The sequence below is a fragment of the Nocardioides nematodiphilus genome (assembly GCF_020216525.1).
Lineage (GTDB): Bacteria > Actinomycetota > Actinomycetes > Propionibacteriales > Nocardioidaceae > Nocardioides > Nocardioides nematodiphilus.
The window spans coordinates 1-94,073 of sequence record NZ_JAIWOY010000012.1 but is presented as its reverse complement, the minus strand read 5'-3'; the positions used below and the strand labels follow the sequence as shown (position 1 = coordinate 94,073).

The 94,073-nt window shown below is 70.9% G+C and carries 91 protein-coding genes; 24 read left to right on the top strand and 67 right to left on the bottom strand.

The annotated features are described in order from the left end of the window. Positions 1–98: 98 nt before the first annotated feature. Entirely contained in the window at positions 99–443 is a 345-nt protein-coding gene (locus tag KSO98_RS16745; RefSeq protein ID WP_225286847.1) for a hypothetical protein, read from the top strand. 141 nt (positions 444–584) lie between these two features. Here KSO98_RS16745 and KSO98_RS16740 read toward each other — a convergent pair whose 3' ends face one another. From KSO98_RS16740 to KSO98_RS16725, 4 genes are read right to left on the bottom strand one after another with little or no spacing between them, the layout of a single operon-like run. Beyond that, on the bottom strand, positions 585–1,886 hold the full coding sequence (locus KSO98_RS16740; protein ID WP_225286846.1) for an ABC transporter permease: 1,302 nt from the start codon (positions 1,884–1,886) through the stop codon (positions 585–587). A gap of 55 nt (positions 1,887–1,941) precedes the next feature. Beyond that, a complete protein-coding gene (locus KSO98_RS16735; RefSeq protein ID WP_225286845.1) occupies positions 1,942–2,790 on the bottom strand; it encodes an ABC transporter permease in 849 nt (282 codons plus the stop codon). Continuing rightward, positions 2,790–3,938 carry an ABC transporter ATP-binding protein gene (locus KSO98_RS16730; protein WP_225286844.1) on the bottom strand — a complete coding sequence of 383 codons (1,149 nt, stop codon included), beginning with the start codon at positions 3,936–3,938 and terminating at the stop codon, positions 2,790–2,792. Before KSO98_RS16730 ends, KSO98_RS16735 begins: the two co-directional genes overlap by 1 nt. Further along, complete coding sequence (locus KSO98_RS16725; RefSeq protein ID WP_225286843.1) at positions 3,922–5,124, bottom strand: ABC transporter substrate-binding protein; 1,203 nt, start codon at positions 5,122–5,124, stop codon at positions 3,922–3,924. The genes KSO98_RS16730 and KSO98_RS16725 overlap by 17 nt, the downstream gene beginning before the upstream one ends. 148 nt (positions 5,125–5,272) lie before the next feature. Between KSO98_RS16725 and KSO98_RS16720 the strand changes: the two genes are divergently transcribed. After that, positions 5,273–5,755 carry an Lrp/AsnC family transcriptional regulator gene (locus KSO98_RS16720; protein ID WP_225286842.1) on the top strand — a complete coding sequence of 161 codons (483 nt, stop codon included), beginning with the start codon at positions 5,273–5,275 and terminating at the stop codon, positions 5,753–5,755. 2 nt (positions 5,756–5,757) lie between these two features. Here the strand turns inward: KSO98_RS16720 and KSO98_RS16715 are convergent, their stop codons facing one another. After that, entirely contained in the window at positions 5,758–7,155 is a 1,398-nt protein-coding gene (locus KSO98_RS16715) for a M1 family metallopeptidase (protein WP_225286840.1), read from the bottom strand. A gap of 104 nt (positions 7,156–7,259) precedes the next feature. Here KSO98_RS16715 and KSO98_RS16710 point away from each other — a divergent pair, with 104 nt between their 5' ends. Next, a complete protein-coding gene (locus tag KSO98_RS16710) occupies positions 7,260–8,180 on the top strand; it encodes an LOG family protein (protein WP_225286839.1) in 921 nt (306 codons plus the stop codon). Positions 8,181–8,195: 15 nt separating this feature from the next. Here the strand turns inward: KSO98_RS16710 and KSO98_RS16705 are convergent, their stop codons facing one another. The 8 genes from KSO98_RS16705 to KSO98_RS16670 form a co-directional block, all read right to left on the bottom strand. Beyond that, positions 8,196–9,407 carry a glycosyltransferase family 4 protein gene (locus KSO98_RS16705; RefSeq protein ID WP_225286838.1) on the bottom strand — a complete coding sequence of 404 codons (1,212 nt, stop codon included), beginning with the start codon at positions 9,405–9,407 and terminating at the stop codon, positions 8,196–8,198. Between the two features lie 88 nt (positions 9,408–9,495). Continuing rightward, positions 9,496–9,702 carry a hypothetical protein gene (locus KSO98_RS16700; protein ID WP_225286837.1) on the bottom strand — a complete coding sequence of 69 codons (207 nt, stop codon included), beginning with the start codon at positions 9,700–9,702 and terminating at the stop codon, positions 9,496–9,498. Positions 9,703–9,857: 155 nt separating this feature from the next. After that, positions 9,858–10,979, bottom strand: a complete 1,122-nt coding sequence (rlmN, locus tag KSO98_RS16695) for a dual-specificity RNA methyltransferase RlmN (protein ID WP_225286852.1) — start codon at positions 10,977–10,979, stop codon at positions 9,858–9,860. Between the two features lie 161 nt (positions 10,980–11,140). Then, entirely contained in the window at positions 11,141–13,402 is a 2,262-nt protein-coding gene (locus KSO98_RS16690; RefSeq protein ID WP_225286836.1) for a phospholipase C, read from the bottom strand. Between the two features lie 75 nt (positions 13,403–13,477). Next, positions 13,478–14,728 (bottom strand): Dyp-type peroxidase, encoded by a 1,251-nt coding sequence (locus KSO98_RS16685; protein WP_225286835.1) that lies wholly within the window; start codon positions 14,726–14,728, stop codon positions 13,478–13,480. Then, positions 14,725–15,990 (bottom strand): EfeM/EfeO family lipoprotein, encoded by a 1,266-nt coding sequence (locus tag KSO98_RS16680; protein WP_225286834.1) that lies wholly within the window; start codon positions 15,988–15,990, stop codon positions 14,725–14,727. Before KSO98_RS16680 ends, KSO98_RS16685 begins: the two co-directional genes overlap by 4 nt. A 174-nt stretch (positions 15,991–16,164) precedes the next feature. Further along, a complete protein-coding gene (locus KSO98_RS16675) occupies positions 16,165–18,180 on the bottom strand; it encodes a purple acid phosphatase family protein (protein WP_225286833.1) in 2,016 nt (671 codons plus the stop codon). A gap of 132 nt (positions 18,181–18,312) precedes the next feature. Next, the gene (locus KSO98_RS16670; RefSeq protein WP_225286832.1) at positions 18,313–19,563 is read right to left on the bottom strand and encodes a HupE/UreJ family protein; all 1,251 of its coding nucleotides are present in this window, start codon (positions 19,561–19,563) and stop codon (positions 18,313–18,315) included. 113 nt (positions 19,564–19,676) lie between these two features. Here KSO98_RS16670 and KSO98_RS16665 point away from each other — a divergent pair, with 113 nt between their 5' ends. After that, complete coding sequence (locus KSO98_RS16665; protein ID WP_225286831.1) at positions 19,677–20,363, top strand: type 1 periplasmic-binding domain-containing protein; 687 nt, start codon at positions 19,677–19,679, stop codon at positions 20,361–20,363. A 26-nt stretch (positions 20,364–20,389) separates the two neighbouring features. Here the strand turns inward: KSO98_RS16665 and KSO98_RS16660 are convergent, their stop codons facing one another. The 6 genes from KSO98_RS16660 to rpsB form a co-directional block, all read right to left on the bottom strand. Beyond that, on the bottom strand, positions 20,390–20,755 hold the full coding sequence (locus KSO98_RS16660) for a hypothetical protein (RefSeq protein ID WP_225286830.1): 366 nt from the start codon (positions 20,753–20,755) through the stop codon (positions 20,390–20,392). Positions 20,756–20,774: 19 nt separating this feature from the next. Continuing rightward, positions 20,775–21,638 (bottom strand): phosphatidate cytidylyltransferase, encoded by an 864-nt coding sequence (locus KSO98_RS16655; protein WP_225286829.1) that lies wholly within the window; start codon positions 21,636–21,638, stop codon positions 20,775–20,777. A 39-nt stretch (positions 21,639–21,677) separates the two neighbouring features. Then, on the bottom strand, positions 21,678–22,232 hold the full coding sequence (gene frr / locus KSO98_RS16650; RefSeq protein WP_225286851.1) for a ribosome recycling factor: 555 nt from the start codon (positions 22,230–22,232) through the stop codon (positions 21,678–21,680). Between the two features lie 51 nt (positions 22,233–22,283). Further along, positions 22,284–22,997 carry a UMP kinase gene (gene pyrH, locus KSO98_RS16645; RefSeq protein WP_225286828.1) on the bottom strand — a complete coding sequence of 238 codons (714 nt, stop codon included), beginning with the start codon at positions 22,995–22,997 and terminating at the stop codon, positions 22,284–22,286. A gap of 173 nt (positions 22,998–23,170) precedes the next feature. Then, entirely contained in the window at positions 23,171–23,980 is an 810-nt protein-coding gene (tsf, locus tag KSO98_RS16640) for a translation elongation factor Ts (RefSeq protein WP_225286826.1), read from the bottom strand. Between the two features lie 45 nt (positions 23,981–24,025). Then, complete coding sequence (gene rpsB, locus KSO98_RS16635) at positions 24,026–24,907, bottom strand: 30S ribosomal protein S2 (RefSeq protein ID WP_225286825.1); 882 nt, start codon at positions 24,905–24,907, stop codon at positions 24,026–24,028. A gap of 319 nt (positions 24,908–25,226) precedes the next feature. Here rpsB and KSO98_RS16630 point away from each other — a divergent pair, with 319 nt between their 5' ends. Together KSO98_RS16630 and KSO98_RS16625 are read left to right on the top strand one after the other, a co-directional pair. Continuing rightward, positions 25,227–25,874, top strand: a complete 648-nt coding sequence (locus tag KSO98_RS16630; RefSeq protein ID WP_225286824.1) for a M23 family metallopeptidase — start codon at positions 25,227–25,229, stop codon at positions 25,872–25,874. 86 nt (positions 25,875–25,960) lie between these two features. Further along, positions 25,961–26,911, top strand: coding sequence for a tyrosine recombinase XerC (locus KSO98_RS16625; protein ID WP_225286823.1), 951 nt, complete (start codon positions 25,961–25,963; stop codon positions 26,909–26,911). Between the two features lie 14 nt (positions 26,912–26,925). Here the strand turns inward: KSO98_RS16625 and dprA are convergent, their stop codons facing one another. From dprA to smc, 25 genes are all read right to left on the bottom strand, one after another. Beyond that, the gene (dprA, locus tag KSO98_RS16620; protein ID WP_225286822.1) at positions 26,926–28,086 is read right to left on the bottom strand and encodes a DNA-processing protein DprA; all 1,161 of its coding nucleotides are present in this window, start codon (positions 28,084–28,086) and stop codon (positions 26,926–26,928) included. Continuing rightward, positions 28,083–29,666: a YifB family Mg chelatase-like AAA ATPase gene (locus KSO98_RS16615; protein ID WP_225286821.1), complete on the bottom strand. Its 1,584-nt coding sequence runs from the start codon at positions 29,664–29,666 to the stop codon at positions 28,083–28,085. Before KSO98_RS16615 ends, dprA begins: the two co-directional genes overlap by 4 nt. Continuing rightward, entirely contained in the window at positions 29,666–30,034 is a 369-nt protein-coding gene (locus tag KSO98_RS16610; protein WP_225286820.1) for a YraN family protein, read from the bottom strand. Before KSO98_RS16610 ends, KSO98_RS16615 begins: the two co-directional genes overlap by 1 nt. A 137-nt stretch (positions 30,035–30,171) precedes the next feature. Continuing rightward, on the bottom strand, positions 30,172–31,905 hold the full coding sequence (locus KSO98_RS16605) for a pilus assembly protein TadG-related protein (RefSeq protein ID WP_225286819.1): 1,734 nt from the start codon (positions 31,903–31,905) through the stop codon (positions 30,172–30,174). Next, entirely contained in the window at positions 31,905–32,405 is a 501-nt protein-coding gene (locus KSO98_RS16600) for a TadE/TadG family type IV pilus assembly protein (protein WP_225286818.1), read from the bottom strand. The genes KSO98_RS16605 and KSO98_RS16600 overlap by 1 nt, the downstream gene beginning before the upstream one ends. 140 nt (positions 32,406–32,545) lie before the next feature. Beyond that, positions 32,546–32,854 (bottom strand): DUF2469 domain-containing protein, encoded by a 309-nt coding sequence (locus tag KSO98_RS16595; protein WP_225286816.1) that lies wholly within the window; start codon positions 32,852–32,854, stop codon positions 32,546–32,548. A gap of 73 nt (positions 32,855–32,927) precedes the next feature. Continuing rightward, positions 32,928–33,656: a ribonuclease HII gene (gene rnhB / locus KSO98_RS16590; RefSeq protein WP_225286815.1), complete on the bottom strand. Its 729-nt coding sequence runs from the start codon at positions 33,654–33,656 to the stop codon at positions 32,928–32,930. Next, positions 33,653–34,504 (bottom strand): signal peptidase I, encoded by an 852-nt coding sequence (gene lepB / locus KSO98_RS16585; RefSeq protein WP_225286814.1) that lies wholly within the window; start codon positions 34,502–34,504, stop codon positions 33,653–33,655. Before lepB ends, rnhB begins: the two co-directional genes overlap by 4 nt. Before the next feature lie 93 nt (positions 34,505–34,597). After that, positions 34,598–34,948: a 50S ribosomal protein L19 gene (gene rplS, locus KSO98_RS16580; RefSeq protein WP_225286813.1), complete on the bottom strand. Its 351-nt coding sequence runs from the start codon at positions 34,946–34,948 to the stop codon at positions 34,598–34,600. A gap of 201 nt (positions 34,949–35,149) precedes the next feature. Then, the gene (gene trmD / locus KSO98_RS16575) at positions 35,150–36,319 is read right to left on the bottom strand and encodes a tRNA (guanosine(37)-N1)-methyltransferase TrmD (RefSeq protein ID WP_225286812.1); all 1,170 of its coding nucleotides are present in this window, start codon (positions 36,317–36,319) and stop codon (positions 35,150–35,152) included. Further along, positions 36,319–36,906, bottom strand: a complete 588-nt coding sequence (gene rimM / locus KSO98_RS16570) for a ribosome maturation factor RimM (protein WP_372457799.1) — start codon at positions 36,904–36,906, stop codon at positions 36,319–36,321. Before rimM ends, trmD begins: the two co-directional genes overlap by 1 nt. 17 nt (positions 36,907–36,923) lie before the next feature. Further along, the gene (locus tag KSO98_RS16565) at positions 36,924–37,784 is read right to left on the bottom strand and encodes a CHAD domain-containing protein (protein ID WP_225286810.1); all 861 of its coding nucleotides are present in this window, start codon (positions 37,782–37,784) and stop codon (positions 36,924–36,926) included. 78 nt (positions 37,785–37,862) lie between these two features. Further along, positions 37,863–38,105 (bottom strand): RNA-binding protein, encoded by a 243-nt coding sequence (locus KSO98_RS16560; RefSeq protein WP_225286809.1) that lies wholly within the window; start codon positions 38,103–38,105, stop codon positions 37,863–37,865. Between the two features lie 2 nt (positions 38,106–38,107). After that, positions 38,108–38,590 carry a 30S ribosomal protein S16 gene (gene rpsP / locus KSO98_RS16555; RefSeq protein WP_225286808.1) on the bottom strand — a complete coding sequence of 161 codons (483 nt, stop codon included), beginning with the start codon at positions 38,588–38,590 and terminating at the stop codon, positions 38,108–38,110. A gap of 162 nt (positions 38,591–38,752) precedes the next feature. After that, positions 38,753–39,835, bottom strand: coding sequence for an amidohydrolase family protein (locus KSO98_RS16550; RefSeq protein WP_225286807.1), 1,083 nt, complete (start codon positions 39,833–39,835; stop codon positions 38,753–38,755). Between the two features lie 51 nt (positions 39,836–39,886). Next, the gene (locus tag KSO98_RS16545) at positions 39,887–41,953 is read right to left on the bottom strand and encodes a glycoside hydrolase family 3 protein (RefSeq protein ID WP_225286806.1); all 2,067 of its coding nucleotides are present in this window, start codon (positions 41,951–41,953) and stop codon (positions 39,887–39,889) included. Positions 41,954–42,109: 156 nt separating this feature from the next. Further along, positions 42,110–42,475: an NYN domain-containing protein gene (locus KSO98_RS16540; RefSeq protein ID WP_225286805.1), complete on the bottom strand. Its 366-nt coding sequence runs from the start codon at positions 42,473–42,475 to the stop codon at positions 42,110–42,112. Between the two features lie 283 nt (positions 42,476–42,758). Next, positions 42,759–44,327, bottom strand: coding sequence for a signal recognition particle protein (ffh, locus tag KSO98_RS16535; RefSeq protein ID WP_225286804.1), 1,569 nt, complete (start codon positions 44,325–44,327; stop codon positions 42,759–42,761). Positions 44,328–44,393: 66 nt separating this feature from the next. Then, positions 44,394–46,610 (bottom strand): [protein-PII] uridylyltransferase, encoded by a 2,217-nt coding sequence (locus tag KSO98_RS16530; protein WP_225286803.1) that lies wholly within the window; start codon positions 46,608–46,610, stop codon positions 44,394–44,396. A gap of 25 nt (positions 46,611–46,635) precedes the next feature. Continuing rightward, a complete protein-coding gene (locus KSO98_RS16525) occupies positions 46,636–46,974 on the bottom strand; it encodes a P-II family nitrogen regulator (protein WP_225286802.1) in 339 nt (112 codons plus the stop codon). A 79-nt stretch (positions 46,975–47,053) separates the two neighbouring features. Next, positions 47,054–48,328 (bottom strand): ammonium transporter, encoded by a 1,275-nt coding sequence (locus KSO98_RS16520; RefSeq protein ID WP_225286801.1) that lies wholly within the window; start codon positions 48,326–48,328, stop codon positions 47,054–47,056. A 182-nt stretch (positions 48,329–48,510) separates the two neighbouring features. Then, positions 48,511–49,638, bottom strand: a complete 1,128-nt coding sequence (ftsY, locus tag KSO98_RS16515) for a signal recognition particle-docking protein FtsY (protein ID WP_225286800.1) — start codon at positions 49,636–49,638, stop codon at positions 48,511–48,513. Positions 49,639–49,672: 34 nt separating this feature from the next. Beyond that, positions 49,673–49,864, bottom strand: coding sequence for a hypothetical protein (locus KSO98_RS16510; RefSeq protein ID WP_225286799.1), 192 nt, complete (start codon positions 49,862–49,864; stop codon positions 49,673–49,675). A 69-nt stretch (positions 49,865–49,933) separates the two neighbouring features. Continuing rightward, the gene (locus KSO98_RS16505; protein ID WP_225286798.1) at positions 49,934–50,383 is read right to left on the bottom strand and encodes an acyl-CoA thioesterase; all 450 of its coding nucleotides are present in this window, start codon (positions 50,381–50,383) and stop codon (positions 49,934–49,936) included. Further along, the gene (gene smc / locus KSO98_RS16500; protein ID WP_225286850.1) at positions 50,376–53,930 is read right to left on the bottom strand and encodes a chromosome segregation protein SMC; all 3,555 of its coding nucleotides are present in this window, start codon (positions 53,928–53,930) and stop codon (positions 50,376–50,378) included. The genes KSO98_RS16505 and smc overlap by 8 nt, the downstream gene beginning before the upstream one ends. A gap of 121 nt (positions 53,931–54,051) precedes the next feature. Here smc and KSO98_RS16495 point away from each other — a divergent pair, with 121 nt between their 5' ends. After that, positions 54,052–55,491 (top strand): DHA2 family efflux MFS transporter permease subunit, encoded by a 1,440-nt coding sequence (locus KSO98_RS16495; protein ID WP_225286797.1) that lies wholly within the window; start codon positions 54,052–54,054, stop codon positions 55,489–55,491. Positions 55,492–55,503: 12 nt separating this feature from the next. On the opposite strand, the gene KSO98_RS16490 is transcribed toward KSO98_RS16495, so the two are convergent. The 10 genes from KSO98_RS16490 to KSO98_RS16445 form a co-directional block, all read right to left on the bottom strand. Further along, positions 55,504–56,685 (bottom strand): acyltransferase family protein, encoded by a 1,182-nt coding sequence (locus KSO98_RS16490; protein WP_225286796.1) that lies wholly within the window; start codon positions 56,683–56,685, stop codon positions 55,504–55,506. Between the two features lie 119 nt (positions 56,686–56,804). Further along, on the bottom strand, positions 56,805–57,002 hold the full coding sequence (locus tag KSO98_RS16485; RefSeq protein ID WP_225286795.1) for a hypothetical protein: 198 nt from the start codon (positions 57,000–57,002) through the stop codon (positions 56,805–56,807). Between the two features lie 98 nt (positions 57,003–57,100). Then, positions 57,101–57,946, bottom strand: coding sequence for a bifunctional DNA-formamidopyrimidine glycosylase/DNA-(apurinic or apyrimidinic site) lyase (gene mutM, locus KSO98_RS16480; protein ID WP_225286794.1), 846 nt, complete (start codon positions 57,944–57,946; stop codon positions 57,101–57,103). Positions 57,947–57,972: 26 nt separating this feature from the next. Further along, the gene (rnc, locus tag KSO98_RS16475) at positions 57,973–58,740 is read right to left on the bottom strand and encodes a ribonuclease III (RefSeq protein ID WP_308012784.1); all 768 of its coding nucleotides are present in this window, start codon (positions 58,738–58,740) and stop codon (positions 57,973–57,975) included. Then, positions 58,682–58,867, bottom strand: a complete 186-nt coding sequence (gene rpmF / locus KSO98_RS16470; protein ID WP_225286793.1) for a 50S ribosomal protein L32 — start codon at positions 58,865–58,867, stop codon at positions 58,682–58,684. Before rpmF ends, rnc begins: the two co-directional genes overlap by 59 nt. A 114-nt stretch (positions 58,868–58,981) precedes the next feature. Continuing rightward, positions 58,982–59,533 carry a YceD family protein gene (locus KSO98_RS16465; protein ID WP_225286792.1) on the bottom strand — a complete coding sequence of 184 codons (552 nt, stop codon included), beginning with the start codon at positions 59,531–59,533 and terminating at the stop codon, positions 58,982–58,984. Between the two features lie 103 nt (positions 59,534–59,636). Further along, positions 59,637–60,116: a pantetheine-phosphate adenylyltransferase gene (coaD, locus tag KSO98_RS16460; RefSeq protein ID WP_225286791.1), complete on the bottom strand. Its 480-nt coding sequence runs from the start codon at positions 60,114–60,116 to the stop codon at positions 59,637–59,639. Between the two features lie 22 nt (positions 60,117–60,138). After that, entirely contained in the window at positions 60,139–60,711 is a 573-nt protein-coding gene (gene rsmD / locus KSO98_RS16455; RefSeq protein WP_225286790.1) for a 16S rRNA (guanine(966)-N(2))-methyltransferase RsmD, read from the bottom strand. Beyond that, complete coding sequence (locus KSO98_RS16450) at positions 60,708–62,957, bottom strand: ATP-dependent DNA helicase RecG (RefSeq protein WP_225286789.1); 2,250 nt, start codon at positions 62,955–62,957, stop codon at positions 60,708–60,710. Before KSO98_RS16450 ends, rsmD begins: the two co-directional genes overlap by 4 nt. Beyond that, positions 62,954–64,627 (bottom strand): DAK2 domain-containing protein, encoded by a 1,674-nt coding sequence (locus KSO98_RS16445; protein WP_225286848.1) that lies wholly within the window; start codon positions 64,625–64,627, stop codon positions 62,954–62,956. Before KSO98_RS16445 ends, KSO98_RS16450 begins: the two co-directional genes overlap by 4 nt. 194 nt (positions 64,628–64,821) lie before the next feature. Here KSO98_RS16445 and rpmB point away from each other — a divergent pair, with 194 nt between their 5' ends. Together rpmB and KSO98_RS16435 are read left to right on the top strand one after the other, a co-directional pair. Continuing rightward, complete coding sequence (rpmB, locus tag KSO98_RS16440) at positions 64,822–65,007, top strand: 50S ribosomal protein L28 (RefSeq protein WP_028645381.1); 186 nt, start codon at positions 64,822–64,824, stop codon at positions 65,005–65,007. Positions 65,008–65,096: 89 nt separating this feature from the next. Further along, the gene (locus tag KSO98_RS16435; protein WP_225286788.1) at positions 65,097–65,843 is read left to right on the top strand and encodes an RDD family protein; all 747 of its coding nucleotides are present in this window, start codon (positions 65,097–65,099) and stop codon (positions 65,841–65,843) included. Here KSO98_RS16435 and KSO98_RS16430 read toward each other — a convergent pair. Then, complete coding sequence (locus KSO98_RS16430; RefSeq protein WP_225286787.1) at positions 65,840–66,790, bottom strand: thiamine-phosphate kinase; 951 nt, start codon at positions 66,788–66,790, stop codon at positions 65,840–65,842. The two genes, KSO98_RS16435 and KSO98_RS16430, sit on opposite strands and share 4 nt — an antisense overlap. 96 nt (positions 66,791–66,886) lie before the next feature. On the opposite strand from KSO98_RS16430, the gene KSO98_RS16425 reads away from it, so the two are divergent. Beyond that, the gene (locus KSO98_RS16425) at positions 66,887–67,123 is read left to right on the top strand and encodes an Lrp/AsnC ligand binding domain-containing protein (protein ID WP_225286786.1); all 237 of its coding nucleotides are present in this window, start codon (positions 66,887–66,889) and stop codon (positions 67,121–67,123) included. Between the two features lie 27 nt (positions 67,124–67,150). Further along, positions 67,151–68,092, top strand: coding sequence for a D-alanine--D-alanine ligase family protein (locus KSO98_RS16420; protein WP_225286784.1), 942 nt, complete (start codon positions 67,151–67,153; stop codon positions 68,090–68,092). A 191-nt stretch (positions 68,093–68,283) separates the two neighbouring features. Here the strand turns inward: KSO98_RS16420 and KSO98_RS16415 are convergent, their stop codons facing one another. The 3 genes from KSO98_RS16415 to KSO98_RS16405 form a co-directional block, all read right to left on the bottom strand. Beyond that, a complete protein-coding gene (locus tag KSO98_RS16415) occupies positions 68,284–68,799 on the bottom strand; it encodes a GNAT family N-acetyltransferase (protein WP_225286783.1) in 516 nt (171 codons plus the stop codon). A gap of 118 nt (positions 68,800–68,917) precedes the next feature. Continuing rightward, complete coding sequence (locus tag KSO98_RS16410; RefSeq protein WP_225286782.1) at positions 68,918–69,997, bottom strand: D-alanine--D-alanine ligase family protein; 1,080 nt, start codon at positions 69,995–69,997, stop codon at positions 68,918–68,920. A 94-nt stretch (positions 69,998–70,091) separates the two neighbouring features. Continuing rightward, entirely contained in the window at positions 70,092–71,456 is a 1,365-nt protein-coding gene (locus tag KSO98_RS16405; protein WP_225286781.1) for a UDP-N-acetylmuramoyl-tripeptide--D-alanyl-D-alanine ligase, read from the bottom strand. A gap of 53 nt (positions 71,457–71,509) precedes the next feature. Between KSO98_RS16405 and KSO98_RS16400 the strand changes: the two genes are divergently transcribed. Genes KSO98_RS16400 through KSO98_RS16390 form a run of 3 tightly spaced genes read left to right on the top strand, consistent with a single transcriptional unit; the run spans position 71,510 to position 73,884 of the window. Beyond that, on the top strand, positions 71,510–72,577 hold the full coding sequence (locus KSO98_RS16400; protein ID WP_225286780.1) for a trans-sulfuration enzyme family protein: 1,068 nt from the start codon (positions 71,510–71,512) through the stop codon (positions 72,575–72,577). 8 nt (positions 72,578–72,585) lie between these two features. Then, positions 72,586–73,023, top strand: a complete 438-nt coding sequence (locus KSO98_RS16395; protein ID WP_225286779.1) for a GNAT family N-acetyltransferase — start codon at positions 72,586–72,588, stop codon at positions 73,021–73,023. Between the two features lie 57 nt (positions 73,024–73,080). Beyond that, positions 73,081–73,884, top strand: coding sequence for a PP2C family protein-serine/threonine phosphatase (locus KSO98_RS16390; RefSeq protein WP_225286778.1), 804 nt, complete (start codon positions 73,081–73,083; stop codon positions 73,882–73,884). Positions 73,885–73,920: 36 nt separating this feature from the next. Here the strand turns inward: KSO98_RS16390 and KSO98_RS16385 are convergent, their stop codons facing one another. The 3 genes from KSO98_RS16385 to KSO98_RS16375 all read right to left on the bottom strand — a co-directional run bounded on the left by KSO98_RS16385 (position 73,921) and on the right by KSO98_RS16375 (position 77,044). Further along, positions 73,921–75,195, bottom strand: a complete 1,275-nt coding sequence (locus tag KSO98_RS16385; RefSeq protein WP_225286777.1) for a sensor domain-containing phosphodiesterase — start codon at positions 75,193–75,195, stop codon at positions 73,921–73,923. A gap of 89 nt (positions 75,196–75,284) precedes the next feature. Continuing rightward, positions 75,285–76,286: an NAD(P)H-dependent glycerol-3-phosphate dehydrogenase gene (locus KSO98_RS16380; RefSeq protein ID WP_225286776.1), complete on the bottom strand. Its 1,002-nt coding sequence runs from the start codon at positions 76,284–76,286 to the stop codon at positions 75,285–75,287. After that, positions 76,283–77,044 (bottom strand): lysophospholipid acyltransferase family protein, encoded by a 762-nt coding sequence (locus tag KSO98_RS16375; protein ID WP_225286775.1) that lies wholly within the window; start codon positions 77,042–77,044, stop codon positions 76,283–76,285. Before KSO98_RS16375 ends, KSO98_RS16380 begins: the two co-directional genes overlap by 4 nt. Positions 77,045–77,104: 60 nt before the next feature. Between KSO98_RS16375 and KSO98_RS16370 the strand changes: the two genes are divergently transcribed. Beyond that, positions 77,105–77,734 (top strand): CofC family guanylyltransferase, encoded by a 630-nt coding sequence (locus KSO98_RS16370; protein WP_225286774.1) that lies wholly within the window; start codon positions 77,105–77,107, stop codon positions 77,732–77,734. Positions 77,735–77,790: 56 nt separating this feature from the next. Here KSO98_RS16370 and KSO98_RS16365 read toward each other — a convergent pair whose 3' ends face one another. Then, positions 77,791–78,963, bottom strand: coding sequence for an HU family DNA-binding protein (locus tag KSO98_RS16365; protein WP_225286773.1), 1,173 nt, complete (start codon positions 78,961–78,963; stop codon positions 77,791–77,793). Positions 78,964–79,229: 266 nt separating this feature from the next. On the opposite strand from KSO98_RS16365, the gene KSO98_RS16360 reads away from it, so the two are divergent. Genes KSO98_RS16360 through KSO98_RS16340 form a run of 5 tightly spaced genes read left to right on the top strand, consistent with a single transcriptional unit; the run spans position 79,230 to position 83,483 of the window. Continuing rightward, on the top strand, positions 79,230–79,709 hold the full coding sequence (locus KSO98_RS16360) for a SigE family RNA polymerase sigma factor (RefSeq protein ID WP_225286771.1): 480 nt from the start codon (positions 79,230–79,232) through the stop codon (positions 79,707–79,709). Further along, entirely contained in the window at positions 79,706–80,890 is a 1,185-nt protein-coding gene (locus KSO98_RS16355; RefSeq protein WP_225286770.1) for a hypothetical protein, read from the top strand. The genes KSO98_RS16360 and KSO98_RS16355 overlap by 4 nt, the downstream gene beginning before the upstream one ends. 48 nt (positions 80,891–80,938) lie before the next feature. Continuing rightward, positions 80,939–81,481: a PadR family transcriptional regulator gene (locus KSO98_RS16350; protein ID WP_225286769.1), complete on the top strand. Its 543-nt coding sequence runs from the start codon at positions 80,939–80,941 to the stop codon at positions 81,479–81,481. Next, entirely contained in the window at positions 81,478–82,140 is a 663-nt protein-coding gene (locus tag KSO98_RS16345) for an ABC transporter ATP-binding protein (protein ID WP_225286768.1), read from the top strand. Before KSO98_RS16350 ends, KSO98_RS16345 begins: the two co-directional genes overlap by 4 nt. After that, positions 82,137–83,483: an FtsX-like permease family protein gene (locus KSO98_RS16340; RefSeq protein WP_225286767.1), complete on the top strand. Its 1,347-nt coding sequence runs from the start codon at positions 82,137–82,139 to the stop codon at positions 83,481–83,483. The genes KSO98_RS16345 and KSO98_RS16340 overlap by 4 nt, the downstream gene beginning before the upstream one ends. Positions 83,484–83,595: 112 nt before the next feature. On the opposite strand, the gene leuD is transcribed toward KSO98_RS16340, so the two are convergent. Both leuD and leuC read right to left on the bottom strand, forming a co-directional pair. Continuing rightward, positions 83,596–84,201: a 3-isopropylmalate dehydratase small subunit gene (leuD, locus tag KSO98_RS16335; RefSeq protein ID WP_225286766.1), complete on the bottom strand. Its 606-nt coding sequence runs from the start codon at positions 84,199–84,201 to the stop codon at positions 83,596–83,598. 17 nt (positions 84,202–84,218) lie between these two features. Beyond that, complete coding sequence (gene leuC / locus KSO98_RS16330) at positions 84,219–85,631, bottom strand: 3-isopropylmalate dehydratase large subunit (protein ID WP_225286765.1); 1,413 nt, start codon at positions 85,629–85,631, stop codon at positions 84,219–84,221. Between the two features lie 115 nt (positions 85,632–85,746). Here leuC and KSO98_RS16325 point away from each other — a divergent pair, with 115 nt between their 5' ends. Next, a complete protein-coding gene (locus KSO98_RS16325; protein WP_225286764.1) occupies positions 85,747–86,466 on the top strand; it encodes an IclR family transcriptional regulator in 720 nt (239 codons plus the stop codon). A gap of 77 nt (positions 86,467–86,543) precedes the next feature. On the opposite strand, the gene KSO98_RS16320 is transcribed toward KSO98_RS16325, so the two are convergent. Together KSO98_RS16320 and KSO98_RS16315 are read right to left on the bottom strand one after the other, a co-directional pair. Then, positions 86,544–87,032, bottom strand: a complete 489-nt coding sequence (locus KSO98_RS16320) for a methylated-DNA--[protein]-cysteine S-methyltransferase (RefSeq protein WP_225286763.1) — start codon at positions 87,030–87,032, stop codon at positions 86,544–86,546. After that, positions 87,032–88,483, bottom strand: a complete 1,452-nt coding sequence (locus KSO98_RS16315) for a DNA-3-methyladenine glycosylase 2 (protein ID WP_225286762.1) — start codon at positions 88,481–88,483, stop codon at positions 87,032–87,034. Before KSO98_RS16315 ends, KSO98_RS16320 begins: the two co-directional genes overlap by 1 nt. A gap of 152 nt (positions 88,484–88,635) precedes the next feature. Here KSO98_RS16315 and KSO98_RS16310 point away from each other — a divergent pair, with 152 nt between their 5' ends. The 3 genes from KSO98_RS16310 (at position 88,636) to KSO98_RS16300 (ending at position 92,781) form a co-directional block, all read left to right on the top strand. Next, entirely contained in the window at positions 88,636–90,402 is a 1,767-nt protein-coding gene (locus tag KSO98_RS16310; protein WP_225286761.1) for a putative bifunctional diguanylate cyclase/phosphodiesterase, read from the top strand. A 46-nt stretch (positions 90,403–90,448) separates the two neighbouring features. After that, complete coding sequence (locus tag KSO98_RS16305) at positions 90,449–91,648, top strand: LCP family protein (protein WP_225286760.1); 1,200 nt, start codon at positions 90,449–90,451, stop codon at positions 91,646–91,648. A gap of 149 nt (positions 91,649–91,797) precedes the next feature. Next, entirely contained in the window at positions 91,798–92,781 is a 984-nt protein-coding gene (locus KSO98_RS16300) for a DUF4082 domain-containing protein (protein WP_225286758.1), read from the top strand. 27 nt (positions 92,782–92,808) lie between these two features. On the opposite strand, the gene KSO98_RS16295 is transcribed toward KSO98_RS16300, so the two are convergent. Further along, the gene (locus KSO98_RS16295; RefSeq protein ID WP_225286756.1) at positions 92,809–93,990 is read right to left on the bottom strand and encodes an acyl-CoA dehydrogenase family protein; all 1,182 of its coding nucleotides are present in this window, start codon (positions 93,988–93,990) and stop codon (positions 92,809–92,811) included. Positions 93,991–94,073: the final 83 nt, after the last annotated feature.

Genomic DNA, 94,073 nt, shown 5'->3' with positions numbered 1-94,073 from the left:
CGTCGCCGGCCTCGGGTTCCAACACGTCGACGGCGCCATCCGCGTCGGCACCGAGATCGCCGCGGGCATCCTGGAGCGCGACGAGTAGAGTCCGCCGCGTGCGTGAGCAGCGGATCGGGTCACCTCGACGTCGCGGTGGGGCCGTCGCACTGGTCGCGATCCTCATCGGCGTGCTGGCGACCGTCGCCCTGGTCTTCGTCTCGACCGACCCGGTCGATCACACGAACGGCCACCAGGTCGAGCTCGGCCTGCCCCTGACCTGGATCTCCCAGGATCGGAGCGCGTCGGACCCGCCGCCGCACACCGACGCGCGTCTCGGCTCGCCCTGGGAGAACCCGACGCACGTGCGCCTCGCGCCCGCCCTCGCAGACACGGCCATCGTCGCCGTCCCGGCCGCCCTCGTCCTCCTCACAGCAGTCACCCTGCGCCGCCGTCGCTTCTAGGGGCCACCCGGCGATGGCCTCGCTTGATGCGGCGCACCCGAGGTTTCGGCCACGCGGCGGGACGGACGGGCGGCCGGGGCGCGCCGGAGCGGCGCCTGCCCGAGGCGCGTGCCGGCCGGCAGGCCGGCACGCCCTCAGCGATCAGACTCCGCGCGAGCGGCGCCGACCGAGGAACTCCCCCATCGCGACCAACACGATCGCCACGACGAACATGAACGTCCCGATCACATTCACCTGCATCGGCAGTCCGCGCTGCGCCGCGCCCCAGACGTACATCGGGAAGGTGGTCGTCGTACCGGCGTTGAGGTTGGTGATGATGTAGTCGTCGAACGACAGGCTGAAGGCGAGGAGCGAGGCCGCCAGGATGCCCGGGAAGACCAGCGGCAGCGTCACCTTCATGAAGGTGGTTCGCTCGTCGGCGTAGAGGTCCATCGCGGCCTGCTCGAGCGTCGTGTCCATGCCCGCGAGACGCGCCTTCACCGTCGTGATCACGTACGAGAGACAGAACATCACGTGGGCGATCACGATCGTCGTACGTCCGAGGTGGCCGCCGATGTGCAGCGCGACGAAGAACGCGAGCAGCGAGGAGCCCATCACGATCTCCGGGGTCGCCATCGGCAGGAAGATCACGACGTTGGACGACGTCCGGCCGGCGAAGCGGTGGCGGCCGAGCGCGAACGCGGCCAGGGTGCCGATCGCGGTGGCGACGACGGTGGCGATCACGCCGATGAGCAGGCTGATCTCGACCGAGTGGCACATCCCCTGCGGCTGGCAGACGTTGGTCCAGTTGTGGGTGGTGAAGCCGTACCACTGGTAGACGGTGCGCTTCTGGGTCTCGTCGTTGAAGCTCATCGCGGCGACGACCGCGTTGGGGATGTAGAGGTAGGCCATCACCAGCAGGCCGGCGAAGGCGATGAGGTTCTCGCGGATCCAGCGACCGACCGAGTACCACGGCGAGCGGGTCTGGAACCACGCGTTGACCGGCGCCGAGGACATGACGAACAACGGCGCCAGGACGAGGACGGCCCACACGACCGCGACCACTCCGCCGGTCGCGACGCCCCGGGAGAAGAGCGTCCACGCCACGATCAGCGAGGCGACCGCGGCCGCGGTGCCGAGTCCGACCAGCCGCGACCACGCGGCCGTGTTGCCCCGTACGGTCTCGTTGGCGCTGCGCATCGCGTAGAGCGAGAAGCCGACCGCGGCCACGACCACCAGGATCAGCAGCGCGTACAGCGGCCCGGCGAAGTTGAGGCCGGTCTCGTCGTGCCGGTAGCGGTAGACGGTCATCGCCACGGCCAGCACGACCAGCGCGACCGCGCCGAACGCGGCGAGCCCCCAGGCGATCCGGGCACCGACGACGAGACGCCGCGGCGCCGGGTCGTCGGCCCACTCCTCCACACGGGAGGACGCGGGCACGAACAGCGAGGTGCGGTAGTTCATCGATGCCTCTTTCGTTCGCTCGGTAGCTCGCTCGTTCGTCGCTCGACTCCGTCGCTCACAGCAGCTCCTCGGTGCCGGCCTTGCGGACGTAGAACATCGTCATCACCAGGATCACGACGAGCAGGATGACCGAGAGCGCTCCGGCCGACGCATAGTCGCCGGTCGTGGTGAACAGGCTCTCGATGTCCTGACCGACCACCCGGTCGGTGGTGCCGCCGAGCAGCTGCGCGTTGATGTAGTCACCGACCGACGGGATGAACGTCAGCAGCGTCGCGCCGACGATCCCGGGCATCGTGAGCGGGAGGGTGACGCGCAGGAACGTCTTGGCCGGCGAGGCGTAGAGGTCGCCGGCGGCCTCGAGGAGACCGCGATCGAGCTTCTCGATGCTGGTGTAGAGCGGGAGGATCGCGAAGGGCAGGAAGTTGTACGTGAGACCAGCGATCGCCGCGACCGGCGTCGCCAGCAGCCGTCCGTCGCTGCTGATCACGTGCAACGACTGCAGCGTCTGCACCAGCCAGCCGTGGTCGGCCAGGATCAGCTTCCACGCGGCCGTACGGATGAGGAAGCTGGTGAAGAACGGCGCCACCACGAGCACCAGCACGATGTTCTTCCAGCGCCCGGCCTTGAAGGCGATCGTGTACGCCAGCACATACCCGAGCACGAGGCACAGCGCGGTCGAGATCGTCGCCCACCAGAACGAGCGCCAGATGTGCGGGCCGTACTTGGACAGCACGTGGGTGAAGTTCCCGAAGTGGAAGGTGACGTCGTAGCCGGTGAGGTTGTCGCCGGTCGGGTCGAAGAGGCTGTTGGCGAGCAGCGAGTAGAACGGGACGACGAAGAACAGCAGCAGCCACAGTGCGGCGGGCGCGAAGAGCGCGTACGGGAGCCAGCGGCGCGTGCGCATCACTCCTCCCCGAGATCCACGCCGGCCGTCGCGTCCTGACTCGCGTCGAGCAGGAAGGCGAACTCCGGGCGCCAGGTGAAGTCGACCGCGGTGCCGGGGGCGAGGACGCCGCGGGCGCCGGTGTTCTGCTCGAAGGCACTGATCTCCTGGCCCCAGGCCGTCCGCAGGACGTACTGGGTGGAGACGCCGATGAAGCTGGTGTCGATGATGGTGCCGCCGGTGAAGTGGTTGCCCGGGGCGTCGATCGGCTCGCCGGCCGGGGCGACCAGGACCTTCTCGGGCCGGATCCCGACCCAGCCCTTGCCGCTGGTGACGTGCGCGCGCTCCTTCGGGATGGAGACGATCGTGCCCTCCATGTCCACCGTCACCACCGGTGCGCCGGCCAGGGTGTCCTCGCCGACGACGTTGCCGGCGATCAGGTTGGACTGGCCGAGGAAGTTGGCGACGAAGGTGGTGGCCGGGTTGTCGTACAGATCCGCCGGCGAGCCGAGCTGCTCGATCCGCCCGGCGTTCATGACCGCGATCGTGTCAGCCATCGTCATCGCCTCCTCCTGGTCGTGCGTGACGTGCACGAACGTGAGGCCGACCTCGGTCTGGATCCGCTTGAGCTCGAGCTGCATCGCGCGGCGCAGCTTGAGGTCGAGAGCGCCGAGCGGCTCGTCGAGGAGCAGCACCTCGGGCTGGTTGATCAGGGCCCGAGCGAGCGCGACGCGCTGCTGCTGACCGCCGGAGAGCTGCTGGGGCCGCTTGCTCGCCTGGGCGGTGAGCTCGACCAGCTCCAGCATGTCGGCCACCGTCTTGGCGGTGTCCTTGATGCCCCGCCGCTTCAGCCCGAAAGCGACGTTGTCGGCGATGGAGAGGTGCGGGAAGAGCGCGTAGCTCTGGAACACGGTGTTGACCGGCCGCCGATAGGGCTTCTCGTACGTGATCTCGGTGCCGCCGATCGTGATCGACCCGGCCGTCGGGACCTCGAGCCCGGCGACCATCCGCAGCGTCGTGGTCTTGCCGCAGCCCGAGGGGCCGAGGAGCGCGAAGAAGCTGCCCTGCGGGATCGTCAGGTCGAGCGGATGCACGGCGGTGAAGCCGTTGGCATAGATCTTCTCCAGCTGGGTGAGCCGGAGGTCGCGGGGCTCAGACGCCTGAGACATCAGAGAAGGCTCCTTCATAGTCACGGATCTGGTACTCCTGCAGAGCCATGAACTGGTGCGTCTGCTTGAGGTAGTCGGCGGTCGGGAAGATCAGCGGGTTGTCCGCGGCCTCGGGGTCGATCGTGCGCATGTGCTCCTGCGCTCCCTGGACGGGGCTGACGTACCAGTTGTAGTCGGAGAGATAGGCCGCGATCTTCGGGTCGTAGTACCAGTTGACCCAGTCCTCGGCGAGCGACTGCTTGTGCGTCATGTTCGGGATGAGCATGTTGTCCGACCAGATCATCAGACCGTGCTCGGGGACGATGAACTTCACGTGCTCGCGCTTCGGGGCGGCGGCGATGTCGCCCGACCAGGCGACCGAGACCAGCAGGTCGCCGCCGGCCAGGCCGTCGAGGTACTCGTTGCCGGTGAAGGCGCGGATCTGGCCGCTGTTCTTCGCCTTGGTCAGCACGGCGAGGGCCTTGGTCCACTGCGCCTGGGTGAAGTGATCCGGGTCGAAGCCCAGGTCGAGCAGGATCAGGCCCATCGTGTCGCGCATCTCGGTGAGCACGCTGACCTTGCCCTTGAGATCGGGCCGGGTGAGCATCTCGATGATCGACTTCGGCGGGTCGTCGAGGTAGTCGGTGTTGTACGCCAGGCCGGTGAAGCCGGCCTGCCAGGGGGCGGAGAACTTCCGCTCCGGGTCCCAGTCGGGCGAGCGCAGCGAGCTGATGATGTTGGCGTGCAGGTTCGGGACGCGGCTCGGGTCCATCGGCTGGATCCAGCCCATGTTCACCATCCGGGCGGCCATCCAGTCGGTGAGCACGAACATGTCGCGGCCGGTCGGGGCGCACGAGCCGAGTTGGTTGACCACCTTCGGGAAGAAGCTGACGTTGTCGCTGATGTCGGTGCGGTAGTCGACCGTCACGCCGAAGTGCTTCTCGAAGCGGGTCAGCGTCGAGACGTAGCCCGACTTCGGGTCGTCCTCGTCGATGTAGACCGGCCAGTTGCTGATCGTCAGCCTGCGATCGGTCTTCGACAGGTCCGTCGCCCGACACGTCGTCGGGTCCTGACGCCGGTCCGGCGTGCCGAAGAACGGCAGCACCGCGAGGCTCGCCCCGGCGAAAGCGACCCCGCCGGCACCCTTCAGCAGCGTGCGCCGGCCGAGTCGGAGACCGGACCGAGGGGGTGGCGGTGGTGCGACCACGTGAGCTCCTGAACGTACGAGGGAGGGGCGCTGGATCGTTGCACGATCGTGTACCCGATCACAATAACCTTCGCAATATTTTAGGGCTGTAACAACGGACTCCGCAGTTTGGTGGAGCCGGGACAACGAAAACCGTACTCTGTGCGACATGACTCGAAAGCGCGCGGGATCGGGGGGCGGCGTCGGCCTCGACGAGGTCAGCAAGGCCATCATCGAGCAGCTCCAGCAGGACGGCCGGCGCTCGTACGCCGCGATCGGCAAGGAGGTCGGCCTGTCCGAGGCCGCCGTGCGCCAGCGGGTGCAGCGACTGATCGACAGCGGCGTGATGCAGGTGGTCGCCGTGACCGACCCGCTCCAGCTCGGCTTCGCCCGGCAGGCCATGATCGGCATCACCGTCGACGGTCCGATCGAGCCCGTCGCGGAGGCGATCGCGGCGATCGACGAGGTGGACTACGTCGTCTTCACCGCCGGCTCCTACGACCTGCTCGCCGAGATCGTCGCCGAGTCCGACGAGCACCTGCTCAGCCTGATCTCGGGCACGATCCGCGCGGTCCCGGGTGTGGCCGGCACCGAGACGTTCATGTACCTCAAGCTGCAGAAGCAGACGTACAACTTCGGCGTCCCGGGCTGATCTCACCCCACCAGGCCGTTGGCCGCCGTCCGGGCGGGGCGGTGCGGGGTGTGCAGCCAGGCACGGAAGAAGCCGTCGAGATCCTCGCCGGAGACGCGCGCCGCGTAGCGCTCGAACTCCGCCGTCGTGACCGCCAGGCCCGCGTGGGTGCGCGCCCAGCCCCGCATGATCCGCCAGAAGTCCCGGTCGCCGACGCGGATGCGGAGCGCCGCGAGCGTCAGCCCGCCGCGCTGGTACACCTGCCGGGTCCACAGGCCGCGCGCCCCCGGTGCGGCCACCCGCGTCGACCAGAACGGCGCGAGCGTCCGGGCGTACTCGCTGTGCAGAACCTCGCTCGCGGTGGGCCCGCCGTGCCGCTCGGCCCAGAACCACTCCATGAACGTCCCGAAGCCCTCGTTGAGCCACACGTCGCGCCAGCGTGCGAGCCGCACCGAGTCGCCGAACCACTGGTGCGCGATCTCGTGCACGACCGTGGTCGTGCGCTGCGCGAACAGCACGGGATAGGTGGGGCGGGTCTGGTTCTCCAGCGCGAAGCCGGGGTCGAAGGACGTGGTGACGCCCCCGACGCTCTCGAAGGGGTACGGCCCGAGCCGCTTGGCGAGCCAGTGCGCGATGGCGGGCGTCTTGCGCATCAGCCGCATCGCGGCGGCCCGCTCGCCGGCGGGAAGACGGTTCGAGACCCCGACCAGCCAGGGCAGGCCGTGGCTGATGCCCTGCTCGACGCGGTAGTCGCCGGCGGTGAAGAACGCGAGGTAGGGCGCCATCGGGTCGCGCGCGACCCAGCGGGTGGTGGCCAGCGCCCCGTGGACCGTACGGCTGACCTGGCGGCCGTTGGCGATCACGGTCTTGCCCGCGGGGACGGTCACGCTGATGTCCATCGTGGCGGCGTCGGCCGGGGTGTCGTTGGCCGCGAACCACCAGGCCGCCATGTGCGGCTCGTTCATGGTGGTGACCTCGTCGCCGTCGGCGAGCCAGTCGCACTCGCCGTGCCAGCACTGTTTGCCCGGCTGGCCGGCGTAGGTCACCGCGACCGTGAAGGTGGCGCCGCGCGCGATCGGGTGCGCCGGCGTGATGCGCAGCTCATGCCTGTCCGGCCGCGCGAAGGTCGCGGGCTCGCCGTCGACCGCCACCGCCGACACGGGCAGCAGGAGGTCGAGATCGAAGACGCTCAGTGCGTCGGTCGCGCGCACCGTCATCGATGTGGTCCCGCTGAGCTCGCCGGTGCCGAAGTCGTACGCGTCGGCGATCCGGTAGCTCTGCACGTCGATGCCGCGGTTGCCGTCCTCGGGGAAGTACGCGTCGCCGCCGTCCGCTACCCCGGCATGCGCCGCGGCGGTCCCGGTGCCGGCGAGCAGGGCGAGCACGAGGGCGGCGATGGCGGTCCGGCGCAGCGATCTCACGTGCAGACGGTAGTCCCCCGATTCGTGCGCTGCGCGCACATTGCCTGTTCGCTCGGGCACGAGCAGGCTCGGCGGGCTCGCTCACGTCGCATACCCTCGGCGACGTGACCACGCGTCGACCCGTCCGCCTCCGTCCCGTGCCGGTCGCGCGACCCGTGCCCGAAGCGCCGGTCGACCCCGAGCGGACCACCCTCTACTCACCCGCCGACCTCTACGACACCGCCGCGTACGCGCACTCCCTCGACGCCCGCGCCTACTCCTGGTCGCGCGAGCCCCACACCCGCGATCGTGCCCGGATCCGGGCGCTGCACGACTTCGGCATCGACGAGGCGCTCGACGCCTGGATCGTCGGGCGGCACATGGTCGGGGTGATGGGCGGCCACGCGGCCCGACGCGGCGACCCGTCGTACCTCGACGCCGCGCGGCTCGGTCACACCCTGGGGCGCGACCACGTGGTCGCGACCGGCGGCGGACCGGGCGCGATGGAGGCGGCCAACCTGGGCGCCTGGCTGGCGTCCTACTCCCCCGACGTGCTGCACACCGCGGTCGAGGAGCTGGCGATGGTGCCCGGCTTCACCCCGTCGATCCAGGACTGGATGGTCTGCGCCCTGACCGTCCGGGCCGGCTACGACGAGGATCGCCCCCGCGCGACCTCGCTCGGGATCCCGACGTGGTTCTACGGCCACGAGCCGCCGAACGTCTTCTGCGACGTGGTCGCGAAGTACTTCCGCAACGCCACCCGCGAGGCGATCCTGCTTGAGATCTGCGACGCGGGCGTGGTCTTCCTGCCGGGTGCGGCCGGCACCGTCCAGGAGGTCTTCCAGGATGCCTGCGAGAACTACTACGCCACGCCGGATCGGGTCGCGCCGATGATCCTGGTCGGACGCGACTACTGGACCGCCGAGGTCCCGGCGTGGCCACTGCTGAGGCGGCTCGCCGCCGGACGCCCGATGGAGGCACACATCCACCTCGTCGACACGGTGGACGAGGTGGCCGCCCTGATCGGGCCGGGCCGGCGCGCCTGACCGAGCGGGCCCGGGTCAGGCCGCTCCGGCGACCCGGAACCTGCCGAGGCGGTCGTCGATCACCTCGTGGTAGTGGTCCAGGAGGCGATCGTTGATCGACTGCCACGAGCGACCCTGGACCGCCACCCGCGCGGAGCGGCCCATGGTGCGGCGCAGCACGGCGTCGCCGGCGAGGTAGTCGACGCTGCGGCGCAGGTCCTCCCCGTCGCCGGGGCGGTAGAGCAGACCCGTCACGCCGTCGTCGACGATGTCGACGGGACCGCCCGAGCGGGGTGCCACCACCGGCACACCGGAGGCGAGGGCCTCCTGCGCGGACTGGCAGAAGGTCTCGTGCCGGCCGGTGTGGACGAACACGTCGAGGCTGGCGTACGCGGCACCGAGCTCGGCGCCGCGCAGCAGGCCGAGGAACTGCGCCCCCGGGAGCAGCGCCCGCAGGCGCTGCTCCTCGGGGCCCGCTCCGACGATGACCAGCGCGTAGCGGTCGTCGTTGGCCAGGTGCGTGAGGAGCGGCAGCTCCTTCTCCGCAGCCAGGCGACCCACGTAGCCGACGATCAGGCGGCCGTCGGGCGCCAGCCGGGCACGCAGGTCGTGGTCGACCCGGGAGGGGTGGAAGGACTCGACGTCCACGCCGCGCGGCCACAGCACCGTCCGGGGCACCCCGAGCTGGTCGAGCTGGGTGAGGCTGGCGGTGCTCGGGGCGAGGGTGCGGTCGACCTTGAGGTGGATCTTGCGGGTCAGGGCGGCCATCGCGCGCGAGCCGCCGGGGATCCCGTACCGGGCCTCGTAGCGCTGGGCGAAGCCCACCATGTCGGTCTGGTAGATCGCGACCGACGGGACGCCGAGCTCGGCGGCGACCTTGGCGGCCTGGTAGCCCAGCGTCGCGGGCGAGGCGATGTGGATGACGTCGGGACGGAAGCGCTGCATCACGCCGCGCAGCCGGCGGCGGGTCTCCAGACCGATGCGGAAGTCCTTGTAGAACGGGAGGCTCGCGCCGCGGGCGCGGGTGACCTTGAAGCCGGCGTACGTGGCGGGCCCTGTCGGAGCGACCAGCTCGGCCTCGTGGCCCTCGGCGGCCAGGTGCTCCAGGACGCGACGTACGGAGTTGGTGACGCCGTTGATCTGCGGGAGGAAGGACTCGCTCACCACCAGGACCCGGAGACGATCGGGTCGTCCGCCGGTGGCGGTCCTGGCGGCGGTCCGGTGGACGGGCAGCTCGGTCACGGTCATGTCTCGACGGTGGCCGCCGCGTCCGACCTGCTACTGATGCGTAGGTGGCGAGCCGGTGAATGTCCTGTGGCCGTTGCGACCGGAGCGTTCACCTGCCACGGCGCGCGAGGGTGGCGATCCCGCCTGCGATCAGGCCGAGGAGCGCCCCGAGGAGGGCGGCCGGGAGACCGACCTCGATGACCGCGGCCCATGCCGTGGGCACGTACGCGCGCAGCCCGAGCACCAGGCCGATGACGGCCCCGGCCGCGCCGAAGAGCGCCGTGCCGATCAGCACGGACCGCACCAGGATGCTCACCCTGCGAGTCTCCCGCTCCGGTAGCGGAAAGCACACCCCGACGCGGACGTCAGACCCGTGGGGACATCGACCCCGGTCGCCGAACGGGTCGCAGGCTCAGACCTCGGGGTTGCCGAACGAGGAGTGCCGCGCACCGTGGCCGGGCGGGACCGTGACTACTCGGAGGCGGCGAGCTGGCCGCAGGCGGCGTCGATCTCGGAGCCGCGTGTGTCGCGCAGGGTGGCGGCGATGCCCTTGCGCTCGAGGCGACGGACGAACTCGTCCATGTCCTCCTCGCGCGATCGGGTGAACTTGGAGCCCTTGACCTCGTTGAGCGGGATCGGGTTCACGTGCACCCAGCCGGTGCCGCGGCCCTCGGCCGAGAGGACGTCGGCGAGCAGGTCGGCGCGCCAGGCCTGGTCGTTGATGTCACGCATCAGCGCGTACTCGATCGAGACCCGGCGGCCGGTCTTCTCGAAGTAGTAGTAGGCCGCGTCCACGGTCTCGGCGACCGAGAAGCGGGTGTTGATCGGGACGAGGTCGTTGCGCAGCTCGTCGTCGGGGGCGTGCAGCGAGAGTGCCAGGGTGACGGGGATGCCCTCGTCGGCGAGCTGGCGGATCCGCGGGACCAGGCCGACCGTGGAGACGGTGACGTGCCGGGCCGAGAGGCCGAGCCCGTCGGGTGCCGGATCGACGAGACGCCGTACGGCGCCGACCGTGGCCGCATAGGCGTGCAGCGGCTCGCCCATCCCCATGAAGACCACGTTGGAGAGCCGGCCGGGGCCGCCGGCGACCTCGCCGGACGCCATCGCGCGGGCCGCGACGACGACCTGATGGACGATCTCGGCGGTCGACATGTTGCGGGTGAGGCCGCCCTGGCCGGTGGCGCAGAACGGGCAGGCCATGCCGCAGCCGGCCTGCGAGGAGATGCAGACGGTGGCACGGTCCTTGTAGCGCATCAGCACCGACTCGACGAGCGCGCCGTCGAAGAGCTTCCAGAGCGTCTTGACGGTGGTGCCCTTGTCGGCGCTCTGCACCTTGATCGGCGTCATGAGCTCCGGCAGGAAGCCGCTGACCAGCTCCTCGCGCTGCTTGGCCGGCAGGTCGGTCATCTCGGCGGGGTCGTGGACCAGCCGCTCGAAGTAGTGCACCGAGAGCTGCTTGGCGCGGAACCCCGGCAGCCCGAGCTCCTTGGCTGCCTCGAGCCGCTCGGCGAGCGACAGGTCCGCGAGGTGGCGCGGCGGCTTGCCGCGACCCTTCGGCGGGGTCAGGACCAGCGGGATCGCACGGCCACGCATGGCCGCCTCGTCCGGGGTCTCGTCCGGGGTGGTGTCCAGGACGTCGCTCTGCTCGCTCACCGATCCATTCTCCCATCGGTACGCAACGGCGGACGAAACGCGACAGCGGCCCCCGAGCTCGCGCTCCGGGGCCGCTGCTCGAGCGGGTGCCGCGGGTCGGATCAGGCAGCAGCCTTGACGGCGGCCAGGTCCCTCTTGACCGCCTTGGTCAGCTTGGCGACCTTCTTCTTCCAGATCGCCTTCTTGTGACCCTTGGCCTTCTTGAGGGCCTTCTTGGCGGCCTTCAGCTTGGCCTGGTCGGCCTTCAGCTTCGCCTGCGCGGCCTTGAGGGCGGCGTTCGGCTGGCTCGGAGGCGTGGCGGCACGCTGGACGGTGCCGTCGGTGTTCAGCAGGACCGGCGCCAGGTGCGGAGCGGCGTTGAAGTCGAAGAGCTCCTTCAGGTCGCTGTACTGCGAGTACTTGTCGAACGACGCACTGGCCGCGAGACCGGTCTGGTTGTCGTCGACGCGGGCGCCGCCGAGGAAGTTGTCCTCGATGAAGCTCACCACCGACGACTGTGCTGAGAGCGTGTGGTCGACGAAGTTCGTCTTGGCGTACGGCGAGATGACCAGGAGCGGCAGACGCTGCGACGGTCCGCAGCGGTCGGCCCAGCCGCCGTCGTCCATGGTCGCGCCGGTGTTGGCCGGCGTGGTGCAGATGGCGGTGTTCTGGCTGGTGGCCGTGTCCGCCGAGCCGTTCAGGATCTTCGGGGCGACCTGGTCGTAGAAGCCGTCCGAGTCGTCGTACGCGATCACGATCGCGGTGTTCTTCCAGTACGAGGACTTCTCGATCGCGTTGACGGTGCGGACCAGGAAGTGCTGCTCGTCGAGCGGGTCCGAGTTGCCGCCGTGCGCGTCCTCGGCGCGGATCGGGCGCAGGTAGGAGACGTCCGGGAGCGACGCGCCGTCCTGGTTGTTGACCGCCTTGTAGAACCACGACAGGTCGTACTCGTGCTTGGCGGCGCCGTCCTTGCCGATCTCGGCACCGCCGGTCGGGGCGACGTGGGTCGGGTTCGACGTCGACTTGTAGTACTGGAACGGCGCGTGGTGCGAGTTGTAGTCACCCGAGGTGTTGACGACGCTGAGCAGGCCGCCGTCCGGGTTGGTGGTGCGGGTCTTGCCGAAGCTGCAGATGGCGCTGCTGGAGGCGGCGTCCGTGGCGGCAGGGAGGCTCGGGTCGTGGAAGCCGCCCATGAAGGAGCCCCACGTCTTGCCCTGCGCGGTCAGCAGGTCGCCCACGCTCTGGCCCTGAAGCTGGACGCCGATGCCGTTGTCCGGGCAGATGTCGCCCGCGGGCGTCGGGTCGCCGGTGATCGAGCCGACGACCCCCTTGCTGTGGTCGCTCGCGTCGATCCACCTGAGGCCGTCGACCGTGCCGGCGGCGTTCGGCTGCTTCGCGGTGACGTCGGTGACGTTGCCGGAGGCGTCCTTGGTGACGCTCGTGGCGGCGATGACCGGGGCCGTGGCCGTGGCGTCGCCGGCGTTGTTCGCCTTGAGCGGGTAGCTCTGCCAGTTGGTCGCGTCGACGGTGACGGTGGCGTCGGCGTTCGGGGTCGCGTCGGTGCCACCGTTGGCGTACTTGTTGTACGGGTAGCCGGTGATCGTGTCGATGACGGTGCCGACCGGGTAGTACAGCTTGGCGCCGGCGGTCGAGCCACCGGCGATGTTGGCCGCCCCGACCGTGGAGGGGCCGAAGTTGTTGGCCCAGGAGTTGTCGCTCATCGCGTAGCTCTGGGCGTAGTTCCACAGCCCGGTGACCACGTTGCCGTCGGTGTAGGACATCGACAGGCCGTTGCGGCCGAACTCCGAGTTGCCGGCAGGGGCCGTCGCCGCGGTGTTCGCGCAGGCGGCGTTCGAGGAGGTGTTCTCGACGAAGCGGTCCATGGCGCCCGGAGCCTGGGTGGCGGAGCCGAGGACGGCCTTCTGCTCGGCGGCGTAGCCGTGGCCCTGGGAGCAGGTCCAGGCCTGGTCGTAGCCGAGGCGGTAGGGCGCGACCGTGTTCGGGTTCACCCCCGGCTTGCCCTTCGCGCCCGGGACGACCGTGTTGGTCACGGACGTCCCGGCCATGCCGAGCAGGCCCGAGTTGGCGCCGGTGAAGTTGGTGATCGTCTGCGAGGAGTCCGGCAGACCGGCCGTGCCGGCCTTGGCGGTGAACGACGGACCGCCGGTGTTGGCGGCGTAGGGGTAGGTGCCGAAGTAGTGGTCGAACGAGATGTTCTCGTCGAAGAGGACCACGACGTGCTGGATCTTGCCGCCCGAGACGGACGGGAGGCCAGCGGCGTGCGTTTCGGGGGCGCTGAAGGCCAGCGAGCCGCCGACCACGGTCGCGGCCGCGACGCCTGCGCTCGCCGCTACACGCAGGCGAGCCGACTTCTTGTTCCTCACTAGAATGAGCCTTTCGGTTGTAGGTGTCCCATATCGATGACCGGAAGGCCTGGGGGTCGGGTGGCAGCCCGGCCCTCAGGCGAACATCCCCCGACCAAGCCAGTCGTCGCTCCCCCGGACGCCGGGGAGGGCGAAGAAGTAGCCGCCGCCCACCGGGAGGATGTAGTCGGCGAGCGACTCCCCCTCGAGTCGGCGCTGGACCGTGGCGAACTGTCGCTCCAGGTCCTGGTTGAACGTCGTGAAGAGCAGCCCCATGTCGAGGTTGCCGTTCACGTCCATCCCGGCGTCGTAGTTGTAGCCGCGGCGGAGCATACGCTGGCCGGTGGTCGCGGAGCGGCCCGAGTCGGCCGCCAGCCGGATGTGGGCGCCGAGCGCGATCGCCTCGCCCTTGTACTCCGTGTTGAAGTCGGGGGCGTCGCTCTCCTCGGTGCCGGTCAGGGGCGCCCCGGACGCCTTGTCCCGGCCGATCAGCGTGTTCTGCTCGCGCACCGAGACGCGGTCCCAGAACTCGACGAGCATCCTGATCTTGCGTACGACGTGGTACGAGCCGCCCTCGACCCAGGCCGGCTCCGAGCCGCCTGCGTGGGTCCACACGAGCTCCTCCTCGTGCCCCGCCACGGCGCTGTTGGCCGTGCCGTCCTTGAAGCCCAGCAGGTTGCGGGGAGCGCCATCGGGGCGGGAGGGCGAGACGAAGCCGTCCTGGCGCCAGCGCGCCGCGAGGGATCCACGGGTCTCGCGCAGCAGGACGCGCAGCGCGCGGTTGACGGTGTCCTGGTGGTCGGCGCAGACCTGGATGAGCAGGTCACCGTCGCAGATCGAGCGGTCGAGCAGGTCGTCGGCGAAGGCCGGCATCATGACCAGACGGTGCGGCCTCTTGGCAGCGAGGCCGTACCGGTGGTCGAAGAGGCTGGCGCCGACGCTGACCGTGATGGTGAGCCCGTCGGCCGGGACCGACGGGCCGCCGAGCACACCGTTGTCCAGCGACGTCCCGGTCATGCCCACGTCCGGTGCGACGCCGCCAGCGGTGAGCCAGCGCGCGGCGGTCGTCAGCGCCTTGAACATCGCGACGAGCTCCGCACCGTCGGCCGCCTCGACGTCGAGGGCGAGATAGGCGGCTGCGGCCTGGGACGGCGTCACGATGCCCTGCTGATGAGCGCCCTCGAACGGGTAGACCGTGTCGGCCGGTCCGGCGGAGGTCGCGTCGCCACCGGCCGCGGCGTGCGCCTCGCCTGCGAAGGCGGCGACCGCGCCGCCGCCGAGGGCGGCCGCGGCGACGGCACTGCCGAACAGGCCGCGCCGGCTGACGTCGAAGGAGCGGGGTCTCATGCCGGGCCTGCCTGCACCGGGTCGAGCACGACCGCGATCTCGGAGAGGTACTCCACGGTCTGACTCAGGATCGACTCCAGTCGCCGCTGCTGTGCGATGGACAGGCGCCCGTAGGGCGTCCAGGTGTCGGTCCCGGCGCGGTGGAAGGTGTCGACGTACCTCGCGAGCCGGTCCAGCCAGGCGTCCGTCACCGCGAGGTCGGGGTCGCGCTCGGCCAGCAGGTCACGCAACGGGGCGATGACGTCGCGGGTCGCGTCGACCATGGCATCGACGTCGAAGAGCGTCAGGTGCGCTCCGGCGTCGTCGCGACCCGTGAGCTCGAACCGCAACGCGTCCTCGAGGATCTCGTGGCTGCGCAGCCCCATGTCGGTGTTCGAGGGCTGCACCGGATTGTCGAAGGTCGCCGCCACCTTCGTCACGTCCGCGAGGAGCCGGCGGGCGACCGGGACGGCGCTCTGGCGCAGGTACGCCGTGACGCGGGCTCGCGCGCGCTTCGCCGCCCGGCTCCGCGGGCCGGCCGGGACCGGCTTCGCGTGCCAGAGCACCGCCTCGAGCTTCGGGAGCCCTGTCAGGTGCGGATCGGTGAGCGGTGCGACTCCTGGCGTGACCGGAGAGTCGATGGCGTCGCCGAGGTCGCCGAAGGCGTCGTACGCGGCGCCGAGCAGGAGGTACTGCCGCTGCGCCCTCATCCAGGCGTGCCGGGCGGCGAGCAGGTGGCCACGGCGCAGCGCGGTCGTGAGCGCGGAGACATCGCCCCGCAAGCGGCTCAGCTGCCCGGCCGTCCAGGCGCTGTACGCGTCGACGGGCTTGATGAAGTCGAGCTCGGAGGCCGGCAGCACGCCGGGCGTCGTGGCGCCCCGGTAGTCACCGGTGAGGGTCCAGGACGGTCCGGCGAAGGCACGTCCGTCCGCCCCACCCATGCAGAGGAACCGGTACGTGCCGGCCGGAAGCGCGAGCGTGACCGATCGGGCAGCACCGACGCCGAGGTCCTCGACATCGACGAAGATCCGTCGGGACGCGACATCCTGGATCTGGACCTCCTGGACGAGGGCCGCGGAGTTGCTCAGGGCGAACGTCAACGGGCCCGCGCTCCCGCCCGTCCAGCCGTTGCCGCAGGCGGCCTGGCCGACGTCGACCGGCGATCCGGCGACGCCCGACGCCTCGTCGGCGGCGGCAGCCGAGAGGACACCCACTCCGAGCGCGGCGACGAGCGCACCGACGCCGACCGTCCGCGCGGTCGCGCCCCGAGCGGCGAACCCCATCCCGTACTCCTGTCCGCCCACCCGCGCATCGGGAGGCGGGGCTGACTGTGGCGGACGGGCCCGAACGATGGGCCGAGGTTTTACGTACGGCGGGTGAAGGCTGCCATGAAAGAACCTGGCTATGAATGACCTGTGGCCGGCCCTGATCGCTCAGGGCCAGCCACAGGACTCATCTCAGAACTGGCTGCGGATCTGCTGGTACGCGGCCAGCTGGGCCTTCAGGCTCGCCTTCTTGGCGCCCTTGGCCTTCTTGATCTGCTTGGTCAGCTGGGTGATCTTCTTCTCGACCTGCTTCTCGGTGATCACGGTCTTGGTCACCGTGGACGTGACCGTCACCGTCGGGGCCGGGACGGGCGGAGCCGTCACGGTGACGGTCGCGGTCGGGACCGCCGTCGGCTGCGCGGTGACGGTCACGGTCGCACCCGGCACCTCGATGGTCTTGACGCCCGAGTCCGGGAAGGCGTTGGTGTTGCCACCGCCCAGGGTGAAGGAGTCGGACAGCGCACCGGCGGTCTGCATGTGGTGCGGGTCGGCAGCGAACTCCGGGCGCTGGTCACCGAGCGCGGCGAGGACGTCGTCGGTGTAGGCCTTGGTCGTCGAGGGGTCGATCCGCTGGCCGGCCTTCTTGGTCTTGACGGCGGCGTTGGTGTCCGCGTCCCAGTCCTGGGAGGCGATGTTCTTCACGGCGAGCTTGTCGCCGGTGACCGTCACCTGGACGAACGTCGGGGTGTAGGTCTGGCTCTCGACCGAGTTGGCCCAGTGCCGGGTCTGGTTGGCGTCGTTCTTGCCGGCCAGGGCGTCCGGACCGTAGTCGCCACCGTTCTTCGAGGTGTCCGGCGTGGTCAGGTCGTAGTACTTCGAGCCGGACGCCGAGTCGGCGGTCACGTAGATCACGCCGCCCGGGCCGGTGACGACGGCCTCGGCGCCCGGCTGCTCGGCGGTGTTCGCCTTGTTCGGAGCGGTGCCCGCAGCGCTGGACTTGAGCTCGTAGGAGCGCGAGTAGGCGTGGTCGTGACCCTGGATGACCAGGTCGATGCCCTCCTGGGACATCGTGTAGGTCAGGTCCTTGCGGCGCTGGCTGTTGTCGGCGTCGTTGGCGTGGTCGGCCGGCGAGTAGATCGCGTGGTGGAACGTGACGACCTGCCACTTGGTGCCGGTGCCGTGCTTCTCGACGACGTCCTTGATGTACGCGGCGTGCGCGGCGTCGGCGTTGCCACCGACCTGGTCGGCGTACGCGTTGGAGTTGACGTCGATGAACAGCACGTTCTTGTACGTGTACCAGTAGTCGCCACCCGGACGGTTGGCCGTGGTGCCGCCGTCGCTGGTGCGGGTGAAGAGCGCGTTCTGGTCGTCGTTCGGGACGGTGAAGTGCTGGTTGTACGCGCGGCCCGACGGGGTGGACACGCCGTTGACGTTGTCGCTGTAGGCGCCCTCGTGGTTGCCGATCTGCGGAGCGTAGGTGATCTGCTTGAGGACGGGGCTGATCGAGCTGCCGTCACCCGCGGCCGAGTTGTCCGGGTCGGCCCAGTTGGACCAGTCGTACTCGTTGTTGGCGTGCTCGACCTGGTCGCCGGTGGAGACCAGGAGCTCGGTCTGCGGCGCGTTCTTCGCGATGTAGTCGAGGGTCGTGGCCCAGCCGCGGCCGTCGAGGTGCGTGTAGCCGGAGGAGCCGATCTGCGGGTCGCCGAACGCGGCGAAGGTGAAGGAGTTCTGGTCCGCGGTACCGGTGGAGAAGGTGTACGGCGCCGACCAGGCGCTGCCATCGGAGGAGCCGACGCGGTAGCTGTAGGTCGCCCCGGGCTTGAGGTCGTGCAGGGCGACGTGGGCGTTGTAGAAGCCCGTCTGCCCGGTCAGGGTCTCGGCGGAGCCGTCGTCCTTCTTGGCCGCGCTGTCGGTCTCCGAGTCGCGGACCGAGTTCGGAGCCGAGGTCGCGACGACCGTCTTGGCCGTCGCGGCGTTGAACGTCGCGCCCTCGGAGATCTGGACCGACTGCTGAGCACTGGCGTGGGTGTACCAGTGGACGATCTTCTCGCTCTGGTTCGACCCGACGCCGAGGACGATGTCGATCGGCTTGTCATCGGCGGCGTGGGCGCTGGTGGCGCCGTAGACCGTAAGGCCGGCGAGGGCCGTCAGCGAGCCGGCACCCAGCGCCACCGCGCGACGCGCGCGGGACGAGTTGGTGAACTTCATAGGGTTCCTCTTCCAAGGGAATCAGTGGTGAAGCCGAACGTCCGAACTCTGACGATGCCTGGTAAATCCCTGGCAAATACCTGGTCGTGGGGCGGGGTCGGGCAGCGGATCACTTTGCATGCATCAGATGAATCAGGCGCCCTCGCCGATCAGCTCGAAGCCGAAGACCCGCTGGCCGAACCACACCAGCCCGACGATCGCGACGACGAGGGCGATGCCGGCCGAGACCCACAGGGCAGTCCGCGGGGCACGGTGGCGCAGCAGCATCAGCACCGGGAAGATCGCGACGATCAGCCCGATCTGGACCGACTCGATGCCGATGTTGAAGATCAGCAGCGACCAGAGCAGCTGCCATGACCAGGCGTGATCGATGCCGAGTGCGCCGGCGAAGCCCATCCCGTGGACCAGGCCGAATCCGAAGACCACGGCGAGGCGGGCCCAGCCCGCACGGTCCAGCGCGAAGTGGCTGCGGCCGGCGACGTCGAGGTCGGCGGCATGCTCGCCGCGGCGCCAGACCCGCCACAGGTACCAGCCGGCGGTGGCTGCGATCGACAGCGCGATGAGCGGCTCGATCACGTCGGCCGAGCCGTGGACGAGGCCGAAGGCGGCCAGGATCAGGGTGGTCGAGTGGGCCAGGGTGAACGTGGTGGCCGCCAACACGACCTCGCGCAGGCGGCGCGACCCGACGATCAGCGCTGTCAGGAACAGCAGATGGTCGAGGCCCTTCAGCAGGTGCTCGGCGCCGAGGCGCCAGAACTCTCCGAACCGCTGCTGCCAGCTCTGCTTGGTCGAGAACGACGGGTGCTCGCTGTCGAGTCCGGCGGTCCCGGTGCGATCGTCGAGGTCGTACGTGACGATCGACTTCGCGCCCTTGACGTAGCCCTCCTCATCCCCGAAGAGCGTCGAGGAGATCACGTGTCCGGTGCGGAGCACGTCGGCGTTCGCATCGCCCGGGCACGCGTAGTCGACGACGACGTTCGCGTACGGCACGGACTGCTCGGGGTTCATCCTCACCGAGACGTCGGACTCGAGCCTCGGTGCGCAGGAGGCGCCGGCGTAGTCCACCCCCAGCCGATCCGCGATGTAGCTCTCGACCGCGGCGCGGTGCTCCGTGACGGCCTTCGTCATGGCGGCGAAGTCGCCGTCGTCCCAGGCCGGCTGGCCCTCGCGGTAGAAGGGGTCGTCCTGCTGTGTGTCGGCGACCGAGACCAGGAGGAGGTCGTACTCGAGCCCGAGCCTCACCTGGACCTGGCCGGGTGCCGGCGAGGTGGCGTCGACGTAGATGACCGTGGTGAAGCCGTGGGCTGACGCCGGGGCGGAGAGACCCAGGACAGCGAGGAGGCCGACGAGGGCGGCGAGCAGCAGAGAACATGATCGTGGCATGACCGGCGAAGACTGTCGGCCACCGGTGAACGGCCCATGAACGGTGCAGAAGGGCTCGGCGACCGCCGTCTTGCCGTTGGTAACCGTGGGCCCACGTCGGGTAGGAAGTGCGGGTGATTCGTCGATCCGCCCTCGCCACGCTCGCCCTGGGCGCGCTGCTCAGCCTGTCCGCCTGCGGGCATGACTCCGCCGCGGCCCCGTCGTGGGAGCCCTCGCGGGCGCCGCAGGCCCAGGGCCGGCTCGGCCACGGCTTCTGGGACCCGGCGGACCCGCCGGTCCCCGAAGGCACCATCACGCCCGCCGCGGGCTCGTGGGACGACGTCCGGCCGAAGCCCGGGTATCGCGTGGCGCTGCTCGTGGACGGTGTGACATCGCGTTCGAGTCTCCAGACCGAGGTGCTGCGCGCGGCGGTCGAGGCGTGGGGCGCGAGCGTCGAGGCGAAGGTGACCGACTTCGTGGCGACCCGGCCGCACGACTACGTCGCCACCATCCAGAAGGCGCTCGACGCCAAGCCCGACCTGGTGATCAGCGTCGGCAACGGCCTGACCGATCCGGTCGCGATGGTCAGCGCCCCGAATCTGGAGACGCCCTTCCTCATCGTCGGAGCGCAGGTCGCGGAGCCGACCGCCAACGTCACCGCCGCCGACTGGATCGGCGCGATGTACCGGGGCGAGGGGCTTGGTCTGCCCGCGCAGTACGACCCGAAGACCTTCACCCCCGAGCGCGCCGGTCGCGCGGTACGCGCCGGCGTGGCGGCCGTGCTGACCGGCCTGACGGGCATCGTCGTCGAGGTCGCCTGAGCACCGACGGCCGCGCCCGGCCCGGCTCAGCCGCGGGAGACCATGTACCAGAAGACCCCGCCGCCGACGCCGACCACGACGACGGCGGTACTGATCATCCCGAGCCACATGTAGAGGCCGAACCTGCGACTGCGGGGCGCGAGCACCAGCAGCAGCGGCACGACGAGGGTGACCAGCACGAACGGGAACAGGTCCTCAGCACGCTGCTGACCCACGACAGCGGCCAGGATCGCGGCGTACAGGCCCGGGACGAGGATCGCGAACAGCAGCCCGGCGTAGAAGCCGCTCAGGGCCGCGAACGTCGGGTGGTCTCGGTGCCACCAGTCGGACGTCGCGACCGGCTCATCGGTCGCGGGCTCCGTGGTGGTCGTGCCGGGCTCGTCGGTGCTCATCCCAGCCACCGTAACCCACTCAGAAGACGGCGTAGTGGAGCAGCAGCCAGATCGGGGCGATCGTGGCGAGCAGCGAGTCGAGCCGGTCCATGATCCCGCCGTGGCCGGGGATGATCTGGCTCATGTCCTTGACGCCGAGGTCGCGCTTGATCACGGACTCGACCAGATCGCCGAGGACCGCCATCGCGACCGCGATCACGCCCAAGGCCACGCCGACCCACCAGTCGCCGTCCAGCAGGAACCGGACCAGCACCTCACCGGTCACGATCGTGAACAGCGCCGAGCCGGCGAAGCCCTCCCAGGACTTCTTCGGCGAGATGACCGGGGCCATCGGGTGCCTCCCGAAGAGGACGCCGGCGATGTAGCCGCCGATGTCGGAGGCGATCGTGACCAGCACGAACGCGATGATGCCCTTCACGCCCGCGTCGACGCCGGTCTGGTCGAACGTGCCGCCCTCGCGCAGCATCAACGCCACGAAGGAGCCCAGGAACGGTAGGTAGATGAGGGTGAACACCGAGGCGGAGGCCGTACGGACGTACCCCTCGATGCCGCGGTGCAGCAGCCAGAGCATGACCGTCAAGGCGGTCACCGCCGTGACCGCGACGAGCGCGTCAGCACCCCAGACGTAGGCGACGATGATCATCAGCGCACCGCCCAGCATCAGCGGCTGCTCGGGGAGATCGAGGTCCTTGGCCATCAGGCCGCGGCGCAGCTCCCAGATGGCGATGACCATGATGGCCACCACCAGCACGATGAAGGCGGTCTTCCAGATGAACAGCGTGGCCGCGGCCGTGCCCAGGAGCACGACCGCGGAGCCGATCGCGGCAGGGAGGTTGCGCCCGGCCCGCCCGTAGTCCTTCTTCGGCTTGTTCGAGGAAGGCATGGCGGTGCCTGTCGAGTCCCCCATCTCGGTGTGAGCTCCTCAGACCTCGAGGAGCTCGGACTCCTTGCTCTTGAGCATGGCGTCGATCGCGTCGGTGTGCTTCTTGGTGGTCGCGTCGAGCTTCTTCTCGGCACCGGCGACGTCGTCCTTGCCGACCTCGCCGTCCTTCTCGAGCTTCTCGAGGTTCTGCTTGGCCTTCTGACGGACCTGGCGGACCGAGACGCGGCCCTGCTCGGCCTTCTCCTTGGCCTGCTTGACGAACTCCTTGCGGCGCTCCTCGGTCAGCTCGGGGAAGACCGCGCGCAGCACCTTGCCGTCGTTGGACGGGTTGATGCCCAGGTCGGAGTCGCGGATGGCCTTCTCGATCGCCGGCATGGCCGAGGCGTCGAACGGCGCGATCAGGATCGTGCGGGCGTCCTGCGAGGTGAAGGTGGCCAGACCCTGCAGCGGCGTCGGGGTGCCGTAGTAGTCAGCGGTGAGCTTGTTGAAGACGGCGGGCGTGATGCGGCCGGCACGGATCGTGTTGAAGTCCTCACGGGTCGCCTCGACGGACTTGCCCATCTTGTCGTCGGCCTCGTTGAGGATGTCGTTGATCGCCATGTCGCTCCTAGTCCGGTTCTTTCTGGTGCTGCTGCGCTTGCTCGGTCAGCCGGCGCTGACGAGCGTACCGATCTTCTCACCCTGCACGACGCGCAGGATGTTGCCCTCGGGCTCCATGCCGAAGACGACCATCGGCAGCTTGTTCTCGCCGCACAGGGCGAAGGCCGTCTGGTCCATGATCTGGAGGCCCTCGGTGAGGGCCTGGTCGTACGTGAGGGTGTCGTACTTGACCGCGTCGGCGTGCTTGTTCGGGTCGGCGGAATAGACGCCGTCGACGCCGGACTTCGCCACCAGGACGGCGTCGCACTGGTTCTCCAGCGCACGCTGCACCGCGACGGTGTCGGTGGAGAAGTAGGGCATGCCCATGCCGGCGCCGAAGATGACGACGCGGCCCTTCTCCATGTGGCGCATCGCCTTGCGCGGGATGTACGGCTCGGCGACCTGACCCATGGTGATGGCGGTCTGCACGCGGGTGTCGACGCCCATCCGCTCGAGGAAGTCCTGGAGCGCCAGGCAGTTCATCACGATGCCGAGCATGCCCATGTAGTCGGCGCGGGAGCGCTCCATGCCACGCTGCTGGAGCTCGGCGCCGCGGAAGAAGTTGCCGCCGCCGGTGACGACCGCGATCTGGACGCCGGAGTCGGCGACCGCCTTGATCTCACGGGCGACCTTCTCGACGACGTCGGGGTCGACGCCGACCTTGCCGCCGCCGAAGACCTCGCCGGAGAGCTTCAGCAGCACTCGCTTGTAACCGGTCACGTGTGGTCCTTCCGCGGGGTGTTTACAGGTGAGAGTAGTGCGCTGCGCGCAGTGTGCTCGTTCGCTGGGCACGAACGGCGAAGGCCGGTCCGATGAACACGACGTGTGTCATCGGACCGGCCTCCTGAAGTGTGTTGCTTGGTTCCCTCTGATCATGACGCCGAGGCGTCAGATCACAGGCCGACCTCGAAGCGGGCGAACTTCGTCACCGTGGTGCCGGCAGCGTCGAGGACCTGCTTGACCGACTTCTTGGCCTCGAAGACCGACTCCTGGTCGAGGAGGACGATCTCCTTGAAGAAGGCGCCGATGCGACCCTCGACGATCTTGGCGACGGCAGCCTCCGGCTTGCCCTCCTCCAGCGTCTTCTTGGTCAGCACGTTCTTCTCAGCCTCGACGACGTCGGCCGGGACCTGGTCGCTGGTGAGGAACTGGGCCTTCAGCGCGGCGGCCTGCTGGGCGGCCTGCTTGGCGGCAGCCTCGTCACCCGTGTACTCGACGAGAACGCCGAGGGTCGGGGGCAGGTCGGAGGCCTTCTTGTGCAGGTAGACCGTGGTGTTGCCCTCGAAGTACGCGACCTCGCCGAGCTCGATCTTCTCGCCGATGGTGCGGGCGAGCTCGTCGACGGTCTCGCCGACCGTCTTGTCGCCGAGCGAGACGGCCTTGAGCGCCTCGGCGTCGCCGACCTTGTTCGCGTTCGCGGCGTCCGCGATCGCCTGGGCGGCGTTCACGAAGGCCTCGTTCTTGGCGACGAAGTCCGTCTCGGCCTTCAGGCTGATCAGGGCACCGCCCGAGGCGGCGACCAGACCGGCCGAGGCCTCGCGCTCGGCGGCACGGGCGGCGGCCTTGGCGGCACCCTTGACGCGGAGCAGCTCGACAGCCTTGTCGAAGTCGCCGTCGGTCTCGTCGAGCGCCTTCTTGCAGTCCATCATGCCGGCCTGCGTGAGCTCACGCAGCTTCTTGACGTCGGCAGCGGTGTAAGCCATGTCTTGTCCTTAGTACGTGGTGTGTACGGGTGAAGGAGGCTCGGATCAGGCCTCGGCCGGAGCCTCAGCAGCAGCCTCGGTGGCCTCAGCGGCCGGAGCCTCGGTCGCCTCGGCAGCGGGGGCCTCAGCGGTCTCGGCAGCGGCGGGTGCCTCGGCAGCAGCCTCGGTCTCGGCCGGAGCGAGAAGCTCCTTCTCCCACTCGGCGAGGGGCTCAGCGGCCTCGGCACCCTTGGCGCCGGAGCGGGCGACGAGGCCCTCGGCGACGGCGTCGGCGACGACGCGGGTCAGCAGGCTGACGGCGCGGATGGCGTCGTCGTTACCCGGGATCGGGAAGTCGACCTCGTCGGGGTCGCAGTTGGTGTCCAGGATGCCGACGACCGGGATCTTGAGCTTGCGAGCCTCCTCGATGGCGAGGTGCTCCTTCTTGGTGTCGACGATCCAGACGGCCGACGGGGTGCGCGTCATGTCGCGCAGACCACCGAGGGTCTTCTCGAGCTTGTCCTTCTCGCGACGGAGCTGGAGGAGCTCCTTCTTGGTGCGGCCGGAGCCGGCGACGTCGTCGAAGTCGAGGAGCTCGAGCTCCTTGAGGCGGTTGATCCGCTGCGCGACGGTCTGGAAGTTGGTGAGCATGCCGCCGAGCCAACGCTGGTTGACGTAGGGCTGGCCGACGCGGGTCGCCTGCTCGGCGATCGCCTCCTGGGCCTGCTTCTTGGTGCCGACGAACAGGATGGTGCCGCCCTTGGCGACGGTCTCCTTGACGAAGGCGTACGAGCGGTCGATGTAGGCCAGCGACTGCTGCAGGTCGATGATGTAGATGCCGTTGCGCTCGGTCATGATGAAGCGCTTCATCTTCGGGTTCCAGCGACGGGTCTGGTGTCCGAAGTGGACGCCGCTCTCGAGGAGCTGGCGCATGGTCACGACTGCCATGGTGTTCTTCCTTTATTTCCAGTTATTGGTGCCTGGCGTCCACGCGCGGCCCTACCCCGACAACGGGGACCGGGGGCCGCGCCCGCGAGCGATCGGGGCTTTCGCTCCGACGCGGTCTGCGGACACGCGAAGTCAGCCCAGGTAGGGCTGCTCCGCTCAGCGTAGTCGCTCCCACCGGAGTGGGGCCAATCGCTGAGGAGCGGGTGCAGGCGTGCGATCCCGGCCGGTTTCCGTCCACAGGGCGCCCTTCGCGCAGGGCTTTCCCCAACCCGTACGGAGGAGCGTGCGACAGGGGCCCGCTCGGCAGGAGGCTGGACCCATGAGTGCTGCTGCGATCACCACCGGCCGGATCCGCCGCCCGGGCGTGCGCCTTCTCGTCGTCCTGGCGGTCGCGGTCCTGCTCCTGCTCCCGAGTGCGGCGCGGTCCGCGACCGTGGGCGGCGCCGGGGCGGCGGTTCCGGCCGGTGCGTGGCCGCTCTCCCCCGCGCCCACCGTGGTGCGTCCCTTCGACCCGCCCGACTCGGCGTACGGCTCCGGGCACCGCGGCGTGGATCTGGCAGGCACGGTCGGCGCCCCGGTGCGCGCCGCGATGAGCGGGACGGTGACCTTCGCCGGCGCCCTGGCGGGGCGCGGCGTGGTGGTCGTCGACCATGGCGACACCCGGACGACCTACGAGCCGGTCGCGGCGACGGTCGCGGTCGGGGACGCGGTGGCGCAGGGCGCGGTGATCGGGACTCTCACGGGCGTGCAGTCGCACTGCCTGCCGTCGATCTGCCTGCACTGGGGCTGGATCCGCAACGCCGACGACGTGTACCTGGACCCCCTCGGACTGATCGGTCTGGGGCGCTCGGTGCGACTCCTCCCCCTGTGGCGCGCCGCTCCCGCAGCACGTACCCGCACCCCCTCGCCGTTCGCCGCGCTTCCGTACGGCGGCTGGCTGCCGTTGATCGCCCGGCTCCTGGGCTGAGTGGTGGGTCGCGGCAGCGTCCGCTCGCGGGAACCGGTCGCACGTCGCCGCCGGGGCAGCACGCCTGCACGACCTACACTCGGCGTGTGACGGATGAGGCGGAGGCGACTGACGAGCACACGCTGCCCGAGGCGTACGCGCTCGTCGTCGCGGACTACGAACGTCATCTCGTCGCGGAGCGGGACCTCACCTCCCACTCCGTGCGGGCCTACCTCGGCGACATCGTGGGTCTGCTCGATCACATGACGCGGCTCGGGATCACGGATCTGCAGCAGATCGACCTGCGCGCCCTGCGCAGCTGGCTGGCCAAGCAGCAGACGATGGGCCGCAGCCGCACGACGATCGCGCGCCGCGCCACGGCCGCCCGGGTCTTCACCGCCTGGCTCGTCCGCACGGGACGAGCATCGACCGATGCCGGGGCCGCCCTCCGCTCCCCGAAGGCGCATCGCACCCTTCCGGCGGTGCTTCGCGCCGACGAGGCCGAGGCGCTGCTGAGCGCGACCGTCGAGGCCGCAGCCGAGCACGGCGGCCCCCTGGGACTGCGCGATGTCGCTGTGCTCGAGCTGCTCTACGCGACCGGCATCCGCGTCGGCGAGATGGTCGGTCTCGACGTCGACGACCTCGACCGGCAGCGGAACGTCGTCCGCGTCCTCGGCAAGGGCCGCAAGGAGCGGACGGTGCCGTTCGGCAGGCCCGCCGCTGACGCGCTCGACCGGTGGCTCACCGAGGGTCGCCCGAGCGTCGTTCGGGACGGCTCGGGGCCGGCCCTCTTCCTCGGCGCCCGCGGAGGGCGGATGGATCAGCGCGCCGTCCGGACCCTCGTCCACAAGAGTGCGGCCGCCGTCCCGGGCGCACCTGATCTCGCGCCGCATGGGCTGCGCCACACCGCTGCGACCCACCTCCTCGAGGGCGGCGCCGACCTGCGTTCGGTGCAGGAGCTGCTCGGGCACGCGTCGCTCGCGACGACCCAGCTCTACACCCATGTGAGCACCGACCGGCTCCGCCGGGCGTACCAGCAGGCACACCCGCGCGCGTAGCGACCGTCCGACACCTAGGCCTGAGCCACCGGCAGCGCCGGTGTCTGGAGGGCGACGGGGGTCAGTCGCCATCCGTCGCCGGCCAAGGTGACGAGTCCACGGCTCTCGAGCACCCGCAGGGCGCTCTCGACGACGATGATGCTGATGCCGCTCGCCTCGGCGATCGCGTCGATGCGGGCACCGGTGCCGGCGGGCATGGCGTCGAGCACCCGCTGCTCGTTCAAGGTGACCTGGTCGCGCGGCAGGGTGGGCGCGGGCTCCTCGTTGACGAGGTACTCCCCCATCCCGCCGACCATCTCCAGCACCTCCTCCCCGCACGTCACCAAGGTCGCCTCGCCGGAGCGGATGAGCCGGTGGACGCCCTCGGAGGCGCCGCTCGTGACCGGTCCCGGGACGCCCATCACCGCGCGGCTGAGACGGGTGGCCCACGTCGCCGTGTTCCGGGCGCCGCTGCGCCGACTCGCCTCCACGATGACGGTCCCGCGTGCGGCGCCGGCGATCAGCCGGTTGCGACTCAGGAATCGCAGCCGGGTGGGGGCGGCACCCGGGGCCTGCTCCGAGACGATCGCTCCGTCGCGCGCCAGGATGTCGAAGAGGCGGCGATGGCTGGGCGGATAGACCCGGTCGGCACCGCATGCCACCACGCAGACGGTCGGCGTGCCGACCGCGAGGGCTCCGCGGTGCGCGGCGATGTCGATGCCGTATGCGCCGCCGGAGACGACTGTGAAACCGGCACGGCCCACGTCGGCGGCGATGCCGGAGGCAATATCCGCGCCGTACGTCGTCGCCGCTCTGGCCCCCACGATCGCCACCGACCGGGTGAGGGTGGAGAGGCTGAGCGGCCCGCGCACCCAGAGCCCGATCGGTGCGCCGGTCCGCTCGTAGAGGGGCGTGACCTCGTCGAGCGGATCCATCTGCTCGGGCCACTCGTCGTCGCCGGGGACCACGTAGCGCATCCCGCTGCGTTGGCCGATCTCGAGCTGTCGGCCCGGGTCCACCGTCCGGAGCCGCGCGGCGATGTCGATCTTGGGCACGTCGTGCTCGCCGCTGCGGAGCAGCTCGAGCAGTCTGACTCCGCCGAGCTGGGCCGTGACACCGGCGATGCGGAAGTCCCCGGGCTCGAGGATCTGGCTGAGCGCCAGCCGGGCGAGCCGCTCCTCGTCGGTGGCGCTCATCCGGCCCGCTCCGAGACGATCGCGGTCGGGAGCGCATGTCCCTGTCGCAGCGACAGGGCGACGCTCGCTTCGTACGTGCCCGGGATCGGTGCGCCGCGCAGGTCGGCGACGGTCCACGCGAGCCGGTGCACCTTGACCGCGCCACGTCGGGAGAGCCGGCCCTGCCCGATCTCGTGGTCGACGGCCTTCTGGGCCTCGCGGGTCATCGGCCAGCGCTCACGCAGCGCCGCGCTCGGTGCCTGGCCGTTGAGCCGCCAGTCGTGCTCGGCATAGCGGAGCGCCTGCCGCCGCCGCGCCTCGGTGACCCGCTCGCGGACCGCGGCGCTCGTCTCCTGGACCACGAGCGGGTCGTAGGTGAAACGGGCCGCGGTCAGGTGCCGCACGACGTCGATCCGATCCGCGATCGGGCCGCGCATGCGCAGGTCGTAGTCGCGGCGTTGGACCGGGGTGCAGGTGCACTCGGGGCTCTTTCCGCCGGTGCTGTTGCCGCAGGCGCACGGGTTGGCTGCGAGGACCACCATGCTGCGCGCCGGCATCGTCACGGCCTCCTCACCACGCGCGACCGTGATGTCGCCGTTCTCGAGCGGCTCGCGGAGCGCCTCGATCACGTCGGTGCGGAAGAGCGGGAACTCATCCATGAACAGCACTCCCCCGTGCGCGAGGCTGATCAGGCCCGGCCGGACCCGACCGCTTCCCCCGCCGACGACCGACGCCTTGCTGGCGTCATGGTGCGGCGCCGAGAACGGCGGCCGGGTGGCCATCCCCAGCGCAGGGTCGAGGGCGCCGGCGAGGGACCGGATCGCGGTCAGCTCCACCGACTCCGAGGTCGTCAGGTCGGGCATGATGCTCGGGATCCGCTCGGCGATCGAGGTCTTCCCACAGCCCTTGGGGCCGTCCAGCAGCATGTGGTGGCCGCCCGCCGCCGCCACCTCGACCGCGTACTTCGCGTCCTCGAGACCGACCAGGTCGGCCATGTCGACCTCCTCGAGGCGCTCGGCGCCGCGCCAGGCGAGGAAGCGGCCACCGGACAGCGGCGGGACGGGAGGAGCCTCGGGCACCTCGGAGTCGGTGAGGGCGGCGACCACCTGCCGTAGTGAGCGCAGGCCCAGCACGGTCATCCCAGGCACCATCGACGCCTCACGGGCCTGGGGCTCGGGCACGAAGACATGCTGGATCTCGCGCTTGGAGGCGGCCAGCACCATCGGCAGGACCCCGTGCACGGACCGGAGGCCGCCGTCCAGGGCGAGCTCGCCGATGAACGCGGTCGACTCCAGGGCCCGCGGATCCACCTCTCCGGTGGCGGCGAGGATCGCGACCGCGATCGCCAGATCGAAGTGTGCGCCCGACTTGGGCAGGTCCGCCGGCGAGAGGAGCACCGTGACTCGCTTGGTCGTCCCGGCCCACGCGAGATCGGAGTTCTCGATGGCCATCCGGACGCGGTCGCGGCCCTCGTTGAGCGCCGAGTCGACCCGCCCGACCAGGGTCGTGCCGACCTGGCCGGGCGAGACGTCCGCCTGGACGTCGACAAGGTGGCCCACCGCGCCGCTGAGGGCGACGCAGTGCGCGGTGGCGACGGCCATCAGCAGAGTCCTCGGACGTGCTCGACGTGAGCCGCTCCCCGGTCCGGGCGCAGAATGGCGACCAGGTCGATCCGGGTCTCGGGCGGGACGAGACCGCGTGCGGCGATCCACTCAGCGCCCAGCCGCTTGAGTCGCTCGAGCTTGGCGGGCGTGATCGCCTGGTGCGGAGTGCCGTATGCGTTGTCGTAGCGGGTCTTCACCTCGCAGATCACCAGGGTGTCGCCCTCGCGCAGGACGAGGTCGATCTCGCCGGCGGCGCCGCGCCAGTTGCGGTCGAGCACGACCAACCCCTGCCCGATGAGGTGCCGCTCCGCGACCGCCTCGCCGTAGCGCCCCATCGCCTGCCTGCTCGCAGCTGTCGTCGTCATCGCATGCCTCCGTCCGAGATCGGAGCATCAGCATCCGGCGATGGACCGACAGCGCGCGACGGCCAGATCACGCGCTGTGGAGAATCACGTCCGGGCGCCTTCTGTGGACGAGAAGTGGCCGGATCCGTACCGAAGGGTCAGCCGACGAGCTTCGGTGATCCGCACGCCACGGAGTCGGCATACACGTCCGAGCCGGCGAGGCTGAGACCCAGAGCGCTCTCGAGGAGGCTCGACAGGTTGCTCAGGAGCGGCGTGATCACCGCACTCTCGATCAGCGGGATCGTCGCACTGGTGAGGGTGCCGGTGAGGGACGTCAGGGTGATCCCCACCAGCCCGAGCAGACCGGTGGAGCCGTCCGGGGAGATCGCGACAGCCGCGGTGGACAGGTTCAGGTTGCTGGTCGAGCCGCCCGTCGCGACCGGCGTCGCGACGTTGTCCGGCAGCGTCAGCGTGACTGTCTGGGAGGAGGGGCTCGTCGGCGAGGTGTCGATCGTGGCCGTGAGGCTCATCGAGCCGAGGAGCCCGGCGCTCACCGTGAGCGGGACGGTGATCCTCGCCGGCAGGAGGTTGTTGGCCACCGTCACCTTCATCGACGTGGGTGTGCTCGCACAGGAGACCGAGGCGAGCACCCCGTGGCCCTGCGCTGTCTTGAGGTCGAGGGTGATCGGACCGGCGGAGACGCCGAGTCCCAGGATGTTCGGCAGGGCCGTCAAGACGGACGCCGTCACCTTGAGCCCGACCTGTGCCGTGTCCGCGCTCGCCTGCATCGGCAGCCCGCATGCGAGCTTCGGGTGCGCGATGATGGCGAGCGTCGTCGTGGCGTTGACGACGCCGGGCAGGTTGACGTTGAGCCCGGGGACCGAGACGAAGTTCGTACCGTTCGCGAACTCGGCCGCGCCGGCGACGAGATCGAGCGCGTTGAGGGTGAGCCCGGCTGCCGACCCGCCGCCCAGCGAGGCACCGAGGAGGTCCCCCACGGTGATCGGCGTGCTGCCCGTCGCTGCGCTGAGCTTCACCTTGAGCGCGCTCAGCACGGCGGCATCCGCCGTGTCACCCTGGTTGGTGAGCGCGGTGATCATGGCGACGTAGAAGCCTGACAACGTGGTCTGGGTCGCCAGGAGCTGGTCGTACGAGCCGGCGCCGAGCGCAGTCTGGAGTCCCGCGACGCTCAGCTGGGTCGACGCCAGGCCCTCATAGCTCAGCGCGCTCGTGTTGATCCCGGAGCCGAGCGCACCGAGCAGTGGTCCGAGCACCGTCGAGTTCCCCGCGTTGATGCTCACCGCGTACGAGCCGAGCCGGAAACAGGCCAGGTCGGAGGCCTGGGACACCGACGACCGGCACACGCCGCCCTGGCTGAAACCCATTGCCTTCGCCAGCCCGAAATCGACCTTGTTGCTCACCGACACGACAGCCGCGTTGGCCGTCTTGCCTGCGGGGATCGGATAGGTGACGTAGCCGGTCACCGACGACGCGCCCGAGCAGCCCCGGCTCTGATCGCTGGCCCAGGTGCCGCTCGGATCCACGTACCCCGCCTTCGCGACCACGGTCGGCGCTCCCGCGCCGATCGCGCCCTGGTCGAGGTGGGCGCTGGTCTGCGCCGCCGTGGTGAGGCAGGAGTCGATCTGAGCCTGGGTCTGCGCGACGCCTCCGACGGTGGCACAGCCGCTGAGGGCGCGGCCCGCGTCGAGAGCCGCGGTGTCCGCGATCGCCTGGACGTCGCGGCGCGCGATCCGCTGCATCCCGATGTCGACCGCGAACGCACCGAGGGGCACCACGACGAAGCAGATGATGAGCGCCATCATGATCGCGACGGCACCCCGCTGCTCCCATTGCCGTCGGTGCCCGACGCACCGGCGCAGCGCTGCTCGCATCAGCTCACCTGCACGACGGAGCTGAATGAGAGGCTCGAGGGGAGCGTGAAGCCGAAGCCCGGGATGGTAGGCAGCAGCGAGTGGGCGCGGTAGGGGTAGGTCACGTAGACCTGGACGCAGGTGTGCGTCGTGGGACATGTGGGAGCCGGCGCTGTCGGGCTGCCGGCCAGCGTCCCGGAGAACGGCGAGCTGATGACGCAGCTCAGGTTGTTGGTGCCACAGGTCATGTTGTAGGTCGACAGCGCCCCGGCGACAGCGGTCTTCGCTGCTGCCGTGGACTGGGTCGCCGTCGAGGCGCCCACCGCGGCGCGGGCCCCCTCGGAGGCAGCCTGCGAGAGCGCCTGGCGGAAGCTGAACATGTAGGCGTACGCGATGATCCCGAAGACCAGCAGGAGCAGCGGGAACAGGATCAGGGCGAACTCGACGGCCGCGGCCCCACGCTCGCCCGCGCGTACCTTCGCCATCGCCCGCTCCTCGCCCCCTGCGCGCAGTGCGCTCACCGCTCCGATCGTAGGTCGCAGCGGGCAGGGGCGGCACGACATTGCGTCCCGCGAAGGTAGTCCTTTCGGGCTATTCGTCCCTCAGGCGTGCCGCCCTCCGGGCGGCGCGCGCTCGCAAGCTCGGCTCTCGGCCTCGCTCCTCAGTCCTTCGGCAGGTCGAGCTCAGAGGGGCTGAGCTCCTCGACGTTGACGTCCTTGAACGTCAGCACCTTGACGTTCTTGGCGAAGCGCGCGGGGCGGTACATGTCCCAGACCCAGGCGTCGCTCATCGAGACCTCGAAGAAGACATCGCCCTGCTCGGTGCGCGCCTTCACGTCCACCTGGTTGCACAGGTAGAAGCGCCGGTCGGTCTCGACGACGTACTTGAAGATGCCGACCACGTCGCGGTACTCCCGGTAGAGGGTCAGCTCCATCTCGGTCTCGTACCGCTCGAGGTCCTCCGCGCTCATGCGAGCCTCCCGAGGACACGAGCGCAGCGAGGCCCGCAGGGAGGCGAGTCGTGAGTGCGAACGGGCACGGTGCTCATGACGCCGATCCTAGGCGCTCCCCCACGTCCACCCCGACGCCGGGGAGGCTCCAGGAGCGACGGTGGTGGATCGAGGGGCCGTGCGCTGCCAGCGCGGCGATGTGCGCGGGCGCGGAATAGCCCTTGTTCTCCGCCCACAGGTACACGGGGAACTCCTCGTGCAGCTGGATCATCAGCGCGTCCCGCGCGGTCTTGGCCAGGATCGAGGCGCCCGCCACGCCGGCGCACTTCATGTCGGCCTTGATCATCGTGGTCACCGGCGGCACCCGTACGCCGCTGTCCTGGAGCGCCGGGACAACCGGAGGGCCGCCGAAGAGCGCGTCCTGCTCGGGCTCGCTGAGGTAGTCGTGGTTGCCGTCGAGCAGGATCGCGTCCGGCATCACGCTCAGGGCGGCGAGAGCGCGATGCCCGGCGAGGCGCATCGCCGCCATGATCCCGTACGCGTCGATCTCGCCGGGGCTGGCGTGGCCCACCGCGTGCGAGAGCGCCCAGCGGCGCACCTTCGGGGCGAGCCGCTCGCGCATCTCGGGTGAGAGCAGCTTGGAGTCCCGGACGCCCTGCGGAGCCGTGCGCGTCTCCAGCGAGATCACCACCATGCCGATGCTGACCGGGCCGGACAGCGCGCCACGACCGACCTCGTCGGCGCAGGCGAGGTGGATGGCGCCGCCGGCGGCCAGCGACTTGAGCAGCGTGCGCTCGTGGCGCAGCGACGGCGCCACGCTCATGGCGCGGGGACGTCCTCGAAGTCGGCCGGGCGGTGGATGATGTGCGCGCGACCGGCGGGCCACACCAGCGAGACGACCTTGCCGACGACGTCGTCGACCGGCACCCACGGCGAGTCGGAGCACTCGGTCTCGTTCTTGGTGCACAGGTGGTAGCTGGAGTCGGCGGAGTTGTTGCGGTTGTCGCCCATCACGAACAGGTAGCCGTCGGGGACCGGTCCGGCTGTCCAGTGCTTGACGTTCGGCATCGGGCCGTAGCAGGTGCCGGGGTCGGCGGTGCCGCAGGCGTGCTCGGCCGGGCGCGCGTAGGAGGACTCGTCGAGCGCATGCCCGTTGACCGTGATCTGGCCCTTGTTGTTCACCGAGATGACGTCACCGGCGACGCCGATCACACGCTTGACCAGGTGGCCGCCGGTCGGCACGAGCCCGACGCGGGAGAGCACCTTCGAGACGACGCCGGTCGCCTGGCTGTCCTCCTCACCGGTGAGCCAGCCGCCCGGGTCGGAGAAGACCACGATGTCGCCGCGGCGCGGCTCGCCGCCGCCCCAGTACGACGGCTTCTCCACCAGCACCCGATCGTCGACCGCGACACCGGGGCCGCCCTGCAGGCCCGGCTCCATCGACGCCGAGGGGATGTAGAACGCCTGGACGAAGAACGACTTGATCACGATCGCGATGAGCACGGCCAGGACGAGCAGCAGGATCGACTCCTGCCACACCGGCAGGCCGTGGCTCTTGCGACCGGCGTGCTTGGCGCCGCGCTCGCCGCCCTCCTCGGGGGAAGCAGAAGACCGCGACCCCTCCGGCTCCTCGTCGAGGAAGATGGAGAGATCGCGGTCTTCGGAAGTCACGCGCAGAGCCTAGAGGCTCCGAGGTGAAGATCAGGCCTCGGCAAGGTCAGATCCGGCGTTGCTTCGCGTCGCCGTTCGGACCGCCGCGACGTTTCACGCCTCGCGGCGCTCCTTGATCTTCGCCTTCTTACCGCGCAGGTTGCGCAGGTAGTACAGCTTGGCACGACGCACGTCACCGCGGCTGACGACCTCGATCTGCTCGAAGATCGGGGAGTGCAGCGGGAAGGTGCGCTCGACGCCGACGGAGAAGGAGACCTTGCGGACGGTGAAGGTGCGGCCGATGCCGGCACCGTGGATGCGGATCACGACGCCCTGGAAGACCTGGACACGGGAGCGCGAGCCCTCGATGACCTTGACGTGGACCTTGACCGTGTCGCCGGCCTTGAAGTCGGGGAGGTCGGCGCGCTTGTTGACGTTGCCGATCTCGGCAAGCAGGTTGCTCATGGTTGCTCCTCGCGAATGCCACAGGTCGGCCGCGGGTGTTCGGATCTCGAGTTGATGGTCCTCGTCGAGCAGGCCGGCGGCGTCAGGCTCCCCCTGTGGCAGAAGCCCGTCGCAGATCCTCCGCTCGTGTTCTCCGGAGCGATCCTTCGGCCGACGTGGACCAAGGCAGGAGTCTGCCACAGGCGCGCACGCCTGCGGAAATCATCCCCGCTTGCGTACGGGCTTGCTGAGCAGGACCGCGCCGGGCAGCGGCTCCGCCCCCGCCACGGGCCGGTAGCCCGCCTTCTTGTACGTCGTGAGGTTGCGCGTGCTGCGCGCCCCGGTGAAGAGCTGCAGCTCGCGGACCGCGGCAGGGGCGATCCGCTCGATGTGACCGAGCAGAACCCGGCCCAGGCCGCGGCCTTGGAGGTCCGGGGCGACCATCAGCCGGCCGATCTGCCAGACCGTGCCGTCGCTCGGGCAGATCCTGCCGCGGACGGAGCCGATGAGCCGGCCGCCGGAGCGGACGACGTAGGTGTCCCACTCCCCCAACCCGGCCTCGACCTCGGCGAGCGTCTCGTGCAGGGCCGGGATGGCGAGGTCGTCGTTGGCGATCGCCTCCTGGACCCAGCAGGCACGCTGGAGGGTGAGCAGCTCGGGCCCGTCACCGCGCACGGCGGGCTCGATCGTCCACTCGGTCGCGGTGGCGCTGGCATGGAGCAGATCTGGGCGACGCTCGGCGGTCCGCTCGAGCTGCTGCTGGCGGCGCCAGGCGGCGACCTTCCCGTGGTCGCCCGACAGGAGCACCGGCGGGACCTGGTGGCCGCGCCACTCCTGCGGCTTGGTGTAGACCGGGTACTCGAGCAGGCCGTCCTCGTGGGACTCCTCGACGAGGGAGGCGGCGTTGCCCATGAACCCGGGCAGCAGCCGGACCACGGCCTCGGTGATCGCCAGCGCGGCCACCTCGCCGCCGTTCAGGACGTAGTCGCCGAGGCTGATCTCGCGGACCTCGGTGCGCTCGCGGGCGTGGTCGATGACGCGCTGGTCGATGCCCTCGTAGCGGCCGACGAGGAACATCAGGCGCTCGCGGCCGGACAGCTCTCGGGCGAGCGCCTGGCTGAACGGCTCACCGCTCGGGGTCGTCACGATGACGGTGGTGCGCTCGTCGAGGCCGAGCTCGTCGAAGGCCTCGCCGTACGGCTCGGGCTTCATCACCATCCCGGCGCCGCCCCCGTAGGGCGTGTCGTCGACCGTACGGTGCTTGTCGCGGGTCCAGTCGCGCAGGTCGTGGACGTGGATCTCGAGCAGTCCGGACGCGACCGCCTTGCCCGGGAGCGAGAGCTGCAGCGGCGCGAGGTAGTCCGGGAAGATCGTCAGGTAGTCGAGCCGCATCAGGCGCCGGTGTCCTGGGGGTCCTGGGGCTCGTCGTCGAGGATCGAGGGATCGAGCAGGCCGGGGCGGTCGGCGACGACGACCTTGTTGGCCGCGATGTCCACCTCGGGTACGAGGGCGGCGACGAAGGGCACCAGCACGTTGCGTCGCGTCGGGGTGTTGATCTGGAGGAGGTCCTGCGCGCCGCCGTGCAGCAGCCCGGTCACCTCGCCGCGCAGGGCCCCGTCGGTGTCGAAGACCTGGAGCCCGACCAGCTGGTGGTCGTAGAACTCGTCGGGGTCCTCCGGGGTCGCGTCGGCCGGGATGTCGGCGTAGAGCAGGATGCCGCGGGCGGCCTCGGCGGCGTTGCGATCGGGGATCTCCGCGAAGACGACGTGCAGCACGCCCTGGTGCCAGCGGATGCCCTCGACGGTGAGCTCGGTGAGGGTCAGCGCCGACCCCTTCGGCGGTACGGCGCGCAGCCGCGCGCCCTCGGCGAAGCGCCGCTCGGGCTCGTCGGTGCGGACGTCGATGGTGACGTGACCGCGGATGCCGTGCGGCTTGCCGATGCGACCGATGAGGACTTCGATGGACTCCACGGCGGACATTGTTCCCCACGCGGGGCTCAGCGCGTCAGCGCACGGGCCCGGTGCCGTGACTGGGCGGCCTGATCAGCGGCCTGGGCGTAGAGCAGCCCGAGCACGAAGGCGCTCCCGGTGTCGTCGACCGCGGCCGCGAGACGCCGGATGGTCTCCCGGGCGACGACCGCGTCCTGGAAGTCGCCGAGCACCTCCTGCAGCCCCTTGTAGTGGCTGCGCTGGGGCTCGCTGTCGTCGCTGCGCAGCGGACGGAGCACCTCGGCGGCGTAGCGGGCCCGCTTCGCCGCCTTGCGGGCGCGATGCAGTGCCTCGTCGTCGATGCCCTTGACCGCCGCAGCGAGGCGCTTGTCGGCCTTCTTGGCGGCCGCCTTCGCCGCGGTCCGTACGTCGCGGCGGTGCTCCTTCGCCGAGTCGGTCAGCGCGACCGGCGGGCGTACGCGCCACTCCTCCAGCAGGGCGCGCAGGGTGCGGTAGCGCTCGGAGACGAGCGTCTCCTCGACGACGGTGGCCGCGGCCCGCTCCTCGGTCAGGAGGAGCAGCTCGATCCGGGTCGCCACCCGGACCACGACCTCGTACGCGACATCCTCAGGTGCGATCTCGGCCAGGACGGTGATGAACCGGGCACGCTGCACCTGGCGGTCGCGCACCTCGCCGAGGATGCCCGCGAACCAGCTGAGCTCCTCATCGACCCACGCCAGGCGCTCCTCGGACAGCTCCACGAGGTCGGCGAAGACACGCAGCGTGCTGCGCAGGCGTCGCAGCGCGACCCGGGTCTGGTGGATCGCGGTCCTCTCCGGCACCTCCTCGAGGTGCTCCATCGCGGCCTCGACGTGTGCGGCCAGGTAGGCGGCGAGGGGCTGGTCCTGCGGTTCCACCGGTGCTGCCATGGCTCCAGCGAAGCAGAACGGGCGCCACCCCACCAGGGGTGACGCCCGTTCAGGCAGTGCTCTTGCGAGCTCGCTTGCTCAGCGGCGGCGGTCGACGTCCACGAAGTCAACCCGCGCGCCGGCCTTGCCGGACAGCGCGTTGATGACCGTACGGAACGCCGTCGCCGTGCGGCCGTTGCGGCCGATCACCTTGCCGAGGTCTTCGGGGTTGACCCGGACCTCGAGGATCGAACCACGTCGCATCTGCTTGTCGCGGACGACGACGTCGTCGGGGTGATCGACGACACCTCGGACGAGGTGCTCGAGGGCCTCAGCGAGCATGCTCAGGCCTCGGCCTCGGCGTCGGCGTCAGCCTCGGCCGGAGCCTCAGCCTCGACGGGAGCCTCGGCGGCCTCAGCCGGAGCCTCCTCGGCCTTCTCAGCCTTCTTGGACTTCTTCGAGATGGCCTCGACCGACGGGGCCGCGTGGGCCTCGGCGAGAGCCTTGTTGAAGACCTCGAGCTTGTCCGGCTTCGGGGCGGCGTGACGCAGGGTGCCCTCGGCGCCCGGCAGGCCCTTGAACTTCTGCCAGTCACCGGTCACCTTGAGGATGGCGGCGACGGCCTCGGTCGGCTGCGCGCCGACGGAGAGCCAGTGCTGCGCACGCTCAGAGACGACGGAGATGAAGGACGGGTCCTCCTTGGGGCGGTAAACGCCGATCTCCTCGATGACGCGGCCGTCGCGCTTGGTGCGCGAGTCGACGACGACGATGCGGTACTGGGGGACGCGAATCTTGCCGAGACGCTTGAGGCGGATCTTGACGGCCACGGTTGTGGTGTCTCCTTGAAATCGTAAGTGGGTGAGATTCCGTCGCCAGGTGGGGAACACCGGTCTCGGATCCTCGATGAAACCTGGGGCGCCGGGTGAGAGGGTCCCGAGCGCACAGGACTCAGCCGACGATTCTGCCAGAACCTGGCGGGGTACGCCGAATCAGCCCACGAACCCGCTGACGACGCTGCCTCGCAGCACCACGGCGACCGGCCGGGCCAGGGTGTCGAGGTCGGCGCGGGGGTCTGCGTCGTAGACCACGAAGTCGGCCGAGGCACCCTCCTCGACGCCGGGGAAGCCGAGCCACTCGCGCGCCTTCCAGGAGGCGGCACCGAGTGCGTACTCGGCCGGCAGGCCCATCTCGACCATCGCCCGGATCTCGCCGGGCAGGTTGCCGTGGCGCCGCTCGCCGCCTCCGTCGGAGCCGGCGTACATCGGCACCCCGGCCTCGTAGGCGCTCATGATCGTCTCGCGCCGACGCGCGTAGAGATCGGTCATCGTCGAGGCGTACGCGGGGAACTTGCCGCCGGCCTGCTCGGCGAAGGTCGGGAACCTCTCGGTCTGCATCACCGTCGGCACGATGGCGATGCCCTTCTCGGCGACCTGGGCGACCAGATCCGGGGTGAGGCCGGTGGCGTGCTCGATGCAGTCGATGCCGTGCTCGATCAGGCCGGGGAGGACGTCGGCGCCGAAGCAGTGCGCCGTCACCTTCGCGCCGTGGTTGTGGGCGACCTTGATGGCCTCGGCGAAGTCGTCGACGGAGAAGGAGGGGCGCAGGTCGCCCTCCTCGCGGGAGATCCAGTCGCCTACCAGCTTCACCCAGCCGTCGCCGCGCTGGGCCTCGCGGGCAACCGCCTCGACCAGCCCCGCGGGCTCGACCTCGTCGGCGTAGTTGCGCATGTAGCGGCGGGTGCGGGCGATGTGGCGGCCCATCCGGATCAGCCGAGGCAGGTCCTCGCGCTGCTGGATCCAGGTGGTGTCGATCGGCGAGCCGCAGTCGCGGATCAACAGCGCCCCGGCATCGCGGTCCTCGATCGCGGTCTGCTCGGTCTCCTGGAAGCTGATCGGCCCGTCGTCCCCCAGCCCGAGGTGACAGTGCGCGTCGACCAGACCCGGCACGATCCATCCGCTCGCCGCGAGCTCGGAGCCGGCCTGAGCCTCGAAGGTGATCCGCCCGTCGACGACGAAGACGTCCCTCGCCTCTCCATCGGGAAGAACCGGTCCATGGAAGCGCAGCGCGGTCATGACCCGGACGTTACCCGGGTCATGACCGCGCATGAGCTCACCGCTGATCGATCAGTCCTTCAAGCCGAAACCGAACGCGAAGAGCGGGTCGTACGTCGCGTCGCCGACGTTGATCGGCTCCTGGTCGATGCTCTTCGGCCAGGTGACCGGGAGCTTGCCGGCGTAGCGGTGCAGGCCGAACAGGTCGTCGGCCACGCCGATCCCCTCACTGCCCGGCAGCCAGCCGGCGACCAGCGCGTCGGTGACCGAGAGGACGTCCGGCGGGATGATGACCGGGCGGCCCGAGACGACCACGACGGTGCAGGTGGCGGCTGCGGCGCAGACCGTCTTGATCGCCTGGGTGTCAGCGGCCGCGAGCTGCATCGTCTGGGGCTGGCGCGGCACGTTGTTGTCGGCCGGGTCGTAGGCCCACTGCGGGCCGCCGACGTCGCCGAAGCCCTCCGCGTACGGCGTCTCGCCGACCACGACGATGCCGTCGGCGCCGGCCGGGACAGGCGTGGAGGCGTCGGCGCTGTAGGTCACGGCGCTGGTGCCGGAGTCGGCCTTGATCCCGTCGAGGATGGTGGTGCCGGGGACGACGTTGGTGGAGCCGCCCTGCCACGTCAGCGTCCAGCCGCCCGCCTGGTTGCCCATGCTGTTGGCATTGCTGCCCGCGACGTAGACCGGGTGTGCGCTCGGCTTGAGCGGCAGCGTGCCCGCGTCGTTCTTGAGCAGCACCTGCGACTCGGCCGCCGCCCGACGGGCGAGGGCGTGGTGCGCCGCGCTGCCGACCGAGGCGAGGTGCGTGCGGTCGGTGTACGGGTGCTCGAAGAGGCCGAGCTCGAACTTCACCCGCAGGATCCGCGCCACGGCGTCGTTGATCCGGCTCATCGGCACCGTGCCGGCCGTGACCAGCGAGGTCAGTGCGCTTTCGAACTCCGGGGCACCGGTGGTGCTGCCGGAGTACGGCTCCATGAACATGTCGATGCCGGCGTTGACGCCGGCCGCGACCTGCTCGCTGTAGGTGCCCGGCAGCTGCCGGATCGCCTGCCAGTCGGAGATCACCAGGCCCTGGAACCGCTGCTGTTGCTTGAGCCACCCTGTGATGAGGGCCCTGTTGGCGCTCATCTTGACCGGGTTGCCGAGGCCGTCGTCGGTGTAGTCGACGCTGGAGAACGACGGCATCACGGACTGGACGCCGTGGCGCTTGATCGCGTCGACGTACGGCGCGAGCGCGAGCCGGGCGAAGTCGGCCTTCGAGACCTGGTCGACGCCCTGGTCGATCGGGTACGAGCCGGTGCCGGCCTTGGTGGCGTCGTAGGTCGTCAGCCCATCACCGGCGAAGTGCTTCGCGGTCGCCAGCACCCGGTCGTTGTGGGCCAGGTCGCTGATCCGGTGACCCTGGAAGCCGTCGATCGCGGTCTCCATCGACTCGACCAGCTTGGGGTCCTCGCCGAACGACTCGTACGTCCGGCCCCAGCGGTCGTCGCGGGCCACGCAGATGCACGGCGCGAACGCCCACTGCGGACCCGAGGCCCGGGTCTCCTCGGCGGTGACGTGCTCGACCCGCTCGACGAGCGCCGGGTTGCGGGTCGCACCGAGGCCGATGTTGTGCGGGAACACCGTGGAGCCGGCGATGTTGCCGTCGCCGTGCACCGCATCGATGCCGTACAGGATCGGGATGCCGAGCCGGGTCGACAGCGCCGCCTTCTGGTAGGTGTCGACCATGTCGGCGAAGGCGGTCGGCGTGTTCGGGGTGGGGACCGAACCGCCGCCCGACAGCACGCTGCCGAGCTTCCAGGTCGCGACCTTGGTCGGGTCGGCCAGATCCTGCCGCTCGGCCTGGGTCATCTGGCCGATCTTCTCAGCGAGGGTCATCCGCGAGAGCAGGTCGGCGACCCGCCTGCCGACGGGGAGCCGGGCGTCCTTGTACGCCGGCCCGTGATGCCGGTGATGCTTGTGATGTCCATGGTGCTTGTGGTGGTGTCGCTTGTCCGCGTGGTGCGCGTGCTGTCCGTCGTGACCGTGACCTGCAGGTCGGGCGGTCGCCGGACCGGTGGCGAGCAGACCGAGTGCGAGGACGCCGGCTGCTGCGGCCGCCAGGGTGCGGCGGCCCGAGATGGGTGTGCGTGATGGCACGGGTGACTCCTTTGCCCGAGAAAAAGGAAGAAACGCGTTGTCACCCGTCAACGTAGGGACGTGACGTGGATCACGTCAACGCCCTATCGGGGCAGCCGCAGAACTGGTCAGCCGGCCAGACGGGTCGTCGGCGAAGAGCGCTCCCACAGGCGGGGGCTACAGCCGTGCGATCAGTTCCATCGGGCTCATCGTCGTCGCCACGGCGGCGACGTTGGCCTGCAGGGCGCGGTCGGCGGTGACGACGGTGACCCGCTGGCCCGTGGCAGCAGCCGCCCGGGCCTCGGCGACGATCGTGGAGTCCCCGTCCTTGGCGGCGTGCACCACCCGCAGCCCGCGTTGCTTGACCGCAGGGACGCCCTTCTTCGCCTCGCCCTCGAGGACGAGCACGATGGTGTCGTACGCGAGATCCGCGGCGCAGATCTCGTCGTACAGGCGGATCGCCGCGCCGGCGCGATCCTTCCACCAGGCGTCGGGGCGCGCGCCCACGACGTTGGCGGCGTCAACGACCAGGACGGTGGTCACCCCGCCCTCCAAAGGGTCACCGTGACCCTTTGGGGCGAGCGTGACCCTTGCGAGGGGTCACTCTCGCCGCGAAGGGTCACCGTGACCTTTTGGGGCGAGCGTGACCCTTGCGAGGGGTCACTCTCGCCGCGAAGGGTCACCGTGACCTTTTGGGGCGAGCGTGACCCTTGCGAGGGGTCACTCTCGCCGCGAAGGGTCACCGTGACCTTTTGGGGCGAGCGTGACCCTTGCGAGGGGTCACTCTCGCCGCGAAGGGTCACCGTGACCTTTTGGTCGCGCGAGGTCACTTCAAGAACTTGGAGAAGTCGCTCGGGAGGTTGAGCTGCGCGGCGGCGGCCTCGTAGTCGATGTCCTCGGTGCCCGGCTGGGCGAACGGGTTCGCCTTCGGCTTGGCGGCCTCGGCGGCAGCGGCGGCCTTCGCCTCCTGGGCGGCCTTGGCCGGGTTGCCGGACTTGCGGGCGCCCTTGCCCTTCTTGGCCTGCGGGGCCTGCTTGGCACCGGCGCGCTTGCCGAAGCCGGCACCGGGCATCCCGGGCATGCCCGGCATCCCGCCGCCGCTGGCGAGCTGCTGCATCATCTTGCGGGCCTCGGTGAACCGGTCCACCAGCTGGTTGACGTCGGAGGTCTGGCGACCCGAGCCCTTGGCGATCCGGGCGCGACGCGAGCCGTCGATGATCTTGGGGTTGGCCCGCTCGGCCGGCGTCATCGACTGGATGATCGCCTGGATCCGGTCGATCTCACGCTCGTCGAAGTTGGCGAGCTGGTCGCGGAACTGGCCCATGCCGGGCAGCATCCCCATCAGCTTCGACATCGAGCCGAGTTTGCGGATCTGCTGCATCTGCTTGAGGAAGTCGTCGAGGGTGAAGTCGCCGCCGGCGAGCTTCTCGGCCGCGCGGGCCGACTCCTCGGCGTCGAACGCCTTCTCCGCCTGCTCGATGAGCGTCATGACGTCGCCCATGTCGAGAATGCGCGATGCCATCCGGTCGGGGTGGAACAGGTCGAAGTCGGTCATCTTCTCGCCGTTGGAGGCGAAGATGACCGGCTTGCCGGTGAGGCTGACGATGGAAAGGGCCGCGCCACCGCGGGCGTCGCCGTCGAGCTTGGTGAGCACGACGCCGTCGTACCCGACGCCGTCGAGGAAGGCCTGCGCGGTGGTGACCGCGTCCTGGCCGATCATGGCGTCGACGACGAAGAGGACCTCGTCGGGGTTGACCGCGTCGCGGATGTCCGCGGCCTGCTGCATCAGCTCCTGGTCGATGCCGAGGCGGCCGGCGGTGTCGACGATGACGACGTCGTGCAGCTTGCGCTTGGCCTCCTCGATCGAGGCCTGGGCGACCTGGACCGGGTTGCCGGTGCCGTTGCCCGCCTCGGGGGCGTAGACCGGGACGCCGACGCGCTCGCCGTTGACCTGGAGCTGGTTGACGGCGTTGGGGCGCTGGAGGTCGCAGGCGACCAGCAGCGGGGACTTGCCCTGCTCCTTGAGCCAGAGCGCCAGCTTGGCCGCCAGCGTGGTCTTGCCGGCACCCTGGAGGCCGGCGAGCATGATGACGGTCGGGCCGGACTTGGCGTACCGGAGACGACGGGTCTCGCCGCCGAGGATCGCGACGAGCTCCTCGTTGACGATCTTGACGATCTGCTGGGCCGGGTTGAGCGCCTGGCTCACCTCGGCGCCGCGGGCCCGCTCCTTGACATTGGCGACGAACTCGCGCACCACCGGCAGCGCGACATCGGCCTCGAGCAGCGCGATCCGGATCTCGCGCGCCGTGGCGTCGATGTCCGCCTCGCTGAGGCGACCCTTCCCCCGGAGGTTCTTGAAGGTGTCAGCGAGCCGGTCGGAGAGGGTGGCGAACATCAGGTCCTTCTCGAATAAGCAGGTGGATCGTCGGGCGCAAGCCTAACCGGACCCTGTGCGCGCGCCCTACTCCCCCGCCAGCGCCGCCCGGACGGCTCCGGCGGCGCTCGCTGCCCGCTCCTCGGCGAGCGTGCCGGCCGAGGCCTCCTGCAGGTAGAAGACGTCGACGGCCTGCGGGCCGAGGGTGTCGACGTGGGCGCTGCGCACGGTGATCCCGAGCCGCGCGAGCGTGGCCGTGACGAGGTAGACCACCCCGGGCCGGTCGTCGGTACGGACCTCCAGCACGGTGGCGTGCGTGCCGGCCTCGGGCCGGATCACGACCGCGGGCGCCAGGCCGCGCGACGCGGCGGGCTTGAGCCGGGTGGACGGATCGAGGCGGCCCTCGCTGACCGCGGTGAACCGCTCGCGCAGCACACGCGGGTCGAGCGCCGGCTCGGCGACCTCCCACACGGTCACGCCGTACGGCTCCTGCGGCCACACGCGCGCCGACCTGACGGCGACGCGCTGCAGGCCGAAGGTGGCGGCCATGTCCGCGAGCAGGCCGACCCGGTCCGGCGCGACCACGGTGACCCGCGAGCCGTCCGACAGGGGGTCGACCACGATGGAGACGCCGCCGCGGCGGGCCTCGTCCGGGATGGCGACCGGCTCGAAGCTGTCGGTCGCGGCGGCACCCGCGCCGCTGGCCAGCCGCCGCTGCGCCCGGTCGGCGAGGTCGAGCACCTGGCGGGCGCGCCACGAGGTCCAGGCCTTGGGGCTGGTCGCCTTGGCGTCGGCCTCGGTGAGCGCGGTGAGCAGGCTGAGGGTCTCGGCGTCCTTGATGTGCTCGAGGATCACGTCCACGGTGGCGGGATCCTCCGGATCCCGGGTGGTGGCGGTCGTGACGAGCAGCAGGTGCCAGCGCACGAGGGTGGCGACCAGGTCGACGCCGCGCGCGTCGAAGCCCATCCGCTCGGCGATCGCCCGGGCGACCGGCTCCCCGGCAACGGAGTGCTCGACGAGGGAGCCCTTGCCGATGTCATGCAGCAGAGCGCTCACCAGCAGGACGTCCGCGCGACCCACGGAGCGGATCAGCGCGGAGGCCTCGATGCAGGTCTCGACCGAGTGCCGGTCGACGGTGAAGCGGTGGATGACCGAGGCGTGCGGCAGGAGCCGGACCTTCTCCCACTCGGGCAGGATCCGCTGCAGCGCGCCGGTCTCCTCGAGCGTCTCCCACACGTCGAGGAGACCCTCGCCGGCGGCGAGGAGGCGTACGAAGAGCTGGCGGGCCTCGGTCGGCCACGGCGCCGCCAGCGCGACGCCGTCGCGGGCCAGCCGGGCGGCGGTGGCCGGCGCGAGCACCACGTCGTGCTCGGCGGCGTGGGCGGCGGCGCGCAGCAGGAGCATCGGGTCCTGGGCGGGCCGGGCGGTCTTGTCGAGGACGACCTCGTTGGCCGAGAGGGCGACACCGGGGGCCAGCGGGGTGAGCTGCGGCGCGCGCGGCGAGGCGACGGCGCGGCGGGTGAGGTAGCCGTCGACCCGCCGCCAGCTGAGGTTGGACAGGTGGGTGATGCGGCGACCGATCTCGCGGACGAACCGCTGCGCGGCCCCCGCGTCGTCGAGCTCGAGACGGTCGGCGAGGTCGTCCCACATCTCCGGGACGATCCGGTCGCTGGCGCGCCCGGAGATCTCCTGCACGATGTCGCGCACGTCGAGCAGCGCCTTGCGGCACCGCTCGAGGTCGGCGTGCGGCACGTCGACCATCCAGGTGGCGACCACGGCGTTGAGAACGGTGGCGTCGCGCAGGCCGCCCTCCATCTCCTTGAGGTCCGGGACGCTGGCGTGGGCGAGCTCGCCGAGCAGCTCGTGCCGCTTGTGGGTGAGCTCGCGCAGCGCGGGCAGCTGGGCCACGGCGTGCTTGCGCCAGTGGGCCAGCATCGTGGTCCGGAGCTGGAGCGTCAGGTTGGCGTCACCGGCGAGGTGACGCAGGTCGAGCAGGCCGAGAGCGACCCGGATGTCGCCCTCGGCGGTGGCCAGCATCTCGGGCACCGAGCGTACGGCGTGGTCGATCTTGGCGCCCTGGTCCCACAGCGGGTACCAGATGGCCGAGGCCGTCTCGCCGAGGTCGACGTCGGCCTCGTGGACCAGGACGACGTCCCAGTCCGAGTACGGCGCCAGCTCGCGTCGGCCGTAGCCGCCGACAGCGATCAGTGCCGCACCGGTCTCGGGACCGCCCGCACCGGCGTACGCCTTCGCGCAGATCTCGTCTGCCTCCGTCGTACGCCGGCTGCGGTCGGTGTCCGTCATGGTGTGTATGGACTCAGATCACTGATCAGATGGCCGCGTCGTCGCGCTCGCCGGTACGGACCCGCAGGACCGTCTCCAGCGGCGAGACCCAGATCTTGCCGTCGCCGATCCGCTCGGTGCGGGCGGCGCGCTCGATCGCGGTGATGACGCTCTCGACGTCCTCCTCCGCGATCGCGATCTCGAGCCGGATCTTCGGGACCAGGGCGACGTCGTACTCGGCGCCGCGGTAGACCTCGGTGTGGCCCTTCTGGCGGCCGTAGCCGCTGACCTCGGACACGGTCATGCCGGTGACGCCGATGGCCTCGAGGGCGACGCGGACGTCCTCCCACTTGTGCGGCTTGATGACTGCGGTGACGAGCTTCATTTCTCTCCTCCGACGAGTGGGTGCATCACATGATGCCCCGTGCTGATGTCGACGTGCTGCGTGCCCCCGTGGGGACGGGTCACGCGAGCAGGCCCTTGGCCTGGGCGAGGTCGTAGGCCGACTCGCCGTGCTGGTCGGCGTCGATGCCGTCGACCTCGGCCTCGGCGGAGACCCGCCAGCCGATCGTGTACTTGATCGCCACGGCGATGATCGTGGTCAGGACACCGGTCCACACCAGGGTGAAGAGCGCCGCGATGGACTGGTGACCCAGCGAGGTCAGGCCGCCGCCGTAGAAGAGGCCGTCCACGCCGAGGGGCGCCGACTTGGTCGAGACGAAGCCGATCAGCAGGGTCCCGACGAGACCGCCGACGAGGTGGACGCCGACCACGTCGAGCGAGTCGTCGAGGCCGAACTTGTACTTGAGGCCGACCGCGAGTGCGCACAGGCCGCCGGCGATGGCGCCGACGATGATCGCGCCGGTGAGGCTCACCGAGCCACAGGCCGGGGTGATCGCGACCAGACCGGCGACGATGCCGGAGGCGGCGCCGAGCGAGGTGGCCTTGCCGTGGGTGATGCGCTCCACGACGAGCCAGGCGAGCATGGCCGCCGCCGTCGCGATCGTGGTGTTCATGAAGGTCGCGCCGGTCTCGCTCATGAACTGGGCGGAGAACTTCTTCGGGTCGCTCAGCGAGTCGGACGTGAAGACGATCGAGCCGACGTTGAAGCCGTACCAGCCGAACCAGAGGAGACCTGCGCCGATCATGGTGAGGGTCAGGTTGTGCGGGCGGTTGACCTCACGCGGCCAGCCGACGCGCTTGCCGATGACGAGCGCGAGGATGCCGCCGGCGATACCGGCGTTGATGTGCACCACCGTGCCGCCGGCGTAGTCCTGCGCGACCCAGTGGCTGGACAGCCAGCCACCGCCCCACACGTTGTGGGCGATCGGGAAGTAGCACAGGGTCAGCCACACCGGGACGAAGACGGCCCAGGCCGAGAGCTTGACGCGGTCGGCGACTGCGCCGCTGATCAGCGCGACCGTGATGGCGGCGAAGGTCAGCTGGAAGAGCACGTAGATGAAGTTGCTCGACGAGACCCCGTCGAGGCCCCACATGTGGAACGGGTTGGCGAACAGCTTGCCGTTGGCGTTGCCGGCGCCGTCGGCGCCCCACCCCTCCGACCAGCCCCACAGTACGAACACGATCGACGCGATACCGAACGAGACGAACGACATCATCATCATGTTGAGGACCGACTTCGAACGCGTCATGCCGCCGTAGAACAGCGCCAGCGCGGGAACGGTCATCATCAGGACAAGGGCCGTCGCCACCAGCATGAAGGCGTAGTAGCCGTCCATTGGACCTCCAGGGACTCACAGCTTGAGACAGAGGCCCGGGGCCGCGACCACGTTGTCGCGGCGCCGGGCTCTGATGAACTGGGAGCAACCCTGGGGCCGACAGATTTCGACGCCGCACACCGAATGTTGCGGGCATGTAACAGCTCTCGCGAGGCTGTTACAACCCCGCTTCGACCTGGCTGTCAACCGAGCAGGGCGTCGACGAAGGCCTCGGGGCTGAAGGGCGCGAGGTCGTCGGGGCCCTCGCCGAGCCCGACGAGCTTCACCGGGACGCCCAGCTCGCGCTGGACCTGGACGACGATGCCGCCCTTGGCCGAGCCGTCGAGCTTGGTGAGCACGATGCCGGTGATGTTGACGGCCTCGCTGAAGACGCGGGCCTGGATGAGGCCGTTCTGGCCGGTGGTGGCGTCGAGCACGAGCAGGGTCTCGGTGACCGGTGCGGTCTTCTCGATGACGCGCTTGACCTTGCCGAGCTCGTCCATCAGGCCGGCCTTGTTCTGCAGGCGGCCGGCGGTGTCGACGATGACGGTGTCCACGCCCGCGTCCGCACCGGACTTCACCGCGTCGAACGCGACGCTGGCCGGGTCGCTGCCCTCGGGGCCGCGCACGACCTCGACGCCCACGCGCTCGCCCCAGGTGCCGAGCTGCTCGGCGGCCGCGGCACGGAAGGTGTCGGCCGCACCGAGGATGACCGTGCGGTCCTCGGCGACGAGGATGCGGGCGATCTTGCCGACCGAGGTGGTCTTGCCGGCGCCGTTGACGCCGACGACGAGCACGACGCCGGGGTGGCCGTCGGCGCCGCTGACCTGCAGGCGACGGTCCATCGACGGGTCGACGAGCTTCACCAGCTCCTCGCGCAGGACCGTACGAGCGTCGGTGTTGCCCTCGACCCGCAGCCGGGCGCGCAGGCTCTCGACGAGCTCCTGGGTCGGGCCGACGCCGATGTCGGAGGTGAGGAGCACGTCCTCGATGCCCTCCCACGTGTCCTCGTCGAGCTGGTCACGCGAGATCAGCGCGAGCAGGCCGCGGCCCAGGGCGTTGTTCGAGCCGGCGAGGCGTTGACGCAGGCGGACCAGGCGGGAGGCCGGCGCCTCGGGGCGCTCGAGCGTCGTCGCAGCAGGCTCCTCGACCGGCGCCTCCGGCACGGCCTCGCCCTCGACCTGGGGCGGTGCCGGGATCGGCGCGGTGGGCACCGACGGCGGCGGAGCCGTACGACCACGGCGACGGCCGGCGAGCAGCGCGACGCTGCCGCCGATGAGTGCGATCGCGGCGACCGCGATCACGAGGATCAGAAGGGCAAGCTCGGACATGGGTCCATCCAATCAGAGGCGATGATGCCGCCCCTCAACGGCGGAGCGACCAGTCCTTGCTCTCCTCCGGCTCCAGTGTCGGCATGGCGTCGGCCGCCTTCTCCATCGCCTCCCCGACCCAGGGCACGTAGGGGGTCTTGTGTCCGCGTGCGGGGTAGGCGACGTAGACGACCACCCCACCGGCGAGCAGCAGGATGATGAGCATGGCGATCGTGATGGTCAGCATGGCTGGCGTTCCCTCTCCCGAGATCATTCGGCCCCACCCTGCCATGGGACGGTCCCGGGTCCCCGCATCTCAGGGCAGGAGTCGGGTGACTGCGTCCCTGATCACATCGGGCATCGGGGCGACCGCGCGCTCGGGGGTGGTGTTGTCGACGTAGACGTGCACGAACCGGCCCTCGGCGGCGGCCTCGTCGCTGTCGCCCTGGAAGAGCCCGATCCGGTAGACGATCGAGGAGGTGCCGACCTTGTCGACGACCAGGCCCGCCTCCACCGGCTCGGGGAAGCCGATCTCGCGCAGGTAGCGGCACGAGGTCTCCGCGACCACGCCGATCTGCGGCAGATGCCGGACGTTGGTGCCGGTCGCCTCGAACAGGTAGGCGTTGACCGCGGTGTCGAAGTACTCGTAGTACGTCGCGTTGTTGAGGTGCCCGTACGCGTCGTCGTCGCGCCAGCGGGTGGTGATCGTGCGCCAGTGGACGTAGTCGGCGCGGGTGGGCTTGGAGCGGTTGGGACTGTCAGGCACTGGCTTCCTCTGGCTCGCGGAGTCGCTGGGAGATGACGGTGGAGACGCCGTCGCCGCGCATGGTCACGCCGTAGAGCGCGTCGCCGACCTCCATCGTGCGCTTCTGGTGGGTGATGACCAGGAGCTGGGAATGGGCGCGCAGCTCCTCGTAGATCTCCAGCAGGCGCCCGAGGTTGGTGTCGTCGAGCGCCGCCTCGACCTCGTCGAGGATGTAGAACGGCGAGGGGCGGGCCTTGAAGAGCGAGACCAGGAACGCGACCGCCACCAGCGAGCGCTCACCGCCGGAGAGCAGCGAGAGCCGCTTGACCTTCTTGCCTGCCGGGCGGGCCTCGACCTCGATGCCGGTGGTGAGCATGTTGTCGGGGTCGGTGAGGATCAGTCGGCCCTCACCGCCCGGGAAGAGGCGCGCGAAGACGTGGTCGAACGCCACCCGTACGTCCTCCCAGGCCTCGGTGAAGACCTGCTCGACGCGGGCGTCGACCTCCTTGACGATGTCGAGGAGGTCCTTGCGGGTCGAGCGCAGGTCCTCGAGCTGCTCGGTGAGGAACTTGTGCCGCTCCTCCATCGCGCTGAACTCCTCCAGCGCGAGCGGGTTGACCCGCCCGAGCTGGTTGAGCGCACGCTCGGCGCTCCTGAGCCGCTTGGCCTGCTCGTCGCGGTCGTAGGCGATCGGCTCCTGCTCGGTCCCGTCCTCCAGCGGCGGCTGGGGCACGAGCGTGTGGGGGCCGTACTCGGCGATCAGCGCCTCGGGCTCGGTGCCGAGCTCCTCGATCGCCTTCTCCTCGAGCTGCTCGATGCGCATCCGCTGCTGGGCACGCGCCATCTCGTCGCGGTGGACAGAGCTGACCAGCTCCTCGAGCTCCTTGGCGCGGTCCCGCAGGGACGCCCGTACGGAGGTGAGCTGCTCCTCGCGACCGCGCCGGGCGGCCTCGATCTCGCTGCGGGCGGTGGCGGCCTGCTCGATCGAGCCCTCGAGCCGGTCCAGGACGTGCGCGACGGCGACGCTGACCGCCTGCGCGGCCCGGGCCTCACGGGCGATCCGCTCCCGGCGGGCGGCAGCCTTCGCGCGGGCCTCGCGCTCCTGCTGAGCGGCGCGGCGCAGCCCGTCGGCGCGGCCGTGCAAGGCACGTGAGCGCTCCTCGGCGGTGCGCAGCGAGAGACGGGCTTCCATCTCGGCCTGGCGGGCCTCACGCGCGGCCTCGGCGAGGCGCTCGCGCTGGGCGGTGTCGGGCTCCTCCTCCGGCGCCTCCTCGGCGCGGGCGAGCCGCTCCTCGAGCTCGGCGAGGCCGGCGACGGCCTGCTCCCGGGCCGCCTCTGCCTGGGCGATCGAGGCGGTGAGCCGGTCGGCCTCGCCGCGAGCGGCGCGGGCGTGCGCGCCGTGCTGGCCGAGCTCCTCGGCGACCGCGGCCAGGGTCGCGTCGGACTCGTGCAGCTTGGCCAGGGCGACGTCGACGCGCTTCTGCGCCTCGAGCCGCTCGGCCTCGAGCCTGGTCGTCTCGAACGTGCTGCGCTCGGAGGCGGCGATGGCGGCGGCGAGCTGCTCGGCAGCCTCGTCGACGGCGGCCTGGACCTCGATGAGGCTCGGGGCGCTGGTCGAGCCGCCGGCGGCGCGGTGGGCGCCGAGCAGGTCGCCGTCACGGGTGACGGCGGTGAGCTCGGGCTGCTTCGCGACGAGGGTGCGGGCGGCTGCGAGGTCGTCGACGACGACCACGGCGCCGAGCAGGCGTTGGACGGCGGGCTGGAGCGCGGCCGGGCACTCGACGACGTCGACGGCCGGCGTGCCGGACACCGGCCTCGCGGGCCCGGCGCCGGACGCCGGGGCTCCGCCGAGCAGGAAACCGGCGCGGCCGAGGTCGTCGGAGCGCAGGTGGTCGATGGCGGTGACCGCCGCAGCGGCGTCGGCGACGGCCACGGCGTCGGCGGCGCTGCCGAGTGCGGCGGCGATCGCGGTCCCATAGCCCTGCTTGACGGCGAGCAGGGCGGCGACCGAGCCGAGGACGCCCGGCAGCGAGCCGTCGGCGGCGGCGCCGAGCAGCGCGCCGGCGCCGTCCTTGCGGTTGAGTCCGAGCTCGAGGGCCTCCTTGCGGGCGGCGAGCGCGGAGCGGTCGCGATCGGAGGCGGCGGACTCCTCGCGGACGGCGGCGAGCCGCTCCTCGATCTGCTCGAGGATCGCGGCGGCGTCCTCGTACTCGGCGTCGAGGGACTCCTCCCCCGCATCCAGCCCGGCGACCTTGGTCTCGAGGGCGGTGAAGTCCTTCTGGGCGCGGTCGGCCCGCACGATCGCCTCGTCGCGGGCCTCGGTGAGCCGGCCGACCTCCTCGTCGGCGGCCGCTGCCCGGGACTTCAGCGCACCGATCTGGCCGGCGAGACGGGCCACGCCCTCACGGCGATCGGCGGCGGCGCGCTGGAGGGCCGCGATGCGGCGGTCCTCCTCGGCCGCGGCGTCCTCCGCGGCCTTGCGGGCCGTGACCGCCTCCTCGAGCGCGGTGCGCTGCTCGTCGACCTCCGCGTCGATGGCGCGCTCCTGCTCGGCCGCGCGCTCGGCCTCGGCCTCGAGCTGCTCGGGGTCGCGGCCGGTGCGGGTCTCGACCTCGCTGCTCGAGGTCGCGTTGCGCAGCCGCTCGGCGGCCAACGACTGGGTGCCGCGGAATCGCTCGCGCAGGCCCGACAGCGCGAACCAGGTCTCTTGGGCCGCGGTCAGGGCCGGCAGGTCCTCGCGCAGCGCGGCCTCGAGGGTGGCCTCGTGCTCGCGGCCGGCGGCGACCAGGGCCTCGACCTCCTCGCGGCGCGCCACCAGGGCCGACTCATCGGCCATCTCCTGCTCCAGCGTGCTGCGCGCGGTGACCAGGTCGTCGGCGAGCAGGCGGGCACGCGCGTCGCGTACGTCCGCCTGCACCGTGGCCGCCCGGCGCGCGACCTCGGCCTGGCGGCCGAGCGGCTTGAGCTGGCGGCGGATCTCGACGAGCAGGTCGTTGAGCCGGTTGAGGTTGCCCTCGGTGGAGTCCAGCTTGCGGAGCGCCTTCTCCTTGCGCTTGCGGTGCTTGAGGACGCCGGCGGCCTCCTCGATGAACCCGCGCCGGTCCTCCGGCGTCGCGTGCAGGATCGTGTCGAGCTGACCCTGGCCGACGATGACGTGCATCTCGCGCCCGATGCCGGAGTCGGAGAGCAGCTCCTGGACGTCGAGCAGCCTGCAGGTCTGACCGTTGATCGCATACTCCGAGCCGCCGCTGCGGAACATCGTGCGCGAGATGGTGACCTCGGCGTAGTCGATCGGCAGGGCGCCGTCGCTGTTGTCGATGGTCAGGACGACCTCGGCGCGACCCAGCGGGGCCCGCCCGGAGGTGCCGGCGAAGATGACGTCGTCCATCTTGCCGCCGCGCAGGCTCTTGGCGCTGGCCTCCCCCATCACCCACGCGAGCGCGTCGACGACGTTGGACTTGCCGGAGCCGTTCGGCCCCACGATGCAGGTGATCCCGGGCTCGAGCTGGAGCGTCGTCGCGGACGCGAAGGACTTGAACCCCTTGAGGGTCAGGCTCTTCAGGTACAACGCCACTCCCGGTGTCCGTGTGTGAGAACTCGGCTGATCTTGTCAGAGGACCCTGACAGGATGGTCGACGCGGGGAAGCTCGGCGCCCCAACCTTAGCCCGTACGAAAGGCCTCTCCCCTCATGTCGTCCCCCTCGGCGCTGTCTGAGACCGCGCTGCCCCCTGGATATGCCGCCCGCTGGTTCGTGATGGCGGTGGTGATCATCGCTGATGTGATGGACCTCGTCGACAGCACCGTCGCCCAGCTCGCCGGCCCCTCGATCCGCGAGGACATCGGCGGCTCGGAGACGACGCTGCAGTGGATCCTGGCCGCGTACACGCTGACCTTCGCGGTCGGCCTCATCACGTCGGCGCGCCTGGGCGACATCGTCGGGCGCCGGCAGATGTTCATCCTCGGCATGGGCGGCTTCACCGTCGCCTCACTCGCCTGCGGGCTGGCGCCGACGGCGACGACGCTGATCGTCGCCCGGGTCATCCAGGGCCTGTTCGGCGCGACGATGATCCCGCAGGGCTTCGCGCTCGTGAAGCAGTCCTTCCCCGAGGACGAGCTGCAGAAGGCGTTCATCCCCTTCGGCCCGATCATGGGTCTGTCCGCGGTCCTCGGTCCGATCCTGGGCGGCTTCCTCATCGACGCCGACATCGCGGGCAGCGGCTGGCGCGCGATCTTCCTGATCAACGTCCCGATCGGCCTGGTCGGCACCTCCATCGCCTGGCGCCGCCTCCCCGACATGCCACGCACGCCCGGTGTCCGGCTCGACCCGGCCGGATCGATCCTCATCACGATCGCCGCCGGTGGCCTGATCTACGCGCTCGTCGAGGGTCGCGATCTCGGCTGGCCGACCTGGCTCTACGGCGTCATGGCCGGCGCTGCGGTCGTCTTCGCGGTCTTCGTGTGGAGCGAGCGGCGCAGCGACCATCCGATCATCGAGCCGTCGCTGTTCACCCACCGTGGCTTCGTGGCCGGCCTGGTCTTCCTCGGCACCTTCTTCCTGTCGATGGTCGGCGTCGGGCTGATCCTCAGCCTGTTCATGCAGCTCGGCCTGGGCTACTCGGCGCAGCATGCGGCGATCGCGCAGACCCCGTACGCGCTGGGCATGGCCGTGGGCGCCGCCCTGTCGGGCGCTCTCCTCGGCCCCAAGCTCGGGCGGCACGTGCTGCACATCGGCCTGTCGATCACCATGGCCGGGATGCTCTGGTTCAGCGCGATCGCCGGTGGCCTGGAGCACGGCGCCAGCGCCTGGCACCTGTCACTGCCGTTCCTGATCACCGGCTTCGGCAGCGGCCTGATCTTCGCGCCGCTCTTCGACATCGTGCTGTCCGACCTGGGCGATCACGAGGTCGGCTCGGGTTCCGGCCTGCTCAACGCGGTGCAGCAGTTCGCCGGAGCGCTGGGCGTCGCGGTCCTGGGCACCGTCTTCTTCCACTGGCTGCCCGAGCAGGGCTTCGGCGTCTCGACGCGCTGGGTCGTGTGGGTGACGGTCGGCTGCTACGCCGCAGCGTTCTGCTCGGCGTTCCTGCTGCCGATGCGGGCGAAGATCCGCGAGGCCGCGCTCGCCCACTGACGCAGGCGCGGATCAGGCGTCGGCGCCCAGCTGGGCGGGTGGCATCGCCGCGTCCTCCGCCGGCTTCCTGGCGCCCAGGACGAGACGCGCTTCCTTCCACCGCATCGCCGGTCGCTCGACGAGGTGCCAGGACGCGCAGGCGGCCACCGCGGTCAACGCCGCGCAGGCGGCGACATAGGCAGGCAGCCCGGCGGCACTCAGCCCTGCCCAGACCAGGATCTGCTGGATCGGGAAGGCGTAGATGTAGACGCCGTAGGAGTAGTCGTTGCGGGCTCCGATCTGCCGCAACCGCGGGATCGACAGCGCCGAGGCCCACAGGACCACGTAGCTGAAGGCCGGCACGCCGACGGCGCCGAAGTAGCCCTCGCGAGCCGTGAACACCACGATCACCGCAGCGATCGCGGCGACTCGAGCGTCCAGGGGGAACCACCGCGGGTATGCCGCCGCCACCGCGCCGAGCAGGAACGCGAGAAGGAGGACGGCGAGCTGGTTGCCATCGATCCCCAGGTGCGGTGAGCTCGGCAGCTCCCGGGCGGCCGCTGCGAAGCCCGGCCCCGCACGGAAGGCATGCACCGACGAGGCGAGCACGGCGAGGAACGCGAGCAGGACGATCGGCCGTGCGAGCCCGCGCCCGACGTAGACGGCGAGCGCGACCAGGATGTAGCAGAGGAACTCATAGTGCAGCGACCACAGCGACCCGTTGAAGACGCTGCCGTGCGACGTGCCCCAGGGCGTCCCCGCCAGGATCGTGCCGATGCCGTACTGGTGCATCGTCAGCCAGGCGTTCTCCACCAGATAGCCGACGGGGGACGGCGACTCGGCGAAGAAGCCGTGCAGCGTGCCGCGGTGCGCGAGATAGACGGCCGGCGCCGCCACCAGCGCGGTCACCACGAGACAGAGCCAGAACGCTGGAAAGATGCGCAGGACGCGGTGCCAGAAGTACCTGCCCGCCGAGCCCAGGCGGGTCGCGGAGCGGAAGATCAGGAACCCCGAGAGCACGAAGAAGCCGTAGACCGCCAGCGTTCCGAGGTTCGTCTGGCCACGGAACCACCCGGTCAGCGGCTCTCCCCGGCCGAAGCCCAGGATGAACGAGTGGGACACCAGCACCGATCCGGCCAGGAACAGACGCATGAACCCGACGATGTTGCTGCGGGGGTCGAAGGCGGTCGCAACGGTCTTCAACGGGAAACGCACACCGCATGGTAGAGGGCCGGCGGATCAGGTCCGGCCTTGGGAAACGCGAAGAGCCGCCCCCGACCATGGTCGGGGGCGGCTCTGTCGGTTGGTGCCTGGGATGCGTACCGTCGTCCGGATCAGACGCTCTGCATCTCCTGGATCTCAGACTCGAGCGCATCGGCGTGAGCCTGTGCCAGCGAGTCGTTCTCGGTCTTGAGGGAGAGGACGAGCTGCTCGAGCTCCTGCACACGCGCACGCAGCCGAGCGTTGTCGGCGATGAGGTGGTGCGGCATCCGCAGGTCGCTGTGCATGTAGCCGATCAGCGCCTTGGCCATAGGAGGACGTTCCTTCGTGTGATCACGTGGGCCCGGATGGACCGTCTACCAGAGTCGCACCAATCAAGCGCATGGTCAATCCGGGCCGTCGGCCCCGGTCAGGAGCGGCGGCGCGGCGCGGGCTGGCAGACCGGGCAGAAGTATGAGGAGCGGTTCATGAAGGCCACCCGCCGGATGGGCGTGCCGCACCTGTGGCAGGGCTCGTCCTCGCGCCCGTACGCGTGCAGCGACCGGTCGAAGTAGCCCGACTCGCCGTTGACGTTGACGTAGAGGGCGTCGAAGGAGGTGCCGCCCTGGGCGAGGGCGTCGGACATCACGTCGATGACGTGGCCGAGCAGCTCGAGCACCTGGGCCCGGGTGAGCCGGTTGCCCGGGCGCTCCCCGTGCAGGCGGGCGCGCCACAGCGCCTCGTCGGCGTAGATGTTGCCGACCCCGCTGATCACGGTCTGGGTCAGCAGGAGCCGCTTGATCCCGCTCGCCGAGCGGCGCACGCGCGCGACGAACCACTCCGGGTCGAACGCCGACTCCAGCGGGTCCGGCGCGATGTGCGCGATCTCGGTGGGGATGTCGGCTCCCCCGGGGCTCAGCGACAGGCCGCCGAACATCCGCTGGTCGACGAAGCGCAGCTCGTCCCTGTCCAGGGCGAACCGCACGCGCAGGTGCCGCTCGTCGGGCGAGCCGACGGGCTGGACCAGCATCTGGCCGCTCATCCCGAGGTGGGCCATCAGCGCGTCACCGGAGTCGAGTGGCAGCCAGAGGTACTTGCCGCGGCGTCGCGCCGCGACGATCTCGCGACCGCTCAGCACCGCCGAGAAGTCGGCCGGCCCGGCCAGGTGGCGGCGTACGGGGCGCGGGTGGAGGACCTCGACGGCGGCGATCCGCGCGCCGACGACGTGGCGCTCGAGACCGGCGCGCACGACCTCGACCTCGGGCAGCTCAGGCAACGCAGTGCTCGGGCACGAGGCGCGACTCAGGCGTCGGCGGGGACGGCGGTGAGCTCGAGGTAGGCGGTCTCCGCGGCGGCCTGCTCGGCCTCCTTCTTGGAGCGGCCCACGCCGTTGCCGTAGAGCTTGTCGCCCACCCGGACCTGCGCGGTGAAGGTCTTCATGTGGTCGGGGCCCTCGGCGGTGATGACGTAGTCAGGCACGCCGAGCGAGAGCTCCGCGGTGATCTCCTGCAGCGACGTCTTCCAGTCCAGGCCCGCTCCGAGTGCCGAGGCGTCCTCGATGAGCGGGTCGAAGAGCAGATGCACGACCTGCGCCGAGACCTCGATGCCGCCACTGAGGTGGACGGCGCCGATCACGGCCTCGACGGTGTCCGAGACGATCGAGGACTTGTCGCGACCACCGGTCGCCTCCTCGCCCCGACCGAGCTTGATGTGCTGGCCAAGACCGATGCCGCGGCCAACGACCGCTAGTGCGCGAGCGTTGACCACGGCAGCCCGCAGCTTCGCCAGCCGACCCTCGGAGAGGTCGGGGTGCTTGCGGTAGAGCGTCTCGGTCACCACCACACCGAGCACGGAGTCCCCGAGGAACTCGAGGCGCTCGTTGGTGGGGATGCCGCCGTTCTCGTACGCGTAGGAGCGGTGCGTCAGGGCACGCTCCAGCAGCTCGGGGTCCAGGATCGGATCCCCGAGCGCTGCTCGGAGGTCGGCGTAGTTGGTCAGGAGACCGGGTAGGTCAGAGGACCTGGCGACGGTCGGTGCGCGAGCCGTACTGGCCGCACTCGCCGCACGCACGGTGCGACAGCACCTTGGCACCGCAGGCGGGGTTCGCGCAGGTCGCAAGGTTGGCCGCAACAGCCTTCCACGCCGACCGACGGTGACGGGTGTTGCTGCGCGACATCTTCCGCTTCGGAACAGCCACTGTTCTCTCCTCTAAAAAGTCGAACGCCCTTTCGGGCAACCCGGGAAGTCTAACGGGATCGGGTTCAGGGCTCCAATCGGCCCGTCCTCGACCCCTTGGTAGGTGGGGAGCTGGTTACTTCTCGTCGTCCTGCAGGCCCTGGAGACTGGCCCAGCGCGGGTCGATCGCGGCCTCATGGGTGTGCGCCGGGTCCTCCTTGAGGGAGGCACCGCACTCCTGGCACAGACCGGGGCAGTCGTCGGAGCACAGCGGCTGGAACGGGATCTCCAGCACGATCGCGTTGCGGATCGCGGTCTCCAGGTCGATGTGCTCCTCGACCACGACGCTCAGGTCCTCAGCCTCGTCGTCGTCACCGGAGAGCTCCGGGGCCTCGTAGAGGTAGAGCTCCTGGAAGGTGGCCTCGACCTCGTCCTCGATCGGGTCGAGGCACCGGACGCACTCGCCCTTGAGGTCGGCGAAGACGCTGCCGGTCGCCAGGACGCCGTCGACGACGGCCTCGAGGCGGACGTCGACATCCACCTCGTCGCCCTCGGGCACGGCGAAGACGTCGATGCCGAGCTCCGGCGGCGCCGGGACGGTCAGCTCGTACTCCCGCTGGGTGCCGGCACGGCGGCCGAGCTCGCGGGCGTCGAGGACGAAGGGACCACGCAGGTCGATCTTGCTCACGGGCCTGAGTTTAGGCGAGTAAGCGAGCGACAGCGCGAACGAGGGACGAGATCAGGCGCTGGCCGCGAGCGCGCGAGCCAGCCGCGCAGCGGCTAGGCGGGGACTAGTGAGAGGCGTGCTTCTCCGCGAGCGCCGCCACGACGTACGGGGGCACGAAGGTGGACACGTCGCCGCCGAACGCGGAGACCTCCTTGATGAGGCTGGAGGAGACGAAGACGTTCGTCGTCGCGCCCGGCAGGAAGACCGTCTCGACGCCGGTGAGGTGCACGTTCATCTGCGCCATCGGCAGCTCGTACTCATAGTCCGTCGCGCCGCGGATGCCCTTCACGATCGCGACCGCGCCGATCTCACGGCAGAAGTCCACGATCAGCCCGGTGAACCCCTCGACCCGGACGTTCGGGAGGTCAGCGGTCGCCTCCTCCAGCATCGCGATCCGCTCGTCGGGCGAGAAGAGCCGGCTCTTGGAGATGTTGGTGCCGGTGGCGACCACGACCTCGTCGAAGAGCCGCGAGGCGCGGCGGAAGATGTCGATGTGACCGTTGGTCACCGGGTCGAACGAGCCCGGGCAGACGGCACGGCGCATCTCGGTCCTCCAGGGGGTCGAGTCAGGAGCTCGGGGTTGCTGCGTGACCGTACCAAAGCGTGGTCTCGCCGTACTTCTTGCTCCGGATGTCCTCGATCACGTCCGGCCAGGTCGGCTCCGGACTGCGCGAGCCACGCTCGACGACCACCAGCGCGCCCGGCACCAGCCAGTCGTTGTGCGCCAGTGCAGCGAGGTCGGCGGCGAGCGCCTCCTCGGTGAGCGGATAGGGCGGGTCGAGGAAGACGATGTCGTACGGAGCCATCGGTGGTTTGGCGAGCGCGGTGGAGACCGCGGTCGCGATGACGTTGGCGCGCGGGAAGCCGATGGTGGCGGCGTTGGTGGCGATGAGCGCAGCGGTCTTCTTGTCCTGCTCGACCATCGTCACGATGCCGGCACCGCGCGACCAGGCCTCGAGTCCCACGGCGCCGCTGCCGGCGTAGAGGTCGAGGAACCGCAGGCCCTGCAGGGAGCCGCACCACGACTCGATCGCCGAGAACAGCGCCTCGCGCACCCGGTCGCTCGTGGGCCTGGTCCGGGCGCCACGTGGCGTGGTGAGGCGACGTCCGCCCGCGGCACCCCCGATGATCCGCGTCACGACTTCTCCATGTACTCGGCTTGGATGCTGTTCTCGATCTCGTGCACCACCGCCGCGAGTCGCGGAGCGTGACGCAGGTCCACATCTTTGTCCAAGAGCTCCGCGGCTGCGGCACGGGCCTCCACGATCGTCTCCTCGTCACGCAGGACGCGGAGGTTGCGTAGGCTGGAGCGGCCGCCCGACTGGTTGGCGCCGAGGACGTCGCCCTCGCGGCGCAGCTCCAGGTCGACCTGGGAGAGCACGAAGCCGTCGGTGGTGCTCGCCACCGCATCCAGTCGCGCCCGTGCGGGCGTGTCGTACGAGGCGTGCGAGACCAGGAGGCACAGGCCCGGGAGGCCGCCACGACCGACCCGGCCGCGCAGCTGGTGGAGCTGGGAGACGCCGAAGCGCTCGGCGTCGACGATCACCATCGCGGTCGCGTTGGCGACGTCGACACCGACCTCGATGACCGTCGTGGACACGAGCACGTCGATCTCGCCGGCGGCGAAGGCGCGCATGGTGCGCTCCTTCTCCTCGGGCGGCAGCCTGCCGTGCAGGAGGGCCACCCGCAGGCCGTGCAGCGGTCCGGCGCTCAGCTCCGCGGCGAGCTCGGTGACCGCGGCGAGCGGCCGGGACGGCTCCTTGATCGGGTTGCCGTCCTCGTCCAGGTCGACGGCGTCGGTCTCCCCCTGCTCGGCGTCGTCGCCGCTGATGCGGGGCGCGACGACGTACGCCTGATGGCCTTTGCCGACCTCCTCGCGGACCCGCTCCCACACGCGGTCGATCCACTGCGGCCGCTCGGACAGCGGGACGAGGTTGGTCTGGATCGGGGCTCGGCCCGCGGGCAGCTCGGTGAGGGTGGAGACCTCGAGGTCACCGAAGACGGTCATCGCGACGGTGCGCGGGATCGGGGTCGCGGTCATGACCAGGACGTGCGGCGGGGCGCCGGCCTTGTCGGTCAGCGCGGCGCGCTGCTCGACGCCGAACCGGTGCTGCTCGTCGACCACCACGAGGCCGAGGTCGTCGAAGATGACCTTGTCCTGGAGCAGGGCGTGGGTGCCGATGACGATGCCGGCCTCGCCGATCGCGATCCGGCTCAGCGGCTCGGTGCGCTGGGCCTTGGTCATCGAGCCGGTGAGCAGCTCGACGGTGGTGCCGCCGCCGAGCAGGCCACCCGCGACGAGACTCCCCCCATTGACTGCGGCGAGCATGGCGTTGATCGACCGGTAGTGCTGCTGGGCGAGCACCTCGGTGGGGGCGAGCAGGGCGGCCTGGCCACCGGAGTCGACGACCTTGAGCATCGCGCGCAGCGCGACCAGCGTCTTGCCGGACCCGACCTCGCCCTGGAGCAGGCGGTTCATCGGACGGGGCTGGGCGAGGTCGCGCTCGATCTCCTCCCCCACCTGGCGTTGGCCCGCGGTCAGGGTGAAGGGCAGGGTCGCGTCGAAGCGCTCCAGCAGATCGCCCGCGCCGCCCGTACGAGCCTGCGCGCCCTGCGCCTGGAGCGCGCGCCGGCGCCGCCCGAGCACGAGCTGGAGCGTGACCGCCTCCGCGAACCGGAAGCGGCGCTGGGCCGCCTCGACCTCCTCGAAGGAGGCGGGCTGGTGGATCTGGTCGAAGGCCTCGCGCAGGTCGAGGATCTGATAGGCCTGCTTGAGATGGTCGGGAAGCGGGTCCTCGATGCCCGTGACGACCTCCCGGGCGAACCGGATCGCGCGCTGGAGGTCCCACGACAGCACGCCGGCCGTGAGCGGGTAGATCGGGAAGACGTCAGTGAGCGCCTCGATCGTCATCGCGGCGTCGTCCGGGACCTGAGCGCCGTCGTCGGCGTTGCCGAAGAGGACCATCTGCGGGTGCGTCAGCTGCCAGCGGTTGTTGAACGTGCCGGCTTTGCCGATGAAGACGCCGCGGGTGCCGGGAGCGAGCATGCGCTGGTAGTGGTCGGCGTACCAGGGCTTCTTGAGGAAGAACGTCATCGAGAGCCGCGGCCCGTCGGTCTGGAGAAGAGCCTCGACCCGGTACGCCGTCCTCCCGGTCTTCCGATCGGAGTAGGTCGCCACCTTGCTGTCGACGATCTCGCCCAGGACGGTGAGCATTAGCCCTTCCTGGAGATCCGCGACCGAGGTGAGCTTGGCGGTGTTGAGATACCGGCGCGGGAAGTGGTGGAGCAGGTCGCCGACCGTGCGGAGCTTGAGCCCGGTGACGATCTTCTCGGCCTTCTTGTTGTCGCCGAGGACCGCCTGGACGGGCGAGTCGAGAGTGATCACTCGACCGCCACCAGCAGCGGGTAGCGGGCCTGACCTCCGTCGTAGGTGACGACGTCGACGAGGTGGTGGTGCTCGGCGACCCAGGCCTCGACCGCGGCCGCCAGCGCCCCCTCGGGGTCGCCGGCGCCGGAGACGAGGGTGACCAGCTCGCCGCCCGCACCGATGAGGCGGCCCAGCACGTCGAGCGCGACCTCCTCCAGGTCGCCGCCGACGCGGACGAACTCGCCATCGATGACGCCGAGGGTGTCCCCCGGGGCGCAGGGGCCCGCGGTGGTGAGGGCCTGCTGCTCGGCGACGGTGATCGCGCCGTGCCGGGTGTGGCGGGCGGTCGCCGTCATCTCGAGCACATCACGATCGAACGTCGCGCTCGGGTCGTGGACGGCGAGCGCCGCGACGCCCTGCACCTGCGCGACGGTCGGGATGACGGCGACCCTGATGCCGAGATCGAGCTCGACGGTGCGCGCCGCGGCCTCGGCATGGCGCTGGGTGCGCTCGTCGTTGGGCAGCACGATCACCTCGGCGGCACCCGTGTCGGTGAGCGCGGTGATCAGGTCCGCGGTGGTGGGACGCGAGGCCACCGCGACGGCGCCGGCCTCGGCGAAGAGCTCGGCCAGGCCCGGTCCGCCGGCGACCGCGACGACGGCGCGGCCCGTACGGGTCGGGACCGGGGCCGGCGGGCGCGGCGCGATGGCGCGGCCCTGCTCCTGGCTCTGGCCCTGCCCCGGGGCGCTGGTCAGATCCGCGCCGTACCGGTTGATCTGCTCGGCGAAGTGGGTGACCTTCACCCGGTGGGGGCGGCCGGCGACGATGCCGGCCTCGATCGCGGCGCCCACGTCGTCGACGTGGACATGCACGTTCCACAGCCCGTCGCCGCCGACCACGACCAGCGAGTCACCGAGGGTGCCGAGCGTGGCGCGCAGGGCGGTCACCGCGACGTCGTCGGCGTCGAGGAGATACATCACCTCGTACGCCGGTCCGTCCTCGGTCAGGTCTGCCTGCGGCGTGGGCGGCATCGCGGGGCGTGCCCGCACGACGGCCGGGAGCGGCGCGGGGCGGCGGCCGGTCAGGGCATGGTCGACGGAGTCGAGCAGGACGCTGATCCCGCGCCCGCCGGCGTCGACGACGCCGGCCTCGGCCAGGCGGGGCAGCTGGTGCGGCGTCTGCTCCAAGGCGATGCGCGCGCAGCGGGCGGCGACCGCGATCACGTCCCGGGTCTTGGTCTCCGGCCGCTGCGCCTCGGCCCAGGCGGCCTCCGCGGCCAGTCGGCACACCGTCAGCATCGTGCCCTCGACCGGGACGGCGACCGCGCGGTAGGCGGCCTCGCTGCCGACCCTGAGCGCGTCGGCGAAGACCAGCGCATAGCGCTCGCCGGCCTCCGCGGTGGCGAGGCGGCGCAGCGCCGCCCCCAGCATCTCCGAGAGGATCACGCCGGAGTTGCCGCGAGCGCCGAGGAGCGCACCGCGCGCGTACGCCACGAGCGCCTCGCGCGGGTCGTCGGTGGCGGTCGCAGCGAGCGCGTCGCGGGCCGCGGCCGCGGTCAGGTAGAGGTTCGTACCGGTGTCGGCATCGGGGACCGGGTAGACGTTGAGCCCGTCGATCTCCTCGCGATGCTCTCCCAGGGCGTCCGCCACCAGGCCGGCGAAGCGACGGATGACCGCCAGGTCCAGCATCGCCACCGTCCCTCCGCCCCGTCTTTCACCGTAAGATCGCAAGGCCCACAGAGTAGTGGGGATTGCCGCGATTTCGATCGTGGGCCGCCGATCGGCTACTCTCGTTCGGTTGCCAGCGCCGGGTCGACGCACTTCCGTGTCGGTCCGCCAGGTGACAACTCAGACCTAGACATTCGATTTTTCAGGAGTTCACGGTGGCTGCCGTTTGCGACATCTGCGCCAAGAAGCCGGGCTTCGGCAACAACCGCCCGTGGTCCCGCAAGATCACGAAGCGCCGCTTCGACCCGAACATCCAGCGTGTTCGCGCCACGGTCAACGGCACCCCGAAGCGCCTCAACGTCTGCACCGGCTGCCTCAAGGCCGGCAAGGTCAGCCGCTGACCTGCTGACGTACATCAGCGTCCGATGGGCGCGGATCCACTCCGGTGGGTCCGCGCCCATCGTCGTTTCTGCTCGATAGTCTCAGCCGCGTGAGCGAGATACCCGCCGGCTGGTTCCCCGATCCGTCCGGCGCCCCCGGGATGCTGCGGTACTGGGACGGCGCCGCCTGGACCGGCCATGTGCACCAGCAGGTCGTGCCTGCGGCGTACGGGCAGGCGTACGGGACCGTGCCCGCGCGCTTCCAGCCGACCACGCCCGACGGCGAGCCCCTCGCCGGCTGGTGGCACCGGGTCGGCGCCACCGCGCTCGACAGCGTCTTCGGCGCGATGCTCAGCATCGTCATCAGCATCCCCGCCCAGATGTCGATGCAGCGACAGATGGACCGGCTCGGCACCGAGTTCCAGCGCCGCCTCGACGCCGACGACCCGCACGCGCTGTCGTGGTTCTTCCATCACCTGCTGGACGTCTACCGCGACCGGCTGTGGATCTACCTCGTCCCGGCCGTGATCCTCGTGCTCGGGCAGGCCGCGTTCCTGCACTACCGCGGGGGCACGCCCGGGCAGCTCATCACCGGCCTCCGCACGCGGCTGCGGGAGCGTCCGGGTCCGCTCTCGTGGGGCCGGGCCATCGCGCGCGGGGCGGCGTACCTGGGGATGCCGATCGTCCTGGAGGTGATCGGGCTCGCCTCCGGCTCGTGGGCGGTGCTGCTCCCGATGCTCGCCCTGATGTCGATCTGGGGGCTGCTCAACCCGCTGTGGGCGGCGTGGGACGGCGACCGGAAGGCGCTGCACGACAAGCTGGTCGGCACCAACGTCGTGCGGGTACGCCGCGACTAGAAGTGGGTCCAGCCGGTGGTGCCCTCGTACGCAGCGCCGTCGACCGTGACGCCCTCCCCGTCAGCGACGGCGCCGATCACACGGAACCCCTCGGGCAGCGGCGCGCCCGCCGGGAAGGTGACCAGCAGCGCGTGGTCGTCTCCCCCGCCCAGGACGAAGCTGATCGGGTCCGCCCCGGTGGCGGCCGCGACCGCGTGCAGCGGCTCGGGGACCTCCAGGTCCGCTGTGTGGACGTCGATCGCGACGCCGGAGGCGGTGCCCAGATGCGCGCACTCCGACAGCAGGCCGTCGGAGACGTCGATCATCGCGGTGGCACCGGACGCCGCGGCGGCGGGGCCGGCCCAGTAGGGCGGCTCGGGGTGGCGGTACGCGTCGACGAGGACCCGCGGGGAGCGGAAGCCACGGCCCAGCACCGCCAGGCCGCCGGCGGCCCAGCCCTGCCGGCCCGCGAGGGCGACCACGTCTCCGGGACGCGCGCCACTGCGCAGGACGGGCGCCTGGGCGACCGCGCCGATCACGGTCACCGCGATCACCACCTGATCGGCGCGCGTGATGTCACCGCCGACCACGCTCGCGCCGACGAGGGCGCACTCCTCGGCGAATCCCTGGGCGAAGTCGAGGGCCCACGACGCAGGGAGATCCGCGGGAGCGGCCAGGCCGATGGTCAGCGAGTGAGCGGTGCCGCCCATGGCGTTGATGTCGGAGAGGTTCTGCGCGGCGGCGCGGCGACCCACGTCGTACCCGCTGGCCCAATCGCGCCGGAAGTGGCGCCCCTCGACCATCAGATCGCTCGACACCACGACGTGGCCCTGCCTGATCCGCAGCAGTGCGGCGTCGTCACCGGGGCCCACCAGGACGTGCTCACCCTGGGGGAAGTGGGCCACCAGCTGCCCGATCAGGCCGAACTCGCCGAGGTCCCCGAGGGTCTGCCCAGCCGTCTGTTCCATGTTCATGCTCCTATCCAACCGTGTGCGCTGTCGGTGGCTCGGTATAGGTTGAACGGCGGACCGGCGCGGGGCCGGCTCGACGGAAGGTGAGCAACGATGGTCGTCCAGGCATACATCTTGATCCAGACCGACGTCGGCAAGGCCGCTCAGGTGGCCACCGCGATCGCAGCCGTCCAGGGCGTGACGCAGGCCGACGACGTGACCGGGCCGTACGACGTGATCGTCCGCGCCGAGGCCAAGACCGTCGACGAGCTCGGCAAGATGGTCGTCGCCAAGATCCAGACGCTCGAGGGCATCACGCGCACGCTGACCTGCCCTGTCGTCAACATCTGATCCCCTTTTCCTGATCTGGAGCTGTACATGAGTGGTCTGGTCGCCGTCATCGCCGGTGGTCTCTCGCACGAGCGCGACGTCTCGCTGGCCTCGGGCCGCAACCTGGTGCGTGAGCTGCGCGCCGAAGGCGTCGACGTGGCCGCGTACGACTTCGATCGCAACCTGCTCAACCACCTGGAGCGCGACAAGGTGGCCGTCGCGCTGCCGGCGCTGCACGGGCAGTTCGGCGAGGACGGCGAGATCCAGACCCTGCTCGAGCTGATCGACATGCCGTTCGTGGGCAGCACGTCGCGGGCCTGCCGGGTGGCGTTCGACAAGGGCACCTCACGCGAGCTCCTGCGCCGTGCGGGGATCCCCGTGCCGGACTCGGTCGGCCTGTCGGCGCAGACCTTCCGCGACATCGGCCCCACCGCGCTGATGGAGCATGTCCTCGACCGGCTCGGCGAGCGGGTCGTGGTGAAGCCCTCGCAGGGCGGGTCCGCGCTCGGCGTCAGCGGCGTCGACGGCCTCGGCGAGCTGCCGTCGGCCCTGGTCGGCACGTACGCCTACCACGACGACGCGCTCATCGAGCGCTTCTACAAGGGCGTCGACGTCTCGGTGGTCGTGCTGGAGAGCGACGAGGGCCTGATCTCGCTGGACCCGATCGCGATCGACTTCACCAAGGGCCACGAGTTCGACTTCGCCGCGCGCTACACCGCCGAGTTCGTCGGGCTGTCGGTGCCGAGCCTGCCCGAGGAGCTGCTGGAGGAGCTGCGCGAGACCGCTCGTACGGCCCACCGGGTGCTGGGCCTGCGCGACCTGTCGCGCTCGGACTTCATCGTCTCCCCCGACGGGTCCTTCGTGCTGCTCGAGACCGCTGTCACCCCGGGCTCGACCGAGACCTCGGTCTTCCCGTTCGCCTGCACCCAGGCCGGCACGTCGCTCGGCGCGGTCACCAAGGCCCTGGTCGAGCGGGCCCTCGCCCGCTGACCCGGCCCTCCGGCACCGCCGATCCGGCCCTCCAGCACCGCCGACCCGGCCCTCCAGCACCGCCGACCCGGCCCTCCGGCCCCGCTGACCCGGCCCTCCGGCACCGCCGACTCGGCCCTCCAGCACCGCCGTGCCCGACGGCCGAGTCAAGGCATGCGCGGGGGCCGAGTCAGCCGTGTCCGACGGCCGAGTCAGCCATGCACGCGGGCCATCTCGATCTCCTGACCGATCTTCCCGGTGAACGAGCGGCCGCTCTCGGTGAATCCGCAACGGCGATACGTCGCCCGGGCGCGGTGGTTGTCAGCGTGCACATAGAGCCGAAGCCGCTCGACGCCGTTCGCTGAGGCCCACGCCTGGATCGCGGCGAGCAGGGACTCGAAGGCACCCGCTCCCCGGTGGTCGGGGTGCACCCAGACGCCGACGACGTGGGCCTGGAGCTGCTCGATCGGCTGACCCTCGAAGTAGTCGGCGCCCGGCTCCTCCCGCAGGCCGGTGGCAGTGCCGATCCAGCGACCCGTCGAGGGATCGCTCGCAACGAACTGCGCCACCGTCGGGCCCTGGCTCGACCGGGCCGCGCGGCCCTGCCAGAAGTCGTCGGCCTCAGCGGCCGCGCCGTCGTACGTCTCGAGGAAGGCGATCGGGGCCGCGTCGTCCTTCAGCGCGTCGAGACGCAGTGCCTTGACCTCGCGCCACTCGTCACGGGTCACTCGCCGAACCACCACAGGCATGCGAGCCATCTCAGTGGAGTCCGACGGCCGACTCAACCTGTTTAAGGGCCGAGTCAGCGGTGCGGGACGGCCGAGTCGGCGGTGCGGGACGGCCGAGTCAGCGGAGGCCGAGGGGACGCTCGAGGGCGAGCTGGATGAGCTCGTCGATCAGCTGCGGGTAGGAGATCCCGGAGGCCTCCCACATCTTCGGGTACATCGAGATCGGGGTGAATCCGGGCATCGTGTTGATCTCGTTGATCGTGACATCGCCGGCATCGGTGACGAAGACGTCGACGCGGGAGATGCCCTCGCCACCGACCGCCTCGAAGGCCCGTACGGCGATGTCGCGCACCTTCTCCGCGACGTCGGAGGGGAGGTCGGCCGGGCACTCGGTGCGGGCCTGGGATGCGGAGAGGTACTTGGCCTCGAAATCGTAGAACTCGGCCTCCGCGTGATCGACCACGATCTCGCCGGGGACCGAGGCGCGCGGGGCAGCACCGCCGCGACCGCCCAGCACGGCGCACTCGATCTCGCGCCCCTCGAGGCCCTGCTCGACGAGCACCTTCGGGTCGTGGAAGGCGGCCTCCTCGACAGCGGCGGCGAGCTCGGAGATCTCGTCGACGCGGGTGACGCCGAGGGAGGAGCCGGCGCGGGCAGGCTTCACGTAGACCGGGAAGCGCAGCTCGTCGCTGACCCGCTTGGTGATCTCGCTCTGGCTGCGCTCCCAGGCACCGGGCGGGATCACCACGTAAGGGCCGACGGGCAGGCCGTGGCCGGCGAAGACGAGCTTCATGTAGTGCTTGTCCATGCCGACGGCCGAGGCGAGCACGCCGCAGCCGACGTAGCGTACGTCGGCCATCTCCAGCAGTCCCTGGATGGTGCCGTCCTCGCCGAACGGGCCGTGGAGCAGCGGGAAGACAACGTCGACGTCGCCGACCTCGCTGAGGCCGGTGACGGCGCGGCCGGAGTCCGCGGTGACCTCCGGCAGCCGGTCGGCCTTGAGCTCGAGGGCGCTCGGGTCGTCGCCGGCCAGCACCCACTGGCCCTCACGGGAGATGCCGACCGGTACGACGTCGTACTTGTCGCGGTCGATCGCCTTCATCACGCCGGCGGCGGTGGCTGCCGAGATCGAGTGCTCGCCGGAGCGGCCGCCGAAGAGGAGGGCGACCCGGACCTTGCGCTGCTGCTCAGACGACATGCCGAGAAGATTAGAGGAGCGAGTGCGGGCCACCGCGAGCGAGGCAGAAGCTCAGGCGCCGGCAGCGAGTGAGCGACCCCGGGCACGCAGCGCGCTAGAGAAGGGCCTCGGCAACGTCGTACAGGCGCGCGCCGTTGGACGCCTTGAAGAGAACCGCGTCACCGTCGGTGACCTGCGCGCGCAGGTACGCGACGGCGGCGGCGTTGTTGGGCAGCGCGGTGGCGCGTGCGCCCGCACCGGTCGCGATCCCGCTCGCCGCCTCCCCCACCACCACGATCCGGTCGATGCCCAGCTCGACGGCGTAGCCGCCGATCGCGAGGTGGGCCTCCTCCGCCTCGGAGCCGAGCTCCTTCATCTCGCCCAGCACGGCGATCGTGCGGCGGACGTCGGGGTCCTCGCCGATCGCCGCGAGCGCATCGAGCCCGGCGCGCATCGAGTCGGGGTTGGCGTTGTAGGCGTCGTTGAGCACGATCACGCCCGAGCTCAGCTCGTGCAGCTCCATCCGCCACTTGGAGAGTGTCTCGACCTCGGCGAGCGCCGCGCCGATCTGCGCGGGGGTGAGCCCGGCGGCCATCGCCGCGGTGGCCGCGGCAGCGGCGTTGAGGGCCTGGTGGGCACCGACCAGCTTGAGCGTCACCGGCACCGTGGCTCCCGACGCCACCAGCGTGAAGGAGGGCCGGCCGAGCCGGTCGAGCGTCAGGTCCTCGACCCGTACGTCCGCCTCCTGCTCGCGCCCGAAGGTGAGCACCCGGGCATGGGTACGCGCCGCCATCGCGGCGACCCGGTGGTCGTCGGCATTGAGGACCGCGACCGAGGTGGCGGCCTCGACCAGCTCGCCCTTCGCCTCGGCGATCGCCTCGCGCGATCCGAACTCCCCGATGTGCGCGTGCCCGACGTTGAGCACCATCCCGATGTCGGGGGTGACGATCGCGGCCAGCTCGGCGATGTGCCCCTTGCCGCGGGCGCCCATCTCCAGGACCAGGTAGCGGGTCGACGCGTCGACCCGCAGCGCGGTGAGCGGCATCCCGATCTCGTTGTTGTACGAGCCACGCGTGGCCACCGTCGGCGCGGCGCTCGCCAGCACGGCGGCGAGCAGGTCCTTGGCCGAGGTCTTGCCCTGCGATCCGGTGATGCCGACGACGGTCAGGCCGCCTGCGTCACGGACCCGCGCGACGACCGCGGCGGCCAGCGCCTGGAGCGCCGCCTGGACGTCGGCGACGACGATCGTCGGCAGCTCGGTGGCCCGGGTCCCGAGGACGGCGACGGCGCCCCCGGCGGCCGCCTGCGGGACGTGGAGATGACCGTCGGTGCGCTCGCCGGCGAACGCGACGAAGAGGCTCCCGGGGCCGGCCTCGCGACCGTCGATGACGACCGGGCCGTCGACCACGACCGGACGATCCGCCCCCTCGAGGGTCCCGCCGGTGATGGCCGCGATCTCGGGGAGGGTCAGGGCGATCATGGTGCCAAACCCTAGCCCGCGCCGTCACTCACCCGCTCCCCTAGTGTGTTGCCATGGCCGACCAGATCAAGCCCGCGACCGTCGCCGTCCACGCCGGGCGCCCTCCCCGCGAGATCGACCAGGCGCTCAACGTCCCGATCACGATGGCGTCGACCTACGTCGCCGGCGGGGACAAGGAGTACGGGCGCTACGCCAACGACACCTGGTCGGCCTTCGAGGAGGCACTGGGCGCCCTCGAGGGCGGCAAGGCGCTCACCTTCGCCAGCGGCCTGTCCGCGGTCGCGACCATCCTCGACCTGGTCAACGACTCGGTCGTCGTGGCGGGTCAGTCCTACCAGGGCACGATCGGGCAGCTGGCCGACCTCGAGGCGCGCGGCCGGCTGACCGCGCGGCTCGTCGACATCACCGACACCGCGGGCGTCGTCGCGGCGCTCGACGACGACGTCGCCCTGCTGTGGATCGAGTCGCCCACCAACCCGGGGATGGCGCTCGCCGACCTGCCCGCGCTCATCGCCGCCGCGCACGACGCCGGTGTCCAGGTGGTGGTCGACAACACCTTCGCCACTCCCCTGCTCCAGCAGCCCCTCGCGCTCGGCGCGGACATCGTGGTGCACTCCGCGACCAAGTACCTCGCCGGGCACTCGGACGCCGTGATGGGCGCGATCGTCGTACCGGACACCGACGAGGGCCGAGCGCTGTGGGACGTGCTCAAGGGCCGCCGCGACCTGATCGGCGCGATCCCCGGCACGATGGAGGCCTGGCTGGCCCTGCGCGGTCTTCGCACGCTCTCGCTGCGGGTCGAGCGGGCCGCGGCCAACGCGGCCGACCTCGCCGCCCGTCTCGCCGAGCACCCGGCCGTCGAGGAGGTCCGCTACCCGGGCTTCGGCGGCATGCTCGCGATCGTGCTGCGGACGGCCGAGGCCGCCGAGGCCGTCACCCATGCGACGGACCTGTGGGTGCACGCGACGTCGTTGGGCGGGGTCGAGTCGACGTTCGAGCGTCGCCGGCGCTGGAAGACGGAGGACCAGAACGTCCCCGAGGGCCTGATCCGGCTCAGCGTCGGCATCGAGGACGTCGATGACCTGTGGGCCGATCTCGCCGGCGCCCTCGACCGTCTCTGAGTCGTCCGATGATCCGCCGGGCGGGCGCATCCGACACCGAGGCGTTGCTCGGCCTGATCCGGGCGTTCTACGTCGAGGACGGGCACCCGTACGACGAGGCGCACGTGCTGGGCGCCTTGGCGCCACTGCTGGCCGATGACACGTACGGGCAGGTCTGGCTGGTGTGCGCCGGCGACCCGCCGGCGCCTCTCGGCTATGCCGTCCTGACCTGGGGATGGGGCCTGGAGTCCGGCGGGCGCGAGGGGCTGATCGACGAGATCTTCACCGCCCGCCGTGGCGACGGGCTCGGCGCCGAGCTCCTGGAGCACGTCATCGGCGCGGCCCGCGAGGCCGGCTGCCGCACGCTCTTCCTCGAGACCGAGCGCGCCAACGACGCCGCCCGCCGCTTCTACGCACGCCACGGTCTGAGCGAGCAGGACTCCGTCTGGATGAGCCGGGGTGTCTAGGCGACCAGGGACCTTGGGCCCATAACCCCTGTCCACTCGCACTGTTTACTCTGAGACATGGTGTTGGAGCGATGGGCGCAACTGGTCGCCGATGAGCGCAGCGAGGCCTTCCTCGCCGCGCTCCGCGAGCGCCTTCAGCACCAGAGCCAGGTGCCACCGCTGCCGCCGGGCTGGCACGTGGAGTCGTCGATGATCCCCTCCGACGGCTTCGAGTACGGCGGCGACTTCTTCGTCGCCGACGTGACCCACGACGCGCTGCAGATGGTGCTGGTCGACGCCTGTGGGCACGGACCGGCCGCGATGCCCGACGCCGTCCAGTTCGCCGGCGCGCTCGGGGCCCTGGTCGACGCCCTGCCGGTCGAGCAGGTGATGACCGCGCTCAACGACTACGTCCTGCGCCGCTGCCGCGTCGACAGCTTCGTCACCGCGGTGCACGTCAACATCCGGCTGGCCGACGGGTCGTACTGCATCCGCAGCGCCGGGCACCCACCCGCGCTGCGCTGGTGCTCCGGGGGGCGCGAGTGGGTGGTCGACGGTGCCCGGGGCGCCGCTCTGGGACTCACCGACCACCCGGCGATGGAGGACACCCACGGGGTGCTCGAGCCGGGCGACGCATTGATGTTCTACACCGACGGCGTCGTCGAGGCGCGCGGCGCCGACATCGATGACGGCATCGACGCGTTGCGCGTGATCGCGCGCGACGTGGTCGCCCCCGGCTTCCGCGGGGCTCCCGCGCGCATCCTGGCCGACGTCCCGCGTGGCGAGGACGACCGGGCCGTGCTCATCCTGCGGCGCGAACCGGCCGGCGAGCCCGACACGGGCGCGGCCGGCTCGCCGCCGCCGTCGTCATCGACGCCGTAGTCGGTCGGCGCCGGCCCGCGGATCCGACCCAGCTCCTCAGGCCATCTCCGGGCGCTGGGCCCTGGCGGGCGCGACCCGACGCAGGAGAGCCGCTGCGGCGGCCACCACCAGGTCGCGGTCGTAGGTCACGACGTAGTCGAAGCGGCGCTCCGCGTCCGATGCCGGGTCGCCCAGGTCGCGAGCGAGGACCGCGCCCGCGAAGTGAGGGCCGACGACGGCCAGGCTCCACTCCTCGACGATCGGGTCGCCCGCGTCGATTGGCGCACCGACGACGCCCGACGCCGGGGACGGGGGCATCGCCTCGCCCAGGGCGACGACGAGCGCTGCCGAGCGCGCCAGCTCCGTGTAGCGGCGCGCGGTGGCCGGCGTGAACTGCCGCGCCTGCTGGAAGGTCGCCGCCACCACGGCCGGCGCACCCAGCGCCAGCGCCTGACGCTCGAGGTGCTTGCTCATCGCCACGAGCAACGGCTTGGTCGCCCGCTGCACGGCGCGTGAGCGCGCCACCAGCTCGTACGGCGTGTCGATGCGCCGCCACCGCGACGAGGGCAGCGGCGCCACCGGCGTCAGGGGGTCGGAGTCGGCGCTGTCCTGCTGCGGGAGCTCACCCGGCCGGCCGAAGAGCCAGCCCTGGCCGAGACGTGCGCCCATCTCGATCGCCAGCCGCTCGTGCTCCGGCGTCTCGATGCCTTCGGCAAGCACCGTCGCCCCGGTGCGCTCGGCCTGGGCGTTGACCGCGCTGATCACCTCGGCGACCTCGATGGTCGTGCGCTGCTGCACCAGGCTGAGGTCGAGCTTGAGCACGTCCGGCGCGAGGAACGGCATCAGCGCCAGGGAGGCCGGCTCGGCGCCGATGTCGTCCACGGCGATGCGCCAGCCGAACCCGCGTGCCGCGTCGGCCGCGGCGAGCAGGCCGGCGGGATCGGCGGCGAGTGCCCGCTCGGTGAACTCCACGACGACCGGCAGGCGACCCGCCAGGCGCTCAGCGAGAAGAGCGAACGCGGCGGGCATCGGCGTCGCGAGCGCGGCCGGCTCGACGTTGATGAACAGCGTGTACGGCGAGCCCAGTCCGGCGGCCTCGGCACCGGCGAGTGCCGCCGTGCGGCACGCCCAGTCGAGATCGGCGACACGGCCCGCGTCGCGCGCGGCGCTGAAGAGGTGGTCCGGTCGCTCGAGGGAGCTCCCCCGAGGGCCCCGAGCGAGGGCCTCGTAGCCCACCACCGTGCCGGAGGCGAGCTCGACGATCGGCTGGTAGACGGCCCTGATCCGCCCGTGTGCGAGGACGTGATCGAGTTCGGTGCGGTCCTGCGTCATCGTGTCCTCACGGGAGCTCGGTATGGTCCTCGCTGCCATCGGCCGGTGCGGCCGCGATCCGAGGCGAAGGTTCCCGCACAGGGCGCTTCCTACGCCGTCTCCGCCTTGGTCGGACGGCCGAGGGCGGCGTCCATCATCTCGGCGGCGGTCATCCGACCGGCGACGACCTCGTCGACGTACTGCGCCAGCGGCGCGTCCACGCCGTGCTTGGCGGCGAGCTCGCGCAGCGACTGGCACGACTTGACGCCTTCGGCGACCTGGTGGGTGCCCCCGGTGATCTCCGCGACGGTCATCCCGCGGCCGAGCTTCTCGCCGAAGGTGCGGTTGCGCGAGAGCGGCGAGGAGCAGGTGGCGACGAGGTCGCCGAGGCCGGCCAGCCCCATCAGGGTCATCGGGTCGGCGCCCATCCGGATCGCCAGGCGGGCGGTCTCGGCCAGCCCGCGGGTGATCACCGAGGCGGTCGAGTTGTCACCGAAGCCGAGGCCGACGGCCATGCCGACGGCGAGCGCGACCACGTTCTTGTACGCGCCGCCCAGCTCACAGCCGAGCACGTCGGTGGAGGTGTACGGGCGGAACGCCGGCGTGTGGATGATCTCCTGCAGCCGTACCGCGACGGTCTCGTCGGCGCAGGCGACCACGGCGGCGGCCGGCTCCCGGCGGGCGATCTCAGCCGACAGGTTGGGGCCGGAGACGACGGCGATCCGCTCGGGACCGGCGCCGGTCTCCTGCGCGATCACCTCGCTCATCAGGTTGAGCGTGCCGAGCTCGACGCCCTTCATCAGCGAGATGAAGACCGCGTCCGCCGGCAGGTGGGGAGCCCAGGACGAGAGGTTCGTACGCAACGTCTGCGACGGCGTCGCCAGCACCACGACCTCGGCGCCCGCGGCCGCCTCCTGGACGTCGTGGGTGGCGGTGATGCTCGCCGGGAGCTCGACGTCGGGGTGGTACTCGGCGTTGCGGCGGGTGCGGTTGATCTCCTCGGCCACCTCGGAGCGACGCGCCCACAGGCTGACCTCGTTGCCCGCGTCGGCGAGCACGACCGAGAAGGCCGTACCCCACGATCCCGCGCCGAAGACTGCGACCTTCGTCATCCCTGCTCCTTGTGCTTCGCGTTCGGGTTGCCGGTGCGGTTCATACCGTGCTGACGGGGGTCGAAGCGCTCCGCCGGGGCCTTCTCGCCGCGGATCTCCTCGACCAGCCCGACGATCGCGGCCATGATCCGGTCGGTCGCCTCCTGGACGGTCTCGGGGGTCGCGCCCTGCGCCCGCAGATCGTCGAGCAGTACGGGGTCGCCGACGCGCATGGTGATGGTCTTGCGGCCCTTGAGGTTGGGCTTCTTGGCGTAGGCCGGGAGCAGCTCCTGGGCGCCCCACTGGCCGACCGGCAGGACGGGGGCGCCGGTCTCCAGGGCGATGCGGGCGGCACCCGACTTCCCCACCATCGGCCAGCCGCCGGGGTCCTTGGTGATCGAGCCCTCGACGTAGACCACGACGATCTCGCCGGCGTTGACCGCGGCCACCGCCTCCTTGAACGCACCCGCGCCGGCGGAGCGGTCCACCGGGATCTGGCCGGCCGCGCGCAGGAAGTCGCCGAAGCGCTTGTTCTTGAACAGGCCCGCCTTCGCCAGGTAGCGCGACTCGCGGCCGTAGTCCCAGACCATGTGGGCGGCGGTCAACGGGTCGACGTGGGAGATGTGGTTCAGCGCGATGATCGCGCCGCCCTTCTCCGGGATCTTCTCCGCGCCGGTCCAGTCCTGCTTCGTGGTCGCGAGCAGGATCGGTTTGAGGATCGCCACGGCGACACCCCACGCCCATCCCTGCTCGCCCTGAAGCTTCCGGTACTTGCCCACGAGCCAGGAGGTTACCGGTCCGTCGCCGCATCACGTGGCTGGTGTTGGAGGATGGTCCCGATGTCCTTCGTCGTCCTGCTCCCGGTCAAGCCGCCCGCGCGCGGCAAGTCCCGCCTCGTCGGCGTGCCCGACGCGACGCGCGTCGCGCTCGCGAGCGCCTTCGCTCTCGACACCGCCGCGTCCTGTCTGGCCTCCGAGGCGGTCGCGCACGTCCTGGCGGTCACCGACGACGACGCGTTCGCGGCCGCGCTGATGGAGCTCGGCTGCGCTGCGATCCCCGACGGCGTGACAGGCGACCTCAACGGATCGCTCGCGCTGGCTGCTCGCGAGGCCGTACGTCGCTGGCCGGCCTCACAGCCCGTCGCACTGTGCGGCGACCTGCCCGCGCTGCGACCTGCGGATCTGGACGCGGCGCTCGCCCGGGTCGCCGGGACCGATGGCGCCTGCTTCGTCGCCGACGCGGCCGGCACCGGCACGACCCTTTACACCGCGCCGGCGGACCTGTTCGTTCCACGCTACGGGGTCGGCTCGGCGGCCCTGCACGCCGAGGCGTCGAAGGCACTCGACGGCGAGCTGGCCTCCCTGCGCCACGACGTCGACACGCTCGAGGATCTGAGGACCGCCGTGCCGCTGGGGCTCGGCCCCCGTACGACGCTCGTCGCCGCCCGGGCGGATCTGCTGTTCGGCTAGCCGACGTGCCGAAGCGGGCCGCCCCGTGAGGGACGACCCGGTTCGTGTGCGTCGGATCAGGAGTCGGTCGACGGCGCGGCGGGCGGCACCTGGGTCGGGGCCGGCGCCGGGGTCTGCGTCGGCGCGGCGGCCGGCTTCTGGACCGGAGCCGCAGGCGGGACCTCGGTCGGGGCCGGCGCCGGTGTGGCGGCCGGGGCAGCGCTCTTGGCCGGCGTCTTCTGAGCCGGAGCCTTCTTGGCGGGGGACTTCTTGGCGGCGGTCGTGCTGGTCTGCGCCGGGGTGGTCTTCTTCGCGGTCGACGCCGTCCTGGTGGCGGCGGACTTCGTAGCGGTGGTCTTCGTGGCGGTGGTCTTCTTGGCGGCGGGCGCGGCGGTCTTGCTCGCCGTGGTCGCCTTCTTGGCAGCCGTGGACTTCGCAGCCGTGGACGTGGACGCGGTCGCCTTCTTGGCAGCCGTGGACTTCGCAGCCGTGGACGTGGACGCGGTCGCCTTCTTGGCAGCCGTGGACTTCGCAGCCGTGGACGTGGACGCGGTCGCCTTCTTGGCAGCCGTGGACTTCGCAGCCGTGGACGTGGACGCGGTCGCCTTCTTGGCAGCCGTGCTCTTGGCGACCGACGTCTTCGCCGCAGCGGCCTTGGAGGCGGTTGAGCTGGTCGCGGTCGCCTTCCGTACGGGCGTGGCCTTGGTGGCGGTGGCCTTCTTGACCGTGGCCGCCTTCTTCGCCGGAGCAGCGCTCTTGGCCGGGGCCTTCTTGGCGGCCGTGGTCTTCGCGGCCGGCGTGCGACGTGCGGTGGCGTTCGTCATCTGGGCCTCGGCAGCCTCGACGGCCGCCTCGACCTGGCCGGCGAGCTTCTCGGCGCGAGCGTTCGCCCGGTCCGCGGCCTTGTCAGCGGACTTGCGGGCGTTCGCCGCGGTCGGCAGCTTGGGCAGCTTGATCGCGCCCGAGACCACGCCGGTCAGCTCGGTCGCGGCCTTGAACTGCGGGATGAAGGAGCGCTTCGCCTTCTTCGGGGGCGCCGCCTTCTTGCCCTTGCCGGTCTTCGCGGACTTGGTGGCGTCCTTCTTGGGGAGCACGCGCTCGAAGGTGCCGAAGCCCTTGATCACGACCTTCTCGCCACGGGCGACCTCGCGGGTGATGGTGTCGACCACCGAGTCGAGCGCCTCGGCGGCGAGCTTCTTGTTCCCCTCGTACCGCGCAGCGAGCGCGTCGATGAGCTGAGACCTCTTCACGATCAGCCTTTCACCTGCCAGGCCGAGACCGGAATGCTCGGCGCACCTGCTCGCCACCCTAGAGAACCCCGCGCGAACGCACTACGGATGAGCAGGCGAATTTCCGTCGGCTACGACACACCGGGTCCTGCCAACACCGCTTTGGGCCGAGCAGGGGTGCTCACCACAGGGCGGACGGCGCGCTGAACTCGTTTCCTGGCTGACCCAACCCTGCGAGGCTGCCGTGGCGTCAAGAGGATGTCAGGGGCGAAACGGCAGGAGGCGGGATGGAGTTCGAGGAGTACGCGTCAGCGCGGTGGCCGACGATCTACCGCACCGCGCTGCTGCTCACCGGCAACACCGCCGAGGCGGAGGACCTGGCGCAGCAGACGCTGGTCAAGGTCTTCGCTGCCTGGACCACGGTGCGCCGGGCCGACTCACCCGACGCCTACGTCCGGCGGATGCTGGTCAACGAGCTGACCACCGACCGACGGCGCGGAGCCCGCCGCGCCCTGGTCGCGGTGCCGGCCGCCCCCGAAGCCGTACCGGTCGGCATCGATCCCGGCGAACGCCTCGACCTCTGGCGCCAGGTCGTGCAGCTGCCGCCACGCCAACGGGCCGTGCTGGTCCTGCGGTTCTACGAGGACCTCACCGAGGCCGAGACCGCCCAGGTCCTCGGAGTGTCGCTCGGCACCGTGAAGTCGCAAGCCCACGACGCCCTACGCACGCTCCGCACCCGTCTCGGCCAGCAGGAGGTGACCTCATGACCAATCAGCTCACTCAGGACCTGTCCTCGCTCTTCGCCACGACCGCGACCGATGCCGAGGTGCCGCCGCTGCCACTGGTAGCGGTGGTCGCCCAGGGCCGCTCGCTCCAGCAGGCGCGGCGTCGCCGTACGGCGGTGTGGTCCGCAGCGGCGGCGGCCGTGGCCGTCGTCGCCGTGACCGTGCCGCTCACGATCGCGGATCACCATCGCACCGATGGGCCGGCGCCTGCGCACCGGACGCACCCGTCGCCGGATGCGACGGGCATCCCGACCACGCCCACCACGCTGCCCTACCTCGACGGCAGGGACGTGCACTTCGGTCACCGGACCGTGACCGTCGACCCCAGGCCGATCAGGATGATCAGCAGCGCCGACACCACGATCGTCTGGAACCCCAAGTCCGAGCGCTGGTCGCGCGTCTGGGCCACGGATGGCACCGTTGAGCCGTTCGGCGCCCCATGGGGTGGAAGTCGGCGGCCCTGGCAGGGCTGGTTCCAGCCGACGATCTCATCCGACGGCACGAAGATCGCCGTACTCACCCACCCGACCCAGAACACGTCGCGGATCACGGACTACGACGCGGAGGGCCAGGAAGAGATCGGCCACGTCGACCTCGACGCCGCCTTCGCCAACTGGACCGGCGGCGGCGACTCGGTGACCGTGTTCGCCGTCAACAACAGCGGCCGCGTCTACTGGAACCAGGCGGCGAAGGGCGGCGACGGCTGGTGGATGTGGGAGCCGACGATGAAGGCGCCCGTCCAGCTGCACGTCCCGCTCGACTTCGGCGGTGCGTACCCGCCGAACGGCGCGCTCACCGAGGGCGGAGCTGCCGTCACGTTCGCCAGCGATGGCGAGCCTCGGCCGATTCCCGGATTGACCGACGTCGACCTGCGCAGCACGCGGTGGTCGCCGGACGGCACCGTACTGGCCGTCGACGGAGCGGCCGGTCCGCAGATCATCAGGCTCGATGGCGATCGCCAGACCCACCGGCCGCCGCCCACCGACTTCACGATCCTGCAGTGGCTCGGCTTCGAGTCGGATGCCTATGTCGTCGGCGCCGCGACGGTCGCCAACGAGCCCTCGCTCATCCGCTGCGCCACCGACCACAGCGCCTGCACCGTGATCGGGAAGCTCCCGGCCGACTGGCAGCGCCGAAGCTGGGCGACCAGTCCCCCCGACTGACGTTCTCCCTATTCACTCGGTGTATGCACTCTGTGTATAGTCGCCGCCATGGGTGTCTCGCATGTCCTTCTCGGCGTGCTCGCCGACGGCCCGGCGCACGGCTACGACCTGAAGCGGGCCCACGACGAGCGCTTCCCCGCGACCAAGGCGATGCCGTACGGGCAGGTCTACTCCGCACTCCAGCGCCTTCAGCGCGACCACCTCGTGGAGATCGTCGAGACGGTGCAGGAGGGCGGACCCGAGCGCACGGTCTATGCCCTGACCGACGCCGGCCGCACGGAGCTCGCGAGCTGGCTCGAGGCCACCGAGCCGGCTGGCCCGTACGCCGCTGACGAGCTCGTCCGCAAGACCGTGACAGCCCTGTGGCGCGGCACGGACGCCGCCGACTACCTGCAGCGCCAGCGGACGGTCCACCTCGGCCGGATGCGCGAGCTCCTCGCGCTGCAGGCCTCGGTGAGCGACACGACCGCGCGGATCGCGGTCGACCACACGATCTTCCACCTCGATGCGGACCTGAGGTGGCTGGAAGCAGCAGCAGCGCGGGTGGCCGACGCGCACCAGGTCACCCACCGAGGAGAGGCAAAGGCATGAGCGAGATCCAGTTCGAGGCACGGGGTGTGCGCAAGGCCTACGGCCGCACCGAGGCGCTGCGCGGCGTGAGTCTCACCATCGGGGCAGGCGAGGTCGTCGCCATCAGCGGCCCGTCGGGCAGCGGCAAGTCGACCCTCCTCCTCGCGCTCGCCGGCCTGATCCGCCCGGAGGCGGGCGAGATCGCCTACGACGGCGCCCGTCTCGACGACCTCGGTGAGGCGCACCGCACCCGGTTGCGCCGTCGGCAGTTCGGGGTGGTGCTGCAGTTCGGTCAGCTCGTGCCCGAGCTGACCGCCGCCCAGAACGTCGCGCTGCCACTCCTCCTCGAGCGGCACGACCGAGCCGCGGCGCGACGGCTCGCACTCGGACAGCTGGAGCGCTTCGGTGCGCTCGACCTGGCCGACGCACTGCCCGGGGAGCTCTCCGGCGGGGAGGCCCAGCGCGTCGCAGCGGCACGCGCCCTCGTCACCGGCCCTCGGGTGATCTTCGCCGACGAGCCCACCGGCGCTCTCGACACGGTCGGTGGCGAGCACCTCCTCAAGACCCTCCTCGGCGCTGCCCGCGACAACGACGCCACGGTCGTGATGGTGACGCACGACAATCGGGTCGCGGCCCGCGCCGACCGCGAGATCTTCCTGCGGGACGGAGTCATCGCGTGATCCGCCTGGCGTGGCGCCTCGCCTTCGCCCGCGGGTGGGCGCGACCGGCCCTCCTGGCAGCCTGCACGGCGGTGGTCTCCGGACTGCTCCTCGTGACCCTCGCCGTTCTGCGCCTTCCCGCCCAGCCTGAGGAGCGGCTCCTGGCCGTCATCACCGACCCGGGCACGCGCGGCGGTTACGCGTTCGGCGCGGCGCTTCTCATCATCCCTCCCCTGCTGCTGCTCCACCAGGTGGTGCGGCTCGGGACGTCCGCGCGCGAACGGCGGCTCGCCGCGCTGCGCCTGGCGGGCGCCACGCCGGCCGAGGTCCGCCGGATCGGCGCGATCGAGGTAGGGATCCCGGTGTTTGCGGGATCGATCCTCGGTCTGGGCCTCTACCGCCTGCTGCGCCTGTGCTTCGGCGGCACCCGGTTCGGCGAGTATCCATCGCACGCCGTTCACCTGATCCCGACCACGGTCGCGCCGGCCTGGTGGGAGACGCTGCTGGTCATCCTCGGCGTCACGCTTCTCGGCGTCGCGGTCGGCGCGCTTGCCAGCCGGCGGGTCATCGTGACGCCACTGGGCGTCACCCGCCGCGCAGCGGCGCCGGCACCGCGCCCCTGGGGCGCCCTCGCTCTGGCCCTCGCGGTGGTGTCCGGTCTCGCTGCCATGAGGGTCGACGGTCCGCAGGCGCACACCCTCGGCATGGCGGGCGCTCTGGTGGCGATCGCCTTGGCCCTCCTCGGAGTGATGGCGCTCGCGCCCTGGTTGGCCTTCACCGCAGGACGCATCGTCGCGCGACGCGCACGCACGGGACCTGTGCTGCTCGCCGCGTCCCGTCTGGTCGCCGAGCCCCGGCCTGCGGCACGGGCAGCGGCTGCGGTGGGTGGCATCGGCCTGGTCGCAGGTGGAGCGTCCGCCTTCGTCGCCGACGTGATGGCGATGCAGAACGACGACGACGGGTACTACCTCGCCCCCGTGGCCCTGGTGGCCGTCTGCCTGCTCGGCGCTCTCGTGGTCGTGGTCGGCTCGCTCGCCGTCCACTCCGTCGAGTCGCTGCTCGACCACCGACGCTCGGTCGCCTCGCTCACCGCGCTCGGCGTTCCGGTCGACACCCTGATCACAGCACAGCGCTGGGAGACCGGGCTCGTCGCACTCCCGATGGCTCTCATCGGAACGCTCCTCGGCAGCGTCGTCTACGGGCTCGGCCCGGTCGGCGGGCCGAGCTTCGTGTGGTTCGCCTGCACGATCGTCGGCCTGACGTTGGTCGCCGCCCTGTGCTGGGTGGCCGTGCTGGCGGCGGTACGGGTCGTGCGTCCTTGGACCGTGCGCGCGGCCGATCCGGCCCACCTGCGGACCGAGTAAGAAGTCGCTCCGTCCGGCCCGACCCTGCGACGAGCCGGATCGGACGACCTGTCTTCAACGCAGGAGCGCAGGAGCCACGACGTGGCTCCAGCGCTCCTAGGTCGAGATTCGATCAGGCGTGCTGCGTGACCGGCTTGAAGGCCGGACGCCCGGCCTCGAAGGCGGTGATGTCGGCCTCGTTCTGCAGGGTGAGGCTGATGTCGTCGAGACCGTTCAGCAGGCGCCAGCGGGTGTAGTCGTCGACCTGGATCGGGGCCCGAAGAACAGAACCGTTGTCACCGACGCTGACTTCACGGGCCTCGAGGTCGACGGAGACCTCGGCGCCCGGGTTGGCCTCGAGGTAGGCCCAGATCTGCTCGATCACGCTCTCCTCGACCTGCGCGGCGAGCAGGCCGGCCTTGCCGGAGTTGCCGCGGAAGATGTCGGCGAAGCGGGCCGAGAGCACGACCTTGAAGCCGTAGTTCTGCAGCGCCCAGACGGCGTGCTCACGCGAGGATCCCGTACCGAAGTCCGGGCCCGCGACGAGGACGGTGCCGGCCTTGTAGGCGTCCTGGTTGAGGACGAACGACGGGTCGTTGCGCCAGGCCGAGAACAGGCCGTCCTCGAAGCCCGAGCGCGTGACGCGCTTGAGGTAGACCGCCGGGATGATCTGGTCGGTGTCGACGTTCGAGCGCTTGAGCGGGACGCCGACGCCGGTGTGCGAGGTGAACTTCTCCATGATCAGTGACTCCTAGATCAGGCGTTGGCCGGGGCCAGGTCGGCGGGCGAGGACAGGGTGCCGCGGACGGCGGTCGCAGCGGCGACGGGGATCGAGACGAGGTGCGTACGACCGCCCTTGCCCTGGCGACCCTCGAAGTTGCGGTTCGACGTCGAGGCCGAGCGCTCCTGCGGGTTGAGCGTGTCCGGGTTCATGCCCAGGCACATCGAGCAGCCCGCACCGCGCCACTCGGCACCGGCCTCGATGAAGACCTTGTCGAGGCCCTCCTCGATCGCCTGGTTGCGGACGCGGACCGAGCCCGGGACGACGAGCAGGCGGGTGCCCTCGGCGACCTTGTGGCCCTTGATGATGTCGGCGGCGAGGCGCAGGTCCTCGATGCGGCCGTTGGTGCAGGATCCGACGAAGACGGTGTCGACCTTGACCTCGCGCATCGGGGTGCCGGCGGTCAGGCCCATGTACTCCAGCGCCTTCTCGGTCGCGACCTTGTCGGACGGGTCCGTGAAGTCCTCCGGCGACGGGACGCTGGCGCCCAGCGGCACGCCCTGGCCCGGGTTGGTGCCCCAGGTGACGAACGGCGTGACGTCGGCCGCGTCGATCACGATCTCCTTGTCGAAGGTCGCATCGGCGTCGGTGACCAGCGTCTTCCAGTGCGCGACGGCGGCGTCCCAGTCAGCGCCCTTCGGCGCCTCGGGCTTGCCCTCGATGTAGTCGAACGTGGTCTGGTCGGGAGCGATGAGGCCGGCCTTGGCGCCCCACTCGATGGACATGTTGCAGACCGTCATCCGGGCCTCCATCGAGAGCTCCTCGATGGCCTGGCCCCGGTACTCGACGATGTAGCCCTGGCCGCCACCGGTGCCGGTCTGGGCGATCAGGTAGAGGATCAGGTCCTTGGAGGTGACGCCCTCCGGCAGCGAGCCGTTGACCGTGACGGCCATCGTCTTCGGCTTGGCCTGCGGCAGGGTCTGGGTCGCGAGGACGTGCTCGACCTCGGAGGTGCCGATGCCGAACGCGATCGAGCCGAACGCGCCGTGGGTCGAGGTGTGCGAGTCGCCGCAGACGATCGTCATGCCCGGCTGGGTCAGGCCCAGCTGCGGGCCGACGACGTGGACGATGCCCTGCTCGACGTCGCCGAGCGGGTGCAGGCGCACGCCGAACTCCGCGGCGTTCTTGCGCAGCGTGTCGACCTGGGTCTTGGAGACCGGGTCGGCGATCGGCTGGTCCCAGTTGAGCGTCGGGACGTTGTGGTCCTCGGTCGCCAGGGTGAGGTCGGGACGGCGGACCGTGCGGCCGCTCAGTCGCAGGCCGTCGAACGCCTGGGGGCTGGTCACCTCGTGAATGAGGTGGAGGTCGATGTAGAGCAGGTCCGGCTCGCCATCAACCGATCGGACGACGTGCTCGTCCCACACCTTCTCCGACAGGGTCTTGCCCATGGTCAACGCTCCTTGAAGTGAATCCGGGCGCTGTCCGCCTTGACAGCGTCCGTCACCACCACGGTACGTCGGTTGACGCTTGCGATTCCACTTCGTGAGACCTTAATCTTGATATATGGACACTTCGAGTGGAGTCGGCGTTCTCGACAAGGCCGCGTTGGTGCTGACCGCGCTGGAGTCGGGCCCGGCCACCCTGGCCGGCCTCGTCACTGCGACCGGCCTGGCCCGCCCGACCGCGCACCGGCTCGCCGTCGCGCTCGAGCACCACCGGCTCGTCGCCCGCGACATGCAGGGCCGCTTCGTGCTGGGCCCGCGCCTCGCCGAGCTCTCCGCCGCGGCCGGCGAGGACCGGCTGCTCGCGACCGCCGGCCCGGTGCTGGCGCGGCTGCGCGACATCACCGGCGAGTCCGCGCAGCTGTGGCGCCGCCAGGGCGAGTTCCGCGTCTGCGTCGCCGCCGCCGAGCGCCCCTCCGGCCTGCGCGACACCATCCCGGTCGGCTCCCAGCTGACCATGCGCGCCGGCTCGGCCGCCCAGGTGCTGCTCGCCTGGGAGGACCCGGAGCGGCTGCACCGCGGCCTGCAGAACGCCACCTTCTCCGCCGCCGCACTCTCCGGCATCCGCCGCCGCGGCTGGGCCCAGTCGATCGGGGAGCGCGAGGCCGGCGTCGCCTCGGTCTCCGCGCCTGTCCGCTCCCCCGGCGGCAAGATCATCGCCGCGGTCTCCGTCTCCGGTCCGCTCGAGCGCCTCACCCGCCAACCGGGCAAGATGCACGCCCCCGCCGTCCTGGCCGCCGCCGAGCGACTCTCCGAGTCCCTGCGCCGCGCCGCCGAGTAGCGCCGAGATTGCAGAACTGACCGCCGAGGTTGGAGAAAAGTTCTGCAAACTCGGCGGTCATCTCTACCCATTCCGGGTCAGAAGAGGGCGTCCGCGTCGTCGCGCTCGAGGTCGAGGAGCAACTGCTTGCGCTCGATGCCGCCGGCGTAGCCGGTGAGGGTCCCGTTGGCGCCGATCACCCGGTGACACGGGATCACCACCGGGATCGGGTTGCGGCCGTTGGCCAGCCCGACCGCACGGGCGCCGTGACCGGTGAGGCCCAGCCGGGCGGCGATCCCCCCGTACGTGGACGTCTCGCCGTACCCGATCTCGACCAGCTCGCCCCACACCTTCTGCTGGAACGGCGTTCCGACCGGGGCGAGCGGCAGCTCGAAGCGGGTGCGCGTGCCGGCGAAGTACTCCCCCAGCTGGCGCGCGCACTCCACCAGCACCGGCACGCTGTCGTCGCGCTCCCCGACCAGACGCGCGTCGGCGTACCCGAACGGATGGAAGTCGACGGCGACGATCGCGCCGTGGTCCTCCACCAGGCGCAGCTCCCCGATCGGGGATTCGATCACGGTCCACATCAGCGTTCCTCCACGGCGAGAGAGTTCCAGAGATACAGGGCGGCGTACGAGCGCCAGGGGCGCCAGGTGTCGGGCTCGGCACCGGCGGCGCCGAGCCGGTCGAGGGCGCGCTGCAGCCCGAGGTCGGACGGCAGGAAGACGTCGGGATGGCCGAGCGCGCGCAGCGCGATGTAGTCGGCCGTCCACGGCCCGATCCCCGGCAGGGCCAGCAGCGCGGCGCGTACGGCCTCTCGATCGGCGCCGCGATCGAGCATGACGTCGCCCTTCACGATCGCCTCGGCCAGGCCGGACAGCGCCCGACCACGGGCGCGCGGCATCGGGAGTGCCTCAGGCTCCAGGCCCGCGATCACCTCCGCGCTCGGGAACAGGTGGGTGAGGCCCGAGACGCCACTGTCGTACGGCACCCCGTACGCCTCGACCAGCCGGCCCAGCACGGTGCGGGCGCCGACGACGCTGACCTGCTGGCCGACGATCGTGCGGACGGCGAGCTCGGCACCGTCCGGCGCGCCTGGCACGCGCAGCCCGGGTACGGCCGAGACGAGCGCCCCGAGCACCGGGTCCGCGCCCAACTGTGCGCCAACCGCGACCGGGTCGCAATCGGCGTCGAGGATGCGGCGCGCACGCTCCAGCGCGGCGGACGTGTCGCGCAGGTCGCTCAGCCGGAAGGTGGCCGGGACGAACGCCGTGCCCGGTCCGGCGAGGTCGCTCAGCGCGACGGAGACCACGCCGGGACCGTGCGGCAGATCGAGGGCGCGGGCGTAGACGCCGTCGCGGACCACCTCGACGCCGGGCACCGCGTGATCGGCGAGGAAGCGCAGCAGTGCAGCCCCGGCGAAGGGCGTACGGACCGCGAGCCGCAGCTCGATCGCGCCCCCGCCATCGGCCCCGTGTGCACGCTTACCGCGCAGCGCCGAGGGCGTCGTGGCGTACACCTCGCGCACGGTGTCGTTGAACTGCCGGACGCTGGCGAAGCCGGCGGCGAAGGCGACGTCGGCGAGCCCCAGCGACGTGGTCTCGATCAGCACCCGCGCGGTCTGCGCACGCCGCGCCCGGGCCAGCGCCAACGGGCCGGCGCCCAGCTCGGCGACCAGCAGCCGGCCGAGGTGGCGCGACGTGTAGCCCATCCGGCGAGCGAGTCCCTCGACGCCCTCGCGGTCGACGACGCCGTCGGCGATGAGCCGCATCGCCCGGCCTGCGGCGGAGGCCGCGACGTCCCACTCCGGGCTCCCGGGGGTCGCGTCGGGGAGGCAGCGCTTGCACGCGCGATAGCCGGCCGCCTGTGCCGATGCCGCCGTGCGGTGGAACGACACGTTCGCCGCGGCGGGGGTGCGCGCCGGGCACGACGGGCGGCAGTAGATCCCGGTCGTCCGCACCGCGGTGTAGAAGACGCCGTCGAAGCGGCGATCACGCGAGGAGACCGCGCGGTAGCAGGCGTCGAGGTCGAGTTCCATGACGCCATCCTCGCCGATCGCCACGCCGGGATCTAGCGGGAATCGGACACTGCGGCCGTGACAGAAGCTCCATATTGCGGGTACGGGTGCGCAAGCCGGTCCACTCCTGGAAGGACTCACCCCTGTCCCACATCGACCGATCCCATCCCACGATGGCCATCGCCAAACGCACCAGACGATCTCAGGCCGGCACCTCGACCGGTAGCTATCGGCATGCCCCGGCGGTGGCCACGATGGGGACGCTCGGCCGCGCGTCGGGCCTCTTCTATCTCATCGGCGGCATCGCGGCGCTGCTGCCCGCGGGCGACAACGTCGTCACAGGCGGACGGCTGGCGGCCGTCGACACGATCGGCGCCCTCTGTGCGCTGCTCGGGATCGCGCTGCTCGCCACCGGACGGCACTGGCCACGGTCCTCGTACCACCTGCTGGTCGCTGGTGGAGCCGTCCTCATCACCGCGACCACCATGCTGTCGAAAGGATCCGTTGCGGCCGGCGACTCGCTGATCGTCTACGTCCTGCCGATCATCGCCGGAGCCGCGTTCTTCTCCTGGCGCGGTGCTGTCGCGCATACGGCCATCGCGGTGGCGAGCGCTCTCACTGCAACGACCTATATCGGAATCGACCCGATGGGGATCGTCATCTTCGTGACCGGCCTGATCTGCATCGGCGGATGGGTCGCGTGGCTGGGACGTCTCGCCGATCGGGTGGAGGAGGATCCCCTCACCGGGCTCGGGAACCGGCGAGCCCTGATCCGCCGGCTCGAAGAGGCGGTCGACCAGACGGACCGCGGCACCGCGCCGCTCGCGGTGATCATGTTCGACCTCGACCACTTCAAGACGATCAACGACACCCGCGGCCATGCCGCCGGCGACGAGCTCCTCGTGGCCTGCTCGCAGCGCTGGCGCCCGATCGTGCCGCACGAGAAGCTCCTGTTCCGCTACGGCGGTGACGAGTTCGCAGTGCTCTTGCCGGGCGCCTCCCTCGGTGAGGCTACCGAGCTGGCCGAACAGCTGCGCGCCGGGCTGCCGAACGACGCGACCGCCTCGATCGGCGTGGCCGCGTGGCAGCCCGGCGACTCCAGCTCCATGCTGCTCGGGCGCGCGGATGTCGCGCTCTACGAGGCCAAGGCGGGCGGGCGCGACCAGACCGCTGTCTACGGCGACCCGGGTCACTCGGCCCGTGAGCTCGAGACGGCGCTGCGCGCCGGTGAGTTCGTGCTCCACTACCAGCCGATCGTCGCGCTCGAGGACGGCACCGTCCGCGGGCACGAGGCGCTCGTACGCTGGCAGCACCCGACCCGCGGCCTCCTGGGCCCGAGCGAGTTCGTCGCCCTGGCCGAGCGCACCGGCACCATCCACGCCCTCGGCGCCTGGACCCTCGACCAGGCCTGCCGGACCGTGGCTGCGGGCGACAAGGCCATCGCGGTCAACGTCTCCATCCCCGAGCTCCGCAACCCCTCGTTCGTCGACTTCGTGCACCGGAGGATCACGACGTACGGCCTGCAGCCGCGCCGGCTCATCATCGAGGTCACCGAGGGCGTGTACGACGAGGACGACCAGCAGGTCGTGGTCTCGCTGACGCGGCTGCGCGAACTCGGCGTACGGGTGGCGCTCGACGACTTCGGCTCGGGCTGGTCATCCCTGCGCTGGCTGACCACGTTCCCCGTCGACATCATCAAGATCGACGGCTCGTTCGTCCATGCGATCGACGAGCCCGGCACCAACCTCGAGGTGCTCAACGCGGTGATCAAGCTCGGCAAGGCGCTCGGCCTCAACGTGGTCGGTGAGCAGGTCGAGACCGCACGTCAGGCACAAGTGCTGCGCGAGCTGGGCTGCGACCGGGCACAGGGCTACTTCTTCGGGCGCCCGTCACCGACCCCCGAGCCGATCGCCGACCTCGGCGCCGCTACCCACGGGTAGCCACGAGATTCATGTCACTCTCAGCCTGACCTGCGAGGATCCCTGCATGTCGACGACCGGGCCGATGGCGCCGCACCACCGCCGGACCGTCGCGGTGGTCATCCTCAGCACGTTGCTCGTGCTCGCCGTCGCCACCGGCAGCCTGGTCGCGATCTTCTACAAGCACCTCGACGCGAACCTGCGCGCGGGCGATGAGATCAAGCACCAGGCACACAAGCTGCAGCGTGGCCCGAAGACGCCGCTCAACATCCTGGTGATGGGGCTCGACACCCGCGACTGTCCGGGCTGCCACATCGACAACGAGCCGGGCGGCGACGGCTCCGACACCACGATCCTGCTGCACATCTCGGCCGATCGGCAGACGGTCTACGGGGTCTCCATCCCGCGCGACCTGCTGGTCAAGCCCACCGAGTGCACTGCCGACCACCACTACATCGCGCATGGCGTCGACACCGGCCAGGTGATGTGGAACGCCGCCTACACCGCCGGCGGTCCCGACTGCACCGCCGAGCAGCTGGAGAAGAACTTCGGCGTCTACGTCGACGGCTACATCACGATCAACTTCGGCGGCTTCAAGGGCATGGTCGACGCCATCGGCGGCGTCAACATGTGCATCCCGTTCGAGCTCAGCGATCCGACGTACGAGAAGTACACCTTCGAGCCGGGCGACTCCGTGCACCTCAACGGCACGACAGCGTTGAAGTACGTCCGCCTCCGCCACGTCTACGGCCACGGCATGGACGGATCCGACACCGGGCGGATGAAGCGCCAGCAGGCGTTCATCTCCGCCATGGTCAACAAGGTCCGCTCCGCGGGCACGCTCACCGAGCCGTACAAGCTGGTCGGGTTCGCCAACGCACTCACCGGATCGATGACAGCGAGCCCCGAGCTCGCATCCGTCTCGAAGCTCGTCGACCTGGCCCGGCAGCTGCGCCACACGGACATCTCGAACATCCGCTTCGTCACGATCCCCAGCGCTGCGTACGACGTGCCGCAGAGCGACCCACGCTGGGGTCGGGTCAAGCTGCTGCCGGCGGCGAAGAAGCTGTGGCGGCACGTCACCGACGACGAGCCCCTCTCCAGGTCGCTCAGCGAGGGGTCGATCTCCGCGGGCACCCCGACGGGCGGCTCCAGCGCGTCCGCCGGCCCGAGCAGCTCCAGCAGCCCGAGCGCCTCCCCGACCGGCACCGCCTCCTCGGACGACGAGGCCGCCAAGGAAGCGGCCAAGTACGGGCTCTGCGCCTGACCCGGAGGCGCGCTCCCGCTCCGGACCGGCATCCCCAATATAGGGGGATGGAGGCGGTCAGCGCGGGTCTTCCATCGCAGGACGCGGCGTAGCGTGAAGCGTCTCACGTCCCCGCACTCGACCGGGCGACGCGGACCTCGGGAGACACCATGGGGAAGTTCGCAACGATCTCAACGCTCGCCGTCATCCTGTTCGCCACGACGGTGCTGGCCCCACAGGCCATCGGACAGGATGCGCAGACCGGCCTGTGGCCGACCTCTTTCAACGCCCACCAGACCGCGGCCGACTGCGGCAGGTGGAAGCTGAGCCCCGACGGCTTCTGCGTTGCCGACGACGCCAGGAACGGCCTCGAGGTCGGCGTGCGGTTCCGGACGTCGCAGAGGGTTCAGATCACCGGCGTCCGCATCTACCGCGTTGACACGGCCACCCTGACGGGCTCGCTGTGGGACGCGTCCGGGAGGTTGCTCGCCCACGGCGCGTTCGCGCCGGGTCCCGCGAACGCCTGGCAGGACATGAGGTTCGCCAAGCCGGTCACGATCGCGCCCGGCGGGATCTACGTCGCCTCCTACTTCACCCCGCGGACCAGGTATGCCTTCCGCTACGACTACTTCGCCGACGCCGGCCGCACGGTCGGGCCGATCACGGCGGTGGCCGCGACCACCGGGCACCCGAACGGCGTCTTCTGCTACGACGACGCCGTCTGCGGGTCGTACCCGGTGCGCGGCTATCGCAACTCGTCCTACTGGGTGACTCCGCTGTGGAACGGCGCAACCGCCTCGGGCGCGAACGCGGCACACAGCGCGCCTCCGCGCGTCGTACGCGTCCGCCCGGGCGCGCACGCCGCCAAGGCCACGGCCCCGGTCAAGATCACGTTCTCGAAGGCCATCTGGCCGAGCACGCTCACCTCCACCACCGTGCGCCTGATGCACGGCACGAAGCCGGTCGCGACCCGCCTCACCTACCGGCCCGCGCGGCACCAGGCGGTGCTGACCGCGCGGACCGGCCTGCGAGCGGGAGCGACGTACCGGGTCAAGGTGAGCACCCGCGTGCGCGACAGCCAGGGCCACCGTCTCGACCAGAACACGAGGAGGGCCGGGCGGCAGTCCGCGACGTGGACCTTCCACACGAGATGACGGTCCACGGGCGGACCCGTGACCGGGTCAGATCTGCGACTGGACGCCGGCCAGCAGCTGGCGGGCCATCACGATCCGCTGGACCTGGTTGGTGCCCTCGTAGATCTGGGTGATCTTGGCGTCGCGCATCATCCGCTCGACCGGGTAGTCGCGGGTGAAGCCGTAGCCGCCGAGCAGCTGGACCGCGTTGGTGGTGACCTCCATCGCGACGTCGGAGGCGAACGCCTTGGCTGCCGCGCCGAAGAACGTCAGGTCGGCGTCGCCACGCTCGGAGCGCCCGGCCGCGGCGTAGGTGAGCTGGCGGGCGGCCTCGATCCTCATCCCCATGTCGGCGAGCATGAACTCGATGCCCTGGAACTCGGCGATGGCCTTGCCGAACTGCTTGCGCTCCTTGACGTAGCCCAGCGCGTAGTCCAGGGCTCCCTGGGCGACGCCCACGGCCTGGGCCGCGATCGTGACCCGGGTGTGATCGAGCGTCCGCATGGCGTACTCGAAGCCCTTGCCCTCCTCGCCGATGATGCGGTCCGCGGGCAGGCGCACGTTGTCGAAGTAGACCTCGCGCGTTGGGCTGCCCTTGATGCCCAGCTTCTTCTCCGGGGCGCCGAAGCTCACCCCGGGATCCGACTTCTCCACCACGAACGCGCTGATGCCCTTCGAACGCTTGTCGGGATCGGTCACCGCCAGCACCGTGTAGTACTCCGAGACACCCGCGTTGGTGATCCAGCGCTTGGTGCCGTTGAGGATCCACCCAGCATCCGGTCCCGAGCCGGCGCGCACCGCCCGGGTCTTCTGCGCCGCCGCGTCCGAGCCGGCGTCCGGCTCCGAGAGGCAGTACGAGAAGCCGCCCTCACCGCGCGCCAGCGCCCCCAGGTACTTCTTCTTCAGCTCCTCCGAGCCGCCGATCTGCACCGGCAGTGAGCCGAGCTTGTTGACCGCCGGGATCAGGGACGCGGAGACGTCCGCGCGGGCGATCTCCTCGATGACCAGCACCGTGGCCAGCGCGTCCGCGCCGACGCCGCCGTACGCCTCGGGCACGTGCGGGGCGTAGAAGTCGGTCTCCACGAGGGCGTCATGCGCCTCCTGCGGATAGCGCACCTCCTCGTCGACCGCAGCGGCGTACGGAGCGATCTTGGCGTCGGAGATCTCACGGATCGCGCGCCGGATCTCGACGTGCTCCTCGGAGAGCGCGAACAAGGGGTATTCGTTCATCGTCAGGGTCCTTCTCAGGTCTCAGTAGGGGTAGAAGCCGTGGCCGGACTTCTTGCCCAGCAGGCCGGCATCGACCATCCGGT

Bases quoted from the DNA above. Each gene is read 5' to 3' on its own strand.
- KSO98_RS16720 (WP_225286842.1), top strand. From the start codon at position 5,273: ATGACTCGAAAGCGCGCGGGATCGGGGGGCGGCGTCGGCCTCGACGAG.
- KSO98_RS16395 (WP_225286779.1), top strand. From the start codon at position 72,586: ATGATCCGCCGGGCGGGCGCATCCGACACCGAGGCGTTGCTCGGCCTG.
- KSO98_RS16370 (WP_225286774.1), top strand. From the start codon at position 77,105: ATGTCCTTCGTCGTCCTGCTCCCGGTCAAGCCGCCCGCGCGCGGCAAG.
- KSO98_RS16320 (WP_225286763.1), bottom strand. From the start codon at position 87,032: ATGTGGACCGTGATCGAATCCCCGATCGGGGAGCTGCGCCTGGTGGAG.
- KSO98_RS16445 (WP_225286848.1), bottom strand. From the start codon at position 64,627: ATGCTGGACCTGGCGGTCATCCGTCGCTTCGCCGGCCTGGTGGCGGAC.
- KSO98_RS16425 (WP_225286786.1), top strand. From the start codon at position 66,887: ATGGTCGTCCAGGCATACATCTTGATCCAGACCGACGTCGGCAAGGCC.
- KSO98_RS16410 (WP_225286782.1), bottom strand. From the start codon at position 69,997: ATGTCGTCTGAGCAGCAGCGCAAGGTCCGGGTCGCCCTCCTCTTCGGC.
- KSO98_RS16630 (WP_225286824.1), top strand. From the start codon at position 25,227: ATGAGTGCTGCTGCGATCACCACCGGCCGGATCCGCCGCCCGGGCGTG.
- KSO98_RS16305 (WP_225286760.1), top strand. From the start codon at position 90,449: ATGTCGACGACCGGGCCGATGGCGCCGCACCACCGCCGGACCGTCGCG.
- KSO98_RS16325 (WP_225286764.1), top strand. From the start codon at position 85,747: ATGGACACTTCGAGTGGAGTCGGCGTTCTCGACAAGGCCGCGTTGGTG.
- dprA (WP_225286822.1), bottom strand. From the start codon at position 28,086: ATGAGCGCCACCGACGAGGAGCGGCTCGCCCGGCTGGCGCTCAGCCAG.
- KSO98_RS16685 (WP_225286835.1), bottom strand. From the start codon at position 14,728: ATGAGACCCCGCTCCTTCGACGTCAGCCGGCGCGGCCTGTTCGGCAGT.
- KSO98_RS16380 (WP_225286776.1), bottom strand. From the start codon at position 76,286: ATGACGAAGGTCGCAGTCTTCGGCGCGGGATCGTGGGGTACGGCCTTC.
- KSO98_RS16495 (WP_225286797.1), top strand. From the start codon at position 54,052: ATGTCGTCCCCCTCGGCGCTGTCTGAGACCGCGCTGCCCCCTGGATAT.
- KSO98_RS16315 (WP_225286762.1), bottom strand. From the start codon at position 88,483: ATGGAACTCGACCTCGACGCCTGCTACCGCGCGGTCTCCTCGCGTGAT.
- KSO98_RS16675 (WP_225286833.1), bottom strand. From the start codon at position 18,180: ATGAAGTTCACCAACTCGTCCCGCGCGCGTCGCGCGGTGGCGCTGGGT.
- KSO98_RS16705 (WP_225286838.1), bottom strand. From the start codon at position 9,407: ATGACCGTGACCGAGCTGCCCGTCCACCGGACCGCCGCCAGGACCGCC.
- KSO98_RS16300 (WP_225286758.1), top strand. From the start codon at position 91,798: ATGGGGAAGTTCGCAACGATCTCAACGCTCGCCGTCATCCTGTTCGCC.
- tsf (WP_225286826.1), bottom strand. From the start codon at position 23,980: ATGGCTTACACCGCTGCCGACGTCAAGAAGCTGCGTGAGCTCACGCAG.
- KSO98_RS16400 (WP_225286780.1), top strand. From the start codon at position 71,510: ATGGCCGACCAGATCAAGCCCGCGACCGTCGCCGTCCACGCCGGGCGC.
- KSO98_RS16660 (WP_225286830.1), bottom strand. From the start codon at position 20,755: ATGAGCACCGACGAGCCCGGCACGACCACCACGGAGCCCGCGACCGAT.
- KSO98_RS16405 (WP_225286781.1), bottom strand. From the start codon at position 71,456: ATGATCGCCCTGACCCTCCCCGAGATCGCGGCCATCACCGGCGGGACC.
- KSO98_RS16345 (WP_225286768.1), top strand. From the start codon at position 81,478: ATGAGCGAGATCCAGTTCGAGGCACGGGGTGTGCGCAAGGCCTACGGC.
- KSO98_RS16565 (WP_225286810.1), bottom strand. From the start codon at position 37,784: ATGGCAGCACCGGTGGAACCGCAGGACCAGCCCCTCGCCGCCTACCTG.
- KSO98_RS16525 (WP_225286802.1), bottom strand. From the start codon at position 46,974: ATGAAGCTCGTCACCGCAGTCATCAAGCCGCACAAGTGGGAGGACGTC.
- ftsY (WP_225286800.1), bottom strand. From the start codon at position 49,638: ATGTCCGAGCTTGCCCTTCTGATCCTCGTGATCGCGGTCGCCGCGATC.
- KSO98_RS16420 (WP_225286784.1), top strand. From the start codon at position 67,151: ATGAGTGGTCTGGTCGCCGTCATCGCCGGTGGTCTCTCGCACGAGCGC.
- KSO98_RS16385 (WP_225286777.1), bottom strand. From the start codon at position 75,195: ATGACGCAGGACCGCACCGAACTCGATCACGTCCTCGCACACGGGCGG.
- KSO98_RS16510 (WP_225286799.1), bottom strand. From the start codon at position 49,864: ATGCTGACCATCACGATCGCCATGCTCATCATCCTGCTGCTCGCCGGT.
- rlmN (WP_225286852.1), bottom strand. From the start codon at position 10,979: ATGCGTGGCCGTGCGATCCCGCTGGTCCTGACCCCGCCGAAGGGTCGC.
- ffh (WP_225286804.1), bottom strand. From the start codon at position 44,327: ATGTTCGCCACCCTCTCCGACCGGCTCGCTGACACCTTCAAGAACCTC.
- KSO98_RS16595 (WP_225286816.1), bottom strand. From the start codon at position 32,854: ATGAGCGCGGAGGACCTCGAGCGGTACGAGACCGAGATGGAGCTGACC.
- rnhB (WP_225286815.1), bottom strand. From the start codon at position 33,656: ATGAGCGTGGCGCCGTCGCTGCGCCACGAGCGCACGCTGCTCAAGTCG.
- KSO98_RS16295 (WP_225286756.1), bottom strand. From the start codon at position 93,990: ATGAACGAATACCCCTTGTTCGCGCTCTCCGAGGAGCACGTCGAGATC.
- KSO98_RS16530 (WP_225286803.1), bottom strand. From the start codon at position 46,610: ATGACGGACACCGACCGCAGCCGGCGTACGACGGAGGCAGACGAGATC.
- KSO98_RS16430 (WP_225286787.1), bottom strand. From the start codon at position 66,790: ATGGAACAGACGGCTGGGCAGACCCTCGGGGACCTCGGCGAGTTCGGC.
- rpsB (WP_225286825.1), bottom strand. From the start codon at position 24,907: ATGGCAGTCGTGACCATGCGCCAGCTCCTCGAGAGCGGCGTCCACTTC.
- KSO98_RS16360 (WP_225286771.1), top strand. From the start codon at position 79,230: ATGGAGTTCGAGGAGTACGCGTCAGCGCGGTGGCCGACGATCTACCGC.
- KSO98_RS16740 (WP_225286846.1), bottom strand. From the start codon at position 1,886: ATGAACTACCGCACCTCGCTGTTCGTGCCCGCGTCCTCCCGTGTGGAG.
- KSO98_RS16730 (WP_225286844.1), bottom strand. From the start codon at position 3,938: ATGTCTCAGGCGTCTGAGCCCCGCGACCTCCGGCTCACCCAGCTGGAG.
- KSO98_RS16560 (WP_225286809.1), bottom strand. From the start codon at position 38,105: ATGCTCGCTGAGGCCCTCGAGCACCTCGTCCGAGGTGTCGTCGATCAC.
- KSO98_RS16680 (WP_225286834.1), bottom strand. From the start codon at position 15,990: ATGGGGTTCGCCGCTCGGGGCGCGACCGCGCGGACGGTCGGCGTCGGT.
- coaD (WP_225286791.1), bottom strand. From the start codon at position 60,116: ATGCGCCGTGCCGTCTGCCCGGGCTCGTTCGACCCGGTGACCAACGGT.
- KSO98_RS16520 (WP_225286801.1), bottom strand. From the start codon at position 48,328: ATGGACGGCTACTACGCCTTCATGCTGGTGGCGACGGCCCTTGTCCTG.
- KSO98_RS16605 (WP_225286819.1), bottom strand. From the start codon at position 31,905: ATGCGAGCAGCGCTGCGCCGGTGCGTCGGGCACCGACGGCAATGGGAG.
- trmD (WP_225286812.1), bottom strand. From the start codon at position 36,319: ATGCGGCTCGACTACCTGACGATCTTCCCGGACTACCTCGCGCCGCTG.
- rimM (WP_372457799.1), bottom strand. From the start codon at position 36,906: ATGTCCGCCGTGGAGTCCATCGAAGTCCTCATCGGTCGCATCGGCAAG.
- KSO98_RS16610 (WP_225286820.1), bottom strand. From the start codon at position 30,034: ATGACGACGACAGCTGCGAGCAGGCAGGCGATGGGGCGCTACGGCGAG.
- KSO98_RS16485 (WP_225286795.1), bottom strand. From the start codon at position 57,002: ATGGCCAAGGCGCTGATCGGCTACATGCACAGCGACCTGCGGATGCCG.
- rplS (WP_225286813.1), bottom strand. From the start codon at position 34,948: ATGAGCAACCTGCTTGCCGAGATCGGCAACGTCAACAAGCGCGCCGAC.
- KSO98_RS16670 (WP_225286832.1), bottom strand. From the start codon at position 19,563: ATGCCACGATCATGTTCTCTGCTGCTCGCCGCCCTCGTCGGCCTCCTC.
- KSO98_RS16615 (WP_225286821.1), bottom strand. From the start codon at position 29,666: ATGGCCGTCGCCACCGCGCACTGCGTCGCCCTCAGCGGCGCGGTGGGC.
- KSO98_RS16310 (WP_225286761.1), top strand. From the start codon at position 88,636: ATGGCCATCGCCAAACGCACCAGACGATCTCAGGCCGGCACCTCGACC.
- KSO98_RS16355 (WP_225286770.1), top strand. From the start codon at position 79,706: ATGACCAATCAGCTCACTCAGGACCTGTCCTCGCTCTTCGCCACGACC.
- leuD (WP_225286766.1), bottom strand. From the start codon at position 84,201: ATGGAGAAGTTCACCTCGCACACCGGCGTCGGCGTCCCGCTCAAGCGC.
- KSO98_RS16550 (WP_225286807.1), bottom strand. From the start codon at position 39,835: ATGACCGCGCTGCGCTTCCATGGACCGGTTCTTCCCGATGGAGAGGCG.
- KSO98_RS16350 (WP_225286769.1), top strand. From the start codon at position 80,939: ATGGGTGTCTCGCATGTCCTTCTCGGCGTGCTCGCCGACGGCCCGGCG.
- KSO98_RS16390 (WP_225286778.1), top strand. From the start codon at position 73,081: ATGGTGTTGGAGCGATGGGCGCAACTGGTCGCCGATGAGCGCAGCGAG.
- leuC (WP_225286765.1), bottom strand. From the start codon at position 85,631: ATGGGCAAGACCCTGTCGGAGAAGGTGTGGGACGAGCACGTCGTCCGA.
- KSO98_RS16735 (WP_225286845.1), bottom strand. From the start codon at position 2,790: ATGCGCACGCGCCGCTGGCTCCCGTACGCGCTCTTCGCGCCCGCCGCA.
- KSO98_RS16655 (WP_225286829.1), bottom strand. From the start codon at position 21,638: ATGCCTTCCTCGAACAAGCCGAAGAAGGACTACGGGCGGGCCGGGCGC.